This is a genomic window from Paenibacillus oceani, from assembly GCF_014705615.1.
Taxonomy (GTDB): domain Bacteria; phylum Bacillota; class Bacilli; order Paenibacillales; family NBRC-103111; genus Paenibacillus_AB; species Paenibacillus_AB oceani.
The window spans coordinates 173,014-288,356 of the sequence record NZ_JACXJA010000003.1 but is presented as its reverse complement, the minus strand read 5'-3'; the positions used below and the strand labels follow the sequence as shown (position 1 = coordinate 288,356).

The following is a 115,343-nucleotide window of genomic DNA, read 5'->3' as shown; positions in this document are numbered from 1 at the left end:
TCCGGCGTTTTTGAGCCCTTGAATAATCCGGCCCGGCATCGCGCCTACGTACGTACGGCGATGTCCGCGGATTTCCGCCTCGTCGCGCACCCCGCCGAGCGAAATCCGGATGAAGTTGCGGTTCAGCGAACGCGCGATGGAACGGGCGATCGACGTTTTGCCGACACCCGGGGGGCCGACCAGACAGAGAATCGGTCCTTTCATCTTCTGTACGAGCTGCTGGACCGCCAAATATTCGAGCACCCGCTCCTTCGGCTTCTCCAGCCCGTAGTGATCCTCGTTCAGCACGTCCTCCGCTTTGTTGATATCGAGGTCGTCCTCCGTCCGTTTGGACCAAGGGAGGGCCAGTAGCCAATCGACGTAGTTGCGGATAACCGCCCCTTCCGCCGAGGTTGCCGGCATTTTCTCCAGCCGGTCGATCTCTTTGTCGATTTTCTCCCGGACCTTCTCCGGCACTCCGGCTTCCTCAAGCTGGGAACGCAGTTCCTCGGCTTCCCCCGCGCGGCCTTCCTTCTCGCCGAGCTCCTTCTGGATCGCCTTCATCTGTTCGCGCAAATAATATTCCTTTTGCGTCTTTTCCATTTGCTTTTTGACGCGCTGGTTGATTTTCCGCTCAAGCTCCAGCACTTCGCGCTCGTTGCTCAAAAAATTGAGTAGCTTTTCCAACCGCTCCCGCACTTCCACCGTTTCGAGAATTTCCTGCTTGTCTTTAATTTTCAGGGGCAGGTGACTCGTGATGACGTCGGCCAGCCGGCCGGGCTCGTGAATGTCAGAAATGGCGGCGAGCGTCTCCGGCGTTACTTTTTTGGACAGATTGATGTAATGCTCGAACTGGTTCCGCACCGTTCTCATAAGCGCATCGATCTCGGGATCAGTCGTTTCCTGCTCCGGCAGCTCCTTGACGGTCACTTCGTAATAGTCTGTGTTGGATACGTATTCCACGATCTCGGCGCGGACGACGCCCTCCACCAGCACGCGGATCGTCCCGTTCGGCAGCTTGAGCATTTGCCGCACTTTGGAGATCGTCCCGATCTGGTAAATGTCGTCTTTTTGCGGTTCTTCAATGTTAATCTCCGACTGCGAACAGAGGAGTATCATTTCGTCGTCTACCATCGCCTGCTCCAGCGCCTTAACCGATTTTTCGCGGCCGACGTCCAGAGGCAGAACCATGCTCGGATATACAATTAGGCTACGCAGCGGTAGAAGGGGCAAGCGGCGCACTTTCGCTTTGTTCAGTCCCAATGCTCTGCACCTCCAGAAACTTTACGGAGCTCCCCCGGACGATCGCGAGGGGCGAGTGTTCACAAGTTTATTGCTTTCTTTCCACATCAGTGTTCATCACTTGTTCATCATTTTATCAAAACCTAGATAAAAACACCAATTTGCCGCACCCACGAGCTTCTGGCGAAACCGGGATACGGCAAAGCGATACTTTGGAAGCGGACGCCTAGAGCGGCATCGATTCCTTATAGCAGGTCCAACGCCGTCTGAACGCAGCGTGCCTGAATTATGATTCGGGTCTGGCCTGCAAGTACGGAAGCGGCGAAGCGATCAGTACATCCGTCCCGTTCGGCACGCCGAACGAAGCATCCTCGTTGCGAATGCCGAGCGCATGCTGAAGCACTTCATCGACCGTATCGACGGCAAGCACCTGCAGCCCGTTTAAGCCCGCGAAAATTTCCTGCCAGTTTTCCTTCGGAATGATGACCTTGGTCGCGCCCGCCTGGAAAGCCGCCTCCACCTTGGCCACGACACCGCCTACCGGCTTCACTTTGCCGTGAATGCTCACTTCGCCGGTCATCGCAATTTTGTTGTCAACCGGGATCTGATGGATTGCCGAAGCGATCGCAGTCGCCATCGACACGCCGGCCGAGGGACCGTCGATCGGGATGCCTCCCGGGAAATTGATATGCAGATCGTAGTCGTCCGGACGCATCCCCAATCGGCGGAGGACGGTCAGCACGTTCTCGATCGAGCCACGCGCCATGCTTTTGCGGCGAAGCGTCTTGGAACCCCCGCCCATCTCTTCTTCGTCGACTACCCCTGTGATCGTAAACGTACCGCCTTTGGGCTTGGAGGCCGGCAGCGACGTCACCTCGATTTCCAGCAGCGTCCCCATATTCGGACCGTATACGGCAAGACCGTTCACGAAGCCGATTTGCGGTTCAGGCGGAATCTTCTTCTCCGGACGGGGCGTCAACTGGCTGCTGTTCACGACCCATTCGACATCCGCCGCCGTCAGCTCGCTCCGCTGCTCGGTCATCGCGATGCCTGCGGCCAGTTGGATAATATTGACGGCTTCGCGGCCATTGGTCGCATATTTCTGCACGACTTCGATGGCGGACGGCGTCTCTTTCAGTCCGATCTTCAATACCGCGTTGCGCGCGATTTGACCGATCTCATCGGGCAGAAGCGGACGGAAAAAGATTTCCATGCAACGCGACCGGATCGCCGGCGGAATTTCCTGGGGCGTCCGCGTCGTCGCTCCGACCAGCCGAAAGTCGGCGGGCAGACCGTTTTGAAAAATGTCATGGATGTAGCTCGGAATGTTCATATCCTCCGAATTGTAATACGCGCTTTCCAAAAACACTTTGCGGTCTTCCAGCACTTTTAATAATTTATTCATTTGAATCGGATGCAATTCACCGATCTCGTCGATAAACAACATTCCGCCATGCGCCTTCGTGACGGCTCCCGCTTTCGGCTGCGGAATGCCCGCCACGCCCATCGCTCCGGCGCCCTGATAAATCGGATCGTGAACCGATCCGATCAACGGGTCAGCGATGCCCCGCTCGTCAAACCTCGCCGTAGTCGCATCCATTTCCACAAACTTGGCGTCGAACCGGAACGGGGACGAGGCGTTCTTTTTCGCTTCCTCGAGAATGACCCGCGCCGCTGCCGTTTTGCCTACTCCGGGAGGACCGTATATGAGGACGTGTTGCGGATTCGGACCGCACAGAGCCGCCTTAAGCGCGCGCAGCCCCTCCTTTTGACCGATAATGTCGCCGAGTGCCGTCGGGCGCGTCTTCTCCGCAAGCGGCTTCGTCAACGAGACGGAGCGAAGCTTGCGCAGCTTATCCATTTCTTTCCGGGATTCCCGGTCGACGGCGGTCCGGTTCGTTTGCTGGTTGCGCAGCAAGTTCCAGAAATACAGCCCGATCACGATGGCGAAAAACACCTGGATGATCATCAGAATGATGCTTAAACTCATGGTTACCCCTCCTAAAAGCTTTTTCGGAGAAAAAGCTGTCTTCGTAAGCATTGCTGAGCTTTTCTGAAAGAAAAGCTGTCTTCGTAAGCATTCCAAAACCGACATCAACTGCCGCAGCTTCGTTTTTTATCGCATACATGGTAGTATTCCCCTCTGCCCGATCCGTTAATCGGTGAATGAGAATAATTTGTTTGAGTCACCCTACACATACCAAACCAAGCTGATCACCATACTGCAACGAAATGGAAGGAAGGCTATGAACAAACGTTACCCGTTCGTCTGCGCTCTGATGGCCGTCTTATTATGTCTTCTGCACACCGGACCTGTTTACGCCGCGGTACAAGCCATCCCTCAATCGATCTCTGAGGTGGATGTGCTTATCGATGTCGGACATGGCGGAATCGATGGAGGCACTTCTCACGGCGATCTGCTGGAGAAACATCTGAACCTGCTCGTAGCCAAGCAGTTGTACGAAAAATTGCGCGCCTCCGGACTGCAGGTCGCCCTGAATCGGACTACCGACTATGCTCTTAGCGACGACAACGACTGGCTCGGCTCACGTTCCCGGCATCTTCGCGATCTGGCCCAGCGCAAGCTGCTCATCGACGCGTTGAAGCCCAAGCTGACCGTCAGCCTGCATACGAACTGGGCCCGGCATTCGAGCGCACGGGGGCCCGGCTTGCTGTATCAGTTCAACCAGCCCAGCTACATAGCCGCTCATCTGCTCGCAGGCCGCCTTAACGAGCTTTACGGAACGAAAGAGGTGCCTTACGTAGGCAAAACCTTCTATCTCCTCAAACGGACGCTAACCCCGGCCGTTATCATCGAGATGGGCTACATCAGCAACGAATCCGACCGTGCGATGCTGACCCGGACAGAAGGGCAAAAAAAAATAGCCGAGGCTATCGCCTCCGGCATTTTGGATTATCTGCTCGTGTTTTATGTGGACCACTAAAGTCAATTGCATCATGACTGCAAATTACCAAGCAATCGGTATGAAGGAGACTTCACCCGACAGTTCAGCCTGTCGTTACGGCTTGTCCAAGTTGATCGTTGTCAGGCGGCCGAACCGGATCAATGACGCCGTCCCGGAATTTCCCCCGTACGTTCGAATTCGGCCACGATGTGGTCGATTTCTTTTTTCAGTTCATTCACAAGCTCGGCTTCCGGCACTTTCCGGATCATCTCTCCGTACCGGAACAACATCCCTTCTCCGCGCGCTCCGGCGATTCCGATATCGGCTTCCTTCGCTTCGCCGGGGCCGTTAACGGCGCAGCCCAGCACCGATACTTTGATCGGCACTTTCAGCTTCTCGATATAACTCTCCACTTCGTTGGCTACCGAGAACAAATCGATGTCCAGCCGGCCGCATGTCGGACATGAAATTAACGTCGCGGCATTCGTAATAAGCCCGAACGTTTTCAACAAATCACGGGCTACCTTGATCTCTTCCACCGGGTCTGCGCTTAACGAGATCCGGACAGTCGAACCGAGTCCGAGATGCAGCAGTGTTCCGATCCCCGCCGCGCTTTTGACAGCGCCCGAGAACAGAGTGCCTGCCTCGGTAATGCCGAGATGAAGCGGATAATTGAACTTCTCCGCCGCCTTCGAATAAGCGGCGATGGCCATCGGCACGTCCGATGCTTTTAATGATACGATAATGTCATGGAAATCAAGTTCTTCCAGTATTCCTATATGAAAAAGGGCGCTCTCCACCATCGCATCGGGAGTCGGATACCCGTACTTTTCGAGCAGATGCTTCTCCAGCGAGCCCGCGTTAACGCCGATACGGATCGGGATTCCGCGCTCTTTGCACGCCTTGACGACCTCCTCCACCTTCTCTCGGCGGCCGATATTGCCGGGATTAATCCGCACCTTGTCGATGCCGTTTTGGATAGCCGCCAGAGCTAATCGATGGTCGAAGTGAATGTCCGCAACTAGCGGAATGTGAATCTGTTTTTTGATTTCTTTGATCGCATCGGCAGCTTCCTTATTGTTGACGGTAACCCGGACAATCTGGCAGCCGGCCTCTTCCAGGCGGAGTATTTCGGCTACCGTCGCTTGGACGTCCGCCGTTTTGGTCGTACACATGCTCTGCATGATGACTTCATTGCTTCCCCCGATCGTCAGATCGCCGACTCGGACAGGTCTCGTTTCGGTACGATGGTACATAGCCGTCACTCCCCATGATGCCAAACATCCCCCGCACCGGTCCGGAGCCCAAATCAAGGACCCCGGACGGATTGGAGGAAGCCGGTTCGTATTGGTATAGGCGCTTACGCGCTTTCTTCTTTCTTGTTTTTGCCCGCAGCGGACTTGCCGTCCTTCGTTTTGAGCTCGGGCGTGATTTTGTCCATGACGACTTCCTTCGTAACGACACAGTTGATGACGTCGTCGCGGGAAGGCACCTCGAACATCACATCAAGCATAATTCCCTCGATGATCGCTCGCAGTCCCCGGGCACCCGTATTGCGCTTGATCGCTTCCTTGGCAATCGCATCGAGCGCTTCCGGAGTAAACTCGAGAGCGACATTATCCATCTCGAGCATTTTCTGGTACTGCTTCACTAGCGCATTTTTCGGTTCGGTCAAAATCCGTACCAGCGCGGACTCGTCCAGAGGCTCCAGAGTCGAGATAACCGGCAGACGGCCCACGAACTCGGGAATGAGTCCGAACTTCAGCAAATCTTCCGGCAGCACGAGCGACAAATATTCGCCCGGCTTCAGGTCGGTTTTGTGACCTTCGCTGCTAAAGCCGATCACTTTTTTGCCGATCCGGCGCTTGATGATTTGCTCGATCCCGTCAAAAGCTCCGCCGCAAATAAACAGAATGTTCGTCGTATCGATCTGGATAAATTCCTGATGCGGATGTTTGCGTCCGCCTTGAGGAGGGACGGATGCGACCGTTCCTTCCAATATTTTCAGGAGCGCTTGCTGGACGCCTTCACCCGATACGTCACGGGTAATTGAAGGGTTCTCGGATTTGCGCGCCACTTTGTCGATTTCATCGATATAGATGATCCCTTTTTCGGCCTTCTCGACGTCGTAGTCGGCCGCTTGAATCAGCTTCAGCAAGATGTTCTCTACGTCTTCACCGACATAGCCGGCTTCCGTAAGCGAAGTCGCGTCCGCTATAGCGAACGGAACGTTCAAAATTTTGGCGAGCGTTTGCGCCAGAAGCGTTTTCCCGCTGCCCGTCGGACCGATGAGAACGATATTGCTCTTCTGAAGCTCGACATCCTCCACTTTGCTTTGCGAATTGATCCGTTTGTAATGGTTATAAACGGCAACCGAAAGCGACTTCTTCGCTTGCTCCTGACCAATAACATACTGATCAAGAATTGAACGGATGTCTTTTGGCTTCGGTACGTCCTTCAGTTCCAGTTCTTCCTCGCTGCCCAGTTCCTCTTCAACGATCTCGGTGCAAAGCTCGATGCATTCGTCGCAAATATAAACGCCAGGACCGGCTACCAGTTTACGAACCTGGTCTTGGGATTTGCCGCAAAACGAACATTTCAGCTGACCTTTTTCGTCATTGAATTTAAACATAGGATCACCTCCTATTGCTGATTAATATGAGTTATCACCTTGTCGATGAGCCCGTACTCGACGGCTTGCCCCGCACTCATGAAGTTGTCCCGGTCCGTATCCCGCTCGATCTTGTCGTAGGGCTGGCCGGTATGGTGCACGTATATTTCATTCAGCTTGTGCTTCGTCTTCAAGATCCAGTCGGCATGAATCTTAATATCGGCCGCCTGTCCCCGAACGCCGCCTAGCGGCTGGTGAATCATCACTTCGCTGTTGGGAAGCGCAAAACGTTTGCCTTTCGCGCCTGCGGTCAGCAGCAATGAACCCATGCTGGCTGCCATGCCGACGCAAATGGTGGAAACATCAGGCTGGATATACTGCATCGTATCATAAATGCCTAAGCCGGCTGTAACCGAGCCCCCAGGCGAGTTGATATAGAGGCTGATGTCTTTCTCGGAATCTTGGGCGGCCAAAAACAACAGCTGGGCGATAACCAGATTCGCCACGTCGTCGTCGATCGCACTGCCCAAAAAAATGATGCGGTCCTTCAGAAGGCGCGAGTAGATGTCGTACGAACGCTCGCCCCGGCTTTCCTGCTCAACCACCATAGGAATCAGGCCCATATTGTTTCCCTCATTTCTTTTGTAAGCTGCATTTATTGTATCACGTTTGCGGCCTCATGTCATTTTTGGCGTTAATACCAATGTATGTATTCGGTTTTAAAACTTATGCCCGGCTGCGTAAAACTGTAAAATCCTGTCCGGATGGGTAAACGAAAGGCACGTTAGGAACAAACGTGCCTTGTCGCATTGTCGCTATCGGATTAGGCTACTTCCGCAACCGCCTTGCTGTTCTCCACGAGGAAATCGACCGTTTTCTTCACGATCAGATCGTGCTCGATCGAGTCGAGGCTGCCGTTCGCCGACAAAATGACGCGGATTTCCTCAACGGATCTTTGGTACTGGCTAGCCAGACGATCCAACTCGCCGTTGATTTCTTCTTCCGTAGCACTGATACTCTCGGCTTTGGCAATCGCCTCAAGCACCAGATCGTTGCGAACGCGGCGCTCCGCATCCGTGCGCATTTGCTGCTTAACAGTCGCTTGATCCTGCCCCGTAAATTTCAGGTACATGTCGATGTCCATGCCTTGCATTTTGAGACGGTTCGTGAAGTCTTCGAACATGCGGTCAACTTCAGACGTAATCATCGCGTCAGGGATTTCCACTTCGGCATTGGCAGCCGCTTTCTCGACAACCGCCGATTCGCGGTCCTGCTCATTAGCCTGTTCTTTGCGCTCCTGCAGACGCTTCTGGATGTCTTGCTTGAATTCTTCAAGCGTGTCGAATTCGCTAACGTCTTTGGCAAACTCGTCGTCCAGCTCAGGCAGGTTTTTGCGCTTGATGTCATGCAAGACGACTTTGAATACGGCCGCTTTGCCTTTCAGCTCTTCGGAATGGTATTCTTCCGGGAACGTTACGTTAACGTCTTTTTCTTCGCCCTTGGCCATACCTACCACTTGCTCTTCGAAGCCCGGAATGAAGCTGCCGGATCCGAGTTCAAGCGAATGCTTTTCGGCTTTGCCGCCTTCGAACGGAACTCCGTCAACGGAACCATCGAAGTCGATCACTGCGATGTCGCCATTCTCAGCAGTACCTTCTTCAAGGACAACGAGCTCGGCATGACGCTGCTGCAGACGCTTCAGCTCTTCAGCGATTTCTTCTTCGGAAACGGCGGATTCTTTCTGAACAACTTCAAGCCCTTTGTACTCGCCCAGTTGAACTTCAGGCTTAACCGTAACGGTCGCTTTAAAGACGAAGGCTTGTCCTTTGCCGAACTGCTCGATCTCTACATCCGGACGATCTACCGGCTTGATCTCGGTTTCATCCAGAGCTTTTACATACGATTCCGGCAAAAGAATGTCTACTGCATCCTGATACAAGCTTTCAACGCCGAACTTGGCTTCGAAAATTTGGCGTGGCACTTTGCCTTTACGGAATCCTGGAATGTTAGCCTTAGACGCTACTTTCTTAAAGGCGCGGTCCAACGCCGATGCTACTTGCTCAGCATCTACTTCGACGTTAAGAACGACTTTGTTCTTCTCTATTTTTTCCCAAGTTGCTTTCATTTATGCTTTCCCCTCCAACAAATTTACCGGTCCCGCGCGCTCGTGGAGCCGCTGCAAAGGCCCGTGCGCTCTCAAAATGGCCATTTAACCACTATATTATAACATAAGGAGGCTTCATTTCAAGCGTAGGATCATTTCCTTTACGATTCCGCAGGGCTGGATACGGTTGCGAACAATTTGATGACCTGCTGCGCCTTGTTCAGCGATTTGGAAACGGATTCCGGAAGCCCGTAGATTTCTCCTAGTTTTTGCTCGTCTGCACGCTCGAAAAGCATCTCCTCCACCGTATGGTGAAGCGCTGCGGCCCAGACGCTTTTGCCGGTTTCATCCAAAGCGAGAAGCTCGTCGTACACGGCCGTTCCATAAACGAAAGCCAGAAAGTCTTTCCATGTCGCTTCAATCAGCTCCGTCAAGCCGGGCTGCTTCGATTCCATTGCGGATTTGACCCTTTCGCCGATCGCTCTCAGATGGTCCGGATATTGTTCGTAACGAAGCGGTGTATCGCCAATGGTCAGCATCATCGTCTGCCCCAGCTTGCGGATCTCGATCGTTCCGGTTTCACCGATCGTCCGCAGCACCTGGAGACCGCGAAACTGAACGAGCGGATGAAGACGGCTTTCGGACAGCCAGCGTCTAAGCCTGTCGCCTACGATGCGCCGGTCCAAATGGGCGAGTTGCTCCAGCGCCATCATCTGTTTCTCGGCCGTTGCGTGCGGCGCCAGCATGTCCAGCAGCTTGTCAGCGAATTTCGAGTCATTGGCGGCTTTGGCCCGAACATGCCGTTTAAGCATACCGGCTTCGTCCACTTCGTCTTCGTTCTCATCGTCCGGGGACGGACCGGTTACGCCGGTTCCCTTGCTTCCATGTCCGCGTACCGATTCGGGAAACGACTCGACCAGCCACCCGAGCAGCGACTGCCATTCCTCCTTGTACTCCGGATCGTCGCTTTGGCACTGAAGCAAAAAACGGAGCATGCCGGCCGCTTCCGCATAGCATTCTCCCTCCAGCAAACGTGTCAGTTCGCTCTGGTAATACTCGATCGTCTTCGGGAACAATATCACATTATCCGAATTGGACGACACGTCTCTTACCACCGCCTTCCCATATTTTCACGTTCTCTCATTGTATCAGAAATGTGCATCCCTCGAACAGCTGCGACGTGGTGTGCGGAAAATAAAACCTGATAACGTGTATTTCTTCTTTCATTATTATTCCCGATTTTGTACGTTCAAATATGGTGGTTGTCAGTCAAAGGAATAAGAGTCTTTGACATCCGCTAAATTCGGTATACTTGGCCGACGGCAACGAATAAAGGCGGTTTGCACCCCTTATATGAACCAACTGGCTGGGTCAGCACCATTTTCGACAATTATAGCTGCTTCAAACCGCTCCTATTTCCCCGTTCAAACTGGATTTGGATAAAATAAATGGTACAAACCACCTTATTCAGCATTCCAACTGCCCATAATCAAGGGATGTACAAGATTGGTTCGCGTCTTTGCCTCCTGCTCTCCTTCAGATTCCACCTCAAGGTGGGACATTCGTGCGTTTGGCGAATGAGAGGCGTTCGCCGGCACTCCGGTCGGGACTTTCGCCCTAAAGATGATGCCCATACTGGGTGTACAACGAACAAAAGCACAAGCATAAGCTTGTGCTGTATCGAACGTCCCAGGAGAGATTCGAACTCCCGACCGACGGCTTAGAAGGCCGTTGCTCTATCCTGCTGAGCTACTGGGACATGAATGTTGAGGCTGGAGCGGGTGATGGGAATCGAACCCACGCCACCAGCTTGGGAAGCTGGAGTTCTGCCATTGAACTACACCCGCATTTTTAGCGGCAGAAATAAATATAACATACGCCTGTATGAATTTCAAGACAAAAAAGCGGATTAATTTGGATGACTGATTGTACAATGCAAAGACCACCGCGGAAGTATAATCTGAATAAATGCAGACGGACTCCAGTAAGGAAATAGGGTATCTGAAATATACTTTGTGTTCGCTATTAACTCCCCAAATATATTCACCGTCTGTATAGAAATTATCCTGAATTTCGAAAGCCCATAGAATCAAGGCTCTTATTCGGTTCCCCTCCCCGCTTAAAAAGGGGCAAAGCGAAAAAAAGCACTCTGATCCGAGTGCTTCTACATAGGGTGCACCGGGCTTTTATGGCTTTTATTTTATTATTATCGAAGTGTACTTCCCCGTACACGATCATATATTCCTTGACTACCAACTGCCTCGCCGTCAGCATGAAGCGTTCCGGGTCCAGACCGTCCTGCCGGGCAGCAAAACATCCTCACTTCTCGTCCTCGGCCAGATTCCCCAAATAATAGTTCGTCAGCAGGTCGATCTCGGCGTCGAACGCTCCCCAACGCAAAGCATAAACGTTCCGGCTGCCTTGGAAGTTGAACACGCGGTTGATCCCGTTCTGGTTGCGTTTCTCCGCGTACACTTCGATACCTTGCTGACGGAGCGTATCGGTCAACCTGTCGATATCGTCCTGAATCCGGTTGATGGCCCGCTGAGCAACCGCTGCATAAGGACTCATTACTCCGGAATTGTGATTGTTCTCGAAATACATCTTATCGCATTCGAAAGCGGACAAAACAACGGGCAGGATGACCAGATTGCGAATCAGATGCATATGTTCGGCAGGGACGGCAGGAGCGACTGGGCGTGTAGGAAGCGGTGCAGACATACGGGAACACCTCCGGATACAAGTTTTGGTTTATCTCCATTATAAACCAAACACTTGTTCGCACTCAAGAAAAATTTTACATAAACGTTCCATTTCACCAACAAAACTACCATAAATTTATCGGTAATCAACTTTAATCCGGGATCACGTTGCTTAGGTGACGTTCCCTAGGTTCACATTTATCCGGTTCGCGCTGCCCGGGTTCACGCTGTCCGGATTCACGTTCCCCGGGCCCCGCGATGTTGCCCAGATTCCCATTACCCGATTCACGTTCCCCCCGCTTCACTAATCCGGCCGGGGTTTCGAATAAAGGAAAGGACTAGCGCTCACACGCCGTCATCCGCCGTTTGCGTTCTTCCCGCCCCTGTCCGTTCGCGATTGGCCGCCTCCGGGGAGGCGTTTCTTTTGCTGAACATCGGCAAGTTCCAGCCGTACCGCTTGCACTCGTCCTTCGCTTTCCCTTCTCTGAAAAAAGCGAACGTCGCGTTCATCTCCCCTCCGACGAGAAGGATAATCGAGCTGATGTACAGCCAGATCAGCAGCACGATCGCCCCGCCGAGACTCCCGTACGTTTTGGAATAGCTGCCGAACGCATTCACGTAAAAGGAAAACAGCAGCGAGGTGACGATCCAGCCCAGCGCAGCAGCCAGCGCTCCCGGCCATACGTCCTGGTAGCGCAGTTTGCGGTTCGGAGCGAAGCGGTACAGCAGCATAAACACACCGAGCATCGCCGCTAACGGAATTACATATTTGACTATGCTCCAGATCGTGTCAAAGCCTGCCGGGTAACCCAACCGCTCAAACAGCTGCTCGCCGATCACTTTGCCGAAGACCACCATGGACGCCGACAGCAGGAACACAACGGCCAGGATAATCGTAGACAACACGGACAGGCCCCGCACTTTCCAGAACGGCCGCGTCTCCGCCTCATCGTACGCTTTGTTCAGCCCTTTGATCACCGCATTAATCCCGTTCGAGGCCGACCAGATCGTCGCGACCATGCCGAGGGACAACAGCGAATGACTTCTCGATGCGGTTACCTCATCAAGAACGGTACGAATCAATCCCGACGACTGCTCCGGAAGCAAGAGAATCAGATCACGGATCACCTCTTCGCCGAACATCTGCATAACGCCGACCACACTAACCAAAAAGATGAGAAACGGAAAAAAAGCGAGAATCAGATAATACGTGAGCTGTGCGCCCAAGGCCGGAACTTCGTCGTCGCGAAACCGGCAAACCAACTGCCGGATAAACTCCATACGTCCGATGTTACGCTTCTTTTTCATCGCAATCCCCCATTTCTTTGTAACCTTTGTACCTATTACCCCGTATAGTATGAAACCAATCCCGGACCCTGTTCTTCATTACAATTCATTCGAATCGAGCGTGATCTTATGCAAAAGAATACCGGCGGCAGCTCATGGCTCGGCTGCCTGGCCTTATTTGTCGGCTTGGTCCTGATCTTCTCCCTGCTCCCGCTCCTGGTCCGATTCGGCTGGGTCATCCTGATTCTTGCAGCCTTAGGCAGCGCTTACTGGTTCTGGCACAGCAAAAATAAAGCCCGGCAGCAGCAAAGGCAAGCCGAGCTTGATATCCGTGAAACCGCCGAAAAAATCGTGCTTCAAATCGCCGTCCGCAACGAAGGGCTGATCACACCGATGGAGGTCGTACTCGCCTCCGACATGAACCTGGAAGAAGCCGGAGAAATGTTAGAGCAACTCCGAAAGAAAGGGTACGCCAAGCTCCGCGTCGCCGAGAACGGCTCGTACGTATACGAACTGAACGGACCGCTTACCCCGCAGCAAAAAAGAAAAGCAGAAAAGCTGTAGAACGAAACGTTCTGCAGCTTTTCTGCGCGCTAAGCTCCCCCTAACGTGGAAGCACCTTCGGGGCTCGTCTTGTAAAACCTATAATCCGGATTACCGCGAGCACACTCCAACGAAAAAAAGGAAGTAGATAAACTCCTCACAAATGCTTTTTATTGACCAGCTCGTTGCGAACCATCTGTTCCAGCTTTTCCGTCAGCTTCGGGTGTACGGCGGGCGTCTTCTTCAGCCCGAACCAGTTGCTCCGCTTCTCCTTGGCAAGCAGCTTGAGCATGTATTGCTTTTCCTCCAAAGTAAACATCGCTTTACCCCCCTCGCTTCATGTACGTTCCGAATCCCGATTCGTTGCGGAATTTGCGGATATTCGCGAATATGAATACAACGAGGGCAGCGTGTTATGAATTATCGGTTCCTTAATGTAGGTTTTGAACGTCTCTTCCCCAAAATTGTAAGACCATTTCAGCGTGATCGGGTCCTTGTTCTCAGGCGCCGGTTTGTTCGAATCATTCGTGATCGGCGCCTGAGCTGCCGCCGCAAGCGGACAGCACAAGGGATGCGCTCATCATCGTAGTTAACAGCGTCAAAAACGTTTTTTTCAGCTTCAAACAATACCACCCTTTTGCACTAGTTTTGAGCAAGCCGTACATTTATCCCGGGTAAATGAGCGGCTTGTTGCCCTATATCTAGTGTAGTAGCTAAATTATGAACGAGACATGAATGTTCATGTCGAATTTTGTCGTTTTATTCCCAATTCGGCTCGTTATGAACCGTCTTCCGGCGGAACTTGGCCAGAAACTCGTACACGATCGGCACGATCACAAGCGTCAGCAGCGTCGAGCTGATCAGCCCTCCGATTACGGTAACGCCCAGCCCCTTGGAGATCAGGCTGCCGCTCGTACTCTCGAAGCCGAGCGCCAGCGGCAACAGCGCGCCTACGGTCGCAAGCGCCGTCATCAGAATCGGTCTGAGACGGGTCGTCCCCGCTTCGAGCAGCGCTTCGCGTACGCTCAGCCCCTCCCGCTCCTTATGCAGGACGCGGTCCAGCAATACGATGGCGTTCGTGACGACGATGCCGATCAGCATGAGCGCGCCCATCATCGCAGAGGCGCTGATCGTCTCGCCGGCGATGTACAGAGCGGCCAAGCCCCCGATTACGGTGAACGGCAGCGAGAATAAAATCGCAAACGGAGTCAATGCTCCGCCGAACGTAATGACGAGCAGCAAATAAACGATCGCTACCGCTGCGGCCATCGCGAGGCCGAGCTGGGTAAACGTCTCGGTGATCTGCTCGGTTACGCCGCCGAATTCCACCGCGATGCCGGACGGCAGGCCGAGCGCGTCGATCGCGGATTGTGCGGCGGCTGACGCTTTGCCGACGTCCTTGACGGTAATGTCCGCCGTTACGTCCGCGTACAGCCGCCCGTTTTTGTGCGTAATCGTATTGGGCGACGAGCCTTTCTCAATCGTGGCGACGTCTTTGATCGGCACAGCCGATCCGAGGGGAGACGTCAGGGTCGTATTCTCGATGTCGGCCAAGCCCGCCGGCTCGTTCTGCTCTGCGTTCACGTAGACGTTGTACGGCTTGCCGTCCGCCTCCACCTCGGTCAATACCGGACGGGTGCGGACCGGACTCAGCCTCATCGCGATTTGTCCGGCGGTCAGACCGAGCTTGGCCAGCTTGCTCGAATCGGCTAATACCGTGTACTGCTCATACGATTTGGACAGGCTGGACTCGACTTTCTCGAACGAGCCTTCCGCCTGTAGAGCCGCGATCACCCGGTCGACGGCCGGCTTGATCTCCTCGGGCGAATTGCCGAATACGGTAAGGCTGAGCTTGCTGCCGCCGAACCCTCCGCCAAAATCCATCTGACCCCATTTGCCGGCTGCGTCCAGCTTCTGCAAATCGGCGACGAGCGCCTCCTTCTCTTCTGTAAAGTTTTTTGTCGAGCTCTCGTACTGCACGTAAAATAAGGCGGATTTGCTCGGCCCGAAACTCATCGGCGTCTGGCCGCCGACCGAATATTGCAAGTTCGTCACACCGCTGCGGCCGAGGATCCGCTTCTCCGCTTCAAGCGCCGTTTCCTCCACGTCCGCGATCCGCTGGCCCGGTCCCGGATTATAGGTCACCATCGCATATTTCTGTTCCTCCTCCGGGAGGAAGCTGACGCCGACGAGTCCGGTCAGTCCTAGGCTGAGGGCGAGCAGCAGAACCGCCGCGATAAACACTAGCGCTTTGCGGTTTAGCGAGCCTTGCAGCACATGTCGGTAAAAGCGGGCGATCGCTCCCGGTTTGTCTTCATGCCCTGCCTTGCCTTTCAGCCCGCTGCGGAACATGAAGTGGGCAAGAGCGGGCACGACCGTAATGGCGACGAGCAGCGACGCCAGCAGCGCAAAAACCATCGTCAAGGCAAACGGCAGGAACAGCTGGCCGACCGGTCCGCTGACGGCGCCGAGCGGCAGGAATACGGCAATCGTGACGAGCGTTGACGACAAGATCGGGACGAACATCTCGCGGGTCGCATCCAGTACGAGCGCCTTGCCCGACAGCTTCTCCGTACTGAGGCCCATCCGTCTGTAGTTGTTCTCGATAACGACGATCGAATCGTCGACGACCCGCCCGATCGCCACCGTCATGGCGCCGAGCGTCATAATGTTGAGCGTAATATTCATCTGCTTCAGGACGACCAGCGCGATAAGCAGCGACAGCGGAATGGAGACGACGGATATTAGCGTCGTCCGGATATTGCGCAGAAACAGCAAAATAACGATGACCGCGAATAACGCGCCGAACATCGCCTTGTCCAGCATCGTGCTGACCGATTCCTCAATCGGCTGCCCCTGATCCATCAAAACAAGCGTCTCCATGCCGGGGAATTGCTCCTCGAACTGTCTGGCCTTCTCCTTCACGCCGTTCACGACGTCCACCGTGTTGGCGGCAGGCGCCTTCGTCACGCTAATGCCGACCGATTCGCTGCCGTTCGTGCGGGAGATCGACTCCGCCTTGCCGACCAGCTTGACGTCCGCGATGTCCGCCAGCTTCACGGTCGGAAGGCCTGCTGTAGCCGGCGCTCCGGCTGCCCCGCCCGGAGTTATGCCGGCACCCGAAGCGGCGTTCGGCTGCTGCGGGGCTCCGGGGGCAACGGCCGTACCGGGAGCAGCGGCCGCTCCGGGCATCGCTGCGGCTCCTGCAGTTGAACCGGCGGCGGATGGAAGGACCGGGATGCTGAGATTGCGCAGATCGTCCAGGGTGCGGATATTGCCGTCCACGACAACCGTTTTTTCGGCGTTCTCCATCTCGAATAAACCAAGCGGCACTTGAATCGCCGATCCTTGTACGATCGCTTTGACCGTCTCTTCGCCGATTCCCAGCTCCGCCATTTTGGCGCGGTCGAACGTCAGCTCCACTTCCTGCACATACTGTCCGGATATGCTGACGCTGCCCGCCCCGTCGATCCCTTCCAGCATCGGCCGCAGCTCGTCCTGAACGAGCCGGGTCACTTCCTCGAGCTGCTTCGTTTTGCCCGATACGCTCAGCGAGATGACGGGAAAATCGTTGATGCTGATTTTCGAGACGCGTATATCCTGCACCCCTTCGGGCTTGACGAAATCGGCCAGCACCCGGCGCAATTCGTCCTCGGCTTCCTTCATATTTTTGTCATAGCCGTACTCGATCATGACCGACGCCGCATTCTCCATCGATGTCGAGCTTACGGTGCCTACGCCGGCCAGCGCCCGGATTCGAAGCTCCAGCGGCTTGGCCAGCTTGTCCGCCACTTCCTGCGGCGCCGCTCCGGGATAGATGCCGGTAACGGTTAATACCGGGACCTCGATGTCCGGGATCGTCTCTTTCTTCATCGTTAATCCGGCGTACAAGCCGGCCGCCGTTACGATCAGCGTCAGGATCAGGATGGCAAATTTATTGCCAAGCGAAAATCGGATTATACTTTTCAACGGAATACGCTCCTTGTCTTATCGGAATAGGGCGTGCTGCACGCTTCCCCTATTGTGCTCCAATTTCAAGAAACCCAACATCAAATTGGACATTTTCTGCAAGAAGCTCGTATTTGTTTTCACGGTTAGCGCAGCGGCTTAGTAATGTTAGATGGACAGACATGAAACACCCGGCTGCCGCATACGTTGTTAGTATCGTTTTGGGCCTTTTCTCCCTGATTCGGCGTCGCAAGACGTTTTTCTTTGGAAATCGGCAGTTTCACACCTTAGCGGCGAGAGGATGAATGGACATGTGCGGAATAACGGGATGGATCGACTGGCGTAAAGACTTGACCCAATTTCCGTCCGTGCTCGTAAATATGACGGAAACGATGGCACTTCGCGGTCCGGATGCGTCCGGCACGTGGCTTTCCCGGCATTGCGCGCTCGGACACCGCAGATTAAGCGTGATGGACCCGGAGAACGGCGCCCAGCCGATGACCCGGACGAGAGGGGACACCGGCTATACGATCGTATATAACGGGGAGCTCTACAATGCGATCGAGCTTCGCAAAGAGCTGGAACAGCGGGGCTACTTATTCTCGACGAACTGCGATACGGAAGTGCTGCTGGTGTCGTACATCGAATGGGGGCGCGCGTGCCTGGACCGGCTGAACGGCATTTTCGCCTTCGCCGTATGGAACGATACGGAACAGACGCTTTTTCTGGCCCGGGACCGGCTCGGCGTGAAGCCGCTTTTTTACGCCGTGCGGGATGGTATGCTGCTGTTCGGCTCGGAGCCCAAGGCGATTCTTGCGCACCCCGATTTCCCCGCGGAGGTCGACCGCGAAGGGCTCGCGGAGCTGTTCATCATCGGCCCGGCGCGAACGCCCGGACACGGCATCTACAAACATATGGCGGAGCTGAAGCCCGGCCAGTGCATGACTGTGGAGCGCAGCGGCATCTCGGCCAGAACGTACTGGAAGCTGGAGAGCAAACCTCACGGGGAAGATGTCGAGACGACAGCCTCGCACATTCGCGAACTGCTGATCGACACGGTGGAGCGTCAGCTTATATCCGATGTGCCGGTATGCACGCTCCTGTCCGGCGGTCTCGACTCCAGCGCCTTGACGGCGATCGCTGCCGAGTATTATAACCGGACCGGTCAAGGGATCGTGGACACGTATTCGGTCGATTATGTCGACAACGACAAACATTTCAAGGCAAATGTATTCCAGCCGAACTCCGACGCCCCGTGGATTCAACGGATGGTCCGGCATCTGGGAACCCGGCACCATGACGTGACCTTCGATACGCCGGAGCTTGTAGAGTCGCTGGAGGATGCGCTTCGGGCGCGCGATCTGCCCGGGATGACCGATGTGGACGGATCGCTTTATTTATTTTGCCGGGAGATCAAAAAAGGCGCGACGGTCGCCATCTCGGGCGAAGCCGCCGACGAAATATTCGGCGGTTATCCGTGGTTCCACCGCGAGGAATCGCTCAATGCGGATACGTTCCCGTGGTCGCTGTCCGCCGGCATCCGCACCGGGCTGCTGTCGGATGAAACGGCCGACTGGCTGCGGCCCCGCGACTATTTGGATCAGCGGTACCGGCAGGCGCTCGAAGAAGTGCCCCGTCTCGCCGGTGAGGAAGATACGGCCCGCCGGATGAGAGAGATGTCGTACTTGAATATTACCCGGTTCATGCCGACTCTGCTCGACCGCAAAGACCGGATGAGCATGGCTGTCGGCCTCGAAGTACGCGTCCCCTTCTGCGATCACCGGCTGGTGGAATACATGTGGAACGTCCCGTGGGAAATCAAGTCGGCGGGCGACCGCGAGAAAGGGATTTTACGCAAGGCGCTTAAAGGCCTCTTGCCCGACGACGTGCTGACCCGCAAAAAAAGCCCGTATCCGAAAACACACAACCCGAACTACCTGGCGGCGACCCGCAGCCGGGTGCAGCAAATCTTGAACGACCCTTCCTCGCCTGTGCTGCAGTTTCTCGACACCGATCATCTCCGCCGTCTGGCCGCTCCGGAGACGGCGACGATGGATCTGCCCTGGTTCGGCCAATTGATGTCCGGCCCGCAGCTGTTCGCTTATATCAGCCAAATCGATGCCTGGCTGCGCGAATACAAGGTGTCGATCCGCTGAGTTCCGGTGCAGCTTTCTGCGCAGGAAAGGAACAGAATTCGCAAAAGAACAGCCATACGAAAAAGGAAGAGAGCCTTCGACCGCCCTCTTCCTTTTGTCTGTTTGCCGGTTCACTTCCGCGACCGGCAGTCTTCCCGGTATTGTCCGGGCGTTACGCCTTCGGCTTTGCGGAAATAACGGATAAAGTTGGCCGAGCTGTTGTATTTCAGCTTGTCGGCGATTTCCGCCACTTTCATCTCCGTCTCGGCGAGCCAGCGCTTCGCCGTCTGCAGCCTGACCTGCATGACGTAATCGCTGAAGCTCATTCCGGTCTCGCGGCGGAACACTTTGGCGATATAGCTGCTGCTGTAATTCATCCGGCTCGCGCACGACTCCAGCGTCAGCTCCATGTCGCATTCGTTCTCGATCATTGCGATCACTTCGCGGGAGATGCTTCTGTAGCGGGTTTTGCGCTGCTGTTCGAACGTTATGATGGCCGGCTCGATGACGGCCTGCAGCAGCCATTGCTCGATCTCCGCCGCCGTGCGCAGCCCAAGCAGCTCATGGAACGGCGAGCGCCCTTCCGGACCCGGCAGCCGCTCCGCCTCCGCCCCTCCGCCATCCTGCACGACGCGCAGCAGCTCGGTCAGCAGCCTGACGTATGACATGGAATAATCGTGATGCGTCCAGTCGTTGGCGAACACGGCCCTCCCGAACTCGGCGAGCGCCGGTCCGATCCGCTCCCGGTCGGCCATCTTGACCACATCGACGACCGCCTGCTCCAGCTGCGCCGGATAGTTGAAGCGGAGCCTGCGGTCCGGTTCCGGCTCCGCTTCCTCGATAAACAACACGGCCTCGTCGCCAAGCTTCATCCGGTACTTGAGCGCCTCCGCCGCCTCCTTGAATGCGGTCCGGGCGCAGCCGAGCTGCTCGTGCCTGCGGCTGATGCCGATGCTCGTCTTAACACGCAAGTAACGCTTCACTTCCTGCTGAATGCCAAGCGCCAGCTCGTAGGTCTGTCGCTTCAGTAGCGCCTCGTCGCCCGCTTCGCAGCCGACGATCGTAATCTGCGAACGATCCGATACGACGGGCAGCAGTCTCGTTTTCGCCGGTATGAGGTCGGTCACCATATTGTTAATCGCAAACATGATCAGATCGCGGTCGTTGTCTCCGTATCGCGAACGGTCGTAGGAATCGATCTGCAGGACGAGCACAATATACGACGTCCACGTCCGCGCATGCTCGAACAAAGCGAGCTTCTCCTTAAGCTCGTCCGGTCCCGGCTCGTTCTGGAGCAGCTTCAGCACGAAAAATTCTTTCAACTGCCTCGACTGGCCCTGCAGCTGCTGAAACAGCTCGGATTGGGCGCTCATCAAGCCGGACAGCCTGGAGCCGATCAGCTCCCATTCGTCCTCCGCCCCCGCTCCCTCCGTCTGTCCGCCGGCCGCCGGTCCGGAGGCGCTCTGGACGAGCCTGCGGATCGGGGAATACATTTTCCCCAGGCCCCAATACGCCAGCGCGAACGCCGCCAGCGCCACCGAACCGCAAAGCGCCACCGTGAACAAGCCGATCTGCTTCGACAATCTCGACATTTCGCCGATCGGCACTACGGATATATACGTCCAGCCGTTATACGGCGAAGTCCGGTACGTCACCTCGACTTCGCCGTCCGGCGTGCCGCTCGTATAGTGGCCTTCGTCCTGCTCTCCGGCGAGCGGGCTCAGCAGGCGGCCGAAGGGGAGCGTCTCGAAAGGCCGGCCGTGCGCCGACCGGTCGCCTCCCGCCAGCACCTTGCCCTTCTTGTCGAGCACCAGGACCGTGCCGCCGAAGCGGATCTGCCCGATCAGCTTCTCGAATTCGTATACGGGGATGGCGATCGTAAGCAGCCCTTGCGGTGATTGGGCATACACCGGAATTTTTTTGACCAGGCGAATCCGCTCTCCCTCGTCGATCCAATACGACGTCTGCGGGTCGGCGGCATACTCGGCCCATGGGTCGGCCAACCGGTCGAACCGCGACAGTCCTCCAGCGTCGATCATCCAGTTATGGTTCAGGTCGATCAGCTTGATATCGTGAATGCCCCATTCGTGAGCTTGCAGCTGGTTCATGCCGGTAAGCAGATTGTTCACGATTTTGAAATCGTGCGGCGACAAGCTGACGTCCAGCGCTTCGGTTACGAGCGGAAGCCCGGTATATTGTACGGCTGACGCATCGGTCATGCGCAGCACCTGTTCGACCTTCGATTCAATCTGCAGAAGAAGCTGGCCGTTGCTGTCGCGGACGCGCTGCTGCAGCATATCCGACGCCTTGTAGTAGGAAAATATCCCCATAACGGTGACCGGCACCGTTACGAGCAGCAGGCTGAACGCGATCAGACGAACTAAAAACCGGGATGAACGCTTTTTTCTCACGGGCGCTTACGACCTCCGGATACACGGTTGTTACTTGTCATTATAACACGCAAGCGCCAGGCCGCAGCCTGAGCGCTCGCAAAAATGACATATATCCGCGGTTACGCCTGCAACGCTTCGTATTTGCCGAAGGGCAGCAGCGCCGGAGGATGGAACGAAACCGCCGCGTTCGTCAGCGACACCGGCACCGGCGTCCGCAGCACTACGACCGATCCCTTGATGTACACGATTTCGTACGAAGCCGGAGCGCCCGCGATCGCCAGCACGTCGCCGACGCGCAGCAGGCTCGCATTGTTCACCGTCAAGCCGGCTGTGCCGGAAGCGACCGTGCCGGTTACTCCCGTCAGCGTCCCGAACGTACCGCCGGTCGTCGCCCGGTACCCGTAAAACGAATCCGGAGCGGGCGGCCCGTCCGGGACGATCGTATCGCCCGCGGCGACCGTAAGTTTTTCCGAAGTAAGAGGGACGCTGTCCACGTAACGGATGACATGCTTGTCCCCGGTATCGATGCCGGGCGACTGGATGCTGGAGCGATAGCCGCCCTGCTTGCTCCAGACCGTATTGTCGCGGATCGTCACCTCCTTCATCGCCGTACCGAACGTATAAAACGACTGATGGCCCTGCATCGTATCGAACGTGTCGGAGATATGATTGCCGACGACACTGACCCGCTCCAGGTTGCCGACGAGGAATACGGCGGCGCAATAATCGCGGATGCCGTGCTGGTATATGCCGGAGTTCGCGATCACATTGTCGCGCACCGCGATATTGACGAACCGGTTCGGCTGATTGTGCAGCCCGACCTTGATGCCGGCGACCGGCGCGTTCGTAATCACGTTATGGGAGACGAGCACATTGGCCATATTGCCTCTAGGCGTGATGCCGATCGCATAATTGACCGAATCGATGAGCGTCGCCCGCTGGACCGGCTCCATCTGGAACTTGATCGTATTGCCCGCCACGAGCAGCGTGTCGTAATCGCCGTCGAGCACCCGGTTCGGCGACAGGTCGAGTACGGTGCTTACGCCGCTGCATTCCCGCTCCGCATGCTCGGCGTTGGCCAGCGAGATCGTATTGTTCGTAATGTTGACATTGTGCAGCGTCTTGTCGGTTATCGACCAGAGACGGACGCCGTGCGCGGCTTTGCTGAATGTATTGCCGGTTACGGTAATGTCCGAATTGTCCCGCGTAACGGCCGTATTTTGGCTTTGGCTGACGACGTTGACGCCCGTTACGTATCCTTCGCTCACATTGTTCGCAATGACGGCCAGGCCGTTGTGCGTCTCGATCGCGCCATATGCTTTTTCGGCGATTTCCGCCAGGAAAACGTTGCCGAGCGCGGCGTGGTTTTCGCAATTGAAATAAACGGCGGAATTGTCATAGTTGGCCTGGCCCCGGGCGCGCACGAACCGGAAGAAGCAGTCGCGTACGACCGCGAACTTGGAGCCGTCCCCATTAAGCGTAACGGCATTGATTCCGCAAATGGAGACGAAGCGGACATTGTCTACAATAACGTGCTGGAACCGGTAGATCGCAATGGCGTATTGTCTGGAGCCGTTGTCCGCGACAGTAACGTTGCAGGTCGTATTGTTGCTCGCGTTCTGATCGATCGTCAAGTTGCTGATCGACACGTTTTCGATATACGTATTGTTCGTCGCCGGCCCGAAGATCGTCTCGTAATCGCCGGCATCGTTCTTCACCCGGATCACCGCGGCGTGGCTGCCCGTCAGGCGGATGCCGCTGTGCAGCACGATCCGCGTCGTTCGCGTAGGCGACACGATATACGTCCCCGCCGGAAAAAAAACGATCGGCTTCTCCGCAGCCGTATTCGCGAAATTGATCGCCTGCTGGATCGCCTGCGTGTCGTCCTTGACGCCGTTGCCGAGCGCCCCGAACCATTTGACGTTCACCATCGGAAACAGCTCCGCCAGCTTCCTGTTCACATTCGTCAGCAGCCCCTCCGGTACGTTGCCTCTGCCAAACACGCTCTCCAGCAAGTCGGCCGCATTGTCCCGCGAAGCGGCCTCCGCGACGCCGCCCGACATCCACGATCCGGCGGCCAGCGCGCCGGCCGCTCCCATCGAGACGAGCAGCTTGCGCCGGCTCATTGCCTTGTCCATCCCGGCTGCTGCCGGCCGATTGTCCTTGTTCATTCCTACCATCCTCCTTGGCGATTGACGGCAGGTTTCTCTCCGCTTGCAGTCTCCGGTCCCGGGTAAAGCGCCCCGGCCAGTCGGCCCGGCCGGTTTCTCTATTATTTCTGCTTCGCCCTCTCCAGGAAGGAGGCGATTTCTTTCGACAGATCGTCGCCGACGCGTTTCTTCCATTGTTCGCCGGCCGCGCGGAACGCCGCTTCGTCGATTTGACCGAGAATATATTTGTCCCTCGCGTCGGTGATGACATTCCCCATGCTCGCTTCCTTGTTGATCAGCTCCTGGGGCGGGATAAACGATTCAATTACGCTCGCAACCCCGTTTTTCTCGTTTTCTTTCCACAGCCGCTTGTATTTCTTGACCATCTCGTGATCGGAAGGCCACTCCACGACCGCCGGCTGTACGCGCAAATGAGCCAGCTCCGCCGCCTGATCCTTGAACAGCTGCTCGTTGATGTAGACCGGAATGCCGTTCTCCAGCTTGTAATGAACACCCTCGACGCCCCAGGCCGCCAGCATCAGCACTTTCGAATCCAGCGCTTTATCGAAGTAGGCGAGCGCTTTGCGCAGTTCCTGCTCGGTTTTGATGCTGCTTTTCGGAAACATGATCATCCCCGCGTGACCCGGGAACGCCATCGTTTTCGCCCCGCCCTTCCCTTCCAGCGTCAGCACGAAATCGAGCTTCGCCTCCGGAAACAGCTTGTACAGATCGGGATGCCGGTTGTAGGCGTCGTCCAGCACGCCGACGTACATGCCCGCCTTGCCCAGATTGAAGCCGTCGTACAGCTTCAGCCCTTTCAAAGTGACGTAATCCGGGTTGATCAGCTTCTCCGCGTACATGTTGCGCAGCAGGCTGACCGCTTCCCCGTACTCGGGCGTCATATGCATCGCAACCGGTTTCCCGTCGCGGACGCCCCAGCCGTTCACGCCGCCTTGGGCAATTCCGAACATACGCACCATCGCGTCGATATTGTCGCTGGTCGTCGTCAGGCCGAACGTGTCGTGTTTGCCGTTGCCGTCCGGATCGCCGAGCGTGAACGCCTTGGCGATGTCGTAGATGTCCTGCACGGTTCGCGGAGGCTGGAGCCCGAGCTTGTCGAGCCAGTCCTTGCGGTAAATGAAGCCCGTGCGCACGAACGGTCTCGCCCGGAAAATGCCGTACGTTTTACCGTCGATGGACGTATGAAACGCAATCGTGTCGTTCCAATACGATTTCAGATTCGGATAATCCGCGATGTACGGGCCGATCTCCCAAAATGCCCCCGCCCGCGCCGCATTTAAAATCGTGGAGCTTTTGGCGTTCAGCACGACGATCGCCTGCGGCAGGTTGCCGGATGCCAGCGTGACGTTCAGCTTATCCTCGTACGTGGCCGAAGGTACGTACGTCACTTGCAGCTTCGTGTTCGTCAGCTCCTGGAGCGCCTGAAACGCCGGATTCGATTCGTTGGCGGCCGGCGGCTGAGCGTTGTAAAACGGCGACATCATCGTCATCCTGAACGGCTCGCCCGCTCCCCCGGCCTCCGCACCCGGCGCCGGGGCCGAACCGCTCCCGCAGCCGGCGAGCAGCGCAGCGGACAGGCCGGCCGCGACCAGCAGCGAGGCGGCGGCTCTGGTGCGGGAACGTTTTTGTCTGCCTTTCATCGGAGATACATCCCCTTTCTGTACGACTCGGACCGGATCTCCCGCCGGTTTGCGGTCTAGCCTTTGACCGAGCCGAGCATTACCCCTTTGGCAAAATGCTTCTGCAAGAACGGATAAACGATAAGCACCGGTACGATCGCAACGACAATCACCGCAAATTTGACGCTTTGCGGAGGGACGAGCGCGGCCGTCTCCGCTGCCGCGTTCGAGTCTGCAAACCCGCCCGTGGACAAAATGACGATTTGTCTGAGCCATACCTGGATCGGCCATTTGTTCACATCGTTAATGTACAGGATGGCGGTAAAAAAGGAATTCCAGTGGCCGACCGCATAAAACAGGGCGAACGTGGCGATCGCCGGCATCGATAATGGCACGACGATTTTGCACAAAATTTGCAGATCGTTGCAGCCGTCGATTTTAGCCGATTCCTCGATCCCCTCCGGAAGCTGCTGGAAAAAGTTTTTCAGCAGGATGACGCTGAAGGCGCTGATCGCCCCGGGAAGCCATAGCGACCAGTACGTATCCAGCAGGCCGAGCGCCTTGATGACGAGAAACGTCGGAATCATGCCGCCGCCGAACAGCAGGGTGAAAATAATCATCAGCATCAGCCAGCTCCGCCCGCGCAAAGCCGTTCTGGACAGCGGATACGCCATCGTGGCGGTAAATGCGAGATTGATCGCAGTGCCGACGACGGTGATAAACATCGTTACAAGCAAGCTGTTGAATATGATCGGCGTCGAGAAAATGTACCGGTATGCGGCAATCGATAACGTGTCCGGAATCACTATAAGCTTCTTGACAAGCAGTTCCTCCGATGTGGCAAACGAGCCGGCCAGCACATAAAGAAACGGAGCCAGCGTAGACAAGGCGAACAAAGTGAGGACAGCGACATTCACAACATCGAACAAGCGGCTCAGCACGGCGCGGTTGCGAATCATCTCAGTACACCCCTTCCTCCCCCATTCGTTTGGCCAGCTTGTTCGCAGCCATGACGAGGATCAGGCCGACCACGGACTTGAACAGCCCTACCGCCGTGCTGTAGCTGAACTGCCCTTGCTGCACGCCGACCGTGTAGACGTAAGTATCGAACACTTCCCCGACGTCGCGGTTGATGGAATGAAGCATCAGGAAAATTTGCTCGAACCCGCTATCGAGAAAATGACCGAGCCGCAAAATCAGCAAGATGACGATCGTCGTCTTCAGCGCCGGCAGCGTAATGTTCCATAGCTGCTGCCAGCGGTTCGCCCCGTCGATGCGGGCGGCTTCGTACAGCTGGGGGTCGACCCCGGCCAGAGCGGCCAGAAAAATGATCGTGCCCCAGCCGGTTTCCTTCCAGACGACCTGGGACGTAATGAGCGAACGGAACCAGTCCGTCCGCATCAAAAAATGGATTTTCTCCAGACCCACCGATGCGAGCAGTTCGTTGACCAGCCCCCCTTCGGCCGACAATAATACGTACACGATGCCGACAACGACGACCCATGAGATAAAGTGTGGAATATATACGATCGTCTGCACTGTCCGCTTGAACAGTTCCTGCCGCACTTCGTTCAGCATCAGCGCAAACAGAATCGGCAGCGGGAAAAAAAACAGCAAATTGTATAGCGCAAGCAAAATCGTATTGCGGAACAGCTTCCAAAACCACGGATCGGTAAAAAACGTCTCGAAATGTTTGAAGCCGACCCATCTGCTGCCCGCCACGCCGGAGAACGGCTGGTAATCCTGGAAGGCAATCAGCACGCCGAACATCGGGACGTACTTAAAGAGAAGAAAATACAGCACCCCGGGAACGAGCAGCATATAGAGCCACCGGTCCCGTCTCAGATCGCGAAGGAGCCGCATGCCGTACGCCGTCTTCGTGTTCCCGGACACCGCTTGCGCCGGCAGCCCTGGCATCGTTGTCCACCCGCTTTCGCCAAGATGAAGGTTATGTCCCAACGTTACCGGAGGGCGGCCGTTTCCGTCTATATTCATTTGCGGCTTTTTCCCGCCTCCCTTGGCCGGACAAGCGTTTTACGAATCGGAGCATTCCTGAACGGGCACGGAATATTCTTCGGAGGCACAACAAATTCTCCCGAAGCGGGATGAGAATACGAGTACGAATGCGAATACGAATGCGAGTACGAATACGAATACAAATGCGAACAAGCTTTATCGCATTGTTCGATCCCGGCAGCGGGCCGCTCCTTCCTTCCGGTTGCCTCACCGATCCGGAGAAGCCGGCTTTTACCGCATCGCCCGGTTCAACCAAAAAAAAGACCGCTCCCGCCGGAACTTACATCCGGACAAGGCGATCTCGGTTTCGCAATTACGTGCTCCGCAGCTTACAGCCGCATCGTGCCCATCGGGACGTGTCCCATCTTCATCGAGATCCGTCCCGCCATCTCGATCAACAGGGCGGACAGCTCGTCCAGCCGCTCGTTCAGCTTCATGGACAGCGGTGCGGATATACTGATGCCGGCGGCCACTCTGCCTGTCCGGTCCAGCACGGGAGCGGCGATGCAAGCCCGGCCGAGCGCCAGCTCCTCCATCTCCACCGCATACCCCGACTTGCGGATATCCCCCAGCGCAGCGACGGCGTCGTCGATCTGAACGATCGTTTTCTCGGTATACCGGGCCAGCGGGGCTTCGCCAAGCAGCTGACGCGCCTCTTCCTCGGGAAGAAAAGCAAGCGCGCCTTGCCGATCGCCGTACAGTGAAGCGGATTGCGCCGGCCGACAAACGTATACATGCGCGGGGAGTCGTAGCTGTCGACATGGGCCAAATAAAAGACGGTCCCGTTGTCGAGGATCGCCAGGTTGGCGTCGATGCCGGTTTTCCGCTCGATTTCGTACAGCTTCGGCAGCGCCTGCTTGCGGATCTCATAATGATTAAACGCAATGCCGCCAAGCGTGACGATCTCCGGTCCGAGCGAATAATAGCCGGTCTGCTCGTTGCGCACGACGTAACCGATCGACACCATCGTAGTGAGCAGCCTCGATACGTTGCTCTGGGTCAAGTTCAGCTTTTTGGAAAAATCGATTACTCTTAATTCCGGCTCGCTGTCGGAGAAGCACGATAAAATCGCCAAAGCCCGCGTGACGCTTTGGGTAAGCATCGCTGTAGATGCTTCGGGTTTCAGAGTTAAATCCCTCCCTCGGATTGCACATTATACAATTTAATTGCAAATGATATATATCCATTTTATAACCAACCGTTGTAAGATGCAAAGTGATTTGAATGATCATTAATATGAAAAGATCTCCAATTCCACTGTAAAGCGGCTGAGGCTGAGGTTGAGGTCTTTATTCTCATGTCTGGCATCAGGACCATTGAATAGGTGGAGCTGGAACGACGCAAAAAGCTAAACTCCCTTCACATAAAGAAATCTCACTTGAACGAAAGATTTCAATGGCATTTGAATGCATGCAATGATTGCTTTAAATATTACGATTTGGGAACATGAACTTGACAGTCCCGGCCATTCTTTGCAGATGTGGAAAACACCCAAACGACATCTGTCATTCACCTTTTGGTAGAATTAGTGATGGTCTGACCCCGTTATGAACCGGAAAAAGCCGACGAATAAGGATTTACGTTTTCTCTATAGTTCCGAAAATGGTAGAATTGCTACAAATGTTCTTGTGGGGGTGTCTGGATTGACTGGAGTTCCGAAGCCAAAAAAGAAATACGATGCAAAACGCCCAACTCGGGATGAGTTTGTGTTGGAAGAGCTCGCGAACCAATTAATCGAAGCGAAGTCTGAAAGTTCAGAAGTGTTATTGACGGTTTGGGGTATGGAACTGCCTGTTCGTGGTCGAATTGAAAATATGGACTCTCGTACTGGTAAAGTGCACATCCAAAAGAATGGTGAAACTACAAAAGTTGCATTCATGGATATTATGAAGGTCGAGACCAGAGGAATAGACACGGAAAGTGAATGAGTTGGGCAGAATACACGTCTCAGGGGGAAATGAGACCGGTCCAACACACGGCGGTAGTTAAAAATGCTCCCCGTCGGGAAAGAGGATGAACCGCCTCGGCTGAAGTGTATGCGGGTAAACACCAGTCCAGCTCACCAGCTTGTCCAGCCAAAAATCCGGCTTAAACGAGCGCAAAACTCATAATCGTTTGGCTTGTCGATTGTAAAGTCACCGTCCGGTATAAAATCCGCCGCGAGACAGCAGGTGATCGCCTGAATGTCCTGCGGCTGTGCGTCTCCCCCCAGCGCATGCGTCTCCCACTTGCGACTCTGGCCGGCTCGACAAGGAAAAGCCCCTGTTCTGCTTTAGTCCGGTGAATGGCGTAACGCCGATCGAAGAGGCACAGTCGGAACGAACGCTTCAATCATGTGGCCGAGGAGACGATGAGTGCCCATCTAAAGAAAACATCCCGTTCCACTAGTGCGGTTCGGGATGTTTCCGGCTCCGGTGCTCTTCGCACCAGTCGTTGCCCTCCCCGCCGAACCGATAGATCCGAAGCAAACATCCGGAACGAAGCCGCTTCTCCGTTACCCCTTCCACGCCTCGTCCTCCTCTTCTCTGTGTGCTCGAGCACACCTCCCGGTTCCACAAGGCGCCGCGAACGGACTTGCAAACAGGCCGCTTCATGACTGGGCGCCTCCGGCCGCGATCGTATTAGACCGCCCGACTGCAGCTTCGGCTTCGCAAGCGGCCTCGACTTCCGCTTCGGCGACATATCGCATAATCGTCTCGTACATCCGGGTCGCCTCTCCGCTCTTCGAAGCCGGTAATGATGGCAGCGGGCGTCTGGGCTCCCCGCATTCGATTCCGCGCAGCCGGATCAACTGCTTGATCGCGCCGAACAAGCCGAGTTCGCGCATATCGGCAATGATTCCGTTCACCCGGAACTGCCAGCGCTGAGCGTCCAAAAGACGGCCTTGGCGGATGTGCGATTCGATCCGCAGAAACAGCTCCGGCATCACGCCGTACGTCCCCCGATCCCTCCGTCGGCGCCCATGACGCGTCCGGCCAAATATTGCTGATCCGGGCCGTTCATCACGATGAACTCGTCGCCGCCGCTTGCCTTGAACTGCTGCAGCTCGTACGTGCTGAACACGGTCACTTTCATCCCGACCAGCCGATCCGGGGCAGCCTCCCGAAGGTCGCGGACCAACCGCGGCGTCACCTGAAACCCGGTCGCACCCGGGATATGATAAATCAGAAAAGGCAGATCCGCACTGTTTATCGCTTCCAGCCAGTAATCCTTCACCGCCTGCTCGGTGTAGGCATAATAAAACGGAGGCACGGACGAAATCGCGTCGGCCCCCGCCCGCTCGGCATGGCGCGCCAGCTCGGCACTGTCCTTCGTCGTCATCGCCCCGGTATGGGCGGTAACGGTAATACGTCCGCCATTCTCGGCCGCAACGGCCTCCAGTACCCTTTTGCGCTCCTCTACCGTCTGCAGCAGCCCTTCACCCGTTCCGCCGCCGACATATACGCCTTGAACGCCTTTATCGATTAAAAAACGGGTCAGACGTTTGACCGCCGCTTCGTCAATCTCCCCAAACTCGTCATAACAGGGGAGTTCATCGCAACATGAACCCCCGAAAACTTGCTACTCAGCGCAAACTCTCCCATCTTCCGAGCCTCCCCTTGTGAGTCTGATGACACTTTCAGACTCATTATAGTTGAACAAAACGCATATAACAATACACATTCAAATTACAACAATTAATTTCTTAATACGAAATTAATAAACCTTTTTACCCCCATTTTTTAGATAAAAGAAGGAAGTGTCATTTCACATTGCGAGTCTTATCCAGTCACATACGTGAGGAGGGGGCCTGGAAACCTAACACTTCCGCCGCTTCCGTAAAGCGCAGTGTTTGTCCGATCATTGGGTATATGGGTGCAGGGGGACGGATGCCGGGTGCAGCGTGCGGGTTTGCCGGGTGCTAGATGCGGTCGTGTGAGGGGAGGGCGCAGCGTACAGGTTTGCCGGGTTCGTTACGGCGTGCGGGAATACCGGCGGCCGGAGACGTCGTGCGGGTTTGCCGGGTTCAGGGTGCGGATGCGAGGTGCGAAGTGCGGGATTACCGGGGTGAGAGTTGCGGCGTGTGGCGTGCGGGGGTTCGGGATGCCGGGGTTGACGGGGTTGACGGGGTTGACGGGGTTGACGGGGTTGACGGGGTTGACGGGGTTGACGGGGTTGCCAGGTACCGGGGGTAGGGTGCAAAGTGACGAGGGAGAGTCGGGATGCCGGGGCCGCGCGTTTAAGAGCGATTTGTACCCGTTATTTTGGCGAAAATGGGGTTCGAAGCGAAAATAAGAGCGGTTTGCAGCTCGTAAAATGCTCGTTGAGCCGTACTTTCACCTGTTTCGCTGGAAATAAGAGGTACAAACCTCCCTTAATCACCAGCAGCAGGCCATGATCGGCCTAATAAGAGATACAAACCGCTTTTATTTGTCAAAGCGGTTGCCCCGCGGAGCCCGCTGCCGCTGACAGCGAGCCGCAGCCTTCCTTTTGTGGCTTACACGTCGCCGCCAAAAGGCCGGCTTCCTGCTGCCGGCGCCGGACCGAGCCCTGAGCGCGAGCCTGCTCCGCTCCATACGATCAAACTCCCTGACCGCCAAAACGGTCAGGGAGTTCCGCCCTACTGATCCGAGCAACTGTGCATCGGGCACAGCTTGCCGGAAACGATTTTTTTCGCGTTCGCGATACGGTATTACCCCTTCAGCAGCTCCTGCAGCTTGCGCAGCGCGGCAGCACGGTGGCTGATCCCGTTTTTGGCTTCCATCGGCATCTGGCTCATCGTCTGACCGGCACCCGGCACATAGAAAAGCGGATCGTACCCAAAGCCGCCCTCGCCGAGCGGCCTGTCCACAATGACGCCGGCGCATTCGCCCTCCACCGTTTGCTCAGGGGCATCCGGGTCGTACAGCGCCAGTACGCAGACGAACCGCGCCGGACTCAACAGCCGGACTTCTTCGCCGGCGACGGAAGCTGGCTCCGGCACGATCGCGCCTTCTTCCACAAGCCGGTTCAGCTCTTGCAGCAGCTTAGCGTTATTGTCGCTATCCGCCGCGCCTTCTCCGGCATAACGCGCCGAGTATACGCCGGGAGCGCCGTTCAGCGCATCGACGCACAATCCCGAATCGTCGGCGAGAACCGGCAGGCCGAACGCTTCGGAGATGACTTTGGCCTTTTTGCGCGCATTCGCCTCGAACGTCTCTCCGTCCTCCACGATATCCGGGGCATCCGGAAAATCGTTCAGACTGCGCACCTGAATGCCCAGCGGTTCAAACAAACTGGCGAATTCCCGCGTTTTCCCGCTATTCCGGGTCGCGACGACGATCTCTTTATTTAGAGCCCGCATTCGCTTCAGCCCCCACGACGGAGACGATCGGCCCAAGCGTCTCCTTTTGCTTCGTTATCATCGCCTGGATGCCCGTCTCGGCTGCGGCCAGCAGCTCGTTCAGCTCATCGCGCGAAAACGGCGAATCCTCACCCGTTCCCTGCACCTCGACAAATTTGCCCTGTCCGGTCATCACGACGTTCATATCAACCTTCGCCTGCGAATCCTCTTCATAATTCAGATCGAGGCATGTCCGGTTTTTGACGATCCCTACACTGACCGAAGCAAGGTAGTCGGTAATCGGCGATTTGCTCAGCTTCTGGTTCTGCATCAGCTTATGGATCGCATAGCACAGCGCCACGAACGAACCTGTAATCGAAGTTGTCCGCGTCCCCCCGTCTGCCTGAATAACGTCGCAGTCGAGCATAATCGTGCGTTCCCCGAGCGCCTCCAGATTAATGACCGAGCGGAGCGCACGGCCGATCAGACGCTGAATCTCCATCGTCCGTCCGCCGACCTTACCCTTGGCCGATTCGCGCTGGTTGCGCACTTGCGTCGCCCTCGGCAGCATCGAATACTCGGCCGTGATCCAGCCTCGGCCCTGTCCTTTCATAAACGGCGGCACCTTCTCCTCGATCGTCGCCGTACAGATCACCTTCGTATCGCCCACTTCGATCAGAACGGAGCCTTCCGCGTGCTTGATATAATTCGGCGTAATCTTTACCGCTCGCGTCTCATCGTATTGTCTTCCGTCGCCTCTCATGTCTTGCACCCCTGTCTAATCTATTTCCCGCTATAGCATTCGTTAAAGTCCGCCGGCACTTTCGCCGCAAAGACTACCTCATTTTACCAAATACCGCTTTGAAAAGAAACCAAGAATACAAACGATCCCCGCGGACAAGGCGGAAGCTGTCGCGGCTTCGCTTACGCCTGCCCGGGGGACCGGTAGCTACATCTTGAGCGCGTTGACGCCGTTTGGCCGGGAAACCGGCTTACTGTAGTTCTGGTTGTCGGTCGTCGTGACTTTGACGTCGTCGTTCACTTTAATTTGTACCTTAGCATCCCCGGCCGCTTCGGTCAAGGACAAGACGACCGATTGCAGCGCTTCTCCGGGAGCTTTCCGGTCCGGACCAAGCAGCGTGTCGGTAAAGTTGACCGTAATGATGCCGTCCTTGGACTCGATTTTGGGAAGCTCGACCGTAGATGCCATAACCGAGGATAAAGCGGATTTCTGCAACGGACCGGCGATCAGCTGCTCCAGCGTCGCTTTCGCCTTGTCGTCGGTAAGCTTCACCATCCGCGTCACCGGCACATAGTAAGGTTCCTGATTATCCATTTGCCCGAGGAAATACAGCGTTACCGGCGTAGACTGCCCGAACTCGGCGCCTTCCGCACGCTCCACGTTGATCCCCATCGCCCGGCTTAAAGCGCCATTGATCGGCAGGCCGCCGAGCGGCATCTGTTTCAGCTCCTTGCCCTCCACCCAGATCCGCACTTCCTGTACGTTCGAATAACCGGTTAGCGCCCAAGTGACCGCTTCCAGCAGTTTCCTTTCGTCAACTGCGCTATAAGTGGTAAATTCCTTGGAGAAATCGACCGTCGCTACCTTGGTTTCCGGATTGATATCGAGCCCTTTGACCGTGGTCCCCTTGGGCAGCAGCCCTGTGAATCCGGCCGGTACGACTCCGATGCCCGCGCCGTCCACCATATACTCGAGCGTTTTGCGGGCGACCGCGTCGGTCGTAGGAACCTGAACCGTTACCGGAGCGACGAAATTGTTCCTGTCTTTCATATACAAAGTAACCGCAACACCTTTCTGCTGCACGCCTCCATTCACAGGAAGCGATGTAACATTCGGCGTCTCTGCCGCTCCCCCGGTACCGGTCGCGCTCTGCGGCGGATCGATCGGCTGGCTTTCCTTCGACTTCAGCAGCGAGCAGCCTGACGTCAAGAGAACGGTAACACCGGCGACGGCGACCCATGTCGTCCATTTTGTTCGTCTCATATGGAATCCTCCTCTTTGTCCTTGTACTACTAGAGGTTGTTCAAAAAGTCCACTTTTGATCACGATGCAGATCAGGAAGGCCTACTCGACATCGAATATGGGATTCAGCCAGAACTTCCGGTGCTCACGTAGCTGCCACTACGCTCCGCTCCTCATTTCCTAGCTTCATCCCATCTTCTCGGTGCTGATAACCGGACTTTTTGATCTCGTACTACTATGTATACGAGCTCCCGGAAATTTCATGACCAGTTTTTGTCCAATTGCGGGTACGGGCCATTCGGGTCTCATGAAACGGGAAACGTTGGGCAACAATGTAAAAGTGGCCATATGAGCACGATACGGAGGGATAACGTTGACTTACAGCTTGAACAGCCGCAAAGTGGCGGAAACGACGGCGGAATGGCTGCGCCAGAGAGGCGTGGACAAACGGGAAATCGGAGAGCTGGTGCTGTTTCTCCAGAAAGATTATTTCCCCGGCTTAACGCTGGAGGAATGTCTGGAATCGGTAGATCGCGTGCTTTCCAAACGGGAGGTGCAAAACGCGATATTAACCGGCATCCAGCTCGACGTGCTGGCCGAAGAAGGCAAGCTGCTCCCCGCGCTGCAGGAAATGATCTTTAACGACGAAGGGTTGTACGGGTGCGATGAGATTTTGTCGCTGTCGATCGTTAACGTGTACGGGAGCATCGGCTATACGAATTTCGGTTATATCGACAAGATGAAGCCGGGCATCCTGAAACGGCTGAACGAGAAAAACGGCAAGGACGTCCACACGTTTCTCGACGATATCGTCGGGGCGATCGCCGCCGCGGCCAGCAGCCGGATCGCCCACCGGATGCAGGCGGAACGGGAAACCGACGAACTGGTCGACGGGGGATGAACGACGGACGGTGACTGCGAGACCGGTGTCCGCCTTCGTTCACTACCCCACGGAAAAGAGCGCCCTTCCTTCCCGCTTCCGGGAGGTTGGACGCTCTTTTTTCGCCTCAAAACTGCAAACACAAATAGCTAAGCGTGCCGAAGTCGTAGCTGCGATGTATGACCTCCGGCTTGCGGGACGGATCGCCGCTGCCCATCGCAATGTACAGCGGTACGAAGTGTTCCGCGCGCGGTACGGCTTGCCGGGCGTGGGGGGCCAGCTTCTCGTAGTCGAACAGCGCCTGCAGGTCGCCCCGCTCCATCTGTGCAAGCAGCCAATCGTCGAATTCGACCGCCCAAGGCTCCGGCGTTTTTTGGCCCCACAGCACCATCCGCAGATTGTGCACCGTTACGCCGCTGCCGATGACGAGGATGTCCTCGTCTCCAAGTCCGCGCAGCGCTTCCCCGATCGCATACTGTTCGCGAGGCGGAGTGTACGGATTCACCGACACCTGGACGACCGGAATAGCGGCGTCCGGGTACATCCGATGCAGCAGCGTCCACGATCCGTGGTCGAGACCGCGCGATTGATCCGCTGCAGCCTGAATGCCGTGCTTGCTTAACCGGTCCAGCACCATCGATCCGACGATGGAAGACCCGCGCGCCGGGTATTGGATCTGGTACAGCTCATCCGGAAATCCGCCGAAATCGTAAATCGTCTCGTACACGTCGTCCGAAACCGATACCGTCGTAACCGGGCGTTCCCAGTGAGCGGTAAAAATGACGATCGCCTTCGGCTTGTAACGTCCGGCAAGCCCGGACAAAAACCGGGTGTAATCCGTCTGTTCAATCGCCAGCATCGGCGAACCGTGAGCTAAAAATAACGAAGGTACCATGTACAACACCTCTTTCCCGGAAGTAACTTACTTTATGTAAGTTAGTGTACAGGAATAACTAGCTTCTGTCAACGAGCTGAGCCATCCGCCCCCCGGGCTCATCGCCCGTACCAGATCAACCCGTCTCTCTCCAGCTCGCGTACCCGCCCCGCGTCCCGCAAATACAACAGGTGGGCGATCGTCTCGGACAATGCGAACCGGAGCTGGTGGATCGACAGCCGGTCGCCGAACAACGCTCTGCACAGCGCATAGGACGTATGCGGCTCGGCCAGCTTCTGTTCCATCGCTTCCAGACGGTCCTCGTGGTGGCGCACGATCTCCAGCGCCCTCGTCCCGAACGTGCGAAACGGCTCCCGGTGGCCGGGATACGCCAGTTCCGCCTCCAGCCGGCTTACCTCCTCCAGACTGTCCAGGTACGAACGGAGCGGATTCTCGTCAAAGCCCGGGATGTAGCTCACATTCGGCGTAATCTGGGGCAATACGTGATCCCCGCAAAAAACGCGCGCCCGCTCTTCGTCGTGGAAAATCAAATGTCCCGCGGCGTGGCCCGGCGTCACGATCGGCCGGTACAGCCGGTCTCCGATCCGGTACAGCTCGTCCGCCCTGATGACGGTTAATTCCGGCTGCGGAGACACTTGCGAGATGAAGCCCGTCATATGATCCTTCATCTGCTCCAGCGTCGCTTCCTCCATCCCGTGCCGGCGGAACAAGTCGAGCAGGGTGACGCTAATCGTCTCCCCTTCGCCCCACAATGCGGCCGTCTGCGCTTTTCCGGTACCCGATATGTGCACAGGAGCGCTCGTCAGTTGCTGGAACCAGCCGCTCAAACCGTAATGGTCGGGATGATGGTGCGTCAAGACGATTTTCTCGAGCGCCGACGGAGATAGATCGAGCTCGGTCATCACTTGACCCCACAGCGTCTCTGCCTCCGGTGTATGCAGGCCGGGATCGATCACCGTCCAGCCGGAACGGGACCGGACCACATAGCTGTTCACCCACCGCAGCGGAAACGGCAGGGGCACTTTCACTTGAACGAGCGAATCATCCAGAATATGTACCGGTTTGATCACGATTTTTTTCCTTCCTTCGTGCCTGTCATGATGAGTCTCGGCGAACAGGTCTCGTCATACGCGCCGCCGTCATACGCGCCGTAGACGCGGTCGATGCGCAGCCCCGCAGCCTCAGCCATCCGTTGAAACTGCTCCAGCCCGTAACCTTTGACCTGCTCGTCGTAATGCCTTTCCGGTTGGCCCGGCTCGCGGATGACGATCCGTTTGCGGATAAATCCGTCTTCAACGGAACGTCTCTCCTCGATAAGCCAATCCCCCTCCTGCCTGCTTGAGAATGGGACCAGATTCCGCACCACGTAAGCCGCATTCATAAAATCGATAATAAACCGGCCGGCCGGCTTCAACAGCCGGCTTATTTCCTGAAGCACCTTCACGTTCTCGCGGTCGTCGTCGAAGTAACCGAACGAGGTGAACAAATTCACGACGGCGTCGAACGGGCCGTCAGCCGGCACGTTGCGCATATCCCCTTGCAGCCATTCGACCCGGCCGCTATCGTCGCGCTCGCGGGCTACATCCAGCAAGACGCCCGACAGGTCGACCCCCGTCACCCGGTAGCCGAAATCGGCCAGCGCCATCGAATGTCTCCCCATTCCGCAGCATAGATCGAGCACGGAGGAGCCCTCCGGCAGTTCGAGCCAATCGATCATCGATTTCACTTCTTCATACGCTCCGGCCGTGTCGCGATGCTTGTACACGATCAAGTAATCGTCTCCGAAGCTTTGCTCATACCATTTGTCCATCTTCCGGTTTCGCACCTTCCCCATGATTGTGAACCTTTCATTGGCGTTACATACGAGCGTTACGACAACCCGTCTGTCAGAAAGCTCTCCTGGACCTCCGGAAATTCGACTCCGTCTTTCCAGGCTAGCACGAACCGTTCCAGCGCGATCGGCTCCGGCGGCACGTCGCCCGGATTGCGCACGTCGCCGAACACTCTCTCTACCGAGAGCAGTTGCGATTCGTGAGCGAGCAGCGCTTTCGCTTTGTTTTTCCAGTCCGGCGATACGTCCACGGTAACGGTAGGCGGACGAAGCGGGGCCTGGATCAGCCAGTTGTAATAATAGTACAGCTTTTTGACCGACGGACACTTTCCGCCGACAACCGCTTCGCGAACTGCATGATGAAGGGCAATATGATCGGCATGGCCGGACATTCCGTCTTCGCCGAACGTCAGCACGACCTCCGCCCCGGTTTTCCCGATATAATCGACGATTTCGGCGACCAGCCGTTCTCTCGGAACTTGCGACAGTTTCCCGTCCGGATGCCTGAGCAAATCGATGGATGTTATCCCCATTATTTCGCAAGACTCGCGGAGTTCGATTTCCCGCTTCTCCGCCAGCTCCTGTCTCGTCATCGGCGGAAGATAGCCGCTCTTGCCCGCGTCCCCGTCGGTAGCACACAGCAGCATGGGCCGAACCCCGCGGCGGACGGCTTCCATAATCGTACAAGCGCTCGTGAACGTCTCATCGTCCGGATGCGCGGATATCCAAGCTATCGTCGTTGTCACAGGAGACCCACCTTCCTCTGGCTTTGTCTGATATCGATTGTACCACTGTACGCTCCCGGGCAAAAGGGCGCATCGGTTATCCAAGCTCCGAAACAGCGCTAGCCGCAGCCCTTTCCTGATTCACATTCCTGCCAGGACACACAGAAATCTGAAACGCAGAAGCAGCAACTCAAAAAAAAGACGTCCGCCGGATTCAAACCCGGGAACGTCCCCTCTCCTTACGTATTCGATTGGTAGCGCGAAGTCGCGATCCGCTCCTGCAGCAGCTCGTGGAACCGGTCCTCGTCAAGCGGCAGCTCGACCCAGCCGTCGGTCCATGCGGACAAGTACATCGCGTTCGACAGCGTGAGGCCGCGGATGCCTTCCTCGCCGGGGGCGATCAGATTCACGCCGGTGCGGATCGAATCGACCCAGTTTTGGGTGATCGCCTTGTGCGCCTTTGAATCGGTGGATACCGGCACATCACATTTCCAGCATTCCGGCTGGCCGAATGCGCCCTTGAACGTCTGGTTGAACTCCGGCTCCGATACGCGCAGACGCCAGAAGGTCAGCTTGCCGTCCTCAATGACGATTTTGCCGCGCTCTCCGGTCACTTCCAGCCGGTTCGTACCCGGCGCTTCCGCCGTCGTCGTAATGAATACGCCCGTCGCCCCGTTCGGATATTCGACATAGGCGGTTACTTCGTCTTCCACCTCGATATCGCGGTATTTGCCGAACGAGCAAAACGCGCGGACTCTCGACGGCAGCATGCCGACCGTCCACTGCCACAGGTCGAGCTGGTGCGGACACTGGTTAAGGAGGACGCCGCCGCCTTCGCCGGCCCACGTCGCCCGCCATTTGCCGGAATCGTAGTAGCTTTGGGAACGATACCAGTTCGTAATGATCCAGTTCGTACGGCGGATTTCCCCGAGCTCGCCGCTATCGATCAGATCTTTGAGCTTCTTGTACAATGGAATCGTCCGCTGGTTAAACATCATCGCGAACTTGACGCCGCTGGCCGCTGCCGCTTCGTTCATCTCCCGCACTTGCTTCGTATAGACGCCGGCCGGCTTCTCGCACAGGACGTGGATGCCGCGGGCGAACGCTTTCATCGCCGTAGAAGGATGGTCGAAATGCAAGTTGCAGATCAGAATGGCGTCGACCGTTCCCGAGTCCAGCATCGCGTCCACCGACTCGAACGTATGCAGCGCCTCGCCGAACTGCTCCTTCGCCCAGCGCAGCCGGTCGGCGCTAATGTCGCACACGGCGGCCAGCTCGGCGCCGTTGATCTCGCCTCCCGAAACATAACGGGCGTGCGCCGTTCCCATATTGCCGATCCCTACGATACCGATTCGTACTCGATTCATCTCTATTCGCTCCTCACAGCAACGATTTGATATAAGCGATATTGTCGGCCAGTAATTGCTCGGACGGAGCCGATTGGCTGAAATCTTCGAAGCTGACCCAGCCGTCGTATCCGACGCTTTTCAGATCGCCGATCACCTGGCGCCAATTGGCGCAGCCTTCATGAATCGGGGCGGACACCGTTCTCCACAACGGATCGTTTTCGGTTTTGCGGTCCGGGTTTCGCTCCGGCCATGCGTTTTTGATATGAACATGGGCCAAATATTCGTCCAGCAGCTCCAGCCCCATCCGGTACTGCTCGTACCCTTCGTATACCATATTCCCGGGATCATAGATGACGCCGATTCTCGCCGGATCGAGTCCTTCCACAAGCCTTCTGGCCAGCCCTGCGCTCGGAGCGATAAAGTTCATATGCATCTCAATCAAGCCTTGAACGCCGTACTGACCGGCCAGCTCCTGAACGCCCTCCAGATAGGCCCGGCCTTCCTTGAACAAGTCGCCGTACGTTCTCGTCCGGTTATAGCCCGGTACGGCCACCCGGATCGAAGGCGCGCCAAGCAGCTTGGCGGTACGCATGTCCCGCTCGACGGCGGCCAGATCCCCCACCTTCAAATAACAGCCGAGATTGACGCAAGCCAGCCCCGCATCTTCCATGAGACGTTTGACGGCAAGCAGCTCTTGCTCGGACGAATCCACATGAATCGTGCTGTGATTGTTGCCCCAGAACGAAGGCTTCTCCTGAAGCTTGCCCGGATCGATCGGCGCCACCCGCCATTCGACACCGTCGTAGCCGTGCCGGCTCAAGGCGGACACCGTATTCTCTACCGTATACTCCGGCATCATGACCGTAAATACCGCAAATTTCAAGTTAGACACTCCTTCGGCCGTGCAGCTCCGGATTGACAGCTCCTGCTGATCGGAAGCGCGGCATTCGTTTCCTCCATGCTATCATATCCGGAGATTCCGGCACTTCTTTCTCGTTGCCGAATCGGCTCGGGTCATTTAACTGTCATTGGTGTGATACCGCCTCTCGTCTCCCTGCGGTATTGATCGGGCGTACAGCCTACCCGGCTTTTGAAGATGCGGGTAAAGTGGGACGGATGCTTGAAGCCGACCTTGTAGCACACGTCGGTAACGGACATTTCGCGACTGAGCAGAAAATGAATTTTCGCCTGGTTGATTCTGCGGTGGTACAAATAATCGAAGATCGTCGCTCCCGTCACTTCCTTGAACAACTTTGACAAATAATATTTATTCAAATGAAGGTGCTCCTCCAAATCTTCCAGATGCAAATCTTCCTGGTAATGCTCCTCCAAATACCCGACGATGCTTTGCACATGACGCTCTTTATCCGACGGGAACGCGTTCGGCGAATCGGCCGATTGCTCGCACAGCTCGTACACCTGGAGCAGCAGATCGGCAAATACGAGCAGTTGCCGGTCTTTCGACGTCTTCCCCCCTTCGGCTCCCAGCGCCACCATCCGCCTCAGCTTCGTCTCCACTTCCTCCCGCACGTCCCCCGACAGATGGATGCGATGGTTTCTCAGCTCGTAGAACGGCTGCAACACATTAACGGAAAACGCTACGTCCGCAAACGATTTCATAAACACCGGATCGAAATGAACGATCGTCCTCCGGTAGGGGACGCTTAGATCGACTTTCGGGCAATGCAGCGTCATGCCGTGCATCAGAATCAGATCGCCCGGCGACAGCACGAATATTTTATCCCCGATCAAATAGGTGGTCTTGCCCCCATGAAAATAATAAAGCTCGAAATGCGCATGCGAGTGAAACGCCATGTTCCCCCCGGCTTCGCTGTAGAATACGTCTAACGGCTTGAATAAAACGGCGCTCACCGTGCTGCCCTCCTTGCGTAATCGAACCGATACGGATCGCTATAGTTCTTGGGTTGACACCAGTGTATCACGCGGGGAGCGCGCCATAAAGCTAAAAAGCCTCCGCCCCGGGAAGGAGCGGAAGCAAAACGACTACCAGCCGGCCGACACCAGGATAACCGCCGCCAATGGAGGGTTCTCGGATGTGAAACGCCGCCATAAGAAGTTCCGAACAATTGCAGCTTGAATTTTGGAACCGGATCGCATATAATTCGTTTAAACATTTAAACATAGTAACGGAGTTGAAACGATGAGCGAAGTTGCCGGCAATCAGAAGGCGATTCACATCTTCGAGCAGTTAGGCCCTTATTTTATCGGCTTGGGAGATCCGGTCCGCCAGCAGATCGTAGCCCTGTTAATCGACAAGGAGCAGATGAATGTGACCCAGATCGCCGAGCATATTCCGATGTCGCGGCCGACCGTCTCCCATCATCTGAAAATTTTGCGTCAAACCGGCCTGCTCGCCGTCCAGAAAAAAGGAACGGAGATGTACTACAGGCTGGCGTTCGACGATGCGATCTCGCTGATGAAGCAGCTCGTCGTTTTTGTGGAAGAGGAATGCCGGTGCTAGCGCCCTTACCCGGGTTAAGCTGGTACAGCGACATTCCTATTTTCAACCCTATTATGTCGAAATAATTAAACACTTAAACTTACTATTGGAGGTTAATGGACATGGACAAACAAAGCGTTCTTATCGTAGGCGGACATGGTGTCGTCGGCAGGCAAATCGGCGAAATTCTGCACGCCCGCTATCCCGATCTGACGATTGTATTGGGCGGCAGAACACCCGGAAAAGCGGCGCCGTTCGGCAACGGCAAGATTCATACCGCCGTCGTGGACAACAATTCCGAAGACCCGCTGATGTGTATCGACAACAAGCCGGCGCTGATCGTCAACGCCGTCAACGACTTGCAGGACCGGTTGCTTCTGTCTGCCGTCCGGAGAAGCATCCCGCTCATCGACATTACCCGCTGGACCTCTTTGTTCCGCCAATCGGTCGATAAGCTGAACTCGATGGAGCTTCGCGCACCTGTCGTAATGGCTTCGGGATGGATGGCCGGGACCGCGGCCTTGTTCGCGAAGCTCTATGCGCAGCCGCTTCATCAGGTTGAGGCCGACCTCTACGCGTTATACTCGCTGAAAGACAAGGCCGGTCCCGATTCTACAGCATATATGGATCGAATGACGATTCCTTTTCCCGTGATGGAACCGGCAGGGAGACGCCTCGTCTATCCGATGTCCGATCCCGTCCGCGTGCAATTTCCAAACGGATACGCGACCCGCTGCTACCGGCTCGATACCCCCGACCACGAGACTCTGATCCGGACGGAGGCGATCGCCTCGGCCAGCTTCCGGATCGCTTTCGACAGCAAAGCGGCTACCCAGTCCATCGTCATGCTGATCAAGAGCGGAATATGGAAGATGATTAGCGGAGAGCGATTCCGCGGGCTCAGACGAGGCATCCTCTACAATCCGGGTACCGGCAGCGCCCATCATATCCGGATTGTTCTGAAAGGCTTGGATGCGGAGGGGAACCGGGCGGAGCGGAATGTCTCCATCACTGATCCGCTTGGCCAAACCCATCTGACCGCGTTGGGCGCTGCCGTACAGGCGGAGAAGCTATTGCGTCTCCCCAAGGAGCGGCCGCTTGCGCCCGGCATTTATTATCCGGAGGACCTCCCTGACGAGCGGATGGACCATGCGGCGATAACCGGTTTTTATGAGAAGCATGGAGTAAAAATTTCCTGGGAGTGAGCTCAGCCGAGCGCCCCAGTTCGTCATGGAATCGGGCCTTCTTGTTTCCGATCTGGCAGTTTTGTCATGCAAGCAACCAAATAAAAAAACTTCCCTCCACCCGCACCCATACGCGGCAAGTGGAAGGAAGGTCGGTCTTTTGCCGAAAAATCCGGCATGCATCAAATTTTTAATTCCCCAAGCTTAATCAACTCGACAACCGCCTGCGACCGACCTTTTACGTTTAATTTCTGCATCACGTTAGAAATATGGTTTCTGACGGTCTTTTCACTGATGAACAGTTGCCCAGCGATGTCTTTCGTCGTTTTGTCTTGGACCAAAAGCTCAAAGACTTCGCGTTCGCGGTTGGTCAGTAGAAATTTGTTTTTGTGGTCGTTACCCTTCAATATCGCCACCCCTCCTTGCTTGGGTTTTGTATATAGTTACAAGGTGTAGGGATACAGTCAAAGGTATAATATGAGCAAGGCATCTCGTTGGTGCGGCGGGCCATTAAAATGGGCGCGGTTTCCTCTGCAAAGCCATATAGGGCAATCGTGTATGTATGTCAAGTATTGCCGGGTATATCAAGCAGCCCCCGTCGCTTCGGGGGCTAGCTTCAGCTTCTTGTGTTAAGGCGCTGCGGCAGGTGCCGGTGCAGGAACATTCGTCGGGAACATACGCTGTACCATCGTATTGAATTCCTCCATCATCCCCGATACCGGCTTGCCCGCCTGCATGTCCTGCATGTAACCGTTGATCCGGCTTACAAAATCCGGGTTTGCGGAGACGTGAACGTTCTGAACGTTCGGACGCATCGCTTTGACTTGTTCGGCGATCCGGTTTTTCACTTCCTGAGATCCTTCCAGATCCTCGCCGTTTTTGGTGGAAACCGCCACGTAAGCATTGTTGTCCGTCAGCAAAACGTTGCAGTTTCGGACCGGCTCGATCGCCGTAAGCTGATTGGCGATATCCTGAGCGGCTTCCATCTTCGTGTTGCGATGCAGACCGTCTGCCGGAGCGCCGACGCCCGGGTAAGCTCCCCCCGCCATTCCGCGCTGATCCTTGTAGTCTCTCCAGTTGTTGACGCCATCCTGATCGTATCCCGTAATGCCGTTGTCGCGGTTTAGGCCGTCGCGCATGCTGTCGTTATCCCGGATCAGATTCGGATCGGCCGTCTGATAGCGGTCGAAGCCAAGTCTCATATCCTTCGTATTCCCCGTGCCGTACTGAAAAGGACGATAATTGCTTGTTTTCATGCCGTCATTCGTGCCGGAACCTTCATGCCGGGCACCGCAGCCGGTCGCCGCAACAGCTACAATGGAAGCGAGAACTGCAAGCTTGATCGTTTTGGTCGCCAATCGTTTCAGCTCCTTGTTGTCAGTTGTAGGGTATGGCCGAACAACATTAGGATGCTCCGTTGATTGATTCCGCATGCCCGATTTCCCTAGTGAAAGGCTGGCAGCGCCGCGCAGGCCGGGTACGCAGCAGCCGGAAGCGGAAAAGGAGCGGAATCTCCGCTCCAGCTTTACTTCCCGATAAACAGTTGCGTAAACATTTTCCCGCAAGGTCCTCCGTCCACGATGCCGATGCCGATCCGGGTAAAGCTGGCGTTCATCAAATTTTCCCGGTGTCCCGGGGAATTCATCAACGCCTCGTGGGCCGCCTCCACCGACTGATTGCAGGCGATATTCTCGCCGGCCGTCGAGTATGTAATATGGAACTTCTGCATCATCTCGAACGGAGAACCGTAGGTCGGCGACTGGTGCGAAAAGTAGTCGTGGTCGATCATATCCTTGCTCTTGAGCCGCGCTACTTCAGACAGCTTCGAATCGGCCGCAAGCGGCTGCAGCCCGGCCGCCTTGCGTGCGGTATTGACGTGCTCGATCATCTGTCCCTCTTCCGCACGGACCCCGCTTTCAGGCGGCTTCGGAGAAGGCGACGGTGACGGTGACGGCTGTTTCGGCGACGGGGGGCGCTTAATAATCTTCGCATTGGCATAGGCGTAGAGGATCGATTCCAGTGTCTTGTCGTCAACCGCTCCGGTAACCGGAAGTCCGTACCGTTGCTGAAATCGTTTGACCCCCGCTTCCGTCTCGGAACCGTAGTACCCGGTAATCATCCCTGTAAAATAACCGAGCGATTTCAGCATCCCCTGAACGGCATATACATCCGGTCCTTTGGCGCCTTTGCCGAAAGCGCCGGCGTTTGAAGCGGTCCCGAATAAGCACACGACCAGCGTTACGAAAACGACGAACGTTTGTTTATAGCGGCGATGAATCGCCTTGTTCACGTTGCATTCCTCCATTTCGGCTCATTACCCCTAATATGCCAAAACGGCAGGAGTGCTATTCGCTTTGATTTCAGTCATTCGGGGATTGCCGGTTTTTTCGTCCTGAACGATTTACTTAAATAAGGACCGATACCGGTTGACGATTCCAAAACGATTTGATACATTTAATTTAGATTTAGTACCAGGTTCTAATACTTGATCACATTCCAAATGAAAAGAAGGCGGATACCATGAGCTATTCGGCCAGTCAATCGGCGCTCCCTGCACATGCGGCGATCACGGCAATCGGCGGCTACGTGCCGGACCATATAATGACCAATGACGATCTCGCCCGAATCGTCGAGACGAACGACGAATGGATCGTTTCCAGAACCGGCATACGGGAAAGGCGCATCTGCGCCCCGGATCAATTCACAAGCCACCTATGCTTTGCCGCCGTAGAAAACATGCTGTCCCGTTATCCCGTGACTGTTCAAGACGCCGATCTCATTCTAGTCGCCACGCATACGCCGGACTTCCCGTTTCCGTCGGTCGCTTGTCAAATCCAAGAGCGGTTCGGCATTCAGGCGACGGGAGCGGTCGATCTGAACGCCACCTGCGCCGGGTTTACGTATGCTCTTCATCTCGCAAACGGACTGATCGCAGCCGGACTTCATCGCAAAGTACTGGTTCTCGGCGCCGACACGATGTCCCGCATTACCGATTACACGGACCGGACCAGCTGCATCTTATTCGGCGACGGAGCCGGAGCGGCTCTCGTCGAACGGACCGGGCACACCTCCGGCTTTATAACGTCTCACGTCGGCTCCGACGGAAGCGGCGGCGTTCATATTTACCGGACCGGTTTAAGCGATACACTAAACGGCCAGCCTCTGCGCGATTCGAAGAAGCTCGTCCAAAACGGGGGCCTGGTCTACAAATGGGCGGTTCAGACCGTTCCGCAAGGAATGAACGCTTTGCTGAACCAAGCCGGATTGTCCATGAACGACGTCGACTGGTTTATCCCTCATAGCGCCAACATGCGGATGATCGAGTCGATCTGCGAGAAAAGCGGCTTTCCCGCAGACCGGACACTCGTCAGCATGATCCGTTACGGCAATACGTCGGCCGCCTCCATCCCGCTCGCCCTATCCGACGCGGCAGCAGCGGGCCGGTTGAACCGGGGCGATACGATGCTGTTGTTCGGCTTTGGCGGAGGACTCACTTACGCCGGATTGCTGATCCGCTGGACCGTGTGAGGATCGGCAGCAAGTTCCAGTTAACCGCAGCGGATACCCGTATCATCTGGATTTATACCAGAAAAGAGGTATAATAAGACTATTGTCCTATTCATTAGGAAGCGGAGGCTTCCTGACGGAAGCTTCCTATGCCTGTATATGACATGACGGTAAGTCGTCCTACGCCAGGCTCAGGGAGGAATCCATGCGACGAGAAAAAATACTGATTGTGGACGATGAAGTCGAGATAATCGAACTGATCTGCCTTTATTTGGCCCGTGAAGGGTACCAAACCTTAACTGCGCTTGACGGCTACGGGGCTATCGAGATGGTCGACAAATCCAAGCCCGACCTGATTATTCTCGACATCCAGCTGCCGGATCTCGACGGATTCGAGGTATGTCTGGAGCTCCGTAAAATGACGAAAGCACCGATATTGTTTTTAAGCTGTAAAAGCGAAGATTTGGACAAGATTTTAGGCCTCGGCGTCGGGGGGGACGATTATATTACAAAGCCTTTTAGTCCGGGTGAGATGGTGGCGCGGGTGAAAGCGCACTTGCGGAGAAGCCGGATGCAGTCCGAACCGGTAACGCCGGAGCATACGCTGACGTTCGGGGAGCTGACGATCGATCCGAAAAGCTTTACGGTGCGTCTCTCGGGCGAAGTCGTGACGCTCTCGGCCAAGGAGTACCAGCTGCTGCTGCTGCTCGCCAAAAATCCGGACCGCGTCTACAGTCTGGATCAGCTGTTCACTCAGGTATGGGAGTCTCCCTCGATCGGAGATCCCCGCACCGTCATGGTACATATAAGCAATGTCCGCAAAAAAATAGAGCCGGACCCGGCTCATCCTACTTACATCGTAACCGTCCGCGGAGGGGGCTACAAGTTCAACGGTTCTCTGGCCGGTCCGGGAAATTAACGAACCGCATACCCGGGAATAAACGCCGAAGGGCCATGCTCGATCCGGTACCAACCGTCGCCTGAGCCCTTCGCGCAGCGGACAAGACCGGCTTATACGCCGGGAGTCGGCTTTCTTTCTGCGACCCGGGCAAGCACCCAATGCTTGTCGCCGATAATTTCCCGGTACAGCTCCTCGTAGCGGAATATTCGTCCCAGGTCGGCCAGAAACGGGTAATGGTCAAAATCGTCGATAAGGACCAACGCGCCCGTCTTCAGCGCGGGAGCGAACAGCGGGTAGGCAAGCGATCTTCCGTTGCCGTGCGGCCCGTCTACGATCATCGCATCAATCGACTGCGGCGCCGGCATCATGGAGGCAACGTCCCCGTAAAATGTATTGCGAATCGTATAATGCCCGTACTGGGACTCCGGCACCTCGCCGCCGATACGCTCCCACAATCCGGCCGCCTGATCCGGATCGGCAAACAGCCGCTCCCAGTCTTCGTCGCCGATCTGCTTCAATGGTTGTCTGACCACCCGGATCGGCTGGCCCTCCACCCGCGTCTGCAGCTCCCCGGCCCATGTAGGCTGATGCTCAAGCGTCGTGACCTTCACAGCCAGCAGTTCAAGCGCCAGCAGCGACCGCCAAAACAACGTCGACTGTCCCCCGCCCAGCTCCAGTACGTGCAGCGGCTCTCCGCCCTCTCCGTTTTCCATCCTCCGGGTCAAATGAACGAGCGCCCCTTTGCTGAGACTCATAGGGCCGAAGCCATACCCTTGCTGCTCGGAATGCAGCAACGCTTTCTCAATATCGCGGACGAGCACGTCCTACCCCTCCCAAGCTATCGTATTCGGCGCCGGATCGAGTATCGACTCGTATTGTTCCTTCCAGCCGTAACGCCCTTCACTGTCAAGCCGCATATACCGTTCGTATTTGGCGCGCCGGTCTTGCTCCCGGGCCCAACCCATATGCTTCACTCTCAGCGGATGGCACCAGTACGAAAATTGGCTGATCGTCAAGGGAAAGCGGCCGCAGTGCTGGGGAGTCTCTTTCCACGTGCAGGGAAGATCCGCCTTGTAGCGCACGAGAAACGGTCGGTACACAAGATGAGCCCGCCAGTATGCGTCTTCCCGGTAATGCGTCTCGCTCCACATATCGTACAAGCGGAAATAAACCGCATCATAGCTCCGCTGGGCGACAATCTGCTCGATCGCCGCCTTGCTGCCCGGCTCGAACCATTCGTCGGCATCCATATTCAAGATCCAGTCCGGATTGCGGCCGGCCGTCTCAGCCCACTGCTGCTTGCGCAGCGTCACTTCATGATGGAACGAAGACCGCTCGTTGCTCACCAGATGAAGCGGGATTCCCGACAGCACCTCCCGGCACACGTCCACCGTATCGTCCGTACTTCCGTCATCGATAATAACCGCTTCGTCGATATAGTCCAGATGGCTCTCAAGGGCGCGGCGCAAGTAGCGGTCGGCTTCGTTGCGGACGATCATGGACAGCGTTATTTTCCCGCCTTCGCTCTTCACGGGCGTCCCTCCTCTTGCTTGGCCAGCTTCTCCTGAAAATACTTTTTGTTGTACAGCATGCTCGGATGGTCGGGGCGGAAACGAAGCGCCCTCTCGTTGCACGCGTACGCTTTATCCGTTTGGCCCAGCTTGTCGTACAGCACGCACAGCTGCAGCAGCGGCAGCCAGGTCCAGGCGGCATGATCGATCAAAGCCCCGGAGCGCGGAGGCTCTCCGAGCGAAGCCGCCGTTTCATACCAATATATCGCTTGCTGGAGCCGATTCTCCGCCATAAACAACGCGCCCAGTCGGCAGCAGCATTCCGCACGCGGCCGGTCGTATTCCATCGAGCGGAACAACGCCTGCAGCTGATGATCCCGTTCGTACATCCGGCCGTAGCAGTCCGCCAGCTTGAGACAGGCAGCGATTTGATCCTCGACCCATCCCTGTTTCGTCTTCAGGAAGATATCGTACTGGACGACCGCTTCCTCCACATAGCTGTGATCCTTAAGCTCATTGGCGTAATAATATTGATCCCGCGGACTGAACGTCTCGCCCTGCTCCGCCTTCCTGCGGTAGATGCGCAAGTTGCGGTCGGTATACGTCTTGTCTTTCCGGTGCGTCACCGCGATGTCGCTGTGGATCACATGACCCGCCACTTCCAAATACTCGTGCACGACTCCGATCCAGCGAAAGCCGCACGACCGCTTGACCAGCCGGTTCCGCTTCAGGCTGACCGTAGGTTTACCGGTGCTGTCGAACATCAGATGATAATCCATCATGACACTGTCCACTTTCGGGTCCAGTTCCCGCTTGAGCGCGATGAATTTCTCCTGGTCCGGCTGTTCCAGCACGTCGTCGGCATCCAGCCACAGAATATAAGGCTCGGTCGCCTGGCCGAACGCATAGTTGCGCGCAGCCGAGAAATCATCGATCCAAGCGAAGTCATAGACTTTGGCCTGGAACTGCAGGGCGATTTCTTTCGTCCTGTCCGTCGAGCCGGTATCAACGACTACAATCTCGTCGGCAATCCCTTGAACCGACTGGAGGCATCGTTCCAGCGAACGTTCTTCATTTTTGACGATCATGCACAAACTGATCCCGATCCCGGGAGTATCGCCTTTTTCGATCGACCGTTTGAAGCGGATCGCCCCCTCGATGTCGGAGTCCCGATATATATGATAAGCGGGCTTGCGGGTATCGACATACAGTTCGATGCCCAGCGCCACGGCACGAATGCAGAAATGCCGGTCCTCTCCCCAAAACGAGACATTGGGCAGCCGGTGGAACCGGACGCCTTTCTCCAGCGCCTCTTTGCGGATGAGCGTACAGGCGCCCAGCCCTCCGACCTCGTAAACGCCCGGAGTACGCATCAGCTCGAGAAACTGTGCCGCCTTCCGGTTCGCCTCCTCGTCGGTCAGCGCCTTCCGGCGCGATTGGCGGACAAAGGAATATTCGTCCATCATCCACACTTGGGGCAGCTCGCTCGTATTCGGCTGCCAGCGGGTCCAGAAGATGTTCGAGACGATGCTTTTTCCCGTCCCGTCCAGACGCAGCAGCGTATCGGGATGGACGAGCAGATCGGAATCGATCAGAAACAAAGCGTCATAACCGCGCTCCAGCGCGTGCTCGATGATCCGGTCCTTCATCGACGCCACCTTATCGACGAGCGTATCGTTCCAGTAATGGGTCGACTCGTCCTTGATATACGCGTGCACCTGCTGCTCCTTGACGATCGTCACGCCGTCCTGCCGCTCCGCAAACTCCTCGAGCAGCCGGCGCGACGCTTCTTCCTCGTTATCGTCGAAAAACAAATAGTCCATTTCCAGCCCGTCCCGGTCCAGTCCGGCCAGACTTTCCAGAAACAGCTTCAAAATAGCGGACTTTTGATGGACGGGGCTAGCCGCAAGTATTCGTCTGCTCATTCGATCCCCTTCCTCGTGGCTTGTGCTGGCGAAACCGGTTGTGCCGCGCTCCAGCCGGTCCAGCGCCTCCTTGGCGGATTCGAACTGCGGGTAGAGGCCGAGCGCTTGGCGCAGCCGGGATTCCGCCTCGCCGGGTGTGCCCAGCTTCTCCAGACATAAAGCCGCGTAGTATAAAGCAAGGAAGCTTCCGGCTCCAGCCATCGTCAGATGCCGAATGTTCCCTTCTCCCATCTCCAGACAACGGCCGAACGTATCGAGCGCTTCGGCGTACATCGCTTTTCCGTATAAAATCAGCCCTTTAAAGTAATGCAGATCGACGTAATCCGGGTACAGCTCGATCGCTTTCTCGATGCTCGGCCAGCCGCCTTCTCCGCTGCCGGTAGCAAGCAAAATGGCGTATTTCAATTTGTATAACAAGGATGGCGGAGCCAGCTGCTTCGTGATAAACCGGACGATCGCCATATTGACATGCTGAAACGCATTCTCATACAAGCCTTCGCGGTAATATTCGCTGGCCAGATGATAATAAGTCCACGGATTCGCGTCGTCCCGCTCCCGCTGAAGCTCGAGCAGCCGCCGGTTCCGTTCGCCTTTGCCCAGCTCGGCGGCGACGCTTCTCATATAGCCATAGTGGTACACCTTTACCGGCAGCATCCCGGTACGGGCCTCCGCTTCTTCCGGCGGGAACAGCTCCAGCACGTTCAGCGTTTCGTGAATCGTCCCTTGGAAGCGCAAACCGCAGCCGTTTCGGAACAGCCGTTGCTGCGCAAGCCGGTAGGCCAGCTCCGGCTTCGGTTCGTCCTCGTAATAGTGAATCGTGCATACCGCGTACAAAATGTTGTCGGAGGGGACGAGCGCCTCCCGCAGCGCGGCCCGGTCTTCCTCCGCGACCTCCTCGTCGCTGTCCAGCCATAAGATCCAGTCGCCGGTCGCCTGTTCGATGCCGGCGTTGCGGGCGGCCGCGAAGTCGTCGTTCCAGCCGTATTCGATCACGGCGGCTCCGAACGAACGGCAAATATCGGGGGTACGGTCCGTAGAACCGGTATCGACGACGATGATCTCGTCCACCGCTTCTTTGACGCTTTGCAGGCAGCGCCCGATATGGCGCTCTTCGTTCCGCACGATCATGCATAACGACAGTTTGCCGGACATCCGACAACTCCTCCTCCGATCCGGGCCTTATCGCCTTTTCTTTTTAGGGGACGGTATAAAAAGGGACGGCTTGACGCGGCTGCCTGCCGAGGGAGCAGGCCGATCCTCCTCGCCGCCGTTATCCATCACGTACAGCCGCAGCTGGCGCAGCCGATAAGAGCAGGCCGCCCGCCATTGCGGATGAAGGCGAAGCAGCAGCTCGATCGCGGCGGTGACGGACGACAGCTCGCTCGCCAGCTCATCAGGCAGCCCGGGCTTCAGCCGTTCTTCACGCGCGCAATAACGCCGCAATTCCGCTCTTTTCCTCTCCTCCATATCCAGCAGGCAAACAAGAGCGCCAATCAATGGAGCTGTCGCCGATTCCACAGCGGCCCCCGACCGGTCGTTCCCGTCTTCGCGCATCGCCCGGGCCGCATACAGCCGGACAATCCGAACGAAGTCGGCCATTCCTTGGCGGAACAGCTCGATCGATTCGGACGCGTTCGCACGCAGCTCGTCGCCATCGGCCATATCCGGCTCCGCAAGCTCCGCGATCAAGGCCAGGCGGTCGCATAGCAGCCAGTGCGACTTCCGGAAGCACTCGATCAGCTTAATCAGCGTATGCAGCGCTGCGAAATAGTTGCCATAAATCGTCGGATGTCCTTGCCCGCCAGGCGGATGCAAGCGCTCTGCCGTCAGCCGGATCGTGTTCCTTAACAGTCTGGACAGCGACAGCTCTTCTTCGAGCGCTGCACCCTGCAGCAGAGACCAGCTTGGATGAGAGGGCCCGGTTACCATGCTAACGCCGCTCCTTACTCTTCACAGAAAGGCTCGTGAGCCGACATTTTTTCCAGTTTGATCACATCCTCCAGCTTGAACTGGAGCAACATCTGATTTTTGATAATATTACGCATCATCCGTTCGACGCTGTCGTTAATTTCGATCAGATCGTCAATCGTATGTTCGTCCACTTTCAGAACGCGGTGTATTTTCTCGCTCTCCACATTGATCAGGTGGGATAAACTGATTTCTTCCAACGCGATCGACGAGATGAGCAGGTTGATGGCATCATGACGCTTAATATGAATGCCTGGCTGAATATCGGGTATGTTTGGCATGCTCACGGATCATCTCTCCCATTCCACTTCCGTATAGTCCTCGTCCACTTGTGCGACTCGCCGGCTTCGTAACCTACTCTATGAAAAAGGAATGGGAAATAGTACCCGATCCGTGAAAGTTTTCGCTCACCCCCGGGTCGGGGGACGCCTTATTCACAGATCATCAGAGGGATTCATCGCGGAGATGACGTGCTGGAGCTTCATCTGCAGCAGCATTTCTTTGCGGACGACCGCTTCGAGCGTATGAACGACGCTTTGATTGATATGAAGCAGATCGGATATGGTCGCCGCCGCAGGCGGCTGTCCGGCCGGGAGCGTGCCCAGCACATACTGGATTTTTTCCGCTTCCGAATTGATGATATGTGCCAAAGAAAGTTCCTCCATCGCGATGGACGTCAGCAGGAGCGTGTACGCTTGACCGGTCGTTACGGATATGATCGGCGTTATATTGGGTATATTCGCTTGCGACATTTTGCATCCCCCTTTTGATACAGCTGTACAAGGCCGTCTTTCATTCCGACGTTGCGCCGGATCGGCCGATCGCCAAACCTTCGGATCAACTCTTCCCTCGCAAGGTCCGACCTGGTACTAGTTCATTGTATGCGGAGCCGGACTTCTTATGCCCCCGTTGTCCGCTTCCGGCCCGCAGCGCTTCCGTTCTAAGCCCGGGCGGAAAAACATACTTATGAAAGTAGCGATTACGAATATTAAAGAAGGTGTGTCGTCCATTGAATATTATTTATCCCCCTACGATCGAATGGGAAGGGAGCGCAGTGTACCAGAGGCCTCAGCAGCTGTTGAACGCTTTCGCCAAGCTGGGTCACCGCGCCGTATTTGTCGAGTACGGGAGAAATGACGGAACCGATAACAGGGGCGGCGTAGAGCTGTGCGGCGTGAACAGCGTTCCGTTACGGATGGACGGTCCCACGGTGCTGTGGGTGACTCATCCTCCCCATTTCAGGCTGAAAGAACAGTGGCAGGCGGACTTGGTCGTATTCGATTATATCGACGAAGCCGTCGAAGAATTTGCAGTCTGGCACAACGAAGATCTGAATGCGGCGATTCAAGCGGCTGACCTGGTTACGGTCGTCAGCCAGAGACTGTACGATCTGGTCACCGGACAATATCCGGGCAAAACGGTCGTTCTACTGCCTAATGCGGCCGATTACGATTTTTTCCGCCCTGCCGGGACGTTGGGCGTTCCGGACGATCTGGCGGCGATTCCACGACCCGTTATCGGGTTCTACGGATCGATCTCCACCTGGATCGACACGGACTTTATTACCACACTAGCCGGACTGCGGCCGGACTGCTCCTTCGTGCTGATCGGACCGGACTATACGAAGGCGGCCTCTCGCCTCGCCGGCTGCCCGAACGTTTACTTTCTCGGGCGAAAACCGTACGAGTCGCTCCCGGCCTACGCTGGAGGTTTCGATGCGGCGATGATCCCGTTTCAAGTCCGCAAAATGACCCACAGCAGCTCGCCTATCAAAATGTATGAATACTTGGCCGCCGGTATTCCTGTACTCGCCTCGCCTATTCTCGAAGCGGTCCGCTGCCCCCATGCGTTTACTTCGGACAATCCGGCGGACTGGAGCGCGGAGATCGACCGGATCATGGCCGGCGGCAGCGATGCAGACAAGGCGGCCCGGCAGAGCTATGCCGCGGAACATTCCTGGACGGCGCGCATTCATGCCGTGCTGGAGCATCTGGAGCCTCTCGCTTCAAGCAAAGCGAACGGAGGGATGAACAGCGAAGCATATTGGGATCTGCGTTTCGCGCAGAACTGGGAAGCGTATCGGGGCCGGGAGCAGACGCTTTTTTTTGTCCGCGTCGCCCTGGGGTCCATTCCGCTCTCGATCCAGACGGATATCGCCGCCCGCAAGCTGAACGTATGCGACGCAGGCAGTGCGCTCGGCGACGGAACCCATCTCCTTGCCGAGGCGTGGCCCGGCTGCTCTTTCGTCGGCATCGATTTCGCCGAAGCCGCCGTCAAGCGCGCGAAGCAGTTGTATCCGCAGCACGAGTTTCTCAGAGGCGATATCGGGGGATTCACCGAGCGGTACGACGTGGTATTCGTGTCGAATACGCTGGAGCATTTTTACGATCCGCATCCGATTATTGCGCATATGTTATCCAAGACGAACGATTATTTGATCATTATGGTGCCGTTTCAGGACGATTCCGGCGAGCCGGAGCATCATTACCGGTTCGACAAATCCGATTTCGCCATCCGCCGGGACTCGTTTCATTTGATATATGCCGAAGCTATCGATTGCACTATCCTTCCAAATTCCAGATGGGGCGGAAAACAACTTGTCGCCTGTTACGCCCATGATCGGCTTGTCCGGCCGGAGCAGATCACTTTGCAGTCCTATTCGTTATAATCCGCCCCGGACGAAACATCACTTCCCCGAAGCAGCTCCGCAAGCTGACTGCGGATTCGCGTCAGTTCGTCACGGTGCCGGGAATATGACGCCAGCAAATCTCCCGCCGTCTTCAGACCGAGCTGAATCAGCATGGCGGCCGCTTCGGCGGTAGTGGCGGCGGCATTCATCTGAACGAATTCATCCAGCACTCGCATCGTATCCGGCTTCACTCGAATCCCGCTCAGCCATTCCGAATCGTCGGAATCGTCCGTCCTGTCTGGGGCCGGACGCTGCCTCTCCGCCGCCGGAAGCGGAGCCGGAGCACAGTTTTCTGCCGTATCGCGGTATTCCCGGGCCGGTCTCTGAACGAGCCGGCCCAGATCATGACGCAGGGAATCATAGACGGTCGACCGCAATCGTTCGGCTTTTGCGCGGACCTCCTGCTCTTTTTCCCCTGGCACGATTGCCACCCCCTTTGGTGGAAAAGCTTTTATACACCATATGCGCTTATACGGGTTTCCATACGCTATATTGCGCCGAACTTGGAAAGGAGTTGTCTTCGTTATGTCACAGGCGAATATCCCCAATATTACTCCAACCATTACGATCACTAGAGATCAGGCTATTAATTTGCTGTTGTCGTCGATCGCTTTGGAAGAGCTCGGCTTAAGCCATATTCTCAACGCAGAGGGAGAGAAGCTCCAGTACGTGCTCGGGACGATCCCTGGGGTAAGCCAGCCCGCCACGATCGACGAGCTGCTTGCCGTCAATCAGAGCGTCATCAATACGCTGCAGGCGGCCATGAAAAAAGAACTGCTGCTTCAGTCCAAGCTGGACTCAGTCCTCAGCGCACCTGCCATGTTTGGGCCCACTGGAGCCACCGGCTTAACCGGCGCCACCGGACCTTCCGGCGGACCTCCGGGACCTGCGGGCGCCACCGGTCCCACCGGTACGACGGGGCCTACGGGGCTTACCGGGGCAACCGGCGCCATCGGCATTACAGGCACGACCGGAGCGACCGGTACGACCGGGCCGCTGGTCACGTCCAATAACGCTGACATCGGCTTCGTAGGAACGTTCGTGACGCTGAATTCCCCGGTTCCATTAAACGTGAACTACTCGCTGAACGGCGCCGATATTGCGCATACGGCCGGATCTACCGATATCTCGCTGGCGCAAAATCATACGTACCATATCGTCTACTCGTTCGAAGGAGTGCCGTCGATCGGCGGCGGTCTCCAGGCTCTGCTGCTGTTGAACGGCTTACCGGTAGCCGGAAGCGATGCGCTCAACAGCTTCGCCTCCAACCCGAACCCGGAAGTCGCGGTCGGCGTCTCTCTCATCACTACAAGCGGCGTCGCCCCAAGCGTGCTCCAGGTGAACAATGTCACCGGACAGTCCGTGACCCGGGTCCGGATCGTCATCCTGGAAGTTTCGTAATCTCTTGTTCCTGCGGCGGGAGTCATCGGATGATGCCCGAATTCACCAAAAACCGTCCGGTCAACGATCCGGACGGTCCTTTTGACGTGCAAACGCGCACGTAGGTGCGCGGGGGGGGGGGATGGGAGTCTGGCTTCGCCGCTCGATACTAAGATTCTATGGTTACCTGTCCGGCTTGGTGGTACACGTACGACTTCGTGGTACACGTCACGACTTGGTAGAAGTCCTTAAACTTCTTCTTGTGGTCAGTTGCTGATCGAATTCGCGGATCACGTCATGCGTATGCGTCCGGGGCTAGCACAAAATAAGAGTCTTTGACACCTCCTATTTTCGGCCTATGGGGATGACGGAGACGAATAGAGGCGGTTTGCCCCCTTATTTCAGCCACCTGGTGAGGTCCGCACCCTTTTGGCGGATAATAGCGGGGCCAAACCGCTCTTATTCCGTGTTCAAACCGGTTTTCCGACAAAATAACGGGTACAAACCGCTCTTATCCGGTTCCTCCCCCGCCCCCCGATAGGAGCAGCGCAGAAAACCGAAAACGTTCCTCTCGACGAGCGATTTGCTGTAATTCTCGTTCTCAAACAAAGGGCCCGGCTGATCGCAGCCGAATCTTATAAAATTCGATGAACGGACCATACGATGCCGCCCGTAGCGCCTCCCAAGTTCAGTGCAAGCGTCAGGCCGTTCGCCTCATAAAATAATCCGATCACATCGCCGGCATTCAGCGATACGTCGCCGGCCAGCGTAACGGCCCCGCTTCCCAGAACGGCCCGCAACGTTAAGACGAGCGCCAGGTTGACGTTCAGAATCGGGAACAATCCGCTTATCAAGTCCGTTGCAATGGGGGATGTTCTGCGGACGATAAATGCCGGATTCACCCCAGCCCCCAATGTAACCGTGATGGCCGCTGTCGTGGAATAGTTGATCATCGCTTTAATCGAATATCTGCCTGTAGCCGGTACGGTGAAATTACCGTTCGTCTGGTTGAACGTTGTCGTATTGAAGTAAGGAGCGGTAGCCGTCCACCCGATCAACTGCGTGCTGGCGGACGTGGATAAGGTGGACAGGAAAACGGAATAGCCGTCTACGGCCACATTCGGTCCCGTTAATCCCGTAGCACCGGTCGCCCCGGTAGCTCCCGTAATCCCCGTCGCGCCAGTGGGGCCGGTTCCTCCGGTCGCTCCCGTGGCTCCTGTCGCTCCGGTGCTTCCCTGCGCGCCGGTTGCGCCCGTAACGCCGGTTGCGCCGACAGCCCCGGCAAGCCCAGTGGGCCCCGTCGCTCCGGTGGAGCCCGTTGAACCAGCCGCCCCGGTCGTGCCCGTCGGACCGGTCGCGCCTCCGCCCGTCGCTCCTGTTGCACCGGTGGCTCCCGTCTCTCCGGTCGCACCTGTCTCGCCTGTCGCTCCGGCAGCTCCCGCGCCGGTGGCTCCCGTTGCTCCTGTTTCCCCGGTCGCTCCCGTCTCTCCGGTCGCGCCTGTCGGTCCCGGCGGCCCGCCGGAAGGTCCTGTCGCTCCGGTGACTCCCGTAGGTCCGGCCGGTCCGCCGGACGGCCCCGTCGCTCCGGTCGTGCCGGTAGCTCCGGTAGGCCCGGTTACGCCTGCAGCGCCGGATTCCCCGGTCGGTCCCGCCGGTCCGGACGGCCCGGTCGCTCCGCTCGTGCCCGCCGCAGCCAGCAGGATGACTTCGTCAATCAGGATGCCGCTCGACCCTGCGAGCGGAGAACGGCTGATCGTAACCTGCGCGAAGGCGGTAGCCAGCGGAGCCGCTGCCGTTACTCCTTCGAAAACTTGCCACGAAATCGTCTGAAAATCGGTAAAGAACCCGGCAGGTACGGACAGCAGCAGCCCGGTACCGAGAAAATTCAATCCCGCATCCAGATACGAGACGGAGATCGATACCGCCGGGCTGGAACCCGGCTGGGTTTTAGCCAGCGATACCGACAACTGCATCCCGTCACCCGGGATGGCCGGCACCGATTGCTGGATAAAAGCCGGAGCTACGCCTCCCAGCAGAAGGGCGCTTTGGCTTCCCTCCTTCGACAAAGGACTTAAAACGACACTGCCTCCGCTCCATGGGGCAAAGCCGGATTCGAACGAGCCGTTTACAATTTTATTTTGCAGCTCAATCGCCACTGATCGCCACCTCGATTTTCATAATGATGATCCGTCTTGCGAGGAATAAACTGACTTGAATACACCGTATGCATTCAGGCGGCTTTTTGCTTGGATATGCAGCCCCAAAATGATCCGGTGACGTTCGCCAAATAGCGGCTCGCCGCTTTCTGCTCCGGCCCCACGTTGCCTAAACGACAAAAAACGCTTCCGGCCCACGGCTGGCGTGGAATCTGGAAACGTCTTTGCCAAAAGCTGAAGCGATGCTCAGGACATTCCTCATCATCTGCGGCGTACCTGGGCGGAAGCGGTTTGGTCACGTGCTTGGTCCGGAACTGCCGGGCGGCGACAGATCGGCCGCGTCCGGTGAATCCGCAGCTTCACTGTTTATCGTTTTGGCGCTGCGGATCACGAACAAATAATAAGCAAAGTAGTACGATATGATGATAAAAACAATGCCGCCTGTAATCGGATCTTTCGTCATCATGACAGGGTCCTGCGGCATGCCCGCACCGAAATCCCCCATCAGCGCCACTTCGATAAAACGGTAAACGATCCGGCCCAGAAACAACGCCAGCACCGTCGACTCGATCCAAATATGCGTGCGGAAAAACAGCTCGCCGCTGCGCCGCTCCGTCACAAAATGCCGCTCCGCATAACGGGCGAGGACCAGTCCGCCGATTACGCCGGCCGCGTACCCGATCAGCATGACGGGGTGTTTCATCGCCAGCAGCAGAAGCATCAGCGCCGCAAAAGCAAAAAAGCCGAGCCGGACTTTCATCCGGCGGACGGACAGCTTCTGGAACCCGATACTCCGCTTCGTTCTTCTGTACATGATGAAAGCAATAACTACCAGGGGTACCGCAAATTGGCCGATCGTATTCATCTTGCGTTCCTCGCCTCCTCCTGCTACCGCCCCCTAGTGTACCAAAAACAGTCCAGGGTCCGCATCGTTCCGGAGACGGAGACTTTCCGGTAATGCTCCGCCAAACAACAAGGAACAAGCCCCGGCCGCTTCAACTGGAAGGAGCCTGCTCCCCGCTCTGCGTTAGCCTGCCCCTGATCCGCTGATCCCAGGCTCCCCCGCTTCACAAATATTACCGGCTACGTTAGTCCCTCTGCTGCAACATCCGCCGCATGTAAACGAGCAGCCGCTACCCGGCTCCGGTCTTTTCCTTGCGGTAAGCGCCAGGGGTGTATCCCGTACATTTCTTGAATATTTTAATAAACGTCTGGCTGTGTACAAACCCAACCTTCTCGGCAATGTCCTGCACAGGCAGCTCCGTCTGCTCCATCAGCCGCATCGCCTGCTCGATCCGGACCGAGTTGACGTAGTCGACAAACTTGACGCCGAACTCTTCCTTGAACAGCCTGCTGATCGACGTCGGATGAAGCCGGAATTCGTCTCCCAGCATCGCCTGGGATAAGCCGGGATCGGCATAGTTGGCGTCGATGTACGTTTTGACCTCCTGCAGCACGTTTCGGTTGTTTCTGGACTCGCGCCACTGCAGCAGCCGCTCGCCGACCGCGTCGAAGACGGCAGTAAGCGCCGCATCGATTTCCCCGAGCGTCTCCCCTTCCTTCAGCGCGTCTTCAAGCTTCCCGCTTTCAGCCAGCCACGCCGACTGGAGCTCGGCCGGCAGCTCAATCATTTCCCTCTGCACATGGTACAGCAGCACGAACAACAAATGCCGGATCTGCTCGCCGCCAAGCGAGCTGCCTTGCATCGAAGCCAGCAGCAGCGACCATTCCTCCCGCCATCCGGGCTCTCCCATCCGGAACGCGCGGCTGATTTCCTTAATTCTCTGGAGCTCCGCCACGATTTCCGGTCGCCCGCCTTCGGGAAGATCGCGAAACCGGATCACCCGGTTCAAGCCGAGCGGTACTTTATACGCAAGCGCCTCGCTGGCCGTCTGGAAAGAACGCGAGATCTCCTCGATCCGCAGCGCGGCCGCTCCTACGCCAATCGTTACTGTGAAAGGCAGACTTGCCTCCGCCCAGCTGCGCAGCCTCTCGAGCGGCACCTCTGCCTGACTGCCCGCCGCCGAGTCGCCCCTATGCCCGATCATGATGCCCAGCCGGTGTTCCCCAAGCCAGTCGGTCCATACCGGGAAGCCGGCTCCTCTCACCGTCTCTTCGGCAGCCGATTGCAGGGCATACTTCAACAGTTGCCTGTCCGGATCGGTATAATTGCGGCATACGTTCACGAAAAAGCGGTCGATCTCGACGACAACGGCCGACGCCATCCCCGCATCCGCCCACAAGCCGAGCTGCTCCGCTTCGCGCAGCGCTTCCCGGGACGCCGCAGCAGTCCGCCCTTCCGCCAGACGGCGGAACAGAAACGTTTTCCTGAAGCGCCGATTCTCCTCGTTTTCGCGGCTCAGCCGGTTGGACTGATCCCATAAACTGTCCAGCGCCAGGCCGATTGTCTGGAACTCGTCGCGCTTGCCGGGTACTGGCGACAAAATAGCCGATCTTTTGGCCGAAAACACGCTGATCTGCCTCACCAGCGTTTCGACGGGCCGGTAATGCCGCCTCGTGACGAAGATCATCCAGACGAGACCGGACGCCACACAGATCACCCCGAGCGATACCGATACGTACAACACTTGCGATACCCAGCCGAAAATGCCCGGCTGCAGCAAGCCGCCCTCGATTTTCCAGCCGGTGTAGGGCATCTCTGCGGTAACGAGCTTCTTGCGCTCCTGCTGGCCCGCGCGCGCTTCCGCACCGCTTGTATGCGCGATCACCGCGCCGTCCGCGCCGGTAATTTCCAAATACCCCGTAGACGTATCCGTCGAATCGGACAGCAGCGTCTGCAAGGACGATACGTCGATATTCGCGACAAGAAGACCGGTCGTCCGCAGATCGGATATTTTGGACAGCGAAACGACGTCCGCCCGCTTTCCTGCAAGCGTCGTCTCGTCCAACGGACGCAGATCGCCCCAGGTGTACCTGCGGTCCGAGTTATAGACCCGTTCGAGGTAAGCCTGATCGGGAAAGCTCTCCAGCCTGCTAATACTGGTCGGCATTAATACTGTATGATCCTCGGGCCGGTACAAATATAACGAATGCACCAGCGGCATCCGGGACTTCAAATTGCCAAGAGCCAAGGCGGCCGGGTAGGCGCCTGCATAAGACGGATCGCTGCCGTTATAAAAAGCGGCCACTCTCGCATCCGTCGATACAGTGTCGTACATGGCGTTTTCGATCGCTCGCAGCGACTGTTCGATCAGTTGTACCGCATTTCGCACTACAGCCTCGTTCGATTTGATCGCGGACTTGTCGGACAGCTGCCGGACGCTGACGAATGTGATCAGCAGCAGCGTGACGCACACGGCGATAAAAACGGGCATATACGAAAACAGCAAACGGTAAAACCAGTTTTTACGCATCCCGATCCAGCCCCTTTCGAACGTAAAATGTACTATATTTGAAACCGCTTACCAATTTACAAATCGGATAGATACCGTTATTATTTCCTATACACGCTCCCCCGTCAAGCCTTACCGGAAGCGCATCAAAAATGATTCATGCCGCAAAAACCGTCTATTTCCAAAGCGGTCCGGCGCCGGGTACGATCAGGGTGCAAGTAGCGGACCAACTCGAGACCAAGAAAAGGGGATGAACGAGGCATGAAACGATTATGGAAAGCAGGTACGGCGATTGTGCTGGCAGGCAGCCTCCTGGCGGCTTGCGGTTCCAAGGAAGAAACGAACAAGCCGGGTGCCGGACCGAATGCCGAAGGCCAAACGCCCGCTATGCCGATTCGTATCTTTATCGACGGGACGAACAATGCGCAGCTTCCTTCCGAGCAGGAAGATTTCGTTAAGAAGACGATCGAGCAGAAGTTCAACGTTAAGCTTCAAGTGGAGTATATGACTCCGGGGGCGGATTACAACAGTAAAATCAACGCTTACCTCACCTCCAACGATCCGCCCGATATGTGGCGCGACTCCAACGGTGACGGAGGCCAGAAGTACGCACTGGACGGTTTGCTCGGCGATATTAGCAAATTCGTTACTCCTCAGGCGATGCCAAACTATTTCAAATATTGGGTCGATGAAACGACGCTTCAGCGTTATCAGGTACACAACCAGTTCGTCCGCGCGCCCATTCCGTACAACAAGGAGATCTACCGTGCCTGGTATATCCGCAAAGACTGGCTGGACAAACTGAACCTGCAAGTTCCGAAGACGTACGACGAATACGTAAACGTACTGCGCGCCTTTACGAACAACGATCCGGACGGCAACGGCAAAAAAGATACGTACGGCTTCTCCTTGTCCGCCGGAGGCGACGGAATCGGGCTGGACTGGCCGGAATACCGGAAAAACGGGCTTATCTTCGCCAGCTTCCTGGAAAACGGCGAGTTCAAAGATACGCAAACCGATCCTCGCGTGGAAGGCGTCCTGACGGACATCTCGAAAGTAATCGGGGAAGGACTGGTCGATCCGGACTGGTTCCTGAACAAAACGACTCAGCATGTCGATAAGGCCGCTCAAGGCAAAATCGGCGTCGTGTTGGGGACGACCAAAGATTTCGCTTACGACTCCAACCCGCAAAGCCTGCAAAGCAAATCGAAGGCGATATTCCCGAACGCCAACTGGGTGCCGTTCACGCCGTTCGGCGACAAGCCGCTGCAATCGGGCATCGCTCCGGGATCGCCGTTCCTGTTCCACAAAAATGTGGTCGAGAAAAGTCCGGACAAAGTAAAACGGATCACCGAAATTCTTGATTGGCTGGCCGGCGAGGAAGGGTTCCTGCTGACCCATTACGGCGTAGAGAACAAGCATTATACGAAAAACGGCAAAACGATTACGCTCAAACCGGAAGTGATTCAGGAAGAGATCGTGAAAAAAGGCGACTGGCTGACGATCTGGGACTTCTTCACCCCGAACACGCCGAATTTATTCGGTCTGACCGTAGTCGATCCGAGAGAGACCGACCGCGACCGGCAAATCGCCAAGTCGCTCGCCGCGATCCCTTCCGCTCCGTATATCGGCACCAGCCTGACGCCTCCGTCCGGGTTCGACCTGGCCGCGTTCCGCAAACGCCAGCGCGAGCTGCAGGCCAAAGCCGTGTTCGAAGACAAGTCGGGCAAAAACTGGCCGGCCTACCGCGAAGAGCTGATGAACAAATACAGCGGCAGCAAGCTGTTCGAAGCGTATGCGGCGCAAATCAAGGCGGCGGGTCTCGGGAAATAAGCGTCCGGTACTGGCAGTGCAGCGTCGTCGTGCCTTACACTATAAGCCGGTTTTGCGGTTCTACGGTTCTGCGTTCGGCTATCCCATGCTAGTTTAAGGCACACGATTCTATCTGTGTTGCACCGGCATCAAAATGAGGGGTCCCAAAGTCATGTTGTGATTTTGGAGCCCCACTAGATCCGATTGTCCTTGTGAAAAAGGACCTCAGCCTCCACGTTACCGTGGATTTTGAGGTCCTTTCGTTTGGAAACAGGGACGTTCCCGTGTGGTGGGAATCCTATTGGGACCGCCCCTTGTTTTTCGAATATATACAATCTGCCGCAAGCTCCTATCCGGCTGAGGGGATTTCGCTCACCGCTCTTCCCGTAGCGAATTAAGGCAGCTTGAGCGCTACGACAATGCCGTCCGGATCGAACCGGATCTCCCTGATCGCGATCAGCGGGGGCAGCCCGTCGCTGATCGGGACGACAATCGGCTCCAACTGCAGCCACGAGGACGGCACACTCCAGTCGCGGATACGGGTGGCGGTATGGCGGACGATCAGATCGGGAGAGCGCCATTCCAGCGCAAAATCGAGAGCGGCTCCGACCTTGACGTTCGCTGCCGTCCTAATGTTGACATGCGCGGTCAGCCGGTCGCCCCGCTGCTCGAAACGGGCGCCTTCGATCGTCACGTTCGGGCGGAGCTGCGGCTGCTCGGACAGCTTTTTCTTCAATAGATCGTTTAACTCTTGTTCGTTGAGCCGGACTTCAAGCTTCCGGCTTTGGAGCATGTCGAGCGATTTATCTAAGAACGATAACGGGCGATAAGCCAAGTCTAGCTTCTCCTGCGGCTTCGCGTACCATACCGCGGCGCCCGCCGCCGCTGCGAGCAGCACCAGAACGGCTACCAAAACAAATAACGATCTTCGAACCAAACTCTCCCACTCCCAAAGCCGGCAGTTTGACGTCCGCCGTCCGCCGCCCACTGCCGCATGATCCCCCGTCACCGTCCGGTTCGCTCCCGAATCGGCTTATAGTTTCTAAGGTTGGGCCAGGGAGAATAAGAGCGGTCTGAAGCTCTTATTTCCGGCCAAACCGTTTATTTTTTAAAAATAAGGAATGATTGTATCCTCTATTTCGCATAAAGTATGGTTATCCCGCGCCTATCGCCATAATTAAGAGCTTCCAACCGCTCTTATACGAACAGGAATCGACTTTATCCGGAAAATAAGAGCCGCAAAAGACCTTATTCAGTCGCCCAGGCTCCTTACAAAGTTAACTCAGACGGCAGTCGCGGCGTTTCCGGGAGCAACCAGACACGTTGCGCAGCACATACTGCTTAGGTTGACGGATCCCGGTCACGCTTCTCTTTCAGCCAGCGCGGAGCTCCTTTGTTTTTACGGTCGCGATCCCGCTCGCCAGCCCGCTCTTTGCCTGCGGCGGCCGGTCTCGGCGGGACTGACTTTTCCCGTTCGTTCCGCAGACTTGCGGCGCCAAGCGAGCGGAACCCGCCGGTTGCGGAACGCAGCGACGTGCCTTCCGCAGGGCGGCGCTGCAAGCCCACAGAAGCCGGCTGAGCGACGCCCGAAGTCCGCTCGGCAGCAGGCTCGCGCTTCTCCGCTTTTTCGCCGGAACGGTTCTCGGACACGCGGGCCTCATCGCCCGCCCCACCGCTCCGTCCTCCGGACGTCCGCTCCTTCGTCCCTGTCCGTTCGGCGCCGCTGCGAACCTCGTGAGGCTCGACCACTTTCCCCTTGTACATCGCCTTCTGCCGGATGACGATGCCAAGCTGCTTCTCGAACTTGCGGATGATAAACATTTCCTGCTCCGTAACGATCGAGACGGACCAACCGCTGCGTCCCATCCGTCCGGTACGTCCCGCTCTATGCACGTAATGATCGGCATCCAGCGCAGGCTGAAGGTGGAAGACATGCGTCAACCCTTCGATATCAAGCCCTCTGGCGGCGACATCGGTCGCGACCAGCGTGCGCAGCTTTCCGGTCCGGAACTTGGCCAGCAGTGTCGTCCTCTCCTGCTTGGGGGCGTCTCCGTACAGGGCGTCCGCCGACAGTCCGGCATGCTGCAACTTGGCGGCGACTTCGGCAATGATGTCCAGGTCGTTGACGAACGCCAGCGACGATTTCGGATCGTACAGCCGGACCAGCCTGCGCAGCGTATCGACCTTGTCGCGTTCCTGACAGACGAAGACAATATGCTCGATCCCGCCAGCCGTCCGCTGTTCCGGGTCGATATTCAGCTCCAGCGGCTCCCGCATCCATTTGCCGGCCATCCGGCGCACCTCGGCAGGAAGCGTCGCGGAGAAAAACAGCAGCTGCCGGTCGCGCATCGCACGATCGACCACTTCCTCGGCTTCCTTCGCCCCGCCGAGCGCGAACATCTGATCCGCTTCGTCGATGACGATCGTCCGGACCAGATGCATCTTCACTTTCCGCAGCCGGATCAGCTCGGCGACCCGTCCCGGTGTGCCGACGATGATATGCGGGTGCTGCTTCAGCCGGTCGATCTGACGATTGATGGCGGCTCCGCCGATCAGTGCCAAGCTGCGAATTCCTTCCGGCGCTCCGTACTTCTCGATCTCCGCCGCGATCTGCACGCCGAGTTCCCTCGTAGGCGCCAGCACGACCGCCTGCAGATCTTTGTTCGATGCGTCGATCCTCTCCAGGACCGGCAGCAAATAAGCGAGCGTTTTGCCGGTTCCCGTCTGCGATTGCCCGAACAGGTCGCGTCCTTCCAGAGCGGCGGGGATCGCCTCCTCCTGGATCGGCGACGGCTCGACTATGCCGTACTTGGCTAACGTTTCGACAATGGTTTGACGGATGCCAAGCGATTCGAACGTCGATTTCATTGCGGTATTCCCTCATTTCCGGTAATCATTCGTATCCTCAAACTATACCATATGTCGCCGCCTGTCCCAAATCCGAAATTTGAATCAAGTCCGCACCGGTCCAGATTCCGCCTCGCTGGGGGCGAGAAAAACCGCCAGGGAACATTAGTATCGATTCTTTATACGGTCTTTAAAGCTACTTAACCCACACGTTTTTGCATGGGAGGGGGGCCGCTGCCTTCGCTCCAGCCGTTCGTTGAAATCGTGTTATGTAAAGGGGGGTTGTCGAAACAGCATGCTTCGAATGCGGCCCGTAAATGTCTTTCTGCGAGCAGGTAGTGTCGCCTTCGCCAAACCCGTCTGACACGTGCCGGCAATAAACAAAATAAGAGTCTTTGGTATGAATGTTCTATGTTCGGCATATTGGGCTGATAGAGACAAATAGAGGCCAACTAGGGGGAGCTGCTGGCGTAACAATCAAAAGCACGGAGAGAGGCTGCCCTGCGCCATGCGCAAGCCTTCCTCTCCCCGTGCTCTCTAGCAAGCGGCTGCCTGGCTTAGGCAAGCCCCATCATTTGCTTCACTTTTGCCAAATCATGCTCCAGCCGCTCGTAAGCCGGGAACGGCGCGTGACATTCCAGCGTCACCCAGCCGGCGTATCCGGTCTCCTTCAGCGCGTCGAACAACGGCTGATGGTCGGCTTCCCCTTCGCCCAGGCGGCATTGCAAAAACTTCTCCTGGCCATGCTTCGTCAAGTTGACGAACGTACCGGGCGTTCCAGTTGCATCCACCCGCTTCTCGTCCTTGACGTGGACGTGGAACATCCGGTCGCCGAGGCCGATGACGGAGTCGCGTCCGTAGTCGGTATCGGTAATGTACATATTGCCCGCGTCGTGAATGAGGCCGACGTTGTCTTCTCCGACCTGATGAACCAGGCGCAGACTGGATTCGACCGTCTCCGCCAGGGAGATGTTGTGGATTTCCAGCACAATTTTCCGCTCGTGCTTCTTCGCTTCCACCGCACACTTCTTGAGCCAGTAGGCGGATTTGGCGTAATGATAATCCTGCGCCAGAAAAGCGTTCGGGCCGCCCGCCACGACGCGGATCATCGTTGATCCGAGCGTCAAGGACGCCTCGAGAATACGCTGAAAATCGGTGAACGCCTGCTCGCACTCTTTATCACTTGCTGTAGAGAAGCTGCCCATATACCCGGCGAGCACGGGAATTTCCAGTCCGAGCCCGTCAGCTACGCTGCGAATTTCCTTGATCCGCTGAGCGCTGGTCGAAGCCGACAGATGAGGCTCCCGCGCAGCGATTTCGAGGCCGTCGAAGCCAAGCTTTTTCGTCAGTTGCAATGCTTCCTGGATACTATGATCGATTAAAACGCCGCTGAATGCCGCGAATTTCATTTCGTCTGCTCCTCCAATCGGTATACGAGCTCCCCGTCTTTGTACGTTTGCAGCAGCCGGACGCTGGAGCCGTCCCGCTCGAACAGCACAAGATCAGCCGGCGCCCCGACAGCGAGTCCCGCACCGGACGGCAGCTTCATGAACTGTCCCGGTATGACCGAAGACATGTCCCAAGCATCCGCCAGGTCAGCCAAGCCGTTTTTAAGCACATGCTCGATGCCCCACAGCAGCATTTGCGCCGATCCGGCCAATATTTTCGGATTATGCGCCGTATGGAGTCTGCCTTCCTCCGTCTTGACGACTTTGCCGCCGACGTGAGTCATATATTCCCCGGCCGGCATGCCGGACAAATAGACGGCGTCGCTGACCAGCATCGCCTGCCGGCCCTTCGTCTTGAAGACGACTTTCAATACCGCTTCCGGCAAATGGAAACCGTCGGCGATCACGCAAGTCCACAAGTCGTCTTCCGCGAGCTGCTCCCAGATATAGTTCGGGTGGCGCGGCAGCATCAGATGCGAGCCGTTGCCGAGATGCGTCGACATCCGCGCTCCCGCGCGGACCGCTTCGCGGATCTGCTCCGGCGTCGCCGACGTGTGGCCGATCGAGACCGTCACTCCGCTGGCGCTGCACTTGGCGATGAATTCCGCGCTTTCCGGCCATTCCGGAGAGAGCGTCAATATTTTGATCCGTCCGCCTGCGGCGCGCTGCCACCGTTCGAACATCTCCCACTCGGGAGCGCGTACGTACTCCAGCCCGTGCGCGCCTCTCGCACCGTCCTCCGGCGAGATGAACGGACCTTCGACATGAATGCCCGCGACCATCCGGTTCGTATGCGAATCGTTGTCGCACGCCCGCGCGATCATGCCGACCGCTTCCTCGATCGCTTCCGGCGAGTTCGTAATGATCGTCGGATAATAGGCGGTGACGCCTTCCTGCCATAAGGCCCGGCTTACTTTCGAAACCAGCTCTGTCGAGAAAGGCAGCGTATTGAAATCGTCGCCGAAGTAGCCGTTGATTTGCAAATCGACAAGCCCCGGACCAACGTGCGGCAGAGCAGCCGGATTGGCCGGCGCGAAAGGCTCGAGACCGGCGATAACTCCATCGCGGACTGTAATCCGGACCGGCTGCCCGCTCGAATAATGAATCCCTTCGATTATTGCGCTTTCCCCTATCGCAGTCATATTAATCACTCTCCGTAAGAATCGCGGTCTACGTACAACGTGCACTCCGGATGTCTCCGCAGCACCGTTGACGGGCATTCCGTGGAAATATCGCCGCTGAGCGTCCGCACAACGGCGTTGCGCTTCGTCGGTCCCGGTACCATGCAGTACAGATAGGAACCCGACATCATCGTCGGAATCGTCAGCGTCAGCGCATGAGTCGGCACGTCGCCGAACGACGGGAAGCAGCCGTCGTTCACTTGCTGCTGGCGGCAGGCGTCGTCCAGCTCCACCGCTTTAATGACATGTGGATCGTTAAAGTCAGCGACCGGAGGATCGTTAAACGCGATATGGCCGTTCTCGCCGATGCCGAGGCAGACGATGTCGATCGGCGCTTCGCGGATTAGATCGCCGTAACGTTTGCATTCCGCTTCGATCGAGCTCGAGCTGTCGATCAAATGCACCGTGCCCGGCTTCACTTTATCGAACAGGCGCTCGCACAGAAAACGGCTGAACTTCTGGGGGGCATCATTCGGAAGCCCGATATATTCGTCCATATGGAACGCCGTAATGCGCGACCAGTCGATCTCCGGATCGGCGGCAAGCGTATCGAGAAACTCGTTTTGCGACGGAGCCGCCGCAAATATCATCCGGATGCCCGCTTTTTTGCCGAGCAGCTCCTTGATTCTCGCCGCCGCTGCGCGGCCGGCCGACATCCCGAGATCCTGCCGGTTCGCATATACGTTCACTTTCAAATGATCTACCGTTTCCGCCTTAACGGGTTGTGGCTGCAAGCCCATGTCAATCTTCCTTTCGAATCAATTGTTGGATTGCATCCTTGATGATGGACTCCAGCTCCGGATCAAACGCAGCCGGCAAAGCAAAGTAGATGAAAGAATCTTTCCCTTCGTAGCCGCCTTCGGCCACTTGCGACGCTGTAGGAACATATCCGACCATGCCGTTGCTGTACCCCATCGCCAGCGTTTCGCCGCCGCTTAGCTGCTTCACATACGCTCCGTATTCCAGCACAACTTCGCCGTCCATGGCGAGGTAAGCGAGTCCTTGGGCCAGCGCGATCCGGTTCACCTGGAACGGGATATACGGCCGCAGTTTCTCCGGGTGGCAACGCAGCTTCTCGGCCCACTGCTGCATATGACCGCCTTTCCCGGCTGCCTCGTCCAGCTCCGCCTCCGGTGGCAGCGGCTGGAACGGCAGCTCCACTACTACGCGGCTGCCTGATAAAGGCGCCTGATCAAGCGTCTTCATCGGACCGTCCAGCACGCGCTCGACCTCGTCGGCCAAGCTGCGGCCGAACCGCATCACCTCTTCGTCGTGCCCGCTGTAAAACTTGCCGTCCCGGTGCAGCGCCGGGCGGATATTGCCGGCACAGCCCTGCAGAAACGATACGACCGCTCCGCAGCCGAGCGTCGCTTCCAGACGTTCCGCGGCAACCCCCGGGTAGTCCGAATTGATGAAGTTGTCCCCGGTTGTCGTCGGATGGCACGTATAATGGATAAATACCGCTTTGGTCCCCCCGTCGTCTTTGCGGAAACGGACCACATTTACTTCGGAATCGTACAGCCCATCCGGATTCGGCGCCATCGTCATCTTGTCTCCGGCCATCTTGCGCCGGTTAATGCCGATATAGCTTTCTCCCTTGCCCTGCTCGGCCGTTACCGGCTCGAGATTCGCAATCGCGGTCTCGACCGCGGCGAACAGCTGCCGCTCCAAATAAGTCAAATAATCGTCATCCGTCAGCCCGAGAATGTCGCAGAAGCTTACGCTCGTCTGAGGTCCTCCATGCGTGTGCTGGGCGCTCAAAATGACGTCGGACGGACGGATGCCGAACTTGCTCTCCAACGTTTCACGGATAGGGTCCATCCGCTCCCCGGGCCACCATATAATGTCGCCCATCCCGATCAGCACCCGGCGCGTCTCGCCGCCTTCCGTCTGCTCGAATACGTTCATTCTCGCAAACAGCCTGCGGTTGATGCCGGCGTACGGCCCCTTCCGGTGGCCGTAACCGGCCAGCGGTATCGGCGATGCCGGGGTAATGTCGATCTTCGCCGTTCCTAGAAGAAGCCGACCTTCCGTACCCGTGCCTTCGCTCATCCCGACACCTCTTGCAGTCGGATCGGCGCACCGGACTTGGACGATTCGTAAATCCCCTCGACCAGTTGAACCGCGCGCAAGCCGTCGATCCCTTTCAGGTACAGCTCCTTGCCCGATTCGATCGCATCGATGACGTTCTCCAGCTGGATGCGGTGATTAACGTGCGAGATGCTGCGGGGATCGGACACGCCTCCATAATTCGTATTTTCCCCGAGGTCCGGTTGCTCGACGCCAGGTACGGTCCAATGGGTGATCGCAGAGCCCTCCAGCTTGATCGAGCCTTTTTCGCCATACAGGTTCAGCGCGGCTGCGAAGCCCGGCTGGATGCTGGTCGAAGCCATGATCGTACCGAACGCCCCGTTCTTGAACGTGATAAGCGCAAGCCCGATATCCTCGGCTTCCATCGTATGAGTCTGGGTCGCCGTTTTGCCATAGACGGTCTCCACCGCTCCGCCGAACCAGAGAAGCAGATCGATCGAGTGAATGCCCTGGTTCATGAGGGCGCCGCCGTCCTGGTCGATCGTTCCGCGCCAGTCGGCACTGTCGTAATAAGCCTGCGTACGATAAAACGGTAGCGATACTTCCACGAGCAGCAGCTTCCCGAGCGCGCCGCTGTCCAACACTTCGCGCACCGCCGCGTGCTGCTTCTCGAAGCGCCGCTGGGAGATGACGGAGATCGTCACGCCTTTTTGCTCCGCGGTGCGGATCAGCTCCAGCGATTCCTTCGTATTCATGGCAATCGGCTTCTCCACGACCAGATGTTTGCCCGCGTTTAATACGTCGAGCCCGATAGCCGCATGACTGCCGCTCGAGGTCGTTACACAGACGATATCGATGTCCGGATTGGCGAGCAGCTCTTTGTAGTCCGTGGCATAGCCGCAGTTTTCTTTCTCCGCGAACGCTTTCGCGCGGGCTTCCGTCCGGTTCGCCACGGCAACCAGCCTGCCTCTGCCGATCTCCTTAATAGCCGCCGCATGAAAATCTGCAATCGAACCGGTTCCGATAATGCCGAATCCCCAAGTTTTCACCCGATACCCTCCTATATGATAGTTCAATTAGTATCAAACGAATCCGTATCCCCATGGATATGGGTTTATTTCACCGGGAAAGCTTCGTTCACAAGCACGCGAAGCGCTTCCAGCGTCATCCGGGAGCCGGCCGCCTTCGTGCCGCCTTCCGGCAAGTAATGCGTCTCGATCGTGAACATGCCCGTATAGCCGTCCTCGGCCAGCGCGCGCAGCTGTGCGATGAACGGAACGTTGCCGGAGCCGACCGGCACGCAGCGGGAAGTTCCGTCCGGAAGAACGTAGGCGTCTTTAATGTGAACGTGTGCAAGAACGTCTTTAACGAGTCCGTAACCTTCCGGAAACGCCGGTCTGCCGCCATACGCTTCGTTACCCGGGTCCCACAGCACCTTCATCGCCGGAGAGTCAACCGCACGTACGATCTTCGCTACTTCTTCTGCAAATCCGCCGTTGCAGGAAGGCTCATTTTCCTGAAGCAGCATGATGCCTTCCTTCTCGGCCACAGCCGCCGCTTTTTTCATATGAGCGACAATGTCGTCGAAATAAAGCTCCGGCTCGTTCTCTCTCCAGAAAGAGAAAATGCGGATGCTGCCTGCTCCGAGCTGCTTGGCGATCGCGATGACGCGGCGAAGCTTCTCGTGATGCGCTTCCACGCTTTCCTCCGCTTGCCCGAACACGTCACCGGACGCTACCGGACGGGTCGGATCGAGCGCGCATTTGTAGAGCGGGGACGCGATCGCCGTAACCGTCAGCCCTCTGGCCTCGATCTGGCTGCGTACCGCGGCAACCTGCTCGTCCGTCATGTTCGAGATATTAACGCCGTCCACGACCCGCACCTCGATATACTTCAAGCCTTGCTCCACGATCCAATCGAGCGATTTGGAGAAATTATCCGGATACACTTCATCTGTCAATATGCCTAACCGTTCCAATACCAAAACCGTTCTCCCCTTTCGATTTCAGCGCGAAACGCTACGAACGTTTGTTTGCCTGCAGCGAACCGCACCTTTCCAACTATAACTATACCAAGGTTAGGGCGTGATGTGTTGATCTTTCTTACGATTCGGTTATACTTTTTTTTCGTTCAGCTTCCCGATCGCACCTGTATTATAGTTGTATCTAACAGATGACGTCAACAGAATAATGAAGTCGCAAGCCAGCCTCGTAGAAAGCTTCTCCCCGTTCCAATTATTCGTTATAATAAATGAAACTAAGCAGAACGGAAGATTCCTATGAGACGCGACAACGAATTCCGCTATTCCCGGCTGGCCAACATGCTGAGAGAGCAAATCGTATCCGGATATATCAAGCCGGGCCAGTTCCTGCTGTCGGAGAACGAACTGTGCAAATATTACGGCATGAGCCGCACTTCGGTGCGCAAATCGCTGGAGCAGCTTCACAAGGAAGGGCTGATTGTCAAAAAGGTTGGACAAGGCACGATCGTCTCGCCCGATTTCGTCCCGTCCCCCGGAGAGAAGCGCACGCTGCGCATCCTGGCCACTTCCCCTTCCCATTATGTGGATAACTGCCTGGGCACGATCATCGAAGCGTTCCAGGCCAGGTATCCGCAAATCGATGTGAAGCTGCTTCATTTCCCGAGCTTCAACTTCTGGGACTGGCAAAGAACCGGAGCCGAGCTCGGCGTCCGTCCGGACCTGGTGCTGGTAACCGACCGCAGCTTCGCGGAGTCGGACCGGCTCGATCCGTTTATCGATCTGGGAGACAAGCTGCCTGACCTGCTGGACGGCTTCTACCCCCGAATCGTCGAACCGTTTCGTCACGAAGGCGTCCTCCGCGCCCTTCCCGTTACGTTCTCGCCGGTATACCTGGCGTACAACCCCCGGCTGTTCCGCCGGTTCGGCGTGCCGGAGCCGTATCCCGGCTGGAGCCGGGAACAGCTGATCGAAGCGGCCGGCCAGCTCACGAGAGACGAGGACGGGGACGGCGTTACCGATCTGTACGGGTTGTCGCTCTCTTCGTTCCCGAGCCGCTGGCCGGTCGTCGCTTTGCAAAACGGCGTGAAGTTCGACGCTACGACCAGCCGTGAGAGCATCGTCGAGACGCTGAAGCTGTTCCGCGACGTTTTGCACCGCAAGCGGATCGCCACGCTGTATCAGCCGTACCGCTCCAAAATCAATCTCCACGCCTTTCTTCGTGAGAAAGCGGCTATGGTGCTTACGACCTCGATCGAGATCGCGGGCTGGCGGAGCGAAGGTATGACATTCGAGGCCAAAGTGGCGCCGCTGCCCTTCGGTCCGGTCAAATCGACCCTGCTCGTCGCCAACGCTTTTATGATTCACAAGGATAGTGGCGATCCGGAACTGGCGCTGGAGTTTTTGCGGATCGCCCTGGACCCCGGGCTGCAGACCGAGCTTGCCCGCGATACCGGCTTTATGTCCTGCCTGCCGGATGTTAATGCGGTCGTCTGGAACAAGCGTCATCTCGAATCGCTGAACATTACGGGTCGCCACATCGAGAACGGCTATTTTCTGCACGAGCTGTTCGCCGATTCCCATCGGCTGGACGACCTCAGCGGGGAGATGGAGCTGTTCTGGGCCGGATTGGAGCAGCCGGAGCCGCTCGCCGACCGGATCTACGGCATTTTGTCCGGAGCGACTTAATCGGCATTTATTCGACAACGCAATTCGACAATCTCAAGCTTCCGGTTCCGGAAGCTTTTTTAGGTTTTCACCGCAATTTCTCACGTTCCGCCCAGACTTAGGTCTCATCTTCCCCCATCCTTTTCCAATATCCGCCCGTCCCTGGTCCCCCCTTCCCGGCCATATGTAGGACATTTTCTTTATAATATTTGACAATCGGAAAAGGAGTACGCGCTCCCATGTCGAATACAGGACTATGCAACTATTGCGAACATTGACGAAAATAGCGAAGGTGGGATTTTATGAAGGGAACATTGTCGAAATTGCTCTCGCATTTGTCGAATTTCTGGAACAAGGCGAGAAGCGGCATGTCCTCTGCCGACATCCAGAGCACGGGCAGAACGTACAAAATGCAAAATCCGGTTAAATCGTTAGGCGTCAGATTGTTTCTCATCTTCTTCGCCAGCATCGTTTCCATGGTTCTTGTAGTGGGTATTTTATCCTACCAGATATCGAAGGGCGTCATTAAAGACAAAGTGGCGGACGCTTCGCATGAGACGATCGTCCAGGCGACCGACAAGGTCGACTTCCTGCTGGAAAGCCTGGAGAACATAACGGTTCAGATCATGTCGGACGAAGTCGTCTCCGACAATATGATAAAGTACAAAGACAAGACGCTGTCCAATTTCGATAAGCTGCAAACCGGCCAAGCGGTCAACAACCGGCTCAAAAGTTACGTGTTGTCCAATTCGAAGCTGGCCGACGTCCATATCGTCCCGTATGCTCCCGACGTAACCGATACATACCGCACGATTACAACCCTGAAAGACGACGTCTATACGACGCCTTGGTTCCAGGAGATCAAAAACGGGGACGGCCGGATCACGTTCCTCGGCACCAGCAAAGCCGGCTACGCCGCATCAGCCAACACGTTCGCCGTAGCCCGCGTACTCCGCAATATCAAGTCCAGCACGATCGAAGGCATTCTGATTCTGGAAGTGAAGACCAGCGCCTTGAAAGATGCGCTCGGCACCGTCTCGATCGGCGAAGGAAGCGAGATCCGGATCGTCGGCAAAGATAACAAGATCATCTACTCCGAGAAATCGGAAGATATTGAAGCCGCCTACCGCGTCGATCTGGCCGCCCGCATCGATTCGACCCAGGTCACGTCCGGCACTTTCGATACCGTGATTGAAGACAAGCATTACTTGGCTGTCTACGATCCGATCTCGAAATCGGGCTGGTATGTCGTAGGAGCCGTTCCCGTAGGCGAACTCGTCAAGGACGCCGAGCAAATCTCCAAAATTACCGTGATTATGGTCATCATAGCCGCACTGCTCGCCATCTTCGTCGGTTATATCGTCATCCGGCTGATCGCCCGCCCGATCGTCGCCATCCGCAACCTGATGATGGAAGGCGCAAGCGGCAACCTGACCGTCCGCACCAAGAATACCGGCAGGCAGGACGAAATCGGCCAGCTGTCGGTCAGCTTCAACCAGATGATGGAGCAGATTACAAGTCTCGTCTCCCGCACGAACATCTCCGCGAAGGAGGTGCTGGGTACGGCGGCCGAGCTGTCCGACGCATCGAAGAAAACCGAGCAGGCCGCGAAGGAAATCGCCGTGGCCACCGAGGAAATCGCAAGCGGCGCCTCCTCGCTCGCCGTCGAGGCCGAACGGGGCAGCGACTTGACCGGCAGCATCAGCCAGAAAGTCGGACACGTCGTCGACGCCAACGTTCTCATGGAAGCGGCAGCGGCGGAAGTGCAGCAGGCGAGCCGCAAAGGAACTTCGTATATGACGGAGCTCATTACGAAAACCGGCACGACGGAAGACATGATCCGCTCGATGGCCGACAAGGTCGAGAAGCTTCAAGACAGCACAAGCTCGATCCGCAAAATATTGGAAATGCTTACCAACATTACGAAGCAGACGAACATTTTGTCGCTGAACGCCACGATCGAAGCCGCAAGAGCGGGAGCAGCCGGCAAAGGTTTCATGGTCGTCGCCGACGAGATCCGCAAGCTTGCCGACCAGTCGAAGCAATCGATCGACGTCGTCGCGCAAATTACCGAACGGATTCAGACCGAGATGAAGGAGACGGTCGATGTTCTGTCCGAAGCTTATCCGATCTTCCAGGAACAGATCGCATCGGTTAAGGACGCCGACGGAATCTTCAGACAGGTGCAGCAGCAGATGGACGGCTTCGCCGCCAAGCTGCAGGAAGTCACCCTGTCCGTACAGGAGCTGAAAAATTCGCAGGTCGTACTGTCCGACGCGATGAGCAATGTCAGCGCGGTAGCCGAGCAATCGTCGGCCACTTCGCAGGAGGTCGCTTCCCTCAGCACCGAACAGCTTAGCATCAGCGGCGGGCTCGTCCGGTTGTCGGACAAGCTCGAGGAGTTGTCCGATTCGTTGAAGGAATCGCTCAGCAAGTTCTCGATCTGAGTGCCAATAGGGGTGGACCGGACAACCGGCGCGGCCCCTCCGGACAACAAGACGCCTCCATCCCTTTGATCCCGGGGATGGGGGCGTCTTTCGGTTTCCGGTACGTTTGAAATCGGGCGGGCGGATCGCGAGCATCACTTCTTGAAGCCGGAACCGGAGTCGGATGCGGATTCGGATGCGGGGGCAGGTTCCCCCACCGTCCGTGCCTCGAACCGGGCTACTCCCAGCTCCTCATTCGTCCAGGGAGCCGACGGAGACGAGCGTTTCACTTCCCCGATCGTAATGCCGAGCATCTTCTCCATAATCGCTTGTTGATACCCGCTGATCGCCTCGATGCTTTTGATCAGCCTCCGCTCCGCCTTATCGTCGCCGGAAGCGCCGGTATCGGCATCGGCGACCGTTTCGATAATACGCGCCATCGCCCGCTGGCTGCGGGCAAGCGACTCCAATATGTCGAGCTTCATCTCCCTTTGCCGCTCCAGCCAGCTCATTCCAGCGTATCTCCCAGTCCGCCGAACAGACCGCCCATATCGCCAAACGAGCTGTCTTCTTTTTTATTCAAGACGACCTTCAAGTTTTTGGCCAGGGCGTTCTCCATCTTGGTCAGCCCGTCGATCAGCTCCACGAACTGCTCATGCATGTCGAGCGGTTTCTTGAGCTGGTCCTCATGGCTTTCATAACATTTATGGTTGAGATGGACGCATATCCAATCCCGGGACTTCTCCGCTTCGTTGGCTTTCGCTTCCAATATAAGCGAGATGTCGTGCTGCATTTTAGCCGACGCCTGCAGCATCCGCAAAAACGACTCTGCTCGTTCCACCCTTCTCCCTCCTTCCCGACTGCAAGGCTGCGGATCGTCCGGATTGTCCGGTTCGTCTGATACGTCCCCTACTCTTCTTCCTGCGGGGTCATTTCCTTCACAACCAGCTCCAGATGATCGCCGATCGCGTCCGCCAAATCAGCCAGGCTGTTCAAATAGGCGGTAACGCTTTTCGTCAGATCGATCGAATTCGACGCGATCATATCCGCCCCCTGAAATTGAATCGTTTCATTCGGCAGCGCCGTCACGACATGGGCCATATTGAATATCGACTGCCGCTTCGCTTCCAGCATACGGGCCATTTCGCTGTGCGACTTGGCCATATGGGCAATGATGGACGTTACTTCCTGATCCACCCGAACACCTCCCTGACCGTGACTTTCTTCCTCTTATTTTATGATCGGACCCGGGGGTTGGTGCACATCCGGCCGCTTCGGGCCAGGCGAACCCGATCGGGCACCCGGGCAATTGCCTCAGAACTGTCTATCTGTCTCACGGGTCCGGGATTGGCTCAATAGTAGCTTCTTTTGTAGTGCAGCAGCGGCGGGCTCGCCCACGGATCGTACCGGACCAGTGCCTTAACGTCGTTATCCGGACGGACGAACAGTCTTCCGTCCGAATTCAGCATCGATGCGGCAAACGAAAACGTGCTGTTGGATATGGCCGTCAGGTGGCAATGGGACAGCAAGTAAAAATCCGGGTAATAGTCCGCCTCCGGAAACGGCCTCTCGTATAATCCGGACGAAACGACCGGATCGAACTCGGCGAAATCCGCGATCAGTTCGGGCAAGCTGTCGCTCGCCAGAAACAGAACCGGCCGGTCCAGTCTGCCCCAGACGCTTCGCAGCCATCTGACATACCAGTTGGACGGCGCTATGAAAAACACGCGATTTTTCTCCTTTTTCCGGTACCGGTAATAATCGCCCCTTCTTATATGAATCCCGACGATCGTCCTTCCCTTCTCCTTTAACCGCTCCAGCCCTGTCTGCAGCTCCTTGCGGATCGGCGGTACGGGCTGGAACAACGACTGAAAATACGGGCGGTACGGGGCAAAATGCCGGGTATCGAACTGAAAATAACCGTCGAAATTAACGTTCACAAATCTCGGTTTCGGCGCGGACAGCAGCTGAGCCAACCGGGTCTGTTCCTGCTCCGCGACGACAGGCCAGGCGCGGCTTATGAAAGGATCGTTATGTCCGAACAGGTATCGGCCGATCCAGTCGGACGTTTCCGTCCGTAGCCCGAACCGTTTCGCATACAGTTTGAGAAACGCGTATTGGAACAGTTTATTCCCGAAGCGCCCCCTCGTGCCGAGGTTAGCCATAGCGACGACAGGCCGTGGCGTTTGCATAAGTCCTCACCTCCCGATGGGCGGCAGTTGATTTTCCTTCGACCGGGGCAAATCGGAAGCCGGCAGGTAACCGGCCGGACTGATTCAGAATATTCTATTTAACGGGCGGAGGTGAACATCAGCATGGAGAAAGCGACGATCGTAGTCGCGGCGTTTAACCGCAAGCAAGCGTTGGCCCGGTGTCTTCAGGCATTGTCGAAAGCTCAGTATGAAGACCTGTCGCCAAGGCTGATCATCAGCATCGACAGAGGCTCCTCCAACAAGGACGTGCGGGAGCTGGCCGACCAATTTCTTTGGAAGCACGGTCCGAAAACGGTTATTTATCAGGAGCAGGAGCTGGGCCTCAAGCAGCATATTCTCGCCTGCGGAGAGCTCACCCGGCGATACGGCCCGATCATTTTGCTGGAAGACGACATATTCGTTTCGCCGTTTTTTTACAGTTATGCCGGTCAAGCGTGCAGCTATTACCGTGACGATCCGAGAATCTCCGGAATCTCGCTGTATTCTCCGCGCTACAACGAAACCGCCAAGTCGGCGTTCGAGCCCTTGCAGTCCCGGCACGATGTGTTTTTCGGCCAGTTTCCGTCCTCCTGGGGGCAGCTGTGGACACCCGAGCAATGGGCTTCGTTTGCCGCCTGGTACGGCGACGGGGACAACCTGGACATTCGCTCCGACGACCATCATATTCCTCCGAACGTCAGGAAATGGTCCCGTTCCTGGAAAAAATACTTTTATAAATACATGATCGAGCAAAACAAATATTTCGTTTATCCGTACGTCTCGCACAGCACGAACTTCGCCGACCCCGGGATTCATGTCAAGAAGCCTACCCAGCGGTACCAGGTCACTTTATCGTACTGCGGGGAACGGACGTACGCGTTATGCCCGCTCGACGATTCGGGGGTCGTGTATGACGCTTTTTACGAATTTACCGGTCTGGGCAAACAGTTCAAAGAGCCGGTCCGGACGAACTTATCCGTCGATTTATGGGGGACCAAAAGCAAAGAAGCCTACAGCAGATTCGTGCTGACGACACGGCGGCTGAACTACAAAGTGCTCGCCACGTTCGGCAGCTCCTTGATTCCGCTCGAGGACAACGTGCTGCAGAACATGACCGGCGACGGAATCTATTTGTACGACATGCAGCGCGAGCAGCGGTGAGAGCTCACCTTGCCCGTTGCGACTACAGGAGGGACGACACGTATGCCGGTGCCGGATGACCAGTTTTTGACCGTAAGGCAAGCCATCTCGATGATTAAAGACGCGCTGGAGCACCAAAAGCCGTTCTCACTCGTAAGGGTCGGCGACGGCGAAAATGTCGTGCTGGCCCAGGACTCGGTAATGACGGTGGAGGAGGTGCTGAAGATCGAATGGGCCAAGCTCGCGAACAAAGGGCAAAAAGGCGTTACGCTGCCGAACCTGAAGCTTCGCGACGAGATGGCCGAGGCGATCAACCGGGCCGATCTTGTCGGTATTCCGTTTTGGCGGGACGACCCGATCCGGGCTCCTCAGCATCTGAAGCGGCCGCTTACCGAAGAGACGTTCCGGCAACTGAAGATTGAACCGAAGGAAGTGTGCCATACGTTCGTCAACCGTGTTTTTGCGCAAAAATCAAAGTTCTGGAAGTTGTTAAAAGGAAAAAGGGTGCTGCTGATCAGCTCTTGGGCGGATAAAGTGAAAAAAATCGTGACCCGGCGCCCGTACGACCTGAACGTCCCGTTTACGATCGAATTTACCCATTACAACCAGATGGATGACGTCCTTGCAACCGTATTGAAAAAACAGGATCAGTTCGACGTCGCCCTCGTGTCGTGCGGAGTGAACGCGGTCGTATTATGCCCGCGGATCGCCGAGCAGACCGGCAAGGTCGCTCTCGACTTCGGCAAATCGCTGATGTTTATCGTAGAGCGCAAGGCGGGACTCGAGCATTCCTCCGACCGGGCGAACAAGAAGATGCTCCAGTAACACGGCTCGCGCCGCCTGCTTCCCGCTGCGTCTGAGGACAGGGTGCCTGCGGCGGTCCTCAGGACCTTACATCCCCGGTTCCGCCGCTGCACCCGCCCGCCGTACTCCCCCTATAAGACCGGCTATGGTCATTCCGGCCGGCCTGTCGCAGGGCTTTCGCTCATATACCGGTTCGCCTGCATATAACGAAGCACCCGCTCCACGGATTCATCCGGCGTAAGCTTGTCGGTTTCAATCGTTATTTCCGGGCGGACCGGAGGCTCATACGGAGCAGAGATGCCGGTGAAGTCGCGGATTTCTCCGGCTCTTGCTTTTTTGTACAATCCTTTCGGGTCGCGCTTCTCGCATTCGTCGACCGGGCATTTGACGTACACTTCGATAAAATCGCCTTCCGCGAACAACGAACGCGCCAGCCTGCGGTCTTCCCGGTACGGGGAAATAAACGCCGTAATCACGATATGACCTGCGTCTGTAAACAGCTTCGCCACCTCCGATATGCGGCGAATATTTTCTTTCCGGTCCTCCGCGCTGAACCCGAGGTTGCGATTCAGGCCGTGCCGGATATTGTCCCCGTCCAGTACGTACGAACGGCAGTTCAGGTCGAACAAACGCCTCTCCAGCTCAAAGGCCAGCGTAGATTTCCCCGATCCGGAGTACCCGGTCAGCCATAAGACACAGCTCCGGTGTCCGTTAAGCTCGCAGCGGTCGCTTCGCGATATCCGGGGTGTGTGCCAGACGATATGTTCGGCAGCCGTGTTCATCTCGTTCACCTCCGTCACCAAGCCGTTTCGGTTGCTTGCTCATGTTCACATGCACTCATGTACTCATGCCTTCGATCAAAATCTTCGCGACCTCCGGTCTGGAAAATTCCGCTGGCGGGCAGATCCCGTCCTTCAGCATGGCGCGAACTTTCGTCCCCGACAAGTGCAGATGAAACGCAGGATCGTGCGGACAAGTTTTGCTCGTCGCCATATTGCCGCACCGCGTGCAAAAAAAGCTGTGCTCGAAAAACAACGGCACGATGCCAAGCTCCTCCCTGGTAAAATTCCGGAAAATATGCTGGGCTTCGTACGTGCCGTAATAGTCGCCCACACCGGCGTGATCCCTGCCTACGATGAAATGGGTGCAGCCGAAGTTTTTTCGCACGAGCGCATGAAATACCGCTTCCCGCGGGCCGGCATAACGCATCGCAGCGGGAAACACGCCGAGCATGACACGCCCGCCCGGGTAATAATTTTTCAGCAGCGCCCGATAGCTGCGCATGCGGACATCAGCGGGAATGTCATCCGGCTTCGTCTCCCCGACAAGCGGGTTGAGGAACAGGCCGTCCACGGTTTCCATCGCGCATTTCTGAATATATTCGTGCGCCCGGTGAACCGGATTTCTCGTCTGAAACCCGACGACCGTACTCCAGCCTTGGACTGCAAACCACTTGCGGGTCTCGGCCGGCGTATAGCAGCAATCCGGGTATCGGCTGGCGGGGCGGTTCACCATCTCGATCGGCCCTCCGATATAGACGGCTGGACCGGACAGCAGCTGCCGGACACCCGGATGCGCCGGGTCACCGGTTTTATAGACGCAGCGCGCTTCCTCCAGCAGGTTCGCCGTATAGATGCTCGCCACCGTTAACACCGCGTATACAATACCGTCCTGTTCGCCGATCAGCGCGACCCGTTCCCCGTCCGCCAGCCACGCCGCGTCTGCTTCGGGCACCGCCAGAGTAACGGGCAGCGTCCACACCGTGCCGTCGGCAAGCTTCATCCGGTGCAGCACCGAGTCGTAATCGTCCTGTCCGAGAAATCCGGTCAACGGGGAAAACGCCCCAATCCCGATACATTCGATATCCGAGATCGTCCGCGCATTCACGTACAGTTTCTTCCCGTGCGCCGCAAGCCGCAGCAGTTCTTCCCGACGGGGGCCGGATGCCACCCGGTTGATCAGCGTTCCACCGTGAGGCTGGATCGTTCCCATTGTATTCCACCTTATCGTTCAGATATCAGAATGTACTCTCCAGTATGCTATGCACGTTACGCCTTCCGAATATGGACGATTCTCATGCGCGTCGGTACGATTCCACGCATGCCGGGAGCGCTCGCTCACGGTCGGCGAAGCCGTTCGATCGCGTGCTTCAAAGCGATCCCCCCGCGGTCCCACGTATGGAGCATCATATCCTCTCTTCCTTGCACTCCCTTTTCCCGGCTAAGCTCCGGTTTTTCGTAAGCCATTCTCATCTGCCGCTTCAGGTCTTGCAAGTCGGGCTCCGCCCATAACTGATCTTGGTTCAGGAACAAGCTGCGATAAAAAGGCGACAGCGCTTCGCGGCTGCGAATGCCGATTGCCGGATTTTGCAGCCGGCAGCGCACGAGAAACGAATTGCCGCCATGCAAAAAATCCATCTGTCCTCCCCAGCAGGTGGCGATGACCGGCACGCCGCTGGCCAACGCTTCCATGTACGGCAGACCGACCGCCTCCCCCCTTGTAGGGAGAACGAATGCGTTCCCCAGCGTATATAAGCCCTTCATCTGTTCGTCTTCCAGCACATGGGTGAGCAGGACGAGAGGGGCCGTATTTCCGCTGATTCCGAGCTTTTTTTTGAAGTCCAGTACCGTCCGTCTAATCCATTCGCCTGATTTCTTATGTCTCGGGCTGTACGTTTTGATAACCAAAGCCGTCCGGTCGGCCGCCGTGAACTCTTCCCAATATGCACGCAGCAGCAGCTCCGGATTTTTGCGGTGCAAAAAATCAAAAACGGACACGAAGACGAACCGGTCCTCCATTCCGCGCAGGGAAATCTTCCTGTTATCCGGACGATACCGGCTCGTATCCGCCCCGTGCGGAGCCAAATACACGGGCACCGTTACTCCGCTGCTTACCATCGCCTTTACATTTTGACTGCTAGGGACACATATGGCGTCATACCGGTTCAAGACGGGCAGCTTGTTGCGCGGAATATGGGCCGTTTCCCATGCCGTCATCAAAATAATCTTGTCGAACCGCCGCTTTTCCCGGCCCATATCGATAGTCCAGTCCGGCGAATGATAAATTAACAGCTTCGGTTTATTTGAAGCATATGGTTTGCCGATCAGCTTGCGTATTAGGCCCGGCCTGCGTCCGTCGTGCGTGGCTGCGGGAATCCCCCGGGAATGCGTCTCCACCTTGACGTCCACCCCTTGGCGATGCAAGGCGGCGGCATATTCCCGGCTGGCATTCCCGTACCCGGTAGAAGAAGAGAGAACCGGCCCCCTCCATATGACTTGATAATCCGTCATCGCGATCGACCCCTTCTCGCCGTTCATCCGAGCACATGCTCTACGACTCGTTTCCATGCTTCGCCGGCGCGGTCCCATGACCACAAGGCCATCTCCGCCCGGCCCTGCCTGCCTATCGACTCCCTGACGGTCAAGCGCCAGCGCACACCCTCTGCTTGCGGTTCCGTAGCCCGACATATCGTGAACCGGCCCTCTCCATACGACCTGATAGTCCAATCCGTTCCTCCTTTCCCGGTTTATTCGCCTTTTCGCAAAAAGGAATTGATTCTGCGTATCGCCCTGTCCGGAATTTGTTGCCCGACTTCTCTCAATAAACCGAATCTCGTTTTATGATGATGATGAATGATATAGGGATCCGTATTCGGATACGGACGCTTGATCTGGTAGTTCATAACCGCCGGATACGGTTTGACCGCAACCGCCCGTTCCTCCAGCAGCGCCAGTGTCAGCGCGATCTGATCCAACTGATAGTGTCTGAAGCGAGGCAGAACAGGCCGGTCCTTCAGCAGCAGTCCGACGTATTTCCCCCAAGCCGCCCTTATGTCGTCCGCATGTTGACGCGGAATCGTCAATACCCCGCTGTTGAAGTAAGGGATATTAGCCGATTCGGGAAAGGGCAGTCCGTACCGGGACAGCAGGATCCTCCACTTGCCCTGCGGAAACGGATTGAGAGGCGCATACTTGGCTTGAACGTGCGAAGGAGAGAGCTGATTGTAAAAATCCCGTGCGACGACCGTATCGCAGTCTATGGCGATCATCACCTCATACGGCTCGTTTAGCTCCAGCATCCGGAGCTTATTGGCATAAGGCGCTCGCCGGTCAACCGGCTGCACGACCCGAACTGTAACGCCGAGACGCTGCAGCGCGTCGGCAATCTGCTTATCGATGTCCCCAACGAACAGCGCGAATCGTTTTGCGGCTGCGATTCGGCCTCCGAACTTGATCACCGTCCGGAACAACGTCCAAATCTCGAAATGATACCTCGGATTGTTTTCGCCCAGACAGCAGATCAGACAATCCTCCGGCCGAAGCACGCCCGTATCGTTCTTCTCGATAGACTCACGCTCGTTACTCATAATCGTTCTTGCAGCCGGCTCAAGATATTCGCTTTGCCCCATTCGTACAGCTGAATATCAAGCTCGTTCATAGCCGCGATTCGGGCGATCTGCTCTTCCGAAGGCCGTTCCATCTCAGGCTGATCGGGGGCGACGTTCCTTTTCCGATAGGGCGCGTCGCTCCAACCGAACTGCCGCTTCATCATCGACAAGCTGTCGTCGAACATGTCCGTAATCCCTACAACCGAAAAATACCGGCTCAAATTCGCTTTCGCCTGCTCCAAGTCCGGAGACTCCGGAGATCTTTGTCCGGCTGCATAACGGGTTTGCGTATTGAAGGTCCGATTTAAAAATCTCTCGTCCGTACTGCCCAGATAATAGTCCAGATCCCAATTCCGCTTCTCCAGCTCCGCGCTGATATACAAATCGTGCCGCGGCCACCGCTTTAAATAATAAAACTCGGACAATACCCGCTCGACCGGATCCCGCAGCATCGTCACATACGTGTACGGCTTCGTCAGCTTAAGATGATGGGTTCCGAACGGTTCATGGCCGATAATGCACCGGGTCTGCACGGTAAATCTGTCTTGTTTGCCGTAACCGTATTCCCGGTAAGAACGATATACTTGTCCCGGCTCATACTGATCGAGAATGAACGTGCGCATAGTCGACCCGGCTGTTTTCGGAATATGCATCACGATTAGAATCGGATCTGCCTCTCTTCCGTCTTGTTCCATACATCTGCACGCTCCCCGCCAATAGTTGAATCGTTATTCCCGCTCGTAAATCCTATGCAGGGGGAAGATAATTCGCATGGACGTGTATCCAGCGAGAGGAAGTTTCAGCGGGCATCCGATCGCATCGGCATGACGATTTAACCCGTGAGCTATAAGCCCAGAAGCTTGACCATCCGGAGCAGAACGGCGAGATCCACATGAATGTCGTCCTTGACATGGGAAAAGTCCATTCTCTCCGGCAGCCGTTCGCCGGAATCGAATAAATAGTGGTAATCCAGCTCCACATAGTTGCTGAGCAACCAATAGCACAAGTTCACATACTTCGCAGCGAAGATTTCCACCACTTTCGTTCCCGGACGGCAAAATACGAGATTGGAAAGTCCTGCGCCGTGCGCCGATACGATCACGTCCGCACTGTAGAAAAGCCGGGCTTGCTCGGCTACCGTCATTCCTTTCAGGACGACTTGCTTGAATCCGTAGCAGGCAAGGAGCGCCGTTACCTGTTGATCGTTTTTCACTTTACGGTACGAAGCGTCGGAGCGGCTGATGTACAACCGTTCATATCCCTTCTTCCGCTTCGTCAGCGTCTTGTACAAAATCTCCCTCCTCAGAAACGAACAAGCCCACGACGAGGGAAGCGACTGGGCCGGCGACGGCACGGCGAGCTGGCGGGCCTGCAAATGAAAACCGCGGCTGGGCCTGATGATTTTAGAGGGAGGAATCTGGATCAGGCGCAGCGTTTCTTGGTGAAAGGGCCCTCCCGTGTAGCGGTTCAGGATGAATTTGTCGATCGGCACACCGCTGTCTCTCAGCAAAAAAAACTTCGGCAAAACGTCGAACATCCAGTGATAATAGTTATGGCTGGCGCAAAAGGTGAGAACGGCAGCTGTCTCCCGTGTACGGCTTACTGAGGGCAATTGGTTCTGGCTGAATACCGGATGCTGCTCCGGTTTGCGGAAAAACAGCTGCGACGCGTCCCAAATCAGTTTATTGTCCGGACTGATGACCGCATCGCTGCGTCCGCTGTAGAACCGTCCCTCGGGCAAAACGGCGACGAAGGACGGTTTCCGGGAGAACGTATCTTTGCGATACTGCCAGTATAACGGCTCCTCCACCCGTTTCGGATCAAGCAAGCGGAGTGTTTCCGCCGGATGAATCTCGTAATAGAGACGCTGCGGCGATTCCTGCTGATTGGCGTCCACCCAATCTATTACTTTCTTGTAATGGCCTTTCGGCGGCGGTTCATGACCTCTTCGCATCCTGTCACCTCCCGTTATTGCATGTATCTTATGCAAGCGGACGAAGATTCATATGGACCAATCCCACTGGTGCCGCAAATTTGGCTCCCGGCTGAGCTTTCATCCATACATCATGGCGGGACGGTACATACCCTATTAAGAACGAGTGGCAACTGAATATAGAAATGAGGTATGAAATGATGCTGTTACACGGCTTGGACATCGATCAGGATTTTCAGCGTCTGGATTCCAAACTGCTCGTAAGCTGTCCGGTTAGCGGTCCGGATGAAGGCGGCTTATTTTTACTGGATTTCAAGCAGAACACACTGAAAAAGCTATATACCGGAGGATGTATGGGGATGGCTTGGCTGAAAGACCGCCTGTTCGTGGCAACGAACCAGAACCAGCTCTTGTGTATGAACTCCCGCTATCAGATTACAGCCAAGCAGGATTGCGGAAAGCTGGACTTGCACGGGGTCGCCAAATATAACGATCATGTCGTGCTAGTCGTAGAGACGGAGAATAATGCGATCGGCTGCTACGAAGCGGATACGCTGAAACGAATCGGAGAAATCCGGTTTAACCCGGCGACCCGGGATGTCCACCACATGAACGACATTTGGCTGGAAGGCAGCTTGTTATACGTCTCAATGTTCTCTCCTTACGGGAAATGGCACAAACAACCGATGAACGTGACGGGAGCGATCATCGTCGTCGATCTTAGCAAATTCAACCCGTATGTGCCGCTTGTGATCAATCCGGCCAATCATGTGGCGGTGAAAAATCTGTATATGCCGCATTCCGTCATCATCTATAAAAACAAACTCTCCTATTGCAACTCCATGTCGTTCCAAACCATGATCGGCGGATCCCCAACCGTTCAGTTGTCCGGCTTTACAAGAGGACTCGCCTTGACCGACGAACTGGTGTTCATCGGCCAGAGCCGAATGAGACATGTCCTGCGCATCCCGCATCAATTTACGAACTGCAGCTTGGACGGCGGCATTTATGTCTACAACCCCAAACTCCGCATCTCCCGGTTCGTATCGCTCCCGGCGCAGCAGGTGTATCAGATCCTCATCTGTCCGCAGTAACTGCAAGCCATAGGAAAAACGGCGCTTCACGGAGCGCCGTTTTTCTATACTATAACCGCATTCATAAATTTCAAATGCTCCGGGCAGAGTACCTGACTACCATAACAGCCCCTTGTAATTAGAGGAAGCGGGAATCTCGTCGAACAACCGCACCAGATCGATCACCGGCTTCTCGAACAGCATCTCTTCGACGAACGGTACGTACAACCGGTTTTTTTGGGCGATGACGACAATATCGGCAAACCGCTTGATTTCATCCAGATCGGGTGCAAGCAATTTGGCGATATGCGGGACGGCCGTTTCAATATACTGCTTGTTGGCCCCCATCAGCTTGGACGTCAGCACCTCCTGATCGTATATTTTCACCTCATACCCTTTCCCGATCAGCCCCTCCAGCAATTTCACGACAGGACTTTCCCGAAGATCGTCCGTTCCCTGCTTGAAGGCAAGCCCCAGGACGCCGACCTTCACCTTCCCCGCAGCGAGCACCGCCTCCAGGGCGCGATCGATCTGCAGCGAATTGCTCCGCTCGATCACCGACAGCACGGACGTCTCGACATGGCGGGACCGGGCCAGCGCATTGATCGCCTTTAAGTCTTTCGGCAGGCAGGAGCCTCCGTAAGCGAAGCCGGGCTTCAAGTAAGCGGAGGACAGATTCAGATGGTGATCCTTGCAAAATAAATCCATGACGTGGTGCGGGTCGATACCGAGCGAATGGCAGATGGCTCCGATTTCGTTGGCAAACACGATTTTCAGCGCGTGAAACGAGTTGTTGACGTATTTGATCATCTCCGCCACTTCCCGATTCGTCTCGACGATCGCCGCATCAACCGGACCGTACAGTTGCCGCAGCATGCCGAGAGCGACGGAATTGGCCGTGCCGAGCAGCGTGTACGGGGGGTGGAAGTAATCGTCTACGCTGCTGCCCTCCCTCAGAAATTCGGGATTGCTGACGACCGCAAAGTCCGTCTCCGCGGATTTGCCGGACCGGACGAGTTGCTCCTCGATGCGGCAGCAGGTGCCCGGCGGCACGGTAGAGCGGATCACGATCGTGTGGAACCGCTCCTTTTCCTTCAGCGCTTCTGCGATTTGTTCCACCACGTGCCAGATGAAGGTCAGATCCGTATGTCCGTTTTTGTCGGCGGGCGTGCCGACGCAGATCAGAGAGAGGTCGGTTTCGTTGACAGCCGACTGTATATCAAGCGTAGCCGTCAACCTTCCGGCCAGATGCTGCTCCATGACCAGCTCCGCGATCCCTTTCTCGACGATCGTCGGTTTCCCTTGATTGATCATCTCGATCTTATCCGGGTTAATATCGACCCCGACAACCTTGTGGCCCATCTGGGCCAGGCAGGCGGCCGAGACACAGCCGACGTATCCCAGGCCGAAGACGGATACGGCATAGGGGCGCTGCTGAGTGTTCATTCCATCAGCTCCTAATCCATATTTCATTATATTTCGATATTTCGCGCACGACTTTACGGGCGGTCTCTCGCATACTGTATTTGCCGAGCAAATCCTCTCTCGCCTTCCGGGCCACTTCCTTGGCCGACTTGATCCGCCTTCTTACCTGTCTCATCTTGCGCTGGAGATCGTACCGCGACGGCTCCGCCCAGAAATGACCGATAAATTGCTCATTTTCGTTATTTACGATTTGCTTGAACCGTTCCACCTCGACAATAAAGGAATTGGATTCGTTCATAAAATCCATATGACCGCTCCAGCCGGTTCCGATTGAAGGAAGCTCCATCAGCATCGCCTCAAAAAACGGCCTCCCCCACCCTTCTCCCCGGGTCGGAAGCACGAACGCATCGCAAGCGCGGTACAGGCTTAGCATCTCCGACGGCGACAGCATCTGGTCGATAATGTATACCGGCGGTCTCTCGCTTTTCGGCTTCGGATGCGCGTTGATGAACTCCTCCACTTTGTCTACTTTGCCGTTGTCCCGCACCTTGATGACCAGCGCCGCATCCTCGCCGCGCGAAAACTCGTTCAAATACGCTTGAAGCAAAACGTCGTACCCTTTGCGTTCCTTCAGATCGAACACCGACAAAAACGTGAACGATTCCGCGATCGGAAGAGGTAATCTGGGCCCTCGCGGGTCGTACTGGCTAATATCGAAAAAATTGGGGATCAGCCGCAGCGGCACCTTGACGCCGGAGGCTACGAACGACTCTTTGTTAAACGTGCTCTGAACCCATACTTCGTCGAACTTGTTCAGCTCCGGAACCCATGCGTCCGGAATACGGTCGGTCTCGAACGTCGTCCGTGCGATATTGATCCGGAACTCCGGATTATGCCGGACGCGCCAGCCTACCCAGTTAATTAAATAAATGTCGTTGGAGGTCAATTCCGTATGCTCGAACGAGGAGATATACTCGATTTCTTCAGGTGGAAGCACTTTCCATTTATCGGACAGGTCCCGGGGTTGAATCCGGACCCGGAAGCCCGCATCGTCCAAAATACGCAGCAAAATGCGGTTTCCTTCCGCGAGCCCGTGTCCGTTATAGAAGATCCCTTCCAATAAGATGTTCATCCGTTTCCACCTTTCTTCAGAGCGTTACGTGATGTATTTTTCAATTTCACTCCTCACTTTTCGGGCGACGCTCCGTATATTGAATTTGTCCAGCAGCTCTCTGCGCGCCCTGCGCCCCCGCTCCCTCGCCTCGTCCGGGCGCCCGAATACTTGCCTCATCTTTTTCTTCAGGTCGGCCATAGAAGGTTCCGCCCAGTAATGGCCGGTAAAAATCGGGATATCATTTTCGTCGATCCGCACAAGCTGCTCCACCTCGACCAGATAGGAATTCATCTCGGTCATATATTCGGTTTGGCCGCTCCAATTCGTGCCGATGACGGGTTTCTCCAGCAGCATCGCCTCAAAAAATGACCTGCCCCAGCCTTCGCCGCGGGTAGGCAGCACAAACGCGCTGCACGCCCGGTACAGCCCCAGCAGCTCCGGAGTGGAGAGCATCTGAGCGACGAGAAAGATCGGGGGCCGCTCTTCCGTCGGCTTCGGATGGCCGGCCGCTATGCTTTCGAGCAGATGGCTTGCGCTTGGTTCGCGGATCTTGATCACGAGAGCCACGTCGTCCGAGCGGGAAAACTCGTCGAGAAACGCGCGAATGAGCAGATCGTATCCTTTGCGGGACTGCATATCGAAAACCGATAAGAATAAAAACGACTGCTCGATCGGCAGCGGCAGCCGTTCCCCCCGGGGCGAGTACTGATCCACCTCAAAAAAATTAGGAACGAGCCGGAGCGGCACATTCACGCCGGAAGCCGCAAATGTCGTCAGATTAAACTTGCATTGCACCCATACTTCGTCGAACCGGTTCAGCTCCGGCACCCAGGAAGCCGGAATCCGGTCCGTTTCGAAGGTCGTGCGGGTGATGTTGATCCGGTAATCCGGATTGTAGCGGACTTTCGGGCCGGTCCAATTGCACAAATACAAATCGTTTGACGGCAGCACCGTATTTTCAAATGAAGCGATGAACTGCTTTTCATCCGGGGTGAGCGCCAAGTTTTTATCGGACCAGTCGCGTGGCAGAATTCGCACGTTGTATCCGGCCTCATCCAGCATGCGAAGCAGCACCCGATTTCCCTCTGCAAACCCGTGACCGCTATAAAACATGCCGTCCAGCAAAATATTCATCGTTTATCACCGCCTTTTGCCTCAGGTACCCCGGCCTATCAGCTTACCTATCTTTATCGTATTGAAATCGACTATGCCCGGTCACCGCACTTGTCTAATCGGCATACGCATATTTTCCGGGACTGCAGGACAATTGGACGAACATCCTGCATCATGCGCCCTGCATTTCTACGAGAACCCTCATATAAATGGATTAATGCATACAGAATGGAGGGTACTAATGTCATCTGGCACAGCCATTCCCTCGATGCCGTTTACGTGGACTCCGCAAAATAAAACGTTGCTATGCAGCCTGGCGACCGGTCCGAAGCATACCGAGCTTCTTCGGATCATGGCGCCTACCGCAGCCTACTACGCCTTGCGCCACAAGATGGATTGTCTCGTTATGCCATTTCGTGACAGGCTGGATCCTTCCAGACCGCCCGCATGGGATAAGGTCATCCTGATCCGTCATGCCTTATCGCTTTACGACACGGTTATCTGGATTGACGCCGATACGATCATCTGCGATCCGGCCCGCGATATCCAAGCCGTCTTGGACCCGCGCTTCTCGATGCACCTCGTCCTACACCCGTATAACGGAAAGGTGACGGCCAATACCGGAGTATGGATCTGCCAAAACCATACGGCAACTTTCGAATTGCTAGAAAACGTATGGAACCATACCGCTTGCATCCATCATCCGTGGTGGGAGCAAGCCGCCCTGATGGACTTGCTCGGGTACGATCTCAAAACGTGGACGTTTCACGCTCCCACCCCTTACACCCACCTCGTCCAATATTTGGACGAAGAGTGGAACTGCAGACCCGAGCAAGGCGGCAGTCCGGTCATCAAACATTTTCTGAGCAATAAGAAGAAGCCTCACCGAATGCTGGATTCCTACAATAGATTCTTGAAGGAAATTGGGGAAGGAGGGGCATTATGAATCCGGCGACAGACATTCCGCCCCTGCCCTATACCCTGCTGCCGCAACATAAGATGCTCATCTGCAGCCTGGCGACCGGTGACCAGCATCTAGCCATGATGCAGATCATGGCCCCGACGGTCGTTTATTATGCGATGAAGCATCGGATGGACAGCCTGCTGCTGCCGATGCCGAACATGCGTCTTGACGCATCCCGGCCGCCAGCCTGGGACAAAGTGATTTTGATCCGCCATGCTCTTACGCTGTACGAAACGGTCATGTGGATTGACGCCGATGCGATCATTTGCGATCCGTCGAGAGATATTCGCGACGTACTCGACCCTGGTTGTCCCGTACATCTGGTCGCCCACCGCTACCCGGATAAAAGCGTCCCGAATACCGGAGTATGGGTGTGCCGCCGGGATGAACGGACGTTTGCTCTGCTGGAAGAGATATGGGATCACCGGGAGTTCATCAACCACCGCTGGTGGGAGCAGGCCGCTCTTATGGATTTGATCGGATACGAGCCGCGGGATCTCTCCAGCAGGTACCGGGGAGAAGCCCGGTACAGCGGGGTCGTCGGTTTTTTGGGCGAAGAGTGGAACAGCCGCCGCGTCCGCCCCGCCATCAATCCGGTCATTATCCATTGTCTCGGCAAAAACAAAAAAGTGCAGGAGATGCACAAAAGATATATAGAGTTTTTATCTCGCGTGTTTTTAACGGATTAAAGCTTCGGACAGGAGGTAAGTTATGGAGGATCTGCGAATTCCGTCTCTCCCTTTCAGTTGGAGGCCGCAAAACAAAATGCTGATCTGCAGCATCGCCACCGGCGCCAAACATATCGCTCTGCTGCGGGTCATGGCCCCTACCGTCGCTTTTTATGCGCTGCAGCATAAGATGGACAGCCTCGTCCTGCCTTTGGAAAGCCGGCTCGCCCCGTCCCGGCCGCCGGCCTGGGACAAAATCGTCCTGATTTACAACGCCTTGCGCATGTACGAGACGGTTATGTGGATCGACGCCGACGCGATTATTTGCGATCCGGGCAAGGATATCCGGGAGGCGCTGGACCCGGACCGGACGATTCATCTGGTCGCTCACAAAAGAAGCAGGGGACGGCTCATTCCGAACACCGGAGTATGGGTATGCCGCAGAGCCGACTCTACGCTGGAGCTGCTGGAGAAAGTGTGGGAACACGCCGCATACATCCATCACCGCTGGTGGGAGCAAGCCGCCCTGATGGATCTGATCGGTTACGACCCTCAGACGTATACGTTCCAGGGGCCCACTCCATACAGCGGGCTCGTCCAATTTCTCGATCACGAATGGAACAGCCGGAACAAAGATTCGGCCCCGCATCCGATCATTTATCACTATTGCAACAAGCATAAACCGGTCGAAGATATGGAGGAGCATTATTCGCGGTTTCTGAACCGAATCGCCGGAATCGAGCCTCCAGTTGCTAAGCCGCTGGAGGCAGGAAGTGATCCGTCATGCAGCCTGACTCTATCCTGAACGCGCCGGCCGGCCACTACGGCTCCTTGCGGGAATGGATCGCAGCTTCCGGTTCCAACGCCGGCGAGGTGCTCCTGCCGGTCGAATTCGGCGAGCGGACGATTCCCCTTCGCCAGCCGGCCGGGCTGGAGCATCCCGTTCATTGGCGCCTCCGGTTCACAGAAGCCCCCGAATCCCGGATGCGCAGCGGGTTCGTCGCCGTTCTTCCGGGCGCCCGGTTGTGCGGGACGATGTGCCATATCGTGACGCCGGACGACAAGCTGCTGGCGGAGTTCTCGCTGGAGTGGAAGAAGCGGCCGGAACACCGGTCGATCTACGAGCGGCCGACGCTTCCGCCGCTTCGTGAGCTTCCGGGGACCGCCGCGCTGCTGGCGATCAAGGACAGCGGCGTGTATTACCACTGGATGCTCGACGTGCTGCCGCGCCTGCTGCTGCTGCGCAGATGCGGGATCGTCCCCGACTATTACATCCTTAACGGACACAGGCAAGCCCCGTTCCAGCTTGCAACATTGGAGATGCTGGGCGTCCCGCGGAGCCGGATCGTCTACAGCAGCGATTCGCTTCATATCCGGCCGGAGAAGCTGGTCGTTCCCGGGTTTACGAGCGGCATCCGGGCCCGCTGGGCTTGCAATTATCTAAGAACCGGGATGATGGTCGATCAAGGCATCGAACCCGTCCAAGGGTACGAGCGGATCTATATAAGCCGGGAACACGCCCGTAAGCGGAAGCTGGTTAACGAGAACGAAGCGCTGGGCGTTCTGGAGAAGCGCGGATTCCGCAAAGTGACGCTGGAAGCGTTGCCGCTGCGCGAGCAAATCCGGATTTTCGCCTCCGCGCGAATCGTGGCGGGGCCTCACGGGGCCGGCTTCACCAATCTCCTGTTCAGCAGACCCGGAACGAAAGTGATCGAGCTCTTCTCGCCCAATCTCGTTCATACGTGCTACCCGATCCTGAGCAGCCTGATCGGACACCGGCACTATTACCTGGTCGGCGAAGGCGAGCGTCCGCCCGAATTCGTCAATCCGCACGCGAGGGGCGACGATATCACTGTTAATACCGGTGAACTGACGAGGCTGCTGAAGCTGGCCGAAGCCGATTAGCAGCCCCGGTTCCCGAATCTCAAGATGGGAGTGAAACAAGTGGAGACGATTCATATTGTTGCGGCTGCCAACGATCTGTATGTCCGGCACATGGCCGTGATGCTGACCTCGCTGCTGGCCAACAAAACTTCCGGCAACCCCGTTCAGATCCATGTCATCGACGGCGGGAGCATCTCCGCTGAGAACAAGGAAAAGCTCGTAAAATCGGTCGGCAAGTTTCATCAGGAGATCCGGTTTATCCCCTTTAACAACGAACTGCTGCAAGGCGTGAAAATAACGGAACGGTTCGGCCGGGAAGCGTATTACCGCGTCTTCATTCCGAGTCTGCTGCCCGAATCCGTCCATAAAGCAATTTATTTGGACAGCGATCTGATCGTCCTTAAAGATATCGTCAAATTATGGGGGATCAGCTTGGACCAGCACTATATAGCCGCTGTGGAAGACAGCGTCGGTTCCAACCGGGGCCGCGTGCTCCGCATTCCGGCGGACCATTATTTCAACTCGGGCGTCCTTGTGCTGGACTTGAACAAGTGGAGAACGTATCAGGTAACGAATCGGGTGATGGGATACGTCAAACGATATCCGCGAAGAATCCAGATCGCGGATCAGGACGGACTGAATGCGGTGCTGCACGACAGATGGAAACGGCTGAACCCGGAATGGAACTGCTTCGCATCGCTGTACAGCCCCCTGAGGCCTCCCGCGATCATCCATTATATTACGACCAACAAGCCGTGGAACAGCCATCCGCCGGGGAAGCACGAATATGACAAATACTCGCTCGCCACCGCATGGTGAAGCCGGGAACGGCTGAAACCCCTGCCGCATAATGCGGCAGGGGTTATCGGTTTTGGTACGGCGCAGCGAAGATCCGATACTCAGATGCCGATCCCTTCATAACAGACGCCCCACTGCCCGAAAGGAAGACGGAGGAGGAAATTACGGGTGTCCAGCACATACGGATGCCTCATCGTCTCCCCCATCTGCCGCCAGTCAAGCTCCCCGTATTCGCTCCAATGCGTCAGCAGAATGACTGCATCCGCACGGGTCGCCACATCTTCCGGATTGGAGCAGTACTTGACGGGCAGCTCCGGATTCAGTCTTGCGAACATCTCCATCCCCTTCGGATCGTGCGCCGACACGGATGCCCCCAGGTTCGTCAGTTTCCGGATGATCGTGGATGCTTGTGTATGCCGGGTATCGTCGGTATTCGGCTTAAACGTAAGTCCCAGTATTCCGACCGACTTTCCATTCAGCGTCTTGAGCCTGCTCTGCACTTTCTGGACACAATAATTCAGCATCGCTTCGTTCGAGTGCACGGCCGCCTTCACCAGTGTCAGCTCGCTTCCATACTTCTGGCTGACCGAGAGCAGCTCGGACGTATCTTTTGGAAAACAGCTGCCGCTCCAGCCGCTGGACACTTCCAGAAATTTGCCGCCGATCCGCGAATCGAGCCCCATCCCTTTGGCCACGTCGAGCACGTTCGCGCCAAGCGTCTCGCACAGCCTCGCAACCTCGTTGATATAGCTGATTTTGACGGACAAAAAGGCGTTCGAGACGTACTTGATCAGCTCCGCGCTTTTCGGATCGGTCTCGAAATAAACCGCCGGCGCCGAGCCGGGCGAATAAGGAAACGGGAAGAGCGCGGACAGCCGGTCGTAGGAGGAGCGGTTCAGCAGGCTGGCGTACAGTTCTCTCATCTTCTCGAAAGCTTCGGGCTGATCCGAGCCGATCACGATCCGGTCCGGCAGGAAGACGTCTTCAAGCGCATAACCTTCCCTCAAAAATTCCGGGTTGCTGACGACGGCGAACTGCTCCCGGGCTCTCAGTCCCGACGCCTGCTCGAGAACGGAGGCGACCAGGTCGGCGGTTCCGACCGGCACCGTCGATTTCATCACGATGACGGTAAACCGGTCCGGATTGAGATGCCGCCCGAGCTGCCCGGAGGCGATCCGGACATAACTCAAGTCCGCCGTCCCGTCCGGGAGGGAGGGGGTCCCGACGGCAATAAATACGACGTCTGCTTCCGCTACGGCGTCATAGGAAGTGGAGGCGGACAGCATCCCTTGGCCGGTACACTCCCGGATCAGCCGCTCGAGTCCCGGCTCGTAGAGCGGACTCTTCCCCTCGTTGATCATGGCGACCCGCTTCGGATCGATGTCGATAATCGTCGTCGGATAGCCAAGCGCCGCCAGAGCGGCGCCCGTTACGCTCCCGACGTAACCTGAACCGATACACGCAGCTTTCATGGCAATCCTCCTTGAGCGAGCAGCCGCCGGCAGGCCGCGATCGTCTTGCGCAGACCGCCCTCCAGGCCGACTTCCGGCTCCCAGCCGAGCAGCCGCCGCGCTTTATCGATGACCGGCCGGCGCACTTTCGGATCGTCCTGCGGCAGCAGGCGGAAGACGATGGCGCTGGTCGAGCCGGCGAGCCGCTGCACCAGCTTCGCCACGTCCAGCACCGTGTACTCGACCGGATTGCCGACGTTGATGATTTCGCCGGACGCCTGGTCCCGATCCATCATCAGCATCAGCGCACGGACCGTATCGTCGACATAACAGAAGGAGCGCGTCTGCAGGCCGTCCCCGTACACCGTAATATCGTCTCCTCGGATCGCCTGGTAGACGAAGTTGGAGATGACTCTTCCGTCGTCGTTTCGCAGGCCGGCCGAGTACGTATTGAATATGCGCGCTACCTTCACCGGCACTTGGTAACGATGCGCGTATTCGTAGCAGTATACTTCGCCGAGTCTCTTCGACTCGTCGTAACACGCCCGCGGTCCCCAGGTGTTGACATTGCCGCGGTATTCCTCGGGCTGCGGATGGACCGTCGGGTCGCCGTACGCCTCGCTCGTGCTCGTATAGACGAGTTTGGCGCCGGCCCGTCTGGCGAGCTCCAGCATGTTCCATGTGCCGGTCGTATTCGCCTGAATCGTCTCGAACGGAAACTGCTGATAAAACTTGGGGGACGCCGCCGAGGCCAGATGATAAATTTCGTCTGCGCCGGCCAGTTCCCCGAGATTCAGGCAATCCGTCTCGGCGATATTGCATTCGAGAAACCGGAACCGCTCCTGCCCGTTCAGCCCACTTAGATTCAACTTGGTTCCGGTGGATAGGTTGTCGATCCCGATGACCTGGTAGCCTTGCGCGAGGAGCCGTACCGCCAGATGAGAACCGAGGAAGCCTGCAGCGCCGGTGACCAAAGCCGTCTTCAAGGCGTCTCGCCTCCTCCTGCAACAAATTGGTCCAGGAACGACCGGAAATCGCGCTTTAACCGTTCATCTTTACAAGCCAGCTCCACCGTCGCCTTCAAGTACCCAAGCTTATCCCCGACGTCGTACAGCTTGCCGTCCAGCGTGTACGCGTACAAATACCGGTGCATGACGAGCTCGTGGAGCGCGTCCGTTAATTGAATCTCCCCGCCGACTCCGGGAGACATCCCCTCCAGAATCCGGAATATTTCCGGCTCCAGAATGTACCTCCCGATAATGGCCAGGTTGGACGGGGGATTTGCTTTCGGCTTCTCAACCAGATGATTCACTTTATACAGCCGCTCGTCGATCCGTTCCCCGTCGATAATGCCGTATTTGCCGATATCCCCTTCGCTTACCGGACCGACCGCGATGATCGAGGACTGACGCTGCTCATACAGATCGATAAGCTGCTTGAGACACGGCGGGTCGCTGTTGATGATCATATCGCCGAGCAGAACCGCGAACGGCTCGCTTCCGATAAATTTGCGCGCGCACCATATGGCGTGGCCGAGACCGAGCGCCTGCTTCTGGCGCACGTAATGGATTTCGACCAGGTTCGTAATATCTTCGACGATTTTCAATAAATTCGTCTTGTTCGTTTCCAGCAGATTCAATTCCAGCTCGTAGTTTTTATCGAAATGATCCTCGATCGATCGCTTGCTGCGGCCTGTCACGATCATAATGTCCTCGATGCCGGACCGGACCGCTTCCTCTACGATGTACTGAATCGTCGGTTTATCTACGACCGGCAGCATCTCCTTCGGCATCGCTTTGGTGGCGGGAAGGAATCGGGTTCCGAGGCCGGCGGCCGGGATGATTGCTTTCCTCACTTTTTTCATCGGACTCCACACTCCTTTCCTCCGGGCAAGCTGCGGCATTCGTTCCTGCGGAGAAGTTGAACTTCCCGCGAATCGCGCCGCCCGGGGCGGCTACGATCGGGGAATGACCTTGCAGGACAAATAGGGCTTGCGAAGCGCCAAGTACGACGGAATGCAGAGACCGTGGTTGCTTTTGTGGTCGCTCAGCCATTTCTGCGCCAGCTGCGTACAATTCCACTCGTACGGTTCGGGTTTGCTTTTCACATTGCGGCGAGCCTGGTACAGCGCTCTCGGACGAACGGTCGGACGACGGCGGCGCAACGTTTTGGCGCTCCAGGCCGAACTGATCCGGTGCACGCTGAGCTGCCGGTTCGATACCGGGATCACCATGACGGCCTGTTGCAGCGAGCAGCCCGGAGGAAGGGCGGTCAGGTTGAAGGAAAAGTAGGAAACGCGTTTTTTGCCCCGGATCAGGCGTCTGTACCGGTTCGGCTGCAGCAGCACCGTTTGCGGCTGAACTGGGACCGGAGCCGGTGCGGACTCCTCCCGCTGCCCGTAATCCGCGAACAGCTCCGCTTCGTGCTCCTCCGGCACCGCTGCTGTTTCGGCCGGAACGGGCGGCTCCTGCGTTTCCTCGGCATATTTGACCCCTTTTTCGAGCACAGTGCTTATTCTGGCGACATACGGCGCAACGCCGTGAAGATGGGCCACGTGGCCTCTCGCCTGCTGCTTCATCGTTTTGCGCAAGTTTTTGTCCTCGTAGAGAGCCAGCATCGCCTCGTATAGACGGTTCTCCATCGTCGCGTCCTGCCGGATTTTGCACACAGCGCCGTCCGGGAATTCACGGAACGAATCGACATCGGATACGATGGCCGGCTTGCCGTAAGCGAGCGCGTCCAGCAGCGACAGCGACGTTTCCCCATGGGTCGGGTGGCGCAGGCTGATGCACACATCCGATTGGCTCATCAGGGCGTTATACTTCGCCTTCGGCACATAGCTGTGAAATACAACGTAATCTTCGAGCTGCAAAGTCCGGATCGTCTCATCGAGCCGTTCCTTGCAGCGGGGCTCCCATTCCCCGACAATCCAGTACCGGATATCGGTTATGCCTTGATCGACCATCCGCCGCAAACAAGTCAGCACGGTGCCGATCTGTCGGTTGTCCGCGGCGCGGCCGAAGCTGGCGAAGACGAACTGGCGGTCGAACAGCATCGATACCATGACGGGAAGCTCTACGGGCAACCGGCACATGACGACATTGCTGAACCCTTTCTCCTGCAAGTGCTGCTTGGCGTAGTCGTTATGAACGACGATCGAGGCGGCGTTTTTCAAATAATACCGGTTCACGACGACGTCGGCATACGCCCCGTTCAGCATCGACTGCATCACTTCGATCGCCCGGTCCTCATACTCTTCCACCACAACCGACAAATAGCCGTTGCCGTCCCCTTGCAGCAGCGTGCATTCGCCCGTCAAGCCGTGCAGGTTCAGATCGTGCAGCACGACCGTTCCCGGGTAAGCTCTCAGATAAGGCACCATATAGCTGTGGTACTTGCTGTTGCCCAACTGGTAGACGATCGCCTGGTAATGGTCGGCTTTGCCCGGAAACTCGGTATGGTTCCATATGCGGATCCCCGGATTCGAATAACGGCCGGCCTCCCTGGGAGACGCGTAACTGTCGTCCACAAACAGATCGCATTCGAACCGTTCGTTCAAGAAAGGCAGGATCGTCTCCATATGCTCCGCGACTCCGGTTCTCGCAGGAGCCAGCGGCGTAAAAATCGCCAGCTTCTTCCTGCACGTCAGACGGTAAGCGGCCAGTACCTTCTCCGCCGTTTTTCTGCGCTGGAACCGTTTGACCTGCTCAAGCCCCTTCTCTCTCAGCTCCTGCGCCAGCTGCTCGTTCGTTAACACCTGAATCATCCCGATGCGGATGTCTTCATGCCTGGCCGGGTTGACTTTGTAGACCGCATCGCCCGCAACTTCCTCCAAGGAGGCGTCGTTCGTGACCAGCGCCGGAACTCCGCACGCCATCGCTTCGAGCAGCGGATAACCGGCCGCCTCGAAGAAGGACGGGCAGGCAAACAGCTTAGCCCCCCCATACAGCTTCACGAGGTCGTCTACAGACGCGGAGGATACCCATACGACACTTCCGGCTGCGTCCGTATCTTCCGCGCCGGACGCCGGCGGAGCGTCGTTCCTCCTCTCCCGGTCGCCGATCATCACTAGCTGGTAAGCGGTCTTGCACCTTCTGTTCACCGAAGCGAAAGCCCCGATCAAAGCTCTAACGTTGCGTCTGTCATCCATCCCTCCCATGCTCAGCACATACGGTTTCGTAATTCCGAAGCCGGCCAGCTCCGCAGCCGAAGCTCTTCCCGGCTTGAACCTTCGATCCACTCCTTCCGGGACGACCGTTATCTGATCCGGATCGAGATCCGCCCAGTGGACCGCTTCCCGCTTCAGATGATCGGTATTGACGATAATAAGGTCGCACGAGCGTATAAACTCTTTCCTGCCGTCGTTCTCTAGTCCGGGGAAGACGACTGTCGCACCGGCCGGACTTAGCAGCGGATACAAATCGTGAAGCGTAACCGCCACTTTGGCGGCTCCGAACCATTTGCGCTGAAGGGCAGGGTAGGCGGGATCGAACGGCTGAAACAGATGGAACAAATCGATCCTGTTTTGTTCCAGAAACGATTGCAGCCTGGTTTTGTACGCTTCGGAGTCCTCCGTACCTTCATGCAGCGGATAATAAAAAAAAGAATGCTCCTTATTGTTCGGGGCGATCGAATCCATCAAATTTCTCACGTAACGATCCGCGCTCAGCCGGCCGGAATCCGTCTCCGAGAAGGACATATCGACCGCGATGTTCATCGTACCACCACCTGTTTACTTAAAATCAAGCCGCAAAGCAGCTCGGGCAATCGGCAATTTCTTTACCATATGCATCAGGAAAAAGACCTACTTGGACCGGTACCCCTATCCAAGAGAAATTGGCGTTAACCTACCGCCGCACCATCAGCCCCGGCATTCGGTCCGCGAAATCTGCATCCGGCATCCGCTTATGACGGGTTCCATTCGCACAGCCTGCGCATACGTATGAATATGTGCGTTTACCGCATAGCCCGTGCTTTTTCGAGAGGGAGGGATATTCATTTGAGCATCACCCGGAAGCTGCATAAGATCGTATGTCTGGACGAACAGCCGTTTCTGGCGGAACTGTACCGCAGCCTGTTGAACCGGGAGCCCGACGAACCGGGATTGGCCAATCATGCCCGCGCCTTGCGCCAGGGCGTCTCCAAGCATCAGCTGCTCGTCTCCTTTCTGATCAGCGACGAAGCGCTGTCGTTGTATGAACAGCCCCCTCCGGCGAACAAGGATGACCATTCGGCGATGGTGTACCGCGAGCTGCAGCGCTTGTTTAACCGCAGAGCCGATTCGTTCGTAAGCCACCTGTACCGCGACGTCCTGTGCCGCGAACCCGACCGCGATTCCTATAACAGCTACTTGGAATCGCTCGCCAAAGGACGCAGGAAATCGTCCGTATTCAAGCGGTTCGTCACCTCCGCCGAGTTCGAATCGCTGATCCGGATGGATAAGTATACGTTTACCCGTCACGTGCTGGATCAGCTCATTCAGAGCTTCTACAAATAATGCGGCGCATACGGGCGATCAGCGAACGGAGGCGGAGCCCATGGGAACCTTAAAGACGGAGAAGCTTATCGAGTTTTTGCGGGAACAACATCCCGAGTTATCCAAGCAGACGTTTCGCGTCATCTCGTCCGGCCATCAAAATCTGATCATCGTGTTAGGAGAACGCCTGATCTTCCGCTTTCCGCTGACGTCCGACCTTACCTCGCTGAAGCTGGAGGAGAGGCTGCTGCCCCAGCTCGGAAAACGGTTGCCTCTGCCCATCCCGCAGTTCCGCTACGTATCGTTGTCGAAGCAGAACATCCACTATGTCGGCTACCCGATCATCCCCGGCGAATCGCTGGAAGCGGGCAAGCTGAATAGCTTGAACGAACCTACCCGCCGGTTGTTCGCCAAGCAGATCGCGGAGTTTCTAACCTCGCTTCATACGTTTACGGGCGACCCGATCACCCGCGTCGACAGGCGGCGGTTTCAGGCGGAATGGAGACGGAACTGGAGCGGGTATTACCGCGCGGTCGAGCTGAACGTGTTTCCGAAGATCGGGAAAAAGGAACGGACCTGGATAATGCAAGTGTTCGACGACTACTTGTACCTGTCCGAGCATTTCAAATTTACGCCGTCGCTTATTCACGGCGACTTCAAAAACGACCACATTTTGTACGACCCGCAAGCGGGCAGGCTGACCGGCGTTATCGATTTCGGCCAGATGAAGATGGGCGACCCCTCCTACGATTATCACGACCTGTGCATCTCTTACGGGGAACCGTTCGCCCGGGCGGTGCTGAACGAGTATAAGGGACCGGTAGACCCGACCTTTCTCGAGCGATGCTCCGCCTTCTACGCGAACATCCTCCGGTTCAGCTCGATGATTATCGCTGCCCAGACGAAAAATGAAAGCAAATTCAAACTGCGGCACGAATGGCTGAAACAAAAAGCGCGGGATGCGGACTTGTAAAGTCCGGCCCGCGCTTTTTGTTGTCCGCCTTCCGTCTGCGGCATCCCGCCCGCTACTTCGTATCTTCCTTTAGAAGAGTCTCCATACGCGGCAGCCTGGGAACCCGGTCCACATCGGTTCCTTCCCGCCTTTTGTCCCGCCACTTCTCATACAGCTTCGGGTGATGCCTGGCCGCATATCGCAGGAACGGAAGCAGAACTCCCGCCTTCTCCAGACTGATCAGCAGCATGAACGGAGCCCGCCGGGTCGTCCGGAAGGCGCCGCTGTGATCGATCACTTTCAGCTTGTTTCCCGAAGTCACGATGATATGCCCGATCCGCGTATCGATCCGCGCAAACTTGAACCGCCGCATCTCCTGCAGGATGCCGACGACTTGGGCGCAGGCCCATTCCGGAAGCTCTCCGTGCCGCTTGACGTACTCCTGCAGGGTCGGCCCTTCCAGATAATCCATCACGACATAATGGTCCCCGGCCTCGTGCAGCCTGGGGAAGGATGTTCCCTCTTTCGCCGCCTTCAGCGCCTTGGCTTCCCAATAAGCGCTGTGGGTCGATTCGTACAGTTTGACGCACCGTTTCGGCGACAGCCGGAAGACGGCGCCTTGTGCCCCGATCCCGATCATCGGATAAGCGGTAGGATTGTGCACCTTCAACTCTTTTTTGCCCTTGACGATAATCGTCTCGACCTTGATCGCTCTGAAATCTTCCATGATAGCTCCCCCCTATGCAGAGGGCCGGCAAGAGCAGGCCGGCCCGGGTCACCTGCAGCCGCGGCCGCTACTGCAAGCCGAGCTGCTTCAGACGCTCCTTGATCATGCCGCCGACCGCTTGCGGGGAAAAATAAGTGCGAATATGCTGCATGCCGTTGTATGCGATCGAATGGCGGTAGCCGGCATTGTACCTCAGCTCGCGCATATAGTGGGCGGCATGGCCCAGATCGGGCTCCGCCCAGGTCTGATACGCTTTGTACGGTCCCCAGTCCCCGCCGACGCCGACGATATTGAAGTCAACCGTGCATGAGTTGGTCGAATTCATGAAGTCGGTGTTGCCCGACCAGTACGTGCCGATGACCGGCTTGCCCAAATACATCGCTTCGGCCAGCCCCAGACCGAATCCCTCCGAGCGGTGCAGCGACACGAAGCAGTCGGTGCAGTTCAGGAGCGCGTCGACCTCGTGGCGGGCCATAATCCGGTCGATGATATAGATATTGTCGTACCCGCTCACCAACTGGTTGATTTCATCGAGATCCGACGGATTGGCGTGGGAGTGGTTCAGCTTCACGACGAGCCCCACCGACGTATCTTTGCGGTCGAACGCCATCTTGAACGATTCGATCGCACCCTGCGGGTTTTTGCGCCGCTGGTAGCTGTGGGTATCGTACATCGAGAAGAACAGAAACTTGTCGTCCGGCAATCCGAACGAGCCGCGGTTCAGATCGGACGGCGGATTCACCTCGACGCCGTGAGGAATGCGGACTACCGGCACGCTCGCCTTCTTCGAGATCGCCTCGACTACGAAGCTGGTCGGCGCCCACACCTCGTTCACGAAATGGAAGCCGTCGCAAAATTCGTCCGGAAAATCGGGCAGCTCCCAGTGCCAGTATCCGATGTTGTAGCGTCCGTCGAACAAGCCGTTTCCGAAATGATGGTGCACCGAACGCATCGTATCGGCATTCATATGGAAGATATTCGTATTGTACTGCGGGTCCGACATCTCCTTATGCGCCCATGTCATATCCTCCATCCGGATCGAGGTGACGGGGAAGTTCATCGCGCCGAAGGCAATATCCGTCCTCGATATCGCCCGCGCCGCCAGCCTGCTTGATTCGCCGATCCCCATTTCCGCCCGGATGAAGCCGACCAGATTGATCCCTTTGGCATAACCCGGGACTTCCGGAACTTCCGCGACCTCGGCAGGCGTCTCGGTCAGTACGGGAAGCGCTTCGGCGGAAGCGCGTGCCGAACGCCGTCTCCGGCGTTTTCTCCAGGCTTTGAGCCGGCCTTTGCGGAACCGTTTTTTGCCTCTGACCAGCAGAAGCTTGCGTTTTCTTCCCCGGGCGAACCGTTTTTTCCTGGACCGCGCTTTTCCGCCCCTGAGCGGTGGTTTCCGCTTTTTGCGCTTTATCGCTTTGACAGCCGTGGAGGCTCGTTTGCTCTGCCAGCGTCGACCGGCGCTTTTCATAATATCCACCCTTTCCGGTTGAAATGACAGGGGAGCCTGCAGCTCCCCCGTTGTTGAGCTTTACTTTAAAATTGGAGGAAAGTACCCGGAATAAGCTGCGAAGGTTGGCGTCACTTTTGGGGGCAGGGTTTCGGGGGCTCCCCCGAAAGTACCCGGAATAAGCTGCGAAGGTTGGCGTCACTTTTGGGGGTAAGTTTAAGGCTGGTCTCTCCAATACTGCAGCAAATCGCGCATCGTCTTCTCGAACGGGATTTCCGGCTTCCAGCCGGTCTCGCTCTGGAACTTGGTGGCGTCCCCGAGCAAAATTTCCACGTCCGAAGGACGGAGCCGCGCCGGGTCCTCCTGGATCGAGATGCTGACATTGCTGTACGACAGCAGCAGATCGAGCACCTCCTGGACGGTGTAACACGTCCCTGATGCAATATTGTAGGTCTCGCCCGGCTTTCCTTTCTCCAGCGCCAGCCAGTAAGCCCGGACCACGTCGCGCACATCGGTGAAATCCCGCTTCGCCGTCAGATTGCCGACATGAATGACCGGGGGTTTTCTTCCCTTCTCGATGTCCGCGATCTGCTTGGCGAAGTTCGAGGTGACGAAGTTTTCGCCGCGCCGGGGGCCGGTATGATTAAACGTGCGGGTAACGACGATCGGCAAACCGTAGCTTTTGTAATACTGATAACCCAAATAGTCCTGAGCGACCTTGCTGACCGCATACGGACTCAGCGGACGGAGCGGGTTCGTCTCCCGGATCGGCACCTCGTCCGGCTCGACGTGGCCGTACTCCTCGCTGGAGCAGGCTACCTGCATTTTGCTGGCCAGATCGAACCGGCGGAGCGCCTCCATAATATTAACCTGGCCCGCGACATTGTTATGAATCGTGTCGATCGGCGAGTTCCACGAAGTAGGGACGAAGCTTTGCGCGGCGAGATGAAAGATCAGGTCGGGCTTGATTTCCCCGATCAGCGTTTCTACCGAGAACGGGTCTCTCAGCTCGCATTCCACCAGCTGGACGTCCTTGATATGCCGGATATGGTCCATACGGCTGCGCTGCCGGATCGTACCGGTAACCTCCACATTGTTGTTCAGCAAAAATTCCGCCATATGGCTTCCGACGAAACCGGAAATCCCTGTTACTAAAGCTTTCATCCGTTCAAGTTCCCCCCTCAAGTTGTTCCATCGCTTTTAACGCCGTTTTAATCCGCTGCTCCTCGGATTTGCGGCAGACGAGCAGCCCGTCGGCGGTCGAGACGACGATCAGATCGTCCACGCCGATGATGAGCGTTTTCGGATGATCGGAATAAATGATGCTGTTGCGCGTCGATTCCATATGAACCGTTCCGCTTCCGTCTACGATGTTCCCGTCGCGGTTTAAGTTTTGAATGCGTTCCAGCGAAGACCAGATGCCGACGTCGTCCCATTTGAACCGGACCGGAATCGTTTTGATCGCATCCGCCTTTTCCAATATCGCGTAATCGACCGATATTTTCGGCAGTTCCGGGTAGACGGCTTTGAGATCGCTGCCGCTCTCGGACAGCTTCGTCCAGATCAAGGGCTGATGAAGCTTCATATAATGGGCGATCGTGCTGGGCTTCCAGATGAAAATACCGCTGTTCCAAAACACGCCCGAATCTTGAATAAGTGATAACGCCACATCGAGCGGCGGCTTCTCGATAAACGAAGTGACTTCCAGCACGCCGCCTTCGGACGCATGCTCCGCCGTCCGGATATAACCGTAACCCGTCTCCGGTCTAGTCGGTACGATCCCCAGCGTGACGATGGCCGTCTCGGCCTCTGCCGCCCGCTCGGCTTCGACCAAAGCGTTCAACAGCGATTCGGATTCTTCGGAGTAATGATCGGATGGCATCGTCACGAGCACCTCGTCGTCGCCCTGCGACAAAAAGTGATGCGCCGTCAAAGCGATGCAAGGCCCCGTATCCCGTTGATCGGGCTCCAGCAGCAGACGTTCCTCGGGCAGCTCCGGCAACTGCTCAAGCACGATCGGCCGGTACGCTTGCGTCGTTACTACGTACAGCTTGCGGGCGGGCAGCCATTCCAATAACCGTCTGTACGTCTGCTGCAGCATCGTGTCGCGGGAGGTCAGGGGGAGAAACTGTTTCGGCCGCGACTGGACGCTTCGCGGCCAGAAGCGGGTACCCGATCCGCCGGCCATGATGACGATTTTCAAATCGCTTCCCTCCTTTGCTGCGGCATCCAAAATTCGAAGTTGGTGTAAGCAGCCACTAAACTAGGTATATAGTATGCAAGACGACTATGCCGAACATGGACATATTGCGGATACAACGCAAAAATCGGCATTTGTCCTTCATCGGACGACGGCCCGCGGCGGAGCGGAAGCTACGATCCGGCGCAATCCGTCCAGCCCGGCAGGTCGCCTTACTTCCGCCTCGATTTTTTCTCGGATTTCCGGTGCTTCACCAGCCAGTGGCCGGCCGAGGCCGGGTCTTCCTTCAGCACGTCGTACAGCTCCATGCCGGCTTGCGTCAGCGGCACCGCTCCGTTCACCCGATAGCTGAGCCGGCGGCGGTCGTCGTTCATGTCCAGCTGAGCCGGGACGAACGACGTATTCGCCCGGATGTCGACCGAATACGAATCCGCTCTGCCCTCCAGCGGGATTTTCAGAGTGAATGCGCCTTCGCCCGTCTTCGTCTCCTGCAGGCGGCGGCCGTTCACCCGCACGGTCAGCTCGAGATCGCCCGCTTTTTTCGCTACCTTGGGGAGCAGGTGATCCCCTTCGATCAGCAGCCATTTCGCATCCGGCGAACCGTCGCTGTTGATTTCCAGCGTGTAGCCTGGAGGGGCCCAGCCGTCTTCGAACCGGTTGGAGGATACGATCCGGTGCCCTCCGCCGAACAAGCGGAACGAATGCAGCTTCTCCATCAGCCACCCCGGACCTTCCGGCAGATGATGCGCGATAAACTGGATGATCCAGTTGTTCGAGACCGTCCCGTAGTTTTTCAGGCTGGAGCGGATAATTTCCGGCAGGCCGACGGAGAAATACTGCTTCATGCTTTTGCAATCGTCGTGAAGCCGCGAATTGGCCAGCACCTCGTCGATATAACCGAACCGGTATTTGGCCGATATGCGCATCCACAGGTCGTAATCCATACAAAATTGCAAGCTTTCGTCGATCGGCCCCACATCATCCAGCACCTTCTTGCGAATGAAAACGGCGGGCTGGCACACGGTGCAGACGTCGAACAGACGGACCCGGTCGACGGACGGATCGACGGGATACGGCCTCAGCAACTGGTTGTTGCGGTCCGTATGATTCGCTTTGCCGTATACGAGACCGTACTCCGGGTGTTTTCTCAAGCTGTCCACGGCTCGGGGTATCGCCTTCGGCCAGTACGTATCGTCCGAGTTGAGCCAGCCGATGATTTCGCCTCGGGCCAGAGCCAGCCCTTTGTTAAGCGCATGCGACTGTCCGCGGTCCTTCTCGGATATATAGCGGAACCGGTCGCCGTACCGCCGGGCATATTTCTCCAAAATAGCCACCGTTTCATCCTTGGACCCGCCGTCCACCACGATGAGCTCCACGTTGGGATAGTCTTGGCTGACGATGCTCTCGATCGTTTCGCGGATGAACGGGCCCTGCTGGTAGGAAGGGGTAACGACGGAGACGAGCGGTTTAGGGGACGATTCGGTATCGTTGCGGGCCATCTTCGGAACCTCCCTGCATAACAAGATAGTAAACACAAGTTATCGCGTGCTCATATACCAGCGGATCGTCCGCTCCAGGCCGGTCCGCATATCCGTTCCGGCTACGAAGCCGAACTTCGCTTTGGCTGCCGTCACATCCAGCTTTCTTCTCGGCTGACCGTTCGGACGTCCCGTATCCCACACAATTTCACCGTAATAACCGACCGACTCCTTGATCGTTTCGGCCAGCTCGCGGATGGCGATTTCTTCGCCGGACCCCAGATTGACCGGCTCCGATTCGTCGTAGCTTTCCGCCGCGCGCACGATGCCTTCCGCCGCATCCTCCACATACAGAAACTCGCGGGTCGGCGATCCGTCCCCCCACAGCGTGATCGACGGCTCCCCTTTCTCCTTGGCCTCCGCGCATTTGCGGATCACGGCCGGAATGACGTGAGACGTCTCCAGATCGAAGTTGTCCCAGGGACCGTACAAATTAACGGGCAATAAATATATGGAATTAAAGCCGTACTGCTTGCGGTACGCTTGCGACTGGACCAGCATCATCTTTTTGGCGAGCCCGTACGGAGCGTTCGTTTCCTCGGGATAACCGTTCCACAGATCCTCTTCGCGAAACGGTACCGGCGCGAACTTCGGATAAGAACAGATCGTGCCGATCGCGACGAACTTCTGCACGCCCTTCAGACGCGACTGTTCCATCAGTTGGGCGCCCATCACGAGGTTGTCGTAAAAGAAAGAGCCGGGATTTTTCTCATTCGCCCCGATCCCTCCGACGACTGCGGCCAAATGCAAAATAACGTCCGGCCGGCAATCGTCCAGCATCCGCACAATATCCGCTTCTTTGCGAAGGTCGTACTGCTTGCTGCGCGGGACAAAAATTTGCGTACACCCTCCCCGCCTGAGCCGTTCCACCACATGCCTGCCCAAAAAACCGGCCCCCCCGGTCACGACGACCGTCTTGTCAGAAAGCTTCATGAATCTCTCCCTTTCTCCAGAAAATCGGCATATCGGCTTTGTTTACGATATGTAAACGGGAGCATGTGCGTATAGACAACTACATCGGGTCCGGCAAAATATGCGCGCCCGCAGCGGGTACGTATCCAAGCCGGAGACGACGACACTCCATAAATTAGCATTAAGGGTCTGTCCGAAGAAACCGTTTCAGCGGCTTGCACGGTGAAACGGCCGTTGTTCCCCGGTCCCGGCCCGCCGGACGGAATCGAAGAACCGCACAAAGGTGGGAAGTTACTATGCGCAGGCTGAGGATGATCGAAATCTTGAGGAAGGTGTACCAGAAGAACCATCACAAATTCGTGGCCGCTTGCTACCGGGAGCTGCTGAACCGGGCCCCCGACCCGGACGGTCTGGATAGTTACGTGCGCCAGCTGCATGCCGGAACGTCGAAACTAAACGTGCTCGCCTCGCTGATGAGAAGCGAAGAGGCGGAGCAGCTGTACCGCTCCGGCCCGTCATCCACATCCGGCAAAAGGCGCCCGTCGGCGGCCGATATTTTCCGCGATCTGTACACTCGCTCTCCCGATAAATACGTGCAGGGGCTGTATGAGGAACTGCTTGGCAGAAAAGCGGACAGCCCAGGCATGAAAAGCTTCGTAAAGCAGCTGCACGGCGGAGCCGCCCGGAGCGAAATCGCCGTTCATCTGCTCCGGTCGGGAGAAGGGATGGAGCTGATCCAATCAAAGGACGGTATTAAAATCGTCCAAAAAATTTTGTTCGACTTTGCAAGACGCGAGTATATGCCGAACGTGGAATGAACAGAGGGATCCCTAGCCGGCTGGCTTTCCGGCTCTGGATCCCTCTCGTAATCAGCGCTGCAGGCGTTAGGAAGCATAGGCGTGCTGATAGCCTTCCTCGAACGCTTGGGAGAAGCCTGCGTCGAACCCTTCGTCGTAACCGCGGTTATACCCCTCGTCGTAACTCAGCATCGTGCCCGCGGGCCCTCGCGTCCGTACCGGTCCCCGCCGGATCGACCGGCGCCGCTTGCCCCGCCGGAGCAGCCTGCTTCGGTTCCGGGAACGCGGACGCGCCGCCCGTTTGGTTTTCCGCTTGCTTCCCGGATGTTTTTTGCGTTGTACGGTCATAAGATCCCTCCTTACAGGTTGTCGGCCCGGATCACGGGCGGAGCGATAACGGGCAAGCCGGTAGCGAAGCGTAACGCCTCGGATTCGGACAAAGCCTGGACGGCGTACCGGTCCAGATTCCATACCTTCGTAACCCAACCGGTGATCAGACGGTGCAGCGCGCCGCTGCGGTGCTGGTGGAGAGCTCCGTCCGGCGTCTGTACGACGGCCCCTTCGTGAAGCGGATCGCCTTCCTTGCGGACAGCGGACTGCAGCTTCGCCAGCTTGGCCTGCCATTCCTGCAGCGATATAACTTCGCCCATCGGCCAGTTGCGCAGATCGATCTGCGACACCCTCGTGGCATCGGCCCCTTCGGAACGCTCGAGCGGACGGCGCAAGCCGTTCTCGATCCAGTATGCGGCCGGCCCGGCGCCCCTGACGGTCACATGGGACGGATAGAAGTCTTTCATGCCTAGCAGCTTGTCGCTCCAGTGACCGGACGTTTCGTTCAGCAGCGAATGCGTCTCGCCCCATTTGTCGGAGTAAAACGCGAGATTTCTCCCGTATACTTCATCGAACTGCTCGGGCGTCAACGTTTTGATCGTCGTGCTCCCCACATGATGGATGAACGTATCGCGGGCGATCACCAGGCCCAGTCCCATCAGACGGCAGCGGTACCCGTAATCGTCATCCTCGCAGTTGCCGATTTCGAACCCTTCGTCCAAGTAGCCGAGCCTCTGGAACACGTCTCTTCGCATCAATACGCAAAATCCCGTCAGCCTGCCAGTCGCCGTCCACATCGCCCGATCGGACCGGTTGATCGTGGCGGCAAACCGGTGCATCTCTTCAATCGAGCCGTAACTCGTCTCGATCAGTTGCTCTCCGCTAATGTAGTTGGTAACCGGGCCGACGAGTCCATACCGGCCGCTGCCGTGCAGACAGGCGAGCAGATTGAACAGCCACCCCCGGG

At 56.7% G+C, this 115,343-nt stretch carries 100 protein-coding genes, 2 tRNA genes and 2 pseudogenes (2 of these 104 only partly in view); 26 read left to right on the top strand and 78 right to left on the bottom strand.

Annotated elements, in window-relative coordinates; all coding sequences use genetic code 11:
* Positions 1–1,242, bottom strand: the 5' portion of a protein-coding gene (gene lon, locus IDH45_RS03085; protein ID WP_190924544.1) for an endopeptidase La. 1,095 nt of this gene lie to the left of the window's left edge; only the first 1,242 of its 2,337 coding nucleotides appear in the window; its start codon is at positions 1,240–1,242; its stop codon lies off the left edge, out of view.
* Between the two features lie 265 nt (positions 1,243–1,507).
* Entirely contained in the window at positions 1,508–3,211 is a 1,704-nt protein-coding gene (gene lonB / locus IDH45_RS03080) for an ATP-dependent protease LonB (RefSeq protein ID WP_190924542.1), read from the bottom strand.
* A gap of 256 nt (positions 3,212–3,467) precedes the next feature.
* On the opposite strand from lonB, the gene IDH45_RS03075 reads away from it, so the two are divergent.
* Positions 3,468–4,166, top strand: a complete 699-nt coding sequence (locus IDH45_RS03075; RefSeq protein WP_190924540.1) for an N-acetylmuramoyl-L-alanine amidase family protein — start codon at positions 3,468–3,470, stop codon at positions 4,164–4,166.
* 119 nt (positions 4,167–4,285) lie between these two features.
* Here IDH45_RS03075 and ispG read toward each other — a convergent pair whose 3' ends face one another.
* From ispG to IDH45_RS03030, 9 genes are all read right to left on the bottom strand, one after another.
* Complete coding sequence (gene ispG, locus IDH45_RS03070) at positions 4,286–5,383, bottom strand: flavodoxin-dependent (E)-4-hydroxy-3-methylbut-2-enyl-diphosphate synthase (protein WP_190924538.1); 1,098 nt, start codon at positions 5,381–5,383, stop codon at positions 4,286–4,288.
* 104 nt (positions 5,384–5,487) lie between these two features.
* Positions 5,488–6,759, bottom strand: coding sequence for an ATP-dependent protease ATP-binding subunit ClpX (gene clpX, locus IDH45_RS03065; protein WP_190924536.1), 1,272 nt, complete (start codon positions 6,757–6,759; stop codon positions 5,488–5,490).
* A gap of 11 nt (positions 6,760–6,770) precedes the next feature.
* Positions 6,771–7,397 (bottom strand): ATP-dependent Clp endopeptidase proteolytic subunit ClpP, encoded by a 627-nt coding sequence (gene clpP / locus IDH45_RS03060; RefSeq protein ID WP_317891138.1) that lies wholly within the window; start codon positions 7,395–7,397, stop codon positions 6,771–6,773.
* A gap of 164 nt (positions 7,398–7,561) precedes the next feature.
* Positions 7,562–8,863 (bottom strand): trigger factor, encoded by a 1,302-nt coding sequence (tig, locus tag IDH45_RS03055; protein WP_190924533.1) that lies wholly within the window; start codon positions 8,861–8,863, stop codon positions 7,562–7,564.
* A 140-nt stretch (positions 8,864–9,003) separates the two neighbouring features.
* Positions 9,004–9,945, bottom strand: coding sequence for a hypothetical protein (locus tag IDH45_RS03050; RefSeq protein ID WP_190924531.1), 942 nt, complete (start codon positions 9,943–9,945; stop codon positions 9,004–9,006).
* Between the two features lie 582 nt (positions 9,946–10,527).
* Positions 10,528–10,601: transfer RNA gene (locus IDH45_RS03045), tRNA-Arg, on the bottom strand.
* 14 nt (positions 10,602–10,615) lie between these two features.
* Positions 10,616–10,689 (bottom strand) — tRNA-Gly (locus IDH45_RS03040).
* Positions 10,690–11,161: 472 nt separating this feature from the next.
* Positions 11,162–11,563 (bottom strand): hypothetical protein, encoded by a 402-nt coding sequence (locus IDH45_RS03035; RefSeq protein WP_190924529.1) that lies wholly within the window; start codon positions 11,561–11,563, stop codon positions 11,162–11,164.
* 326 nt (positions 11,564–11,889) lie between these two features.
* Entirely contained in the window at positions 11,890–12,852 is a 963-nt protein-coding gene (locus IDH45_RS03030; RefSeq protein ID WP_190924527.1) for a YihY/virulence factor BrkB family protein, read from the bottom strand.
* Between the two features lie 108 nt (positions 12,853–12,960).
* Here IDH45_RS03030 and IDH45_RS03025 point away from each other — a divergent pair, with 108 nt between their 5' ends.
* A complete protein-coding gene (locus tag IDH45_RS03025) occupies positions 12,961–13,395 on the top strand; it encodes a hypothetical protein (protein WP_190924525.1) in 435 nt (144 codons plus the stop codon).
* A 136-nt stretch (positions 13,396–13,531) separates the two neighbouring features.
* Here IDH45_RS03025 and IDH45_RS03020 read toward each other — a convergent pair whose 3' ends face one another.
* Together IDH45_RS03020 and IDH45_RS03015 are read right to left on the bottom strand one after the other, a co-directional pair.
* Positions 13,532–13,693 (bottom strand): hypothetical protein, encoded by a 162-nt coding sequence (locus tag IDH45_RS03020; protein ID WP_190924523.1) that lies wholly within the window; start codon positions 13,691–13,693, stop codon positions 13,532–13,534.
* A 440-nt stretch (positions 13,694–14,133) separates the two neighbouring features.
* Positions 14,134–17,343, bottom strand: coding sequence for an efflux RND transporter permease subunit (locus tag IDH45_RS03015; RefSeq protein ID WP_190924521.1), 3,210 nt, complete (start codon positions 17,341–17,343; stop codon positions 14,134–14,136).
* Between the two features lie 290 nt (positions 17,344–17,633).
* On the opposite strand from IDH45_RS03015, the gene asnB reads away from it, so the two are divergent.
* Entirely contained in the window at positions 17,634–19,478 is a 1,845-nt protein-coding gene (gene asnB / locus IDH45_RS03010; RefSeq protein WP_190924519.1) for an asparagine synthase (glutamine-hydrolyzing), read from the top strand.
* A gap of 110 nt (positions 19,479–19,588) precedes the next feature.
* Here asnB and IDH45_RS34905 read toward each other — a convergent pair whose 3' ends face one another.
* The 6 genes and pseudogenes from IDH45_RS34905 to IDH45_RS35400 form a co-directional block, all read right to left on the bottom strand.
* Positions 19,589–21,868, bottom strand: a complete 2,280-nt coding sequence (locus IDH45_RS34905; RefSeq protein WP_190924517.1) for a helix-turn-helix domain-containing protein — start codon at positions 21,866–21,868, stop codon at positions 19,589–19,591.
* 101 nt (positions 21,869–21,969) lie between these two features.
* A complete protein-coding gene (locus tag IDH45_RS03000; protein WP_190924515.1) occupies positions 21,970–24,021 on the bottom strand; it encodes a right-handed parallel beta-helix repeat-containing protein in 2,052 nt (683 codons plus the stop codon).
* 101 nt (positions 24,022–24,122) lie between these two features.
* Positions 24,123–25,661 carry an extracellular solute-binding protein gene (locus IDH45_RS02995; protein ID WP_190924513.1) on the bottom strand — a complete coding sequence of 513 codons (1,539 nt, stop codon included), beginning with the start codon at positions 25,659–25,661 and terminating at the stop codon, positions 24,123–24,125.
* A gap of 56 nt (positions 25,662–25,717) precedes the next feature.
* The gene (locus IDH45_RS02990; protein ID WP_190924511.1) at positions 25,718–26,599 is read right to left on the bottom strand and encodes a carbohydrate ABC transporter permease; all 882 of its coding nucleotides are present in this window, start codon (positions 26,597–26,599) and stop codon (positions 25,718–25,720) included.
* Between the two features lies 1 nt (position 26,600).
* Positions 26,601–27,557 (bottom strand): ABC transporter permease, encoded by a 957-nt coding sequence (locus tag IDH45_RS02985; RefSeq protein ID WP_190924510.1) that lies wholly within the window; start codon positions 27,555–27,557, stop codon positions 26,601–26,603.
* 428 nt (positions 27,558–27,985) lie between these two features.
* Positions 27,986–28,758, bottom strand: a pseudogene (locus IDH45_RS35400) (IclR family transcriptional regulator).
* Positions 28,759–29,299: 541 nt separating this feature from the next.
* Between IDH45_RS35400 and IDH45_RS02975 the strand changes: the two are divergent.
* Positions 29,300–29,584: a YolD-like family protein gene (locus tag IDH45_RS02975; RefSeq protein ID WP_223836353.1), complete on the top strand. Its 285-nt coding sequence runs from the start codon at positions 29,300–29,302 to the stop codon at positions 29,582–29,584.
* Positions 29,585–30,040: 456 nt separating this feature from the next.
* Here the strand turns inward: IDH45_RS02975 and IDH45_RS34595 are convergent, their stop codons facing one another.
* The 3 genes and pseudogenes from IDH45_RS34595 to IDH45_RS02965 all read right to left on the bottom strand — a co-directional run.
* Positions 30,041–30,163 carry a hypothetical protein gene (locus tag IDH45_RS34595; RefSeq protein WP_263364760.1) on the bottom strand — a complete coding sequence of 41 codons (123 nt, stop codon included), beginning with the start codon at positions 30,161–30,163 and terminating at the stop codon, positions 30,041–30,043.
* Positions 30,164–30,246: 83 nt separating this feature from the next.
* Positions 30,247–30,585 (bottom strand): beta/alpha barrel domain-containing protein, encoded by a 339-nt coding sequence (locus IDH45_RS02970; protein WP_190924504.1) that lies wholly within the window; start codon positions 30,583–30,585, stop codon positions 30,247–30,249.
* A pseudogene (locus tag IDH45_RS02965) lies at positions 30,582–31,169 on the bottom strand (dihydrodipicolinate synthase family protein); the annotation flags it as partial. The gene IDH45_RS02970 and the pseudogene IDH45_RS02965, both read right to left, overlap by 4 nt.
* 428 nt (positions 31,170–31,597) lie before the next feature.
* Here IDH45_RS02965 and IDH45_RS02960 point away from each other — a divergent pair.
* A complete protein-coding gene (locus tag IDH45_RS02960) occupies positions 31,598–31,831 on the top strand; it encodes a hypothetical protein (protein ID WP_190924502.1) in 234 nt (77 codons plus the stop codon).
* A gap of 497 nt (positions 31,832–32,328) precedes the next feature.
* On the opposite strand, the gene IDH45_RS02955 is transcribed toward IDH45_RS02960, so the two are convergent.
* From IDH45_RS02955 to IDH45_RS02945, 3 genes are all read right to left on the bottom strand, one after another.
* The gene (locus IDH45_RS02955) at positions 32,329–32,979 is read right to left on the bottom strand and encodes a non-canonical purine NTP pyrophosphatase (RefSeq protein WP_190924500.1); all 651 of its coding nucleotides are present in this window, start codon (positions 32,977–32,979) and stop codon (positions 32,329–32,331) included.
* Positions 32,963–33,721 carry a ribonuclease PH gene (gene rph, locus IDH45_RS02950; RefSeq protein ID WP_190924498.1) on the bottom strand — a complete coding sequence of 253 codons (759 nt, stop codon included), beginning with the start codon at positions 33,719–33,721 and terminating at the stop codon, positions 32,963–32,965. Before rph ends, IDH45_RS02955 begins: the two co-directional genes overlap by 17 nt.
* A 186-nt stretch (positions 33,722–33,907) precedes the next feature.
* Positions 33,908–34,963, bottom strand: coding sequence for a GerMN domain-containing protein (locus IDH45_RS02945; protein ID WP_190924496.1), 1,056 nt, complete (start codon positions 34,961–34,963; stop codon positions 33,908–33,910).
* Between the two features lie 352 nt (positions 34,964–35,315).
* Between IDH45_RS02945 and IDH45_RS02940 the strand changes: the two genes are divergently transcribed.
* Positions 35,316–35,843 carry a phosphatidylglycerophosphatase A family protein gene (locus IDH45_RS02940; RefSeq protein ID WP_190924494.1) on the top strand — a complete coding sequence of 176 codons (528 nt, stop codon included), beginning with the start codon at positions 35,316–35,318 and terminating at the stop codon, positions 35,841–35,843.
* 106 nt (positions 35,844–35,949) lie between these two features.
* On the opposite strand, the gene IDH45_RS02935 is transcribed toward IDH45_RS02940, so the two are convergent.
* The 7 genes from IDH45_RS02935 to IDH45_RS02905 form a co-directional block, all read right to left on the bottom strand.
* A complete protein-coding gene (locus IDH45_RS02935) occupies positions 35,950–36,717 on the bottom strand; it encodes a DODA-type extradiol aromatic ring-opening family dioxygenase (protein ID WP_190924492.1) in 768 nt (255 codons plus the stop codon).
* A gap of 98 nt (positions 36,718–36,815) precedes the next feature.
* Entirely contained in the window at positions 36,816–37,787 is a 972-nt protein-coding gene (locus tag IDH45_RS02930; RefSeq protein WP_317891133.1) for an MBL fold metallo-hydrolase, read from the bottom strand.
* Positions 37,784–38,527 carry a class I SAM-dependent methyltransferase gene (locus tag IDH45_RS02925; RefSeq protein ID WP_190924490.1) on the bottom strand — a complete coding sequence of 248 codons (744 nt, stop codon included), beginning with the start codon at positions 38,525–38,527 and terminating at the stop codon, positions 37,784–37,786. Before IDH45_RS02925 ends, IDH45_RS02930 begins: the two co-directional genes overlap by 4 nt.
* 59 nt (positions 38,528–38,586) lie before the next feature.
* On the bottom strand, positions 38,587–39,294 hold the full coding sequence (locus IDH45_RS02920; RefSeq protein WP_190924488.1) for a PIG-L deacetylase family protein: 708 nt from the start codon (positions 39,292–39,294) through the stop codon (positions 38,587–38,589).
* A 218-nt stretch (positions 39,295–39,512) separates the two neighbouring features.
* Positions 39,513–40,640, bottom strand: coding sequence for a Gfo/Idh/MocA family protein (locus IDH45_RS02915; protein ID WP_190924486.1), 1,128 nt, complete (start codon positions 40,638–40,640; stop codon positions 39,513–39,515).
* A gap of 13 nt (positions 40,641–40,653) precedes the next feature.
* On the bottom strand, positions 40,654–41,505 hold the full coding sequence (locus IDH45_RS02910; RefSeq protein ID WP_190924484.1) for a sugar phosphate isomerase/epimerase family protein: 852 nt from the start codon (positions 41,503–41,505) through the stop codon (positions 40,654–40,656).
* Positions 41,506–41,636: 131 nt separating this feature from the next.
* Complete coding sequence (locus IDH45_RS02905) at positions 41,637–42,494, bottom strand: helix-turn-helix transcriptional regulator (protein ID WP_317891132.1); 858 nt, start codon at positions 42,492–42,494, stop codon at positions 41,637–41,639.
* Between the two features lie 289 nt (positions 42,495–42,783).
* On the opposite strand from IDH45_RS02905, the gene IDH45_RS02900 reads away from it, so the two are divergent.
* Together IDH45_RS02900 and IDH45_RS02895 are read left to right on the top strand one after the other, a co-directional pair.
* Positions 42,784–43,104: an ArsR/SmtB family transcription factor gene (locus IDH45_RS02900; protein ID WP_190924482.1), complete on the top strand. Its 321-nt coding sequence runs from the start codon at positions 42,784–42,786 to the stop codon at positions 43,102–43,104.
* Between the two features lie 101 nt (positions 43,105–43,205).
* Positions 43,206–44,288, top strand: a complete 1,083-nt coding sequence (locus tag IDH45_RS02895) for a saccharopine dehydrogenase family protein (protein WP_190924480.1) — start codon at positions 43,206–43,208, stop codon at positions 44,286–44,288.
* 161 nt (positions 44,289–44,449) lie between these two features.
* Here IDH45_RS02895 and IDH45_RS02890 read toward each other — a convergent pair whose 3' ends face one another.
* From IDH45_RS02890 to IDH45_RS02880, 3 genes are all read right to left on the bottom strand, one after another.
* Positions 44,450–44,674, bottom strand: a complete 225-nt coding sequence (locus IDH45_RS02890; protein ID WP_138877617.1) for a helix-turn-helix domain-containing protein — start codon at positions 44,672–44,674, stop codon at positions 44,450–44,452.
* Between the two features lie 222 nt (positions 44,675–44,896).
* Positions 44,897–45,625: a YhcN/YlaJ family sporulation lipoprotein gene (locus tag IDH45_RS02885; protein WP_190924478.1), complete on the bottom strand. Its 729-nt coding sequence runs from the start codon at positions 45,623–45,625 to the stop codon at positions 44,897–44,899.
* Positions 45,626–45,792: 167 nt separating this feature from the next.
* Positions 45,793–46,557 carry a peptidoglycan-binding protein gene (locus IDH45_RS02880; RefSeq protein WP_317891131.1) on the bottom strand — a complete coding sequence of 255 codons (765 nt, stop codon included), beginning with the start codon at positions 46,555–46,557 and terminating at the stop codon, positions 45,793–45,795.
* A gap of 230 nt (positions 46,558–46,787) precedes the next feature.
* Between IDH45_RS02880 and IDH45_RS02875 the strand changes: the two genes are divergently transcribed.
* Positions 46,788–47,795 carry a ketoacyl-ACP synthase III gene (locus IDH45_RS02875; RefSeq protein ID WP_190924474.1) on the top strand — a complete coding sequence of 336 codons (1,008 nt, stop codon included), beginning with the start codon at positions 46,788–46,790 and terminating at the stop codon, positions 47,793–47,795.
* A gap of 184 nt (positions 47,796–47,979) precedes the next feature.
* Positions 47,980–48,693, top strand: a complete 714-nt coding sequence (locus tag IDH45_RS02870) for a response regulator transcription factor (protein ID WP_190924472.1) — start codon at positions 47,980–47,982, stop codon at positions 48,691–48,693.
* A gap of 92 nt (positions 48,694–48,785) precedes the next feature.
* On the opposite strand, the gene IDH45_RS02865 is transcribed toward IDH45_RS02870, so the two are convergent.
* The 6 genes from IDH45_RS02865 to IDH45_RS02835 form a co-directional block, all read right to left on the bottom strand.
* The gene (locus IDH45_RS02865) at positions 48,786–49,496 is read right to left on the bottom strand and encodes a class I SAM-dependent methyltransferase (RefSeq protein ID WP_190924470.1); all 711 of its coding nucleotides are present in this window, start codon (positions 49,494–49,496) and stop codon (positions 48,786–48,788) included.
* A gap of 3 nt (positions 49,497–49,499) precedes the next feature.
* Positions 49,500–50,207, bottom strand: a complete 708-nt coding sequence (locus IDH45_RS02860) for a glycosyltransferase (protein WP_317891130.1) — start codon at positions 50,205–50,207, stop codon at positions 49,500–49,502.
* Positions 50,204–53,263 (bottom strand): glycosyltransferase, encoded by a 3,060-nt coding sequence (locus IDH45_RS33810; RefSeq protein WP_223836325.1) that lies wholly within the window; start codon positions 53,261–53,263, stop codon positions 50,204–50,206. The genes IDH45_RS02860 and IDH45_RS33810 overlap by 4 nt, the downstream gene beginning before the upstream one ends.
* Before the next feature lie 27 nt (positions 53,264–53,290).
* Entirely contained in the window at positions 53,291–54,040 is a 750-nt protein-coding gene (locus IDH45_RS02845; RefSeq protein ID WP_190924468.1) for a hypothetical protein, read from the bottom strand.
* Positions 54,041–54,054: 14 nt separating this feature from the next.
* Positions 54,055–54,360, bottom strand: coding sequence for a hypothetical protein (locus tag IDH45_RS02840; protein ID WP_223836348.1), 306 nt, complete (start codon positions 54,358–54,360; stop codon positions 54,055–54,057).
* A gap of 153 nt (positions 54,361–54,513) precedes the next feature.
* On the bottom strand, positions 54,514–54,831 hold the full coding sequence (locus IDH45_RS02835) for a hypothetical protein (RefSeq protein WP_190924464.1): 318 nt from the start codon (positions 54,829–54,831) through the stop codon (positions 54,514–54,516).
* A 257-nt stretch (positions 54,832–55,088) separates the two neighbouring features.
* Here IDH45_RS02835 and IDH45_RS02830 point away from each other — a divergent pair, with 257 nt between their 5' ends.
* On the top strand, positions 55,089–56,747 hold the full coding sequence (locus tag IDH45_RS02830; protein WP_190924462.1) for a methyltransferase domain-containing protein: 1,659 nt from the start codon (positions 55,089–55,091) through the stop codon (positions 56,745–56,747).
* Here IDH45_RS02830 and IDH45_RS02825 read toward each other — a convergent pair.
* On the bottom strand, positions 56,735–57,190 hold the full coding sequence (locus tag IDH45_RS02825; RefSeq protein ID WP_190924460.1) for a hypothetical protein: 456 nt from the start codon (positions 57,188–57,190) through the stop codon (positions 56,735–56,737). The genes IDH45_RS02830 and IDH45_RS02825 overlap by 13 nt on opposite strands.
* Before the next feature lie 103 nt (positions 57,191–57,293).
* Here IDH45_RS02825 and IDH45_RS02820 point away from each other — a divergent pair, with 103 nt between their 5' ends.
* Positions 57,294–58,169 carry a collagen-like protein gene (locus IDH45_RS02820; protein ID WP_190924458.1) on the top strand — a complete coding sequence of 292 codons (876 nt, stop codon included), beginning with the start codon at positions 57,294–57,296 and terminating at the stop codon, positions 58,167–58,169.
* Positions 58,170–58,783: 614 nt separating this feature from the next.
* Here IDH45_RS02820 and IDH45_RS02815 read toward each other — a convergent pair.
* The 3 genes from IDH45_RS02815 to IDH45_RS02805 all read right to left on the bottom strand — a co-directional run bounded on the left by IDH45_RS02815 (position 58,784) and on the right by IDH45_RS02805 (position 63,678).
* Positions 58,784–60,304, bottom strand: a complete 1,521-nt coding sequence (locus IDH45_RS02815) for an NTTRR-F1 domain (protein WP_317891129.1) — start codon at positions 60,302–60,304, stop codon at positions 58,784–58,786.
* Between the two features lie 295 nt (positions 60,305–60,599).
* Positions 60,600–61,169, bottom strand: coding sequence for a hypothetical protein (locus IDH45_RS02810; protein WP_190924456.1), 570 nt, complete (start codon positions 61,167–61,169; stop codon positions 60,600–60,602).
* A gap of 268 nt (positions 61,170–61,437) precedes the next feature.
* Positions 61,438–63,678, bottom strand: a complete 2,241-nt coding sequence (locus tag IDH45_RS02805) for a helix-turn-helix domain-containing protein (RefSeq protein ID WP_190924454.1) — start codon at positions 63,676–63,678, stop codon at positions 61,438–61,440.
* A 240-nt stretch (positions 63,679–63,918) separates the two neighbouring features.
* Between IDH45_RS02805 and IDH45_RS02800 the strand changes: the two genes are divergently transcribed.
* Positions 63,919–65,490, top strand: coding sequence for an extracellular solute-binding protein (locus IDH45_RS02800; protein ID WP_190924452.1), 1,572 nt, complete (start codon positions 63,919–63,921; stop codon positions 65,488–65,490).
* Positions 65,491–65,863: 373 nt separating this feature from the next.
* Here the strand turns inward: IDH45_RS02800 and IDH45_RS02795 are convergent, their stop codons facing one another.
* The 8 genes from IDH45_RS02795 to IDH45_RS02760 form a co-directional block, all read right to left on the bottom strand.
* On the bottom strand, positions 65,864–66,406 hold the full coding sequence (locus IDH45_RS02795) for a hypothetical protein (protein WP_190924450.1): 543 nt from the start codon (positions 66,404–66,406) through the stop codon (positions 65,864–65,866).
* Positions 66,407–66,810: 404 nt separating this feature from the next.
* Entirely contained in the window at positions 66,811–68,337 is a 1,527-nt protein-coding gene (locus tag IDH45_RS02790; protein ID WP_190924448.1) for a DEAD/DEAH box helicase, read from the bottom strand.
* Positions 68,338–68,873: 536 nt separating this feature from the next.
* Positions 68,874–69,725: a sugar phosphate isomerase/epimerase family protein gene (locus IDH45_RS02785; protein ID WP_190924446.1), complete on the bottom strand. Its 852-nt coding sequence runs from the start codon at positions 69,723–69,725 to the stop codon at positions 68,874–68,876.
* The gene (locus IDH45_RS02780) at positions 69,722–70,906 is read right to left on the bottom strand and encodes an N-acetylglucosamine-6-phosphate deacetylase (protein WP_190924444.1); all 1,185 of its coding nucleotides are present in this window, start codon (positions 70,904–70,906) and stop codon (positions 69,722–69,724) included. Before IDH45_RS02780 ends, IDH45_RS02785 begins: the two co-directional genes overlap by 4 nt.
* A gap of 5 nt (positions 70,907–70,911) precedes the next feature.
* Positions 70,912–71,685 carry a glucosamine-6-phosphate deaminase gene (locus IDH45_RS02775; RefSeq protein ID WP_190924442.1) on the bottom strand — a complete coding sequence of 258 codons (774 nt, stop codon included), beginning with the start codon at positions 71,683–71,685 and terminating at the stop codon, positions 70,912–70,914.
* A 1-nt stretch (position 71,686) separates the two neighbouring features.
* The gene (locus IDH45_RS02770; protein WP_190924440.1) at positions 71,687–72,997 is read right to left on the bottom strand and encodes a neutral/alkaline non-lysosomal ceramidase N-terminal domain-containing protein; all 1,311 of its coding nucleotides are present in this window, start codon (positions 72,995–72,997) and stop codon (positions 71,687–71,689) included.
* Positions 72,994–74,025 carry a Gfo/Idh/MocA family protein gene (locus tag IDH45_RS02765; protein ID WP_190924438.1) on the bottom strand — a complete coding sequence of 344 codons (1,032 nt, stop codon included), beginning with the start codon at positions 74,023–74,025 and terminating at the stop codon, positions 72,994–72,996. The genes IDH45_RS02770 and IDH45_RS02765 overlap by 4 nt, the downstream gene beginning before the upstream one ends.
* Positions 74,026–74,090: 65 nt before the next feature.
* Entirely contained in the window at positions 74,091–74,960 is an 870-nt protein-coding gene (locus tag IDH45_RS02760; protein WP_190924436.1) for a sugar phosphate isomerase/epimerase family protein, read from the bottom strand.
* A 294-nt stretch (positions 74,961–75,254) separates the two neighbouring features.
* Here IDH45_RS02760 and IDH45_RS02755 point away from each other — a divergent pair, with 294 nt between their 5' ends.
* A complete protein-coding gene (locus IDH45_RS02755) occupies positions 75,255–76,643 on the top strand; it encodes an extracellular solute-binding protein (protein ID WP_190924434.1) in 1,389 nt (462 codons plus the stop codon).
* 281 nt (positions 76,644–76,924) lie between these two features.
* Positions 76,925–79,069, top strand: a complete 2,145-nt coding sequence (locus IDH45_RS02750) for a methyl-accepting chemotaxis protein (RefSeq protein WP_223836323.1) — start codon at positions 76,925–76,927, stop codon at positions 79,067–79,069.
* Between the two features lie 134 nt (positions 79,070–79,203).
* On the opposite strand, the gene IDH45_RS02745 is transcribed toward IDH45_RS02750, so the two are convergent.
* From IDH45_RS02745 to IDH45_RS02730, 4 genes are all read right to left on the bottom strand, one after another.
* Positions 79,204–79,560: a hypothetical protein gene (locus tag IDH45_RS02745; protein ID WP_190924432.1), complete on the bottom strand. Its 357-nt coding sequence runs from the start codon at positions 79,558–79,560 to the stop codon at positions 79,204–79,206.
* A complete protein-coding gene (locus tag IDH45_RS02740; protein WP_190924430.1) occupies positions 79,557–79,889 on the bottom strand; it encodes a restriction endonuclease subunit S in 333 nt (110 codons plus the stop codon). The genes IDH45_RS02745 and IDH45_RS02740 overlap by 4 nt, the downstream gene beginning before the upstream one ends.
* 68 nt (positions 79,890–79,957) lie before the next feature.
* Positions 79,958–80,245 (bottom strand): nucleoside-diphosphate sugar epimerase, encoded by a 288-nt coding sequence (locus IDH45_RS02735; RefSeq protein WP_190924428.1) that lies wholly within the window; start codon positions 80,243–80,245, stop codon positions 79,958–79,960.
* A 155-nt stretch (positions 80,246–80,400) separates the two neighbouring features.
* Entirely contained in the window at positions 80,401–81,240 is an 840-nt protein-coding gene (locus tag IDH45_RS02730) for an alpha-1,2-fucosyltransferase (RefSeq protein WP_190924426.1), read from the bottom strand.
* A 123-nt stretch (positions 81,241–81,363) separates the two neighbouring features.
* Here IDH45_RS02730 and IDH45_RS02725 point away from each other — a divergent pair, with 123 nt between their 5' ends.
* Both IDH45_RS02725 and IDH45_RS02720 read left to right on the top strand, forming a co-directional pair.
* Positions 81,364–82,401: a glycosyltransferase family 2 protein gene (locus tag IDH45_RS02725; RefSeq protein WP_190924424.1), complete on the top strand. Its 1,038-nt coding sequence runs from the start codon at positions 81,364–81,366 to the stop codon at positions 82,399–82,401.
* A gap of 42 nt (positions 82,402–82,443) precedes the next feature.
* A complete protein-coding gene (locus IDH45_RS02720; RefSeq protein ID WP_190924422.1) occupies positions 82,444–83,205 on the top strand; it encodes a GT-D fold domain-containing glycosyltransferase in 762 nt (253 codons plus the stop codon).
* A gap of 128 nt (positions 83,206–83,333) precedes the next feature.
* Here the strand turns inward: IDH45_RS02720 and cysC are convergent, their stop codons facing one another.
* The 6 genes from cysC to IDH45_RS02690 form a co-directional block, all read right to left on the bottom strand.
* Positions 83,334–83,966 carry an adenylyl-sulfate kinase gene (gene cysC / locus IDH45_RS02715; protein ID WP_190924420.1) on the bottom strand — a complete coding sequence of 211 codons (633 nt, stop codon included), beginning with the start codon at positions 83,964–83,966 and terminating at the stop codon, positions 83,334–83,336.
* 55 nt (positions 83,967–84,021) lie between these two features.
* Positions 84,022–85,176 carry a sulfate adenylyltransferase gene (gene sat / locus IDH45_RS02710; protein ID WP_190924418.1) on the bottom strand — a complete coding sequence of 385 codons (1,155 nt, stop codon included), beginning with the start codon at positions 85,174–85,176 and terminating at the stop codon, positions 84,022–84,024.
* Positions 85,177–85,301: 125 nt separating this feature from the next.
* On the bottom strand, positions 85,302–86,690 hold the full coding sequence (locus IDH45_RS02705; RefSeq protein WP_223836322.1) for a glycosyltransferase: 1,389 nt from the start codon (positions 86,688–86,690) through the stop codon (positions 85,302–85,304).
* A gap of 20 nt (positions 86,691–86,710) precedes the next feature.
* Positions 86,711–87,550, bottom strand: coding sequence for a hypothetical protein (locus IDH45_RS02700; protein ID WP_190924416.1), 840 nt, complete (start codon positions 87,548–87,550; stop codon positions 86,711–86,713).
* Positions 87,547–88,266: a sulfotransferase family 2 domain-containing protein gene (locus tag IDH45_RS02695; protein ID WP_190924415.1), complete on the bottom strand. Its 720-nt coding sequence runs from the start codon at positions 88,264–88,266 to the stop codon at positions 87,547–87,549. Before IDH45_RS02695 ends, IDH45_RS02700 begins: the two co-directional genes overlap by 4 nt.
* Before the next feature lie 149 nt (positions 88,267–88,415).
* The gene (locus tag IDH45_RS02690) at positions 88,416–89,525 is read right to left on the bottom strand and encodes a glycosyltransferase family 61 protein (protein WP_190924413.1); all 1,110 of its coding nucleotides are present in this window, start codon (positions 89,523–89,525) and stop codon (positions 88,416–88,418) included.
* Positions 89,526–89,701: 176 nt separating this feature from the next.
* On the opposite strand from IDH45_RS02690, the gene IDH45_RS02685 reads away from it, so the two are divergent.
* The gene (locus tag IDH45_RS02685) at positions 89,702–90,598 is read left to right on the top strand and encodes a DUF4915 domain-containing protein (RefSeq protein ID WP_190924412.1); all 897 of its coding nucleotides are present in this window, start codon (positions 89,702–89,704) and stop codon (positions 90,596–90,598) included.
* 96 nt (positions 90,599–90,694) lie between these two features.
* Here IDH45_RS02685 and IDH45_RS02680 read toward each other — a convergent pair whose 3' ends face one another.
* From IDH45_RS02680 to IDH45_RS02670, 3 genes are read right to left on the bottom strand one after another with little or no spacing between them, the layout of a single operon-like run.
* Entirely contained in the window at positions 90,695–92,023 is a 1,329-nt protein-coding gene (locus IDH45_RS02680) for a UDP-glucose dehydrogenase family protein (RefSeq protein ID WP_190924410.1), read from the bottom strand.
* Positions 92,024–92,027: 4 nt separating this feature from the next.
* Complete coding sequence (locus IDH45_RS02675) at positions 92,028–93,134, bottom strand: glycosyltransferase (RefSeq protein WP_190924408.1); 1,107 nt, start codon at positions 93,132–93,134, stop codon at positions 92,028–92,030.
* A gap of 24 nt (positions 93,135–93,158) precedes the next feature.
* The gene (locus tag IDH45_RS02670; RefSeq protein WP_190924406.1) at positions 93,159–94,250 is read right to left on the bottom strand and encodes a glycosyltransferase; all 1,092 of its coding nucleotides are present in this window, start codon (positions 94,248–94,250) and stop codon (positions 93,159–93,161) included.
* 220 nt (positions 94,251–94,470) lie between these two features.
* Between IDH45_RS02670 and IDH45_RS02665 the strand changes: the two genes are divergently transcribed.
* From IDH45_RS02665 to IDH45_RS02645, 5 genes are read left to right on the top strand one after another with little or no spacing between them, the layout of a single operon-like run.
* A complete protein-coding gene (locus IDH45_RS02665) occupies positions 94,471–95,175 on the top strand; it encodes a hypothetical protein (RefSeq protein ID WP_190924404.1) in 705 nt (234 codons plus the stop codon).
* Positions 95,172–95,882 (top strand): glycosyltransferase family protein, encoded by a 711-nt coding sequence (locus IDH45_RS02660; RefSeq protein WP_190924402.1) that lies wholly within the window; start codon positions 95,172–95,174, stop codon positions 95,880–95,882. The genes IDH45_RS02665 and IDH45_RS02660 overlap by 4 nt, the downstream gene beginning before the upstream one ends.
* A gap of 22 nt (positions 95,883–95,904) precedes the next feature.
* Positions 95,905–96,666 carry a glycosyltransferase family protein gene (locus tag IDH45_RS02655; protein ID WP_190924400.1) on the top strand — a complete coding sequence of 254 codons (762 nt, stop codon included), beginning with the start codon at positions 95,905–95,907 and terminating at the stop codon, positions 96,664–96,666.
* Complete coding sequence (locus IDH45_RS02650) at positions 96,645–97,766, top strand: glycosyltransferase family 61 protein (RefSeq protein WP_190924399.1); 1,122 nt, start codon at positions 96,645–96,647, stop codon at positions 97,764–97,766. The genes IDH45_RS02655 and IDH45_RS02650 overlap by 22 nt, the downstream gene beginning before the upstream one ends.
* 39 nt (positions 97,767–97,805) lie before the next feature.
* The gene (locus IDH45_RS02645) at positions 97,806–98,564 is read left to right on the top strand and encodes a glycosyltransferase family 8 protein (RefSeq protein WP_190924397.1); all 759 of its coding nucleotides are present in this window, start codon (positions 97,806–97,808) and stop codon (positions 98,562–98,564) included.
* Positions 98,565–98,644: 80 nt separating this feature from the next.
* Here the strand turns inward: IDH45_RS02645 and IDH45_RS02640 are convergent, their stop codons facing one another.
* The 4 genes from IDH45_RS02640 to IDH45_RS02625 all read right to left on the bottom strand — a co-directional run bounded on the left by IDH45_RS02640 (position 98,645) and on the right by IDH45_RS02625 (position 104,711).
* Positions 98,645–100,015, bottom strand: a complete 1,371-nt coding sequence (locus IDH45_RS02640; protein WP_190924395.1) for a UDP-glucose dehydrogenase family protein — start codon at positions 100,013–100,015, stop codon at positions 98,645–98,647.
* Complete coding sequence (locus tag IDH45_RS02635) at positions 100,012–100,980, bottom strand: NAD-dependent epimerase/dehydratase family protein (RefSeq protein WP_190924393.1); 969 nt, start codon at positions 100,978–100,980, stop codon at positions 100,012–100,014. The genes IDH45_RS02640 and IDH45_RS02635 overlap by 4 nt, the downstream gene beginning before the upstream one ends.
* A complete protein-coding gene (gene galU, locus IDH45_RS02630) occupies positions 100,977–101,858 on the bottom strand; it encodes a UTP--glucose-1-phosphate uridylyltransferase GalU (RefSeq protein ID WP_190924391.1) in 882 nt (293 codons plus the stop codon). Before galU ends, IDH45_RS02635 begins: the two co-directional genes overlap by 4 nt.
* Positions 101,859–101,948: 90 nt before the next feature.
* Complete coding sequence (locus tag IDH45_RS02625; RefSeq protein ID WP_190924389.1) at positions 101,949–104,711, bottom strand: glycosyltransferase; 2,763 nt, start codon at positions 104,709–104,711, stop codon at positions 101,949–101,951.
* Positions 104,712–104,993: 282 nt separating this feature from the next.
* Here IDH45_RS02625 and IDH45_RS02620 point away from each other — a divergent pair, with 282 nt between their 5' ends.
* Together IDH45_RS02620 and IDH45_RS02615 are read left to right on the top strand one after the other, a co-directional pair.
* Positions 104,994–105,491 (top strand): DUF4214 domain-containing protein, encoded by a 498-nt coding sequence (locus IDH45_RS02620; RefSeq protein WP_190924387.1) that lies wholly within the window; start codon positions 104,994–104,996, stop codon positions 105,489–105,491.
* A 40-nt stretch (positions 105,492–105,531) separates the two neighbouring features.
* Positions 105,532–106,443 (top strand): phosphotransferase family protein, encoded by a 912-nt coding sequence (locus tag IDH45_RS02615; RefSeq protein WP_190924385.1) that lies wholly within the window; start codon positions 105,532–105,534, stop codon positions 106,441–106,443.
* 52 nt (positions 106,444–106,495) lie between these two features.
* Here IDH45_RS02615 and IDH45_RS02610 read toward each other — a convergent pair whose 3' ends face one another.
* The 6 genes from IDH45_RS02610 to IDH45_RS02585 form a co-directional block, all read right to left on the bottom strand.
* Positions 106,496–107,149 (bottom strand): RIO2 family protein, encoded by a 654-nt coding sequence (locus IDH45_RS02610; RefSeq protein ID WP_190924383.1) that lies wholly within the window; start codon positions 107,147–107,149, stop codon positions 106,496–106,498.
* 67 nt (positions 107,150–107,216) lie between these two features.
* The gene (locus IDH45_RS02605; RefSeq protein WP_190924381.1) at positions 107,217–108,620 is read right to left on the bottom strand and encodes a glycosyltransferase; all 1,404 of its coding nucleotides are present in this window, start codon (positions 108,618–108,620) and stop codon (positions 107,217–107,219) included.
* A gap of 195 nt (positions 108,621–108,815) precedes the next feature.
* Entirely contained in the window at positions 108,816–109,763 is a 948-nt protein-coding gene (locus IDH45_RS02600) for a GDP-mannose 4,6-dehydratase (protein WP_190924378.1), read from the bottom strand.
* A 4-nt stretch (positions 109,764–109,767) separates the two neighbouring features.
* Positions 109,768–110,802 carry a mannose-1-phosphate guanylyltransferase gene (locus IDH45_RS02595; protein WP_190924376.1) on the bottom strand — a complete coding sequence of 345 codons (1,035 nt, stop codon included), beginning with the start codon at positions 110,800–110,802 and terminating at the stop codon, positions 109,768–109,770.
* Positions 110,803–111,011: 209 nt separating this feature from the next.
* Positions 111,012–112,298 carry a glycosyltransferase family 2 protein gene (locus tag IDH45_RS02590; RefSeq protein WP_190924374.1) on the bottom strand — a complete coding sequence of 429 codons (1,287 nt, stop codon included), beginning with the start codon at positions 112,296–112,298 and terminating at the stop codon, positions 111,012–111,014.
* A gap of 39 nt (positions 112,299–112,337) precedes the next feature.
* Positions 112,338–113,270: a GDP-L-fucose synthase family protein gene (locus IDH45_RS02585; RefSeq protein WP_190924372.1), complete on the bottom strand. Its 933-nt coding sequence runs from the start codon at positions 113,268–113,270 to the stop codon at positions 112,338–112,340.
* A gap of 275 nt (positions 113,271–113,545) precedes the next feature.
* On the opposite strand from IDH45_RS02585, the gene IDH45_RS02580 reads away from it, so the two are divergent.
* Positions 113,546–114,067, top strand: coding sequence for a DUF4214 domain-containing protein (locus tag IDH45_RS02580; RefSeq protein WP_190924370.1), 522 nt, complete (start codon positions 113,546–113,548; stop codon positions 114,065–114,067).
* Positions 114,068–114,133: 66 nt separating this feature from the next.
* Here the strand turns inward: IDH45_RS02580 and IDH45_RS02575 are convergent, their stop codons facing one another.
* Both IDH45_RS02575 and IDH45_RS02570 read right to left on the bottom strand, forming a co-directional pair.
* A complete protein-coding gene (locus IDH45_RS02575; RefSeq protein ID WP_190924368.1) occupies positions 114,134–114,394 on the bottom strand; it encodes a hypothetical protein in 261 nt (86 codons plus the stop codon).
* An 11-nt stretch (positions 114,395–114,405) separates the two neighbouring features.
* Positions 114,406–115,343, bottom strand: the 3' portion of a protein-coding gene (locus tag IDH45_RS02570; protein ID WP_317891128.1) for a glycosyltransferase family 2 protein. It continues 427 nt past the right edge of the window; 938 of the gene's 1,365 nt are visible here — the last part of the coding sequence; its start codon lies off the right edge, out of view; the stop codon is at positions 114,406–114,408.

Excerpts from the sequence above, each read along its gene's own strand:
- IDH45_RS02895 (WP_190924480.1), top strand. The coding sequence starts at position 43,206 with ATGGACAAACAAAGCGTTCTTATCGTAGGCGGACATGGTGTCGTCGGC.
- IDH45_RS02580 (WP_190924370.1), top strand. The coding sequence starts at position 113,546 with ATGCGCAGGCTGAGGATGATCGAAATCTTGAGGAAGGTGTACCAGAAG.
- IDH45_RS02655 (WP_190924400.1), top strand. The coding sequence starts at position 95,905 with ATGGAGGATCTGCGAATTCCGTCTCTCCCTTTCAGTTGGAGGCCGCAA.
- IDH45_RS02745 (WP_190924432.1), bottom strand. The coding sequence starts at position 79,560 with ATGAGCTGGCTGGAGCGGCAAAGGGAGATGAAGCTCGACATATTGGAG.
- IDH45_RS02590 (WP_190924374.1), bottom strand. The coding sequence starts at position 112,298 with ATGGCCCGCAACGATACCGAATCGTCCCCTAAACCGCTCGTCTCCGTC.
- IDH45_RS02640 (WP_190924395.1), bottom strand. The coding sequence starts at position 100,015 with ATGAAAGCTGCGTGTATCGGTTCAGGTTACGTCGGGAGCGTAACGGGC.
- IDH45_RS02610 (WP_190924383.1), bottom strand. The coding sequence starts at position 107,149 with ATGGAAGATTTCAGAGCGATCAAGGTCGAGACGATTATCGTCAAGGGC.
- IDH45_RS02845 (WP_190924468.1), bottom strand. The coding sequence starts at position 54,040 with ATGGTAACCGGGCCCTCTCATCCAAGCTGGTCTCTGCTGCAGGGTGCA.
- IDH45_RS02775 (WP_190924442.1), bottom strand. The coding sequence starts at position 71,685 with ATGGGCTTGCAGCCACAACCCGTTAAGGCGGAAACGGTAGATCATTTG.
- IDH45_RS02800 (WP_190924452.1), top strand. The coding sequence starts at position 63,919 with ATGAAACGATTATGGAAAGCAGGTACGGCGATTGTGCTGGCAGGCAGC.
- IDH45_RS03035 (WP_190924529.1), bottom strand. The coding sequence starts at position 11,563 with ATGTCTGCACCGCTTCCTACACGCCCAGTCGCTCCTGCCGTCCCTGCC.
- IDH45_RS02875 (WP_190924474.1), top strand. The coding sequence starts at position 46,788 with ATGAGCTATTCGGCCAGTCAATCGGCGCTCCCTGCACATGCGGCGATC.
- IDH45_RS02575 (WP_190924368.1), bottom strand. The coding sequence starts at position 114,394 with ATGACCGTACAACGCAAAAAACATCCGGGAAGCAAGCGGAAAACCAAA.
- IDH45_RS02870 (WP_190924472.1), top strand. The coding sequence starts at position 47,980 with ATGCGACGAGAAAAAATACTGATTGTGGACGATGAAGTCGAGATAATC.
- IDH45_RS02990 (WP_190924511.1), bottom strand. The coding sequence starts at position 26,599 with ATGATTCGCAACCGCGCCGTGCTGAGCCGCTTGTTCGATGTTGTGAAT.
- IDH45_RS02725 (WP_190924424.1), top strand. The coding sequence starts at position 81,364 with ATGGAGAAAGCGACGATCGTAGTCGCGGCGTTTAACCGCAAGCAAGCG.
- IDH45_RS02790 (WP_190924448.1), bottom strand. The coding sequence starts at position 68,337 with ATGAAATCGACGTTCGAATCGCTTGGCATCCGTCAAACCATTGTCGAA.
- IDH45_RS02650 (WP_190924399.1), top strand. The coding sequence starts at position 96,645 with ATGCAGCCTGACTCTATCCTGAACGCGCCGGCCGGCCACTACGGCTCC.
- IDH45_RS02900 (WP_190924482.1), top strand. The coding sequence starts at position 42,784 with ATGAGCGAAGTTGCCGGCAATCAGAAGGCGATTCACATCTTCGAGCAG.
- IDH45_RS02670 (WP_190924406.1), bottom strand. The coding sequence starts at position 94,250 with ATGAATATTTTGCTGGACGGCATGTTTTATAGCGGTCACGGGTTTGCA.
- IDH45_RS02945 (WP_190924496.1), bottom strand. The coding sequence starts at position 34,963 with ATGAGACGAACAAAATGGACGACATGGGTCGCCGTCGCCGGTGTTACC.
- IDH45_RS02600 (WP_190924378.1), bottom strand. The coding sequence starts at position 109,763 with ATGAAAGCTTTAGTAACAGGGATTTCCGGTTTCGTCGGAAGCCATATG.
- IDH45_RS02925 (WP_190924490.1), bottom strand. The coding sequence starts at position 38,527 with ATGGACAAATGGTATGAGCAAAGCTTCGGAGACGATTACTTGATCGTG.
- IDH45_RS02985 (WP_190924510.1), bottom strand. The coding sequence starts at position 27,557 with ATGCCAGGGCTGCCGGCGCAAGCGGTGTCCGGGAACACGAAGACGGCG.
- sat (WP_190924418.1), bottom strand. The coding sequence starts at position 85,176 with ATGGGAACGATCCAGCCTCACGGTGGAACGCTGATCAACCGGGTGGCA.
- tig (WP_190924533.1), bottom strand. The coding sequence starts at position 8,863 with ATGAAAGCAACTTGGGAAAAAATAGAGAAGAACAAAGTCGTTCTTAAC.
- IDH45_RS02695 (WP_190924415.1), bottom strand. The coding sequence starts at position 88,266 with ATGGAACAAGACGGAAGAGAGGCAGATCCGATTCTAATCGTGATGCAT.
- IDH45_RS02780 (WP_190924444.1), bottom strand. The coding sequence starts at position 70,906 with ATGACTGCGATAGGGGAAAGCGCAATAATCGAAGGGATTCATTATTCG.
- IDH45_RS02660 (WP_190924402.1), top strand. The coding sequence starts at position 95,172 with ATGAATCCGGCGACAGACATTCCGCCCCTGCCCTATACCCTGCTGCCG.
- IDH45_RS02955 (WP_190924500.1), bottom strand. The coding sequence starts at position 32,979 with ATGCGGGCTCTAAATAAAGAGATCGTCGTCGCGACCCGGAATAGCGGG.
- IDH45_RS33810 (WP_223836325.1), bottom strand. The coding sequence starts at position 53,263 with ATGTCCGGCAAACTGTCGTTATGCATGATCGTGCGGAACGAAGAGCGC.
- IDH45_RS02585 (WP_190924372.1), bottom strand. The coding sequence starts at position 113,270 with ATGAAGCTTTCTGACAAGACGGTCGTCGTGACCGGGGGGGCCGGTTTT.
- IDH45_RS03000 (WP_190924515.1), bottom strand. The coding sequence starts at position 24,021 with ATGAACAAGGACAATCGGCCGGCAGCAGCCGGGATGGACAAGGCAATG.
- IDH45_RS02700 (WP_190924416.1), bottom strand. The coding sequence starts at position 87,550 with ATGAGTAACGAGCGTGAGTCTATCGAGAAGAACGATACGGGCGTGCTT.
- IDH45_RS02840 (WP_223836348.1), bottom strand. The coding sequence starts at position 54,360 with ATGCCAAACATACCCGATATTCAGCCAGGCATTCATATTAAGCGTCAT.
- ispG (WP_190924538.1), bottom strand. The coding sequence starts at position 5,383 with ATGTACCATCGTACCGAAACGAGACCTGTCCGAGTCGGCGATCTGACG.
- IDH45_RS02810 (WP_190924456.1), bottom strand. The coding sequence starts at position 61,169 with ATGAATACGATCGGCCAATTTGCGGTACCCCTGGTAGTTATTGCTTTC.
- IDH45_RS02690 (WP_190924413.1), bottom strand. The coding sequence starts at position 89,525 with ATGCGAAGAGGTCATGAACCGCCGCCGAAAGGCCATTACAAGAAAGTA.
- clpX (WP_190924536.1), bottom strand. The coding sequence starts at position 6,759 with ATGTTTAAATTCAATGACGAAAAAGGTCAGCTGAAATGTTCGTTTTGC.
- IDH45_RS02915 (WP_190924486.1), bottom strand. The coding sequence starts at position 40,640 with ATGAATCGAGTACGAATCGGTATCGTAGGGATCGGCAATATGGGAACG.
- IDH45_RS02770 (WP_190924440.1), bottom strand. The coding sequence starts at position 72,997 with ATGAGCGAAGGCACGGGTACGGAAGGTCGGCTTCTTCTAGGAACGGCG.
- IDH45_RS03020 (WP_190924523.1), bottom strand. The coding sequence starts at position 13,693 with ATGTTTACTTTGGAGGAAAAGCAATACATGCTCAAGCTGCTTGCCAAG.
- rph (WP_190924498.1), bottom strand. The coding sequence starts at position 33,721 with ATGAGAGGCGACGGAAGACAATACGATGAGACGCGAGCGGTAAAGATT.
- IDH45_RS02750 (WP_223836323.1), top strand. The coding sequence starts at position 76,925 with ATGAAGGGAACATTGTCGAAATTGCTCTCGCATTTGTCGAATTTCTGG.
- IDH45_RS02625 (WP_190924389.1), bottom strand. The coding sequence starts at position 104,711 with ATGAACATCGCGGTCGATATGTCCTTCTCGGAGACGGATTCCGGCCGG.
- IDH45_RS03025 (WP_190924525.1), top strand. The coding sequence starts at position 12,961 with ATGCAAAAGAATACCGGCGGCAGCTCATGGCTCGGCTGCCTGGCCTTA.
- IDH45_RS03030 (WP_190924527.1), bottom strand. The coding sequence starts at position 12,852 with ATGAAAAAGAAGCGTAACATCGGACGTATGGAGTTTATCCGGCAGTTG.
- IDH45_RS02615 (WP_190924385.1), top strand. The coding sequence starts at position 105,532 with ATGGGAACCTTAAAGACGGAGAAGCTTATCGAGTTTTTGCGGGAACAA.
- lonB (WP_190924542.1), bottom strand. The coding sequence starts at position 3,211 with ATGAGTTTAAGCATCATTCTGATGATCATCCAGGTGTTTTTCGCCATC.
- IDH45_RS02675 (WP_190924408.1), bottom strand. The coding sequence starts at position 93,134 with ATGAACATCTTATTGGAAGGGATCTTCTATAACGGACACGGGCTCGCG.
- IDH45_RS02835 (WP_190924464.1), bottom strand. The coding sequence starts at position 54,831 with ATGTCGCAAGCGAATATACCCAATATAACGCCGATCATATCCGTAACG.
- galU (WP_190924391.1), bottom strand. The coding sequence starts at position 101,858 with ATGAAAAAAGTGAGGAAAGCAATCATCCCGGCCGCCGGCCTCGGAACC.
- IDH45_RS02720 (WP_190924422.1), top strand. The coding sequence starts at position 82,444 with ATGCCGGTGCCGGATGACCAGTTTTTGACCGTAAGGCAAGCCATCTCG.
- IDH45_RS02820 (WP_190924458.1), top strand. The coding sequence starts at position 57,294 with ATGTCACAGGCGAATATCCCCAATATTACTCCAACCATTACGATCACT.
- IDH45_RS03075 (WP_190924540.1), top strand. The coding sequence starts at position 3,468 with ATGAACAAACGTTACCCGTTCGTCTGCGCTCTGATGGCCGTCTTATTA.
- IDH45_RS02755 (WP_190924434.1), top strand. The coding sequence starts at position 75,255 with ATGAGACGCGACAACGAATTCCGCTATTCCCGGCTGGCCAACATGCTG.
- asnB (WP_190924519.1), top strand. The coding sequence starts at position 17,634 with ATGTGCGGAATAACGGGATGGATCGACTGGCGTAAAGACTTGACCCAA.
- IDH45_RS02995 (WP_190924513.1), bottom strand. The coding sequence starts at position 25,661 with ATGAAAGGCAGACAAAAACGTTCCCGCACCAGAGCCGCCGCCTCGCTG.
- IDH45_RS02785 (WP_190924446.1), bottom strand. The coding sequence starts at position 69,725 with ATGAAATTCGCGGCATTCAGCGGCGTTTTAATCGATCATAGTATCCAG.
- IDH45_RS02685 (WP_190924412.1), top strand. The coding sequence starts at position 89,702 with ATGATGCTGTTACACGGCTTGGACATCGATCAGGATTTTCAGCGTCTG.
- IDH45_RS02805 (WP_190924454.1), bottom strand. The coding sequence starts at position 63,678 with ATGCGTAAAAACTGGTTTTACCGTTTGCTGTTTTCGTATATGCCCGTT.
- IDH45_RS02680 (WP_190924410.1), bottom strand. The coding sequence starts at position 92,023 with ATGAACACTCAGCAGCGCCCCTATGCCGTATCCGTCTTCGGCCTGGGA.
- IDH45_RS02935 (WP_190924492.1), bottom strand. The coding sequence starts at position 36,717 with ATGGTACCTTCGTTATTTTTAGCTCACGGTTCGCCGATGCTGGCGATT.
- cysC (WP_190924420.1), bottom strand. The coding sequence starts at position 83,966 with ATGAACACGGCTGCCGAACATATCGTCTGGCACACACCCCGGATATCG.
- IDH45_RS02730 (WP_190924426.1), bottom strand. The coding sequence starts at position 81,240 with ATGCAAACGCCACGGCCTGTCGTCGCTATGGCTAACCTCGGCACGAGG.
- IDH45_RS02665 (WP_190924404.1), top strand. The coding sequence starts at position 94,471 with ATGTCATCTGGCACAGCCATTCCCTCGATGCCGTTTACGTGGACTCCG.
- IDH45_RS02605 (WP_190924381.1), bottom strand. The coding sequence starts at position 108,620 with ATGAAAAGCGCCGGTCGACGCTGGCAGAGCAAACGAGCCTCCACGGCT.